Here is a 115,343-nt window from a genome sequence, read left to right on the forward strand (position 1 = left end):
TGGTGAGCGGCACGGCGAAAACCGTCACGCCGGGTGAATTCCTGGCGGATAACCAGGGCGATGTCTGGTATGGCGACGCGGCGGACAACCTCTATCAGGTGAGTGACGTGGCCAGCCTGACCGACGCGGTGATCCAGGGGGGAGAAGGGACGGACACGCTGAAGCTGTTGGGTGCGGATCAGCATCTCGATATGAGCGCGCTGACCAACAAAATCCAGTCAATGGAAGTGTTCGATATTACGGGAACAGGCAACAACACCCTGACGCTGAGCGCGGGCGATGTGCTGGAAAACGCCACACAGAACCTGTTCCACGATAACGACTTCAACCAGTTGATGGTGAAGGGTGATACAGGCGATCGGGTCAATCTCAGCGACCTGTTGCCAAACGATATAGACCCGGGCAACTGGACAAACGGTGGCACGGTTAACGTTGGCGGAGTGGAGTATCAGTCCTTCCAGATGGAAAGCCTGAATACCGAAATCCTCGTTCAGATGGGAGTGACGGTCACGCTGCAAAACCACTAATTGATATCAGGAAACGGAGGCGCCTTTAAGGCGCCTCCGGAAAGTAAAAACGTTTAGCCGTTTTTTTAATCCAGGGATTTTCCCGAACATAAACAGAATATAGTTGGATATTGAGTATGAAAAAGACCATCGCTTCTAACAACAATACTGAGCCAAACATCGCTGCTGTGGCGACACTGCCGCCGCTGCCGACCGACGTTTTACTGTGGAACGACTATCAGTTCCCGCGTGAAATTAACAATAACGATATCAGCGAAGATAACACCCCGACCATTAGCGGTAAGGGTGAGCCGGGCATGACGGCCGTGATCGACCTCGGTGACGGGCAGAGCGTTCGCGTACCCGTCAATGCAGAAGGTAACTGGAGCTGGACGCCTGCCCCTGCGCTGGCGGACGGAACCTATACCTGGTCTGTGGCGCTGGAAGATGCTGCGGGTAACCGTGGTGAAGCCACCGCGCCAGTGACCTTTATCGTCGACACCGTGGGTAATGCGGTTTCCATCAGCCACGCGGAAGATAATACCGGCACGTTGACCAACCCGCTGGCCAGCGGCAGCAGCACGGATGACCTTAAACCGGTTATCGTGGGGACGGCAACGCCCGGCTCTCTGGTGACGCTGTATGTTGACGGGGAAGCGGTGGGTACGATGACTGCCGATCCAACGACCGGTTCGTGGGCCATTGAGATCAACCCTGCGCTGGAGTCGGGTAAAACCTATGAAATTACGGCAGGGGAATTCAACGGTCCTGGTGAAATTCCACCTCCGACACGTCCATTCCTGCTGACCATCGATACCGTTGTTCCGACCGGGACGTTCGATCGCGTATCGGATGACGTTGGTCGCTATCAGGGTGACCTGCCGAATCCGGCGGTGACGGATGACACCACGCCAACCCTGCACGGTACGGGCCGTCCAGGTGACATCGTTTTCGTACGTAATGGCAGCGACATTATTAGCTCCGTAACCGTGGGCGCTGATGGCCGCTGGGAATATACCCTGCCTGAACAAACGAACGGTGCCGCGCTGGATGTGAGTGTGGTATTCCGAGGCCCAACGGGTGTTGAAAGCGCGCCAACCGATCCCTGGAAGCTGGTGATTGACACCGAAGCGCCAGTGAAACCGATCATTGGTGACGTTGAAGACGATCAGGGTCCGGTTATCGGCCCAATTAATAACGGCGATGTGACCGATGATACCCAGCCGGTATTCAGCGGCGAAGGCGCTGTGCCGGGTGAAACCGTAGAACTGATCATCGACGATGAAGTGGTAGGTACCGCGATCGTGGGTGAAGACGGTAAATGGGAAGTCACACCAGAAAATCCACTGGCAGAAGGCGAGCATGAAGCCGTGGTGGTCATCACCGATCCCGCGGGTAACACCAGCGAACCTTCCGATCCGATCGGCTTTATCGTTGACACCACGCCACCGGTGAAACCGACTATCGACACCGTCTTTGACGACGCGGGTCAGCAAACAGGTTATCTGCAAAACGGCGATATCACTGACGACAGCACCCCGACCTTTGCGGGTTCTGCCGAAGAGAACAGCCTGGTGTACATTATCGTCAATGGCCGTGAAGTTGCTTCCGTTCGCGCCACCGATGAAGGTACCTGGACCTGGACGCCGCCGCTGGGGCTGGCGAACGGTCATTATGACGTGAAAGTGGTCGCCGAAGACAAAGCGGGTCTGCGTTCGGATCCTTCCGATGCGTTCTCCTTTGATCTGCTGGCGGGCGGTATTCCAACGGCACCGGCGATCACCGATGTGATTGACGATGTCGAATCACACGTCGGCACGGTACAGAACGGTGGCATCACGAATGACGATCGTCCGGTTATTACCGGTACGGCGCAGGATGGCACCACCGTCTATCTGTATGACGGCGCGAACCCGAACCCAATCGGCAGCGCGGTGGTCACCGGTGGACGCTGGACCATTGAGTTTGATTCGGCGCTGGCGCAGGGCGAGCACCGCTTCCGCGCAGTCGCAGAAGATGTGACCGGCAACCGCAGCCCGGAAACCGGCGAGTGGGTCATTATTGTGGACTCCGTCGCACCAGGCGAAGCGGCTGACGTGGAACTGTGGGACGACTTCGGTACGCCAGGTCTGATTGGTAACAACGACACCACCGATGACAACACCCCGACCTACCGTGGTAAAGGTGAAGCGGGCGGTACCGCCATTATCGATCTCGGTAATGGCACTACCGTGCGCGTTCCTGTCGATGGCAGCGGTAACTGGAGCTACACCCCGGCACCTGCGCTGGCGGACGGCGACTACACCTGGAAAGTCTCGATTGAAGACAAAGCGGGTAACGTCGGCCCTGCGTCCGACCCGATCCACTTCATCGTGGACACCAGCGGTAACGGCGTATCCATCAGCCACGTCGTGGATGATGAAGGTGCCATTACCGGCAATCTGGGCAGCGGCAGCCACACCGATGACACGACCCCAACGGTGGTGGGCCGCGCGACGCCGGGCGCACTGGTGAAGGTGTACGTTGACGGCAATTATATCGATAGCGTGCGTGCGGATGCGGTAACCGGTAGCTGGCAGCTGACCATCACCCCTGCGCTGAGCATGGATGGGACATATCAGATCACCGCGACGGAAGATCCGGGGACGGGTGACAGTGCGCCTACCGCACCGTTTGAGCTGACGCTGGACACCAGCATTCCGACAGGGACGCTGGATCGCATTGCCGACGATGTAGGCCTGGTGCAGGGCGACCTGGCGAACCCGGCGGTGACCGATGACACCACGCCAACGCTGCACGGTACTGGCCGTGCGGGCGACACCGTGTTCATTTACGACGGCACCACGCTTGTTAATTCTGTGACCGTAGGCAATGACGGCACCTGGAACTACACGCTGCCACCGCAGAACAACGGCACCGAGCTGTCTCTGAGCGCGGTCTTCCAGAGCCCGACCGGTGTGAAAAGCGCACCAACCGCGCCGTGGGATCTGACGATTGATACCGATGCGCCAACGGCGCCGACCATTACCGGCATGTATGACGATGCGGGTACGCTGATTGCGGATGGTGGCCGTTCACGCGACACCACGCCAGAACTGCGCGGTACGGCTGAGAAAAACAGCCTGGTGAAAATCTATGGCCCGGACAGCAAAACGCCAATCGCTTCGGTGTATGCCGATGCGGACGGTAACTGGACGTGGACATCGCCTGCGCTGGCAGATGCGAAACATGATTTCTACGTGACGTCTCAGGATGCGGCGGGCAACGTCTCTGGCGAATCCAACCACTACGGTCTGGAAGTGGATACCCGCGCTGCAGCTCCGATCATTCTGGGGGCGTACGATGACGTGCAAGGCGGCATCTATAACGGCCTGGTGCCAGACGGTGGGCTGAGCAACGACGGCAATATGCAGCTACGCGGAACCGCTGAGCCAAACAGCGTCGTGTATATCTACAACGCGTATAACAACGCGGTGCTGGATACGGTGAAAACTGATGCGAAAGGTAACTGGACCTGGGATCGTGCGGTTGCTGACACGGCTGCCGGTCGTCCGCATATGTTCTACACCATTGCGAAAGACGATCTGGGTAACGTGTCGGGTAAATCTGAGACCTATTCGATCAACGTGGATACCGTTAATGCGACACCAGTTATTACAGGTGCTTATGACAACGTAGAAGGTGGTATTTATAACGGTCTGGTGGGCAACGGTGGCGTAACGAACGACCGCACGCCTGAGTTACGCGGTACGGCGGAGGCGGGTAGCGTTGTGTATTTCGTCAACACGGCGAATGGTGCGACAGTGGCTTCCACAACGGCGGGAGCTGATGGTAAATGGTCTTATCAGGCGACAACTAACTATAACCAGACATATTCCTGGCAGGTTTACTCAATCGATAATGCTGGAAACCGTTCAGCGAACTCATCAACCTTCTCACTCACGGTTGATACGGTGAATAACGCACCTGTTATCACCGGCTCTTACGATGATGTTCAGGGCGGCGTGTATAACGGTCTGGTGGGCAACGGTGGCGTAACCAACGACCGTGGCCTGGATTTACGCGGGACAGCGGAAGCGGGCAGCGTGGTGTATATCATCGACCCGGCAACCGGTGGGACTTATGGCTCGGCGGTTGCGGCTGCGAATGGCGCATGGTCATACCCAGTGACGACCAACTACAACAAGCTGTATGAATTCCAGGCTTATTCAATCGACAGGGCCGGAAACCGTTCGGCTACCTCGTCGAAATTTGGGATCACTGTGGATACGGTGAATAACGCGCCCGTTATCACCGGCTCTTACGATGATGTTCAGGGTGGTGTGTATAACGGTCTGGTAGGCAACGGTGGCGTAACCAACGACCGTGGCCTGGATTTACGCGGGACAGCGGAAGCGGGCAGCGTGGTGTATATCATCGACCCGGCAACCGGTGGAACTTATGGCTCGGCGGTTGCGGCTGCGAATGGCGCATGGTCATACCCAGTGACGACCAACTACAACAAGCTGTATGAATTCCAGGCTTATTCAATCGACAGGGCCGGAAACCGTTCGGCTACCTCGTCGAAATTTGGGATCACTGTAGATACCGTCAACGCCGCGCCGGTGATTACCAGCGTAACGGATAACGTCGGTCCGGTAACGGGCAACGTGGCCAACGCGGGTTCAACGGATGACAACACGCCGACGCTGAACGGTACCGCTGAAGCAGGTAGCACAGTGTACATCGCGGTGAACGGTTCTACGTACAGTGTCACCGCCGCCGCTAACGGCAGCTGGAGCTTAACGCCGTCTGCACTGCCGTTGGGGAACCACACGTTTAGCGTGTTCTCTATCGATAAAGCAGGGAACCAGAGTGCGGGTGTTTCACGCAGCCTGACAGTGGTTTCTCCGAAATCGAGCGGGTTCGAAGATTTTAACACTGTACCGTTCCAGAACTTTGGAAAGGGTCTGGTCACACTGCCAAGTGGTCTGAAATTTACGTTAAACGATAAATATTACCCTGGTTATGGTGCGGCGATTTATCAGTGGGGCGTTTCATCCACAAGTCGGGTATTAGCAATGACTGGCGATATCACCATGCATTTTGACGGGGTAAATGCTGTCAGCATGAAACTTTCTGGTGCGAACGATTCCGTCCAGTCTAGCGTTGTGAAGTCAACATACACCGTTTACGACACGGCAGGGAAAGTGATCTCTTCAGGATATCTGCCAGTTGGTGAGTCAACCTTCTCTGTTAATGCCCCGTCGGGGCGTGAGATTGGAAATATCGTATTCAGTATGGGGCGTGGTGCAAGCAGTGGTTTGTCGGGTGGCGGTAACACTATCAATACCGATCAGTACTGGATTGATGATGTCCGCTGGACAGTGAACACACCGCGCTCAGCATCCAGAAGCATGATGATGAACGCTGAAGAGCAGCATGACGATAACGCCAGTGTTGTTAGCACCCTGAACGATCGTGAAATCAACCTGGATAATCTCCAGCACAAGACGATTGATATTACCAACAGCAAGCAGGACAAGCTGAATATCAGTCTGCACGACGTGCTGACCCACGCTGAAAAAGATCTGTTTATCACCGATGGCAATAAACAGCTGATGGTGCAGGGTAATAAAGGCGACGTGGTAAACCTGAGCGATCTGCTGCCTGACAACAGCGACCCGGGCAACTGGACCAACGCCGGTAATGTGAAGGTATCGGGTGTTGAGTATCAGGTGTTCCACATGGAAAGCCAGGATGTCGAGCTGCTGGTACAAGCTGGCGTAACCGTCAACGTGAATAATCACTAACTTAAACTTTTCCAGGCCTCCTTTCGGGGAGGCCTCTGGAGGATTTATGACTTTTTTCAAGACCTCTTTATTTGCGGCGCTGTTTACCTCCTCCGCATTTTTCATGCACACCGCCACCGCTGCGGAGAATTTTGGCAAGGTGTATCAGCCTGTTGCACCCGTCGCTCAGACTCAGGCGCAAATTGTTTACTACCGTGACGCCGGTAACAGCACCGGCGGGGCGGCACATATTTATGTGGATAATGAATTCCACGATGCGCTGCTGCCTGGCGGTTATACCGTGTTCTGTCTGGCGCCGGGTAAGCATAATCTCGGCGCATACCAGAACGATGCGCCGCAGTATCGTGGTAAAGAACAGGGTTACAACGTCGAAATGAACGGCGGGCAAACCTATTTCGTGCGCGTCAGCCACACGATGAATGCCGTGCCGGAAGCCCGTACGCGCGAGCAGGCGGAGAAGGATTTATCGGGGCTGCGCGAGCAGACCCATGTGCTTTCTCGCGCATCCAGCGTGGAAGCCTGTAAGACTCTGGCCGCGCCTCAGTACAAAGATTACACCCTGTCCGGCGATATTATGTTCCGCTTTGGACAGTCCGGTGAAAAGGGCGTTTCCGCTCAGGGCCGCCAGGCGGTGAAAGACCTGGTGGCGACAATAAAACGTGAAAACGTCGAGCTGAAACAAATCCAGGTGATTGGCCATACGGATGCTATCGGCAGCGATCGTAGCAACTACGCGCTGGGGCTGAAGCGCGCGCAGACGGTACGTACGATGCTGGCAGAAAATGGCCTTCCGGCGCGTTTGATGGTGGCGTCCAGCGTCGGCAGTAACGAGCCGGTTGTTAATGACTGTGCCGCGTCCGGCAAGCGTGAGTTGGTTTCCTGCTATGCGCCAAACCGCCGCGTTGTTGTGCGTGTAAGCGGCGATCAGAACGTGACTGCACCTGAGCAAAAATAATCTTGCGTCCTGCCTTCCCGCAATGGGAGGGCATTCTCTTTTCCCTCGTGTATCCCTCATCAAACCTGTTTCGTGACAAAAAATAACCCGTTCCATTGAGACAGGTCTCATTAATTTAAGACTGTTCCGCGTGACAGAATATTCTTAATTTAAACCAATAAATCAATTTAATTCATTGATTTAAATATAAATAATCAATCAGGAAAAACGCGAAATATGGAATCCTCAACTGCAAATTTTCAGGAGGAACAGCTGCTTGCCGCCGCTCGCGATAACCGACAAAGTGATGATTCTCTGCTCAGAAGTATTGCCTGGGTGTGTGAGCATTATGGTCTCGGTAAAAGCGATGATGTTTTGCTGGCGGGTCTGCCTGTCGAACAACTCCTCACTCCCTCTTTAGCGCTTGATGCGCTCAAAAATGCCGGTGTGACCGGAGGGCTCATCAAGCGTAATAGCGCAGAACTGCCGGAGCAGATCTTCCCGATGATTTTGCTGCGTAAGGGCGCTGGCGGGATGGTGCTGCTGGGACGCGAGCGTCGTAAAAATGCCGAAGACAAATGGGATCTGTTCTATTCCCTGATCATGCCGGATGTCTCTGACGAGCCGGTTGAACTGAATCATGAAGCGCTTAACGAGCTGTATGTTGGCTACGCGATCGCGGCTAAACCGACTGCGCGTATTGACAGTCGGGTTAGCGATATCGCGCCGCCGCAGCCGAAAGGCCACTGGCTGTTCAGTACGCTGTGGCGCTACCGTCGTTACTATCGTAGCGCCGCGCTGGCGTCGGTGCTGGTGAACGTGCTCGCGCTGGCCACCGTGTTCTTTACCATGAACGTTTATGACCGCGTGATCCCTAACCAGGCGTTTACCACGCTCTGGTCGCTGGCGATTGGCGTGCTGGTGGCAATGATTTTTGAAGCCGTAACCCGTAGCGTGCGTGCTCACCTGCTGGATACCGCAGGAAAAAAAGCGGATCTGATTGTCGGCAGCGTGCTGTTTCGTCAGGCGCTGGCGGTGAAAATGGAGCATAAGCCCGCCTCTTCTGGCTCTTTTGCCAACCAGCTGCGCGAATTCGAATCCGTGCGTGATTTCGTCTCATCCGCGACCCTTGCAACCATTGCCGACCTGCCGTTCGTTCTGCTGTTTATTGGCATTATCTTCGCCATCGGCGGCCCGCTGGCGATTGTCCCGCTGCTGATGCTGCCAATGATCCTGCTGGTCAGTATGGCCATTCAGTGGCCGCTGGCCAAAGTGATGAAAGCCAGCCTGCAAGAAGCATCGCTGAAGCAGGGCGTCCTGATTGAATCCATCGAAGGGATGGAAACGCTGAAATCCGTGGGAGGCGAGTCCTGGATGCAGAGCCGCTGGCAAAAGTTCAGCGCCATGCAATCGTCCAGCTCGGCGGCGTCTAAGCACTACTCTACGCTGGCGATGAATTCGGTGAGTTTCCTGCAACAGCTGCAGACGGTCATGCTGATTGTCACCGGCGTGTACCTGATTGATGCCGGCACCCTGACGCAGGGCGCGTTAATCGGTACGGTCATGCTGGCCGGCCGTGTGACCGCGCCGTTAAGCCAGGTCGTCGGTTTAGCCGTGCGTTATCAGCAGGCCAAAGCCGCGCTGACTTCGCTGAACAAGCTGATGGAGAACCCAACCGATCGCAGCAGTGAGATTGACTACATCAAACAGCCTGAGTTGAACGGTGATATCGAGCTTAAAGGCATTACCTTCTCTTATCCGGCGCCGCCCATGCAGCCGAACCCGGATATCCTCAAAGGCGTGAATCTGACGATAAAACCGGGCGAGCGTGTGGCGATCGTCGGGAAAATCGGCAGCGGTAAATCCACGCTGCTGCGCATCATTGCCCGCCTTTACACGCCGGTGAAAGGGCAGATTTTCAGTAGCGGTCTGGACGTGAATCAAATTGAGCCGTCTGACTGGCGAAACAACGTAGGGTTTGTGGGGCAGGATGCGCGTCTGTTTTACGGCACATTGCGCGAAAATATCATGATTGGCCGTCAGAATGCGTCGTCTGATGAGTTCCTCAAGGTACTGCGTTTAACCGGGCTGGACCACATTGCCGCGCGCCACCCGCGTGGCATTCATATGCCCGTTGGCGAGCAGGGCAACAGTTTGTCCGGCGGCCAGCGTCAGCTGGTCTCCCTGGCGCGAACGCTGTTGGCGCGTCCTAACCTGTTGCTGCTGGATGAACCGACCAGCGCGATGGATGCGCAGACCGAAGCCCTGTTCCTGCAACACCTGAAAATCGCGACTGCCGGACACACGCTGGTTGTTGTTACCCATCGCCCGTCGTTGCTGGCGCTGGTGGACAGAATGGTGATTATTGAGGACGGCAAAATCGTTGCGGATGGTCCAAAACAGCAGATTCTGGCTGCGCTCAACGGCACGCCAACAGCGCAACCTGAGCAGACGCCCGCTAACGACAGTACGCCAGCGCAAGCTGTGCCAGTAAAAGAGCAGGCGGAGGCCAGCGCATGAAATTTCTAAAACAGAAGAAAAATAAACCACTCTCAGCGCGTGATGCCGCCTGGATGAGCGATATCCAGGAGGCGCTGTTCTCCCAGACCACGCCAAAATCGCGACTGGTGTTATGGCTCATCCTGGCGGTGTTCATCGGCTTCTTAACCTGGGCGCATTTCGCCAAAGTGGAAGAGATCACCAAGGGTGATGCGAAGATCGTTTCAAAAAGTCGCGAACAGATTATCCAGAGCCTCGAGGGCGGGATACTCGAAGAGTTGAACGTCCGTGAGGGCGATATCGTTGAACCGGGGCAGGTACTGCTGAAAATCGACCCGACGCGTGCGCAATCGAGTTATCAGGAGACGCTGCGCAAGGTGGTGGCACTGGAAGCGACCGTTAACCGCCTGCGTGCGGAAGCGTATGGTCTGCCGCTGACCTTTAGCGACCGCGTGAAAAAGTATCCTTCTGAGGTCGAGCTGGAAACCCGCGCTTACAACAGCCGTAAGCAAGCGCTGGAAGAGGGCGTGGCTTCGCTTGAGAAGAGCTATCGTCTGGCGCAAAACGAAATTGCCATGTCTGAGCCGCTGGCGGCGCGCGGCCTGCTTTCCGAAGTAGAGCTGCTGCGCATGCGCCGTCAGGCAAACGACCTGCAATCGCAGATTGTTGAGCGCCGCAACCGCTATCAGGCGGATGCCAACGCCGACCTGATCCGTCAGGAGCTGGATCTGGTGCAGGCTGAAGAGAGTCTGACCGGTCGCGAAGACATTGTGAACCGCACAACCATTACCGCACTGGTAAAAGGCACGGTCAAAAATGTGCGGGTTACCACTATTGGCGGGGTTATTCAGCCTGGTGAACACATCATGGAGATCGTGCCGCTGGAAGATCAACTGCTGGTGGAAGGGAAGATCAAACCGTCTGACGTGGCCTTCCTGCATGCAGGTTTGCCTGCCATGGTGAAAATCACCGCTTACGATTTTGCAATCTACGGCGGCCTGAAGGGGCAAGTGTCTCTCGTCAGTCCGGATACGTTAAAAGATGACGCTAAAGCTGCGGCGGGCCGTCCTGATGATACGTATTACCGGGTGATGGTCTTAACTGACAGCAGCACCCTCAAAGCAGGGGATAAAGCCCTGCCGATTATTCCCGGCATGATTGCGACCGTGGAAATTCGTACGGGCGAAAAAACCATTCTCGATTACCTGCTGAAACCTATTTTCAAAGCGAAAGAAGCCTTCCGGGAGCGTTAATTTACGATGAAAAAGTATTCTCCAGTACAGCGGCGCCTGGCGGCGACGCTGACGGTACTCTCTTGCCTGATTTCAGGGAAAAGTGTCGCCAGTAGCGAGGGCTTATTAGCCTTTCAGCCTGTCGCTCCGCAGGCAAAATCCGGCATGGTGATGGCCTCCACCCCGCCTGCACCTCTCGCGCCACGGGTGGCGCAGAAAAGCGCGGTGGATAACCATGCTACTAGCACAACCCACACCGCGTTTGCGAAAAGCAACGCGACAAACGATGACCGGCAGACCGCCCGTGCGCCTGGCGAGAATGAAATCCGTCTGCTCTTTAATGATGCGGTCAATACTGCACTGGGTATGAGCCCTGAGGTTCGTGGCGCGCAGTTCAATACCGAGGCGGCACAGGCCAACGTTGATGAAGCGAAAGGGCAACGCTGGCCGCAGGTGGATGTCGGGACGCGTTCAAAAAGCGTCCAGTTCGGTGGCGGAGAACGGGGCTACAGCGACAGTCGTCCGGCGGTGACCGTGAATGTCGCAACCACATTGCTCGATTTTGGTCGTACCAGCAACACCATTAAAAGCCGTGAAGCGCTGCATCTGGCCGCGAAAGAGAATACGGGCGCACAGGCGGAAAACATTGCCTGGCAGGTCAGTAGTGCACTCATTGAGTTGAGTAAGCAGCGCCAGATCATTGTTCTCAGCCAAAAGTACGTGGCGCGTATGAATGAACTGGTCGAAATGCTGGACGGCATTGTGAAGGTTGACCAGGGGCGTCGCAGTGAACTGACGCAGGCCAGAGGGCGATTTTTACAGGCGCAATCTTCTTTAGATACGGCCATATCGCGCGCGCGTGATACGGAAATCATCCTCAACCGCCTGCTGGGGGATACGCCCGTTCCTCTGCCAACAGCAGCGGTGTGGAACCTGAAGCCAGGGGAGCTGAACAAGCAGTTATCCGCCATTGAAAGCCATCCTACCATTCGACAGGCGCAGGCAGAGACCGCATCAGCACTGGCGGATGCAGAAGCGGCGCGCTCTGCCGCCTACCCAACGGTGACGTGGAACGTTGGCAAAAGTACCGGGCGCGATGAACTGGGACGTGAACAGGCGTGGGAAACCAATGTAAACTTAAGCTGGCCGATTTTCCGGGGCGGTTCACAGCGGGCAGCTGAGCTTTCTGCCGCACGCCGTGCAGATGCCAGCAGAGAGGCCATTGAACAGCAATCCCGCGATCTGGATAACCGGGTACGTGCTGCCGATCAGGATGCCCATAGCATGCTGGAGCGCGCGGAGTTGTATCATAACTTATCGATTGAATCCGATCGTATTCGTCATGATTTCTTCGATCAGTGGTATCACCTCGGTCGACGTACTCTGTTAGATGTGTTGAGTGCAGAAAGTGATTTTTACGGCAACCAGGTCGCGGAAGTGACTAACCGTTTTGATGGCTATTCCGCTATTTTTCGTAGCTATGCCAGTTCCGGTACTTTATTGTTATGGTTACGGAATAATAATTAAGTCTTTTTTAAAGATGGCTCACACTGCAGGCATAAAAGAGAATATGTATGAACCCGTTTTCAGGTAAAAAAATATACGTCGCTTTACTCGACGATCACCCGATTGTCCGTAAGGGGATGGAAATTATATTGAGCCAGGAGCCTGATTTCGAACTAAAAGGCAGCTTTGCCACTCGTATCGAACTCATGAATTTTTTACGCAACAACCGTGTTGATGTGTTGGTTCTTGACTATTTGCTTGGTGATGAAGAGATCGACGGTTTACCGATGATCAAACAGCTCATGAGCACCTTCCCGTGGCTGAAAATTCTTCTTTCCTCCACGCTGGAAAACACGGCGATTGTGCGCATGGCGTTAAAAATCGGCGTGCGTGGGCATGTCGGTAAAAGCCGTGATTTATCGGAAGTGGTGAATGCGGCGCGCCAGGTCGCGGCGGGGCGTATCTCCCTCTCAGAAAGCATGGAGAAAGAGTTCTACCTGATTTCAGAGCCTTGTGCAGACACGAAATCGGGTTCAGAGGGTGACAACGCGCCGCAGGTGATTGAGGGCATTGGCCGCCTGGATCAGCTGTCTCCCAAGGAGCTTGAGGTGCTGCGACTCTTTACCGGTGGAATGTCTGTCCTGCAGATTTCAGAGAAATTCAATCGTAGTCGTAAGACGGTCAGCGGACAGAAGAAATCGGCCATGAAAAAGCTGGGCGTGAAAACGGACTCTGAACTGTTTCTTTGGCACGACCAACTGCTTTAAACCCATTACAACCGATTCATCCGAGACATTATCAGGAGCCTTTTACAGGCTCCTTTTTTATTTCAGTCAGACGGTATCGTCCGATGCTTTGTGCTCAATGGGATGAATATTTCGCAGTGCAGCCGCGAGATGATTGATTGAGCAGGGCTTAAACAGGCAATCATTCATACCAGCCTGTAAACAACGCGCCGTGATCTCATGCATGGCATTGGCGGTAAAGCCGATAATCCAGGCCGCGGCCCTGTGCTGCTCCTGCTCGCGCGTGCGGATTATGTCAGTCAGCTGATAACCATTCATGCCGGGCATGTTGCAGTCGGTAATGATCACGTCGAAATCTGTTTTTTCCCAGATAGCCAGTGCCTCATTTCCCTCTGACGCAAGATACGCATGCTGTCCTAACCAGGCCAACTGTTTAGCCAGCAGGATCCGGTTGGCAGGGTTATCGTCCACGACCAGGATCTTCAGGGCCGGAATTTTGTCTTCGTCTTCGTGCTGCTGGACATCCACGGCCGCCGCCGTTTTTACTTTCGGCAGTGTAAAGGTTGCTCTCACCGTGGTGCCCACGTTTTTCTCACTGGTCAGCATAAGCGTGCCGCCCATGCTTTCGCAGATGGTCCGGCTGATATAGAGGCCCAGCCCCGTTCCTGCGCGGCGGTTGTCTGCCTGACTAAAGGGCCTGAACAAGGCTGCCTGCTGGCTGGCATCGATCCCCACGCCGCTGTCCTTGACGTCAATGATGTAGTGAACGCTGTCATTTACCGGGTCTTCAGCCTGCTGCAGCGTCAGTGATACGCCGCCGACGTCGGTAAACTTAATGGCATTACTTAACAGGTTCGACAGAACCTGCTTGATGCGTAAGGGGTCGGCACAGACATCGATTATCGGTTCCGTCGGGAACGCGCGAGTGAGTTCGATATTTTTCTCAATGGCCACGCCCTGGAAAACCCGCATCATATTGTTAATCAGCGTACCGAGGTTCGTGGCTTCAGGATTGAAATCGAGATGCCCCCCCTCAATACGGGAAATATCCAGAATATCGCCAATTAATCCCACCAGTCCTTCTGCCGATTCATACGCCACCTCGAGCGCCTGAATATCTTGCTCACCACGGCGTCCTTTTTTCAGCACGATATCCAGCATGCCAATAATGGCATTCATCGGCGTGCGGATTTCATGACTCATGGTCGACAGGAAGACGGATTTTGCGCGGTTAGAATCCTCGGCCCTGTCTTTGGCTTCCTTAAGTTCAACCAGCAGCGCTTCACGCTCGGTGATGACCTCGCGTAATTGCACAAGCTGGGTGTTCATCTGACGACGAAGTGCCGCTTTACGCGCGATCTGCCGACGCAGGTAGAGTGCCCAACCCAGGGCCAGAATAATTAAGACGGCGCTAAAGACGGCGGTGGCAATCAACACTTCCCGATAGCGATACCACAAGCTGTCAACAACCACCAGTTCGTTGGGCCGCCAGCGGTTGGCCAGATTTTCCAGCTCAACAGGGGGAATGCTCAGCAATATTTTATCTAAAATCCCCTGAAGTTCCGGATTGGACAGCCCGACCCCGAAAGAGATCCAGACAGGGGCGTCCCCCACAATCGACACCACTTTGAGTTTGTCCTGAAAGTTGGTGAAGATTTGATAGTCACTCATGATCAGAATACCCACCGCGGCATCCGCTTTCCCCTCAAGTACGGTGGAAAGCAGCTGTGATTCATTGCCCACGTGAACAATTTCAATTTCCGGGTAACGCTGGCGCACCATACTTTCCACACCAATGTTTTTTACCATCGCCAGTCGTTTTCCACGCAGATCTGCCAGCATATGAATGTCGTTACGATTTGTCGCTGTTGCCAGGGAAAAGGCGCTCCGTAGATAGGGGCGGGTGAAAAGAATTTTATTTTTACGCGCTTCACTGGGGGTGATTGAGGCGAGCATATCCGCGCTTGACTCGTTCACCTGTTGAATCAGTTCCTCGGTGGTGCTGCCTGTTTCAAAACGAAACTGTAAACCGGTTCTGAGCGACACAACGGAAAACAGATCGGCGGCAATACCGCGCAGCACACCTTTATTATCAATAAATGAGACCGGGGCTGCATTGTCCTGGCTGTAGATCAGAACGTTAACGATGGGATGTTTCTTGATCCACGCTTTCTCTTGCTCGGTAAAGAGAAGGGATTTCGACCCCTGTGCGAGATCAATGCGATCGGGCTGCCAGAGACGATAAAGCTCCTGCTTTTCATCTTCTGGCACGGCCTTGATTGCGGCATTAATCAGTGTGAGCAGTTGTGGTTTTTTTTGGCTGACGGCAAACCCCACTTCACGGCTGGTCAGGCGTGAGAATCGCTCAACATGAATATTGTTCAGATAGTTGCGGCTGAGCGAGTAACTGTTGCCCAGATAAACCCGCGACTGACCAAACGCCACCGCGCTCAACGCTTCCTGATAACTGTCGAACAGGCGAAAACGGGCGTTAGGGTAGGCGGCCTGAGCCTGTGACAGGGGCAAATAGTCCCTCGGCATTGCGACGTCGGTATCACGTAGATCCTCTGCCAGAGGGGCGGTATCGCTATCGTTGAGCCCTAGCACCGGTTTATCGCTGGCATAAGGTAAGGAAAAGGCAAAGGCATCGTTATCCGGGAAGGCGGCCACGGACGGGATCAGGTCAATATCGCCACGTGCCAGCGCCTGCCACGCCTCTTCAGAGGAGCTAAACACTTTTATCTTAACCGGGAGGTTAAGTTGCCAGGCGACCAGTCCCGTATAATCCGCGCTCAAACCTTCATACTCATTGCGAATGTTACGCATGCCAAACGGTGGGGCATCATAATGGGTCACGCCCACGTTCAGTTGTCGTTGTTGTTTAATAAACGCGGCTTGATCGGCGGTAAGAGATAAACGCTGTAATCCCTGGACCGGTGTTCTCATCAGGATCTTATATTCATCGCCTATCGCTGAAGGCATTGAAAGCGAGAGTAAAACCAGCAGCACAAAAAGGCGAAAATAGTGACGCATATCTCTTTAACTGACTCCTGAAGACGAAGTGAGCCTGGGAATATCTTCCCCGGACATCGGGTGTGCTGTGAATGAAACATCATAAACAACCTGTACGGGCTAGCCCATAACTTACTGTATAGCCGATGAAAAGACATCCTTCATGCCTGACCTCAGCAATACCGGGGTCGAATTATACCGATGTCATCCTCATTTATGTGTGCGCAGTATGATGAAACAGACGATAAAGGGTTATAAGACCTGACTTGGTTATTTTTTTTAATGAAATAACATCTCATTATAAACGGTAATGGTATTAATTAAGTTGCTGTAAAATACTCAGCTTAAGTGAAATTGAATAAGAGGCGGAAATCGCTTTTTACCTGCCAGTACCGGGGCTGTACTCTCTTCAGGGAATATCAAGACGGGTCTTATCGTGAGCCACCCGTAACAATGAAAAAATCGGCTTAATTTTTCTGATTAAATAATTGAGCGGATTTTTATGCGCCCGGTACCTCAACGTCGACCTGTTAACCACGCCGCAATAAGCCAGCAGTTACATTCACTGGCGGAGATTTATCGCCAGTCTATGGCAGACGGGGATTACGCCAGCGCCTCGCGCTGCTGTGAAAAAGCCCTGGCCATATTGCCCAAAAATATGTCAGTGCAAAGTGACTATGCGCTAAGCCTGATGCGTCAGGGAAAGTACGATCAGGCGTATAAAGTGTATCGTAAAATATACCGGTCGCCGCAGCGTCATGAAGCCTCTGAAACCTGGCTGGATGGTTTTGCTGAACTGTGTGGGCACATGGGCAAAACCCAGGAGATGCGCACCTATGGCCTTGAGTCGCTGACGCTGTCGGATCAACGCTTTGGTCACGGCAAATGCTGGCCGCTTCCCTCAACGCCGCCGCGTCCTTTTGATGCCACGCAGCGCGAAAAAAATATTATCGCCTTCAGCCTGTTCGGCGATCGGCCGCGCTATTGCGAAACGCTGATTAAAAACATTGAAACCGCAAACTCGCTGTTTCCTGGCTGGTGCTGCCGTGTGTATCTGGATAATTCTGTGCCGCAGCACGTCTGGCAACGTCTGCAGGCGGGCGGTGCTCAACTGGTCGATATGAGCCACGAAAAAACCATCTATCCCACGTTATGGCGTTTTCTGGTGATGGACGACCCGACGGTTGAGCGGTTTTTAGTTCGTGATGCCGACTCGTTGCTCTCCGAACGCGAGCAGGTTTGTGTCGAGGCGTGGCTACGTTCGCCCTGGTACTTTCACCATATGCGTGACTATTTCACGCATACCGAGTTGTTACTCGCCGGGATGTGGGCTGGATGTGGCGGCATCTTCCCGAACGTTGCAAGAATGATGCGTGAGTTTGTCGTGCAGTACCGGGGCAATGCGCGCTTCACTGACCAGTATTTCCTGAAGGCGGTGCTGTGGTCCACCGTGCGGCAAAGTCTGCTTAGCCATGATGCTATTTTTGGTTTTCATCATGCCGAACCCTGGCCGGCGCATCCTCCTGTTCGCTGGAAGGCAGAACACTTCCACGTCGGGAGTAATGCCGGGTTTACGATAATGGCCGGGCCAAGCCATAAACAAGACGGGGAAAAGCAGGCTGTGCTGCTGAAAATGGACGGTAATGCCTGGCGGTATACGGCACCCGTGCAGCAGGGGCAGTGGAAACTGCCGATGCCTTTTTTTCTTGCCGAGGGGGTTCGTCAGGGAGACGTTAAGGTCGAGATAGTGAACGACGACGATCGTCAGGAGATCTGAGACAGATTGCGGGACTCCCGGAAACGCAGCGTCCCGCGTGTCGCCAGGACCGCAGGACGCCTACATTTACATATTATTGAGGGCGACCTGCATACCGACCTGAACCAGCAGTTCCGTTTCCATACCTGAATGCTGATATACGGCATATTGCACGCCATCGACAGTTACTGAGCCCCGGGCTTTCGTCCATTCACCCATTTCCGCGCCTTCGGGAAGTAGGTCCGAGAGGTTAATTTCATCCCCTGCATCACCTTTTATCATCAGTTGCTGGCTGGTATCGTCGGCAAAAAGACGCGCTTCATTCTGAATGAAAACGTCGTCGAGCGTTATTTCCAGCACCACCGGAAATGGCGTATCGCGGTCCCCATCCGTGAGGGCCTCTGGCGCGATATCGCGATTATCAATATTGTTGTTCATCACGGATTAACCTGTTCAAACGTAAAAAAGTACTTTCCTGGTAAAGTGGAGGAGAAATTTTTACCGGGACGGAACAGGCGCGACAATAAGTCCGGTCTTATACTGTCGGGATCTTGTCTGCCACTGAGGTATCTGCGCAGAACAAGACAAAGCTTACTCAGGGTAAGCCGGGTCATCGGTATAATTTTATTTTCCAGCATGTTTTATTCAGGGAACGACTCGTACGATGCGTTTTTTATCAGCCCGGCTATTGAGCCTGCTTCTTACCGTGTGTTGTGTATGGCAACTGCACGCCCAGCCACTGGAACTGCAGCGTCGCGTTCAGGTTAACGCGCCGCATGTCCAGTTCAGTGAGGCGGCGCAACGCTGGCTGGACAGCCATTCCACGCTGCATGTTGGGGTTTGGGGGCAGGAGCAACCGCCGTTAAGCGAAGGGATGGGACATGGCGTCTTTGGCGGCATTGCCGCTGATTACCTGGCAATGCTGGAAGACAGCCTTAAGGTAAAAATTAAGCTGCATTACTACGAAAACAGCAGTGAAGCGTTACTCGCGCTGAAGCGCCAGGAAATACAGATGGTGGCTATCTGGAATCCGGAGCTGTGGCCAAGCCCGGACCTGCAAGCCTCACCGCCCTGGCTGCTGGATAAAGCGGTTTTGATGACCCCAAAATCACAGGGTGAAACGCCTGTCGATCTGCGAAATAAAGTGATTGGCGTCGTCTCAGGAAGCCAGGCCAGTGAAGCGCTTCGCCGCCAGTATCCGGAAAGTACACTGCGCTTCCAGTCGTGGTATAACACCGCCGTCAGCGCGCTGGCCTTTAAGCAAATCGATGCGCTGTGGATTAACCGGGCCAGTGCGGAATATCTTACGCAATACCACCAGGTCAGAGACCTGAGCTGGACGTTCAGCCCGACGATACCTAATCTGAACATGAGTTTTGGTATCGACCGACAGCTACCGCTGCTGGCGGAATCCATCGATACCGTATTTAAACATATCTCGTTAGCCAGCCGTTTACGCATTGCGACCAGTTGGGGTCTGAACCGGAGCTTTGTTATCACCGCCAATCCACTGGGGTTAGATCCCGAGGAGGAAAGCTGGCTACGCGAGCACGGGCAAATTCAGGTCATTATTGACCGCCGTCAAAGGCCTGTCACGTTTGTCAGCGAAGGTGAACCTCAGGGGCTGGTGGTCGATCTGCTTAACCAGTTTAACGACCAGTACGGCATTCGCTTTTCCTTCCTCAGCGTTGAAAGTGATGCTGAACTTCTGGCAATGAAGCGCGCTCACCCTGACGCACTGTTTGTTGAACAGGTTATCGATACGCCGCAGCAAACCAAAAGCGGTGCAGCGAAAACGCCTCCGTTGCTTACCACGCCCGCCGTGGTGGTGATGGATCAGGGCATCAAGCGCCCCAGTGATTTCTCACAGTTGAAAGGCGAGAAAATTGCCATTCAGGCGAATGACCCGCTGTTGCCCTGGCTGGACACCTGGTATCCCACCATTAAGCTGGTGAAAGTTCCGCATATGGACGACGCCCTTGAACGCTTAAAACGTGGAGAAGTCCGTGGGGTGATTGCACCGCAGTTTATTGCCAGTTATCTCGTGACTCTCCACCATCCAACCCGTTTTCATCTGGCGGTGACCCTTCCTGTGACGCCCGTCGATCTGGTGTTGTCGGCGCAAACGGACAGCAGCCAGTCGATCAATATCCTGAACAAAGCGCTGGCCGATATGCAGCCACGGGCGCTGATGCAAATGGCGGGTGACTGGCGTCAGGCGGCGATAGAAAACAGTGAAACCTGGAATAAAAGCACGTTCGTGAACTCGCTGCTGTGGGGCATATTGCTCTTTCTGGTCGTGGTGGGCTGCTGGCTGTGGATCCAGTATTTGCGCCGTGCATTACGCCGCGGCAACGTCTGGCAGCAGAAGCTGGCTGAGCAGTTGAAATTTACCCAATCACTGATAGACGCCTCTCCTGTTGCGCTCTATGTCCGCGATCGGCAGGGGAATTTACTGCGTTATAACCAGGCCTGGAGCGATACTATTGGCCTGTCAGGGCAGGATCTGAAAGGTCTGCCGATCACCGCCATCAATACGGTTGAGCCTTCAGAGCTGGCGGCGATCGAAGCCCGCTATCGCCAGGCATTGCAGGATGGTCAACCGCAGAAATGGTCCGCCAGGTTTCAGGTGGGTGAGCAGCCACGATACTTGCAGGGGTGGGTCGTGCCGTGGCATGACGGGCAGGGCGAGATTGGCGGGTTAATTGGCGGCTGGCTGGATATCACCGAAAAAGAGCTGTTGATTGCTCAACTCTCTGAAACAAAAAGTAATCTTGAGCAGGCGATTGCCAGTAAAAATGCCTTTATGCTGAGCATGGGGCATGAGGTTCGCACACCGCTTAACGTGATTACGGGTCTGCTGGAACTGGAACTTCAGGCGCTGGACGAGCGCCATGAACGCAACGAGAATCTGAACCTCATCTGGGAGTCCTCCCTTAATCTGCTTTCGTTAATTGGCGACATGTTCGATGTTTTCCGTGCCGATAACCCGCAACTGCTCGGCTTAACGCGCAGCACGAACCTGCCGCAGTTGATTGACAGCACGGTCGCCCTCTATCGTCAGCAGGCAGAAGCAAAAGGCATGAGCCTGAACGTGCTGATGGAGCTTTCAGCGCAACGCTACGATACCGATCCGCTGTTAATTATCCGCATTCTGTCGAGCCTCCTGCGCAATGCCATCAAGCATGCTGACGGCGATGCCATTGATATCGAGGTGTATGAGGGAACCCGTGACCCACAGGTTGAAAGCGTCCGGCTGGTGATTGAGGTGTGCGATGGGGGGCCGGGGATTTCCGAAGCAACCCAGGCACAAATCATCGAACGCGCGAACAACGTGACGCTTAAATCGGAGTGGACCGATACCGGCTTTAGTTTGCCCGCCTGTCTGCATATGGCGCGCGCTGCCGGGGCGGAGGTGCGCATTGAGAGCGAGCCGCACGAAGGATGTGTGGTGAGTTTCCTCTTTAATGCGACACCCTCAGCGAAAATAGCCCTGCATCATCCGGCACCGGACAGCGTAGCCAGCCTGCATATTCTGGTGGTGGATGATTATCCTCCCGCGCGTCAGACCTTGCAGCAGCGACTCGAATCATGGGGACACCGCGTCTCTTTGGCCACGCAAGGAGAAGAGGCGCTGGCAATGTGGAAAGCGCAGCCAGCGCGTTATGCCGCCATTATTACTGACTGTACTATGCCGGTGATGGATGGTTACGAACTGACCCGGCAGATCCGTGAGCATGAACAACGGGAAGGGCGTGAGGCGATCCCCATTTTTGGCCTGACGGCCATGAGCGGCACAGAAGCGGCCGCAAGCTGTATTGATGCCGGGATGGATGAATATCTGGAAAAACCGCTAACGCCGCAAAAATTGCAGGAGATGCTGGAGCGGTATTTCGCTAGTGCCGGAAAGACGGACGCCACCGTTGACGATAAAACACGCCAGCTTCAGCTCGAAATGATCGCCGTGAATCATGACGACGCCGAACACCTTAAACAGCGACTTGAACAGCGAGAACGCGACAAGGTTGGCCGCATGGCGCACCGGATTAACGGCGGTGCGCGGTTGATGAATTTTACCTCGCTGAAAGAGGCCTGTGAGGCGCTGGAACTCGCCTGCAACAACGAACAAGGCTGGGAATCCATCGAACCGTTGGTCAGCCGTGTGCTGGAAGAGATGGAACGGTTTAACGCGTGGCTGGAACGCCAGACGTGAGACGTCGGCAAAAGGGAATGTTGCGGCATAACGGCGATACCAGGGCAAATATCCTGCACCCTGACGCTTATTGGATATACTTCATGTGGCAGGTTGTGCTGTTTCCGGATTTTTCAGCCAGAGCGGAGACACCGCATCGTACATCCTGCAACGGGATCCAATGAAAATGTTCACCATGAAACAGTTATGGAGGTGTGGAAGATGGGATTATTAAGTTTTGTGAAAGAAGCGGGCGAGAAAATCTGGGATGCCGTATCCGGCGGTAGCAAGGAAGATCAGGCCGACAAGCTGAAAAAACATATTGATAGTCTTAACCTGCCTGGTGCCGAAAAGGTCAACATTAATGTCGCGGACGACGGTACGGCGACGGTGACCGGCGACGTGGGCTCCCAGGAAGATAAAGAAAAAATTCTGGTGGCGGTAGGTAACGTCACCGGGATTGGCCAGGTCAATGATAGCGTGACCGTCACCCAAAGCGGGGTGGAAAGCCGCTATTACACGGTGAAATCCGGCGATACCCTGAGCGCCATCTCAAAAGCGATGTATGGCTCTGCCAATGAGTATCAGCGTATTTTTGAAGCCAATAAACCGATGCTGACGCATCCCGACAAAATCTACCCGGGTCAGGTACTGATTATCCCGGCTAAGTAAGCCGTCAATCAGGACGTGTTAGCGATGTTTGTAGGGAGTCTGTGATGGGATTATTAGATCAAATCGGCAGCTTGGCCGGCGGGCAGGGCGGTAAGACGGAGCAACTCCAGGCGATCATGACCTGGATTGAGCAGCAGGGCGGCATTCAGGGGATCCTCGAAAAATTCCGCAATGGCGGCCTGGGCGGCGTTGTCGAGTCGTGGCTTAGCCAGCAGAGTAATCAGTCGGTCAACAGCGAACAGATCACATCGGTGTTTGGATCGCCTGCGCTGCAGGATCTCGGCGCAAAACTGGGCGTGGATTCTCAAACCGCGTCGACGCTGATTGCTGAATACCTGCCTAAAATCGTCGACGGTCTTTCACCGCAGGGCGAAGCCCCGGCCCAGGGCGACCTGATGTCTGCGGGACTTAATCTGCTCAAAGGTAAGTTCCTGAGTTAGTACAATCCGCAGCGTCATGACGCCGTGTACATACCAGGCCTGTATTCAGGCCTGGTATGTAGTATCAGGCTTAATGGGAAGAGACAAATATCGATGCCTGCTGCACAGGCGGAACGGCGAAATTACGCTGCATGCGTTTTATTTCCTCTGCGGGTGGCAAACCAAACAGCCGTTTGAATTCACGATTAAACTGCGACGGACTTTCATAACCGACGGCGTAGCTCGCGGCGGCGGCGGTAATATGCTGACGCACCATCAACATCCTTGCCTGGTGCAGGCGCACCGATTTCACATATTGCATCGGCGGCATACGGGTTATCGCTTTGAAATGGGTGTGAAACGTCGGCACACTCATTCCGGCCTCCATCGCCAGTTGATTAAGCGTTAACGGCTCAGCGTAGGCGGTATGGATGTGCTGCAGTACTTTGCCAATTTTGCCGAACTGCCCCTGTAAGGCCAGCGCGGCGCGCATGGCCTTGCCCTGGGCACCCGTCAGGACGCGGAAATAGAGCTCTCGCACCCGCGCCGGGCCGAGGATCGCCGCCTCAAGCGGATTGTTCAGTACTTCAAGCAGGCGCAGCACGGCCGTTTTTACCGCGTCGTCCATCGGGCTCGACATCATGCTTTGCGGCGCAGCGGGAGGATGTGGGGCGTGATGCTGCTCAATCTGCAACATCAGTTCAGCGGCAAGCTGAAAATCCAGATGCAGATATATCGCCAGCAAGGGGTGTTCTGCCGATGCGTCGGTTTCCATCACAAACGGCACCGGAACCGACACGGCCAGATAGTGCTGTTCATCATACAGATAGGTCTTCTGACCGAAAAAGCCGCGTTTGCTGCCCTGGCAGACAATTACAATCCCCGGATCGTAAAGCACGGGCGTTCGCGCAAGCGGGCGGTCGGCACGCAAAATTCGCACATCAGGTAACGCCGTCAGGTTGTACCCCTCCTGCACCGCCAGTGCTTTTACTAAGGTAATCATCCCGGACATCACTGCACCTCATAAAATCAGGCAATAAAAAGAGAAGATACGGCCTAAAAATACGGCAGGGCAGAGAATACCATGCAACCTTCACTGTTCATGGGAGTAATTTATGGCATCTGCAAAAACAATCTTAATCACCGGCGTTAGCAGCGGCTTTGGTCGTGCTCTGGCGGAGGAAGCCCTCGCCGCAGGCCATCGGGTCGTGGGGACCGTGCGCACCCCCGAAGCAAAGCAGGCATTCGAGACACTCGATACGCAGCGGGCATTCGGCTGCCTGCTGGATGTCACGGACTATGCGCACATTGATGAAGTGGTTACGCAGAGTGTATCTACCGTCGGTCCGATTGATGTCCTTGTGAACAATGCCGGTTACGGTCACGAAGGCATACTGGAAGAGTCCTCGCTCGCAGACATGCGCCGCCAGTTTGAGGTGAATGTGTTTGGCGCCGTCGCGATGATCAAAGCCGTGCTGCCGGGCATGCGCCAGCGTCGTCACGGCCATATTATTAATATCACCTCGATGGGCGGTTTCATCACTCTGCCCGGTATCAGCTATTACTGTGGCAGTAAATTTGCGCTCGAAGGCATATCAGATACGCTGAGCAAAGAGCTTGCTCCGTTCAACATACATGTCACTGCGGTGGCACCGGGCTCGTTTCGCACCGACTGGGCAGGACGCTCGATGGTACGCAGCGCGCGCAGCATCCCGGACTATGACGCGTTATTCGATCCTGTCCGCCAGGCTCGTCAGGAAAAAAGTGGTCAGCAACTCGGCGACCCCGTAAAAGCGGCGCGCGCCATGCTGGCTATCATTGAGAGCCAGAACCCGCCGACGCATTTATTGCTTGGCAGTGATGCTTTGAGTTTAGTGCGGGAAAAGCTCGCGCGTTTAGGTGAGGAAATCGATCGCTGGGAAGCGTTAACACGTTCAACGGACGGCTGAGCGGCGAACACGGGAACATGATTACAGGCCGGTTTGCCACCGGCCAGTACGGGTCGCGGCGAAAGCCGCGACACTAGGTTGATTGCTGGCGTTCAGGGCAGACGGTACTGCGACGCCATGCCCCGGGGGCCTGGCCATACTGACGCTTAAAGCTGCGGTTGAAGGACTGCTGGGAGTCAAAGCCCAGCGCGATCGCCACGTTCAGGATCGGTTCATCGCTGTGGGTTAAGCGCTCGACCGACTTTTGCAGCTTTTGTGCACGAATATACTCGGCCAGCGGATACCCGGTATGTTCCTTGAAGATCCGCTGGAGATGCCATTTCGAGTAGCCGGCGCGCCTGGAAACGGTGTTAATGTCCAGGCGGCTTTCAAGGTTGTTGTCGATCCAGTCGAGTAGATCATGAATAAATGCGTCAGTGTTCATGGTTTCCCCCACGCCGCGTTTTAAAAAGCATTTTTGTCTGTTGCATTTAAAGATGACTCGCTCTGACATTAAATGCAAGTTTTATTGTTGCATTTAAATCCTTGCCGAAAACGCGCCTTTTGTCCCTGAGCCAAATAGCACATAAAGTGTATTAATTATTCTTGCACTAAATCTGACGCCTTCCTACAATCGCCGCGATAGTGTATTCGCAACTGTTACAGTTTTGTGGCGATGAACGACACAAATAGTCTCAAGCCAGTCCGGACAAAGGAAGTGGCGCCGCGTCTCCCGCAGCGTCTTGCCCGGCGGCCACCATTACCGGAATAAAAATAATGAGCCTGCAAAAACCCTGGGTTAACGTTCATCTGACGGCGCTGGGAGCGATGTTTCTCTCCATGCTGCTTGTCGGATGCGATGACGGCGTGGCACAAAATGCCGTCCCACAAGCGCCCGCTGTGAGCGCCGCTGACGTGGTAGTGAAATCCATCAGTCAGTGGGATAGCTTTAACGGCCGGATTGAAGCGGTGGAAAGCGTTCAGCTGCGCCCCCGCGTCTCCGGCTACATTGATAAAGTGAATTACACCGACGGCCAGGAAGTGAAAAAGGGCGAGGTGCTGTTCACTATCGATGACAGAACCTATCGCGCTGCGCTGGAACAGGCGCAGGCCACCTTAACGAGAGCCAAAACGCAGGCCAGCCTGGCGCGCAGTGAGGCTAACCGTACCGATAAACTCGTCAATACCAACGTCGTCTCCCGTGAAGAGTGGGAGCAGCGCCGTTCGGCCGCCGCCCAGGCGCAGGCCGATATTCGCGCCGCGCAGGCAGCAGTTGACGCGGCACAACTTAACCTCGATTTCACCAAAGTGACCGCGCCTATTGATGGCCGCGCCAGCCGCGCGCTGATCACCAGCGGTAATCTGGTCACCGCGGGTGACAGTGCCAGCGTCCTCACCACGCTGGTCTCCCTGAAAACGGTTTACGTCTACTTTGACGTGGATGAAGCAACCTACCTTCACTATCAAAATCTTGCCCGCAGCGGGCAGGGCGCGTCCAGTAATCACCTGGCACTCCCGGTTGAGATTGGCCTGGTGGGGGAGGAGGGTTATCCCCATCAGGGCAAGGTGGATTTTCTTGATAATCAGTTAACGCCGAGCACCGGCACCATCCGTATGCGCGCGCTGCTGGATAATGCGCAGCGTCAGTTCACGCCAGGACTGTTTGCCCGCGTACGCCTGCCGGGCAGCGCTGAATTCAAAGCCACGCTTGTCGACGATAAAGCGGTGCTGACCGATCAGGATCGCAAATACGTTTATATCGTTGATAAAGAAGGTAAAGCGCAGCGCCGCGATATCACGCCGGGACGTCTGGCCGCCGGTTTACGTATCGTGCAGCAGGGGCTGAACCCTGGCGATAAAGTCATCGTCGACGGTTTACAAAAAGTGTTTATGCCGGGTATGCCGGTTAACGCGAAAACCGTTCCGATGACCGCCAGCGCCGCGCTTAACTGATCCCTTACCCGAGAATCCGACATATGGACTTTTCCCGCTTTTTTATCGACAGGCCGATTTTCGCCGCAGTACTGTCGATTCTGATTTTCATCACAGGATTAATCGCTATCCCGCTGTTGCCGGTGAGCGAATATCCTGACGTTGTACCGCCAAGCGTGCAGGTGCGCGCGGAGTATCCGGGTGCCAACCCGAAAGTGATTGCAGAAACCGTGGCGACGCCGCTGGAAGAAGCCATCAACGGCGTTGAAAACATGATGTACATGAAATCCGTTGCAGGCTCTGACGGCGTACTGGTAACCACCGTGACGTTCCGCCCGGGTACCGACCCGGATCAGGCGCAGGTTCAGGTGCAAAACCGCGTGTCACAGGCCGAGGCGCGTCTGCCAGAAGATGTACGACGTCTGGGCATTACCACCCAGAAACAATCACCGACGCTGACGCTGGTGGTGCATCTGTTTTCGCCGGGCGGCAAGTACGATTCACTGTATATGCGTAACTACGCCACGCTTAAAGTGAAGGACGAACTGGCGCGTCTGCCGGGCGTGGGTCAGATTCAGATTTTTGGCTCTGGCGAATACGCGATGCGCATCTGGCTGGATCCCGACAAGGTGGCAGCCCGCGGGTTGACGGCCTCGGATGTCGTGACGGCGATGCAGGAGCAAAACGTTCAGGTTTCTGCCGGACAGCTTGGCGCCGAGCCGCTGCCGAAAGAGAGCGATTTCCTGATCTCCATCAACGCCCAGGGGCGTCTGCACACGGAAGAAGAGTTTGGCAATATTATTCTGAAAACGGCGCAAGACGGCTCGCTGGTACGCCTGCGCGACGTGGCGCGTATTGAAATGGGCTCTGGCAGCTATGCGCTGCGTTCCCAGCTCAACAACAAAGACGCGGTCGGGATTGGTATCTTCCAGTCCCCGGGCGCGAACGCCATCGATTTGTCTAACGCCGTGCGCGCGAAAATGAACGAACTGGCCACGCGTTTCCCGGAAGATATGAAATGGGCAGCACCGTACGACCCGACGGTTTTCGTTCGCGATTCCATTCGCGCGGTCGTGCAGACCCTGCTGGAAGCGGTGGTGCTGGTAGTACTGGTGGTGATCCTGTTCCTGCAGACCTGGCGCGCGTCGATTATTCCGCTGATCGCGGTGCCGGTATCGGTTGTGGGGACGTTCAGCATTCTCTACCTGCTTGGCTTCTCACTGAATACCCTGAGTTTGTTCGGGCTGGTGCTGGCTATCGGTATCGTCGTGGATGACGCCATCGTGGTGGTGGAAAACGTCGAGCGAAATATCGAAGAGGGGCTTTCTCCGCTTCAGGCGGCGCATCAGGCGATGCGTGAAGTTTCGGGGCCGATTATCGCGATTGCGCTGGTGCTGTGCGCGGTGTTTGTACCGATGGCGTTCCTCTCCGGGGTAACCGGCCAGTTCTACAAACAGTTTGCGGTGACTATCGCGATTTCGACGGTGATTTCCGCCATCAACTCGCTGACGCTCTCGCCGGCACTGGCAGCGCTGCTGTTAAAACCGCACGGCGCCCCGAAAGACTACCCGACCCGGCTTATTGATCGTCTGTTTGGCTGGCTGTTCCGTCCGTTTAACCGCTTTTTCCACCGTAGCTCAAACGGTTATCAGGGGCTGGTGGGGAAAACGCTCGGACGCCGTGGCGCGGTGTTTGTTGTTTATGTGCTGCTGCTGTGCGCGGCTGGCGTCATGTTTAAAGCGGTCCCCGGCGGGTTTATACCTACCCAGGATAAGCTGTATTTAATTGGCGGCGTGAAAATGCCGGAAGGTTCTTCACTGGCCCGCACCGATGCGGTGATCCGCAAAATGAGCGAAATCGGGATGAATACCGAAGGCGTGGATTATGCGGTCGCTTTTCCTGGGCTTAACGCGCTGCAGTTCACCAACACGCCGAATACCGGGACGGTCTTCTTTGGTCTGAAACCGTTCGATCAGCGTAAACATACGGCGGCGGAAATTAACGCTGAGATCAATGCCAAAATCGCTCAAATTCAGCAGGGCTTTGGTTTCTCCATTTTGCCACCGCCGATTTTAGGGCTGGGGCAGGGGTCGGGTTATTCGCTGTACATCCAGGATCGCGGCGGTCTGGGCTATGGTGCGCTGCAAAACGCGGTGAACACCATGTCCGGTGCGATTATGCAGACGCCGGGGATGCATTTCCCGATCTCAACCTACCAGGCTAACGTTCCGCAGCTGGATGTGCAGGTTGATCGAGATAAGGCGAAAGCGCAGGGCGTGTCGCTGACCGATCTGTTCGGTACGCTGCAAACCTATCTGGGATCGTCTTATGTGAACGATTTTAACCAGTTCGGGCGTACCTGGCGCGTGATGGCGCAGGCCGACGGGCCGTTCCGTGACAGCGTGGAAGACATTGCGAATTTGCGCACCCGTAATAATCAGGGCGAAATGGTGCCGATCGGCAGTATGGTGAATATCAGCACCACCTACGGGCCGGATCCGGTGATCCGTTATAACGGTTATCCGGCGGCGGATCTGATTGGCGATGCCGATCCGCGCATTCTCTCTTCGGCACAGGCGATGACGCAACTGGACGGAATGTCTAAGCAGATCCTGCCGAACGGGATGAATATTGAATGGACGGATCTGAGCTTCCAGCAGGCCACTCAGGGCAACACGGCGCTGATCGTCTTCCCGGTCGCGGTGCTGCTGGCTTTCCTGGTGCTGGCCGCACTTTATGAAAGCTGGACCCTGCCGCTGGCGGTGATCCTGATCGTTCCGATGACGATGCTGTCCGCGTTGTTTGGTGTCTGGCTGACCGGGGGCGATAACAACGTCTTCGTGCAGGTGGGGCTGGTGGTACTCATGGGGCTGGCATGTAAAAACGCGATTCTTATCGTTGAGTTTGCGCGCGAGCTGGAGCTTCAGGGGAAAGGGATTATGGAAGCGGCGCTGGAAGCATGCCGCCTGCGTTTACGCCCGATTGTGATGACCTCCATCGCCTTTATTGCCGGGACGATTCCGCTGATCCTCGGCCACGGCGCAGGCGCAGAAGTGCGCGGTGTCACCGGGATCACGGTGTTCTCCGGGATGCTGGGCGTGACGCTGTTTGGTCTGTTCCTGACGCCGGTGTTTTACGTGACGCTGCGTAAATTCGTTACGCGCGGCAAACCGGTCAACGACGTTTTACCTGCCTAGGTTTTTACAGGGCACAAAAAAACCGCCTTCTCGTTAAGGCGGTTTTTTTTCGTATCAGGAAGGGCATGACTACGCTTTTTTATGCAGGCCTTCAATTTCAGGCACCGGATCGCACCCGCTGGTATCGGCTTTTTTGACCTTTTCCAGCGCGCTGGCCACGGTATGTTGAGCCAGAACCTCTAACGAAGCCTGCTCCGCTTCATCGGCGATAGATTTGAAGTACCAGCACGCATTGGCGCTGACGACGCAGCGAGCCGGTACGTCAGGACGCGACGCCCACAGCTTTTTATCTTCTATGACAGAAACATAGATATCACGCAGGGTGATCTTATCCGCCGGACGACCAAGATGAATAGAACCGTTACGGCCAAGGGTTGAGACGATAATGCCGTCACGCGTAAGCGGAACCATCAACTTGCGGATAAAGCTCGGATTTGCTTCCAGTCCGTAGGCCAGAATCGCACTCGTCGAACGTTCACCCGATTGCTCCGCCATCGCTACGCTGAGAACCATCTGCAAAGCTGTCGGGAAGCGGTAATCTAACATTTCTTTGTCCTGGGTTGCGGTGAATCTTGTTCTTTTTGGCACCGCAGAGGTGAATAATCAATAAGTAACAATATAACAAATACGGCAATTTTTTTGAAGCAGACAACGCCTGACCTGGCCCGTAAAAAAGCGTTTACGCTTCGCGTCGAATGGCAGCATAAGACCCATCCATACGCTTTACCGATTGTATAAGCATTGTCTATTTCATCATGGCGACTGATAAAAATATTATGAAAAAATGCTGATCGAATCGCCGCTGATTTTTTGAGCACATAAAGGGAATGACATTACCCTCGTCAGAAGAAACAGGAGTCAGACCTATCCTGTCATTCATACATTAAAAAGCGGGAACGGGTCTGGTTTCTGTTTGAGTTGCCCGGCAATCTCGTTGAGTTTCAAGAGTGCTTGCTTTAACTGGCTGAACTCCGTTCCGCCAATACATAACCTGACGCCGTACTGATCCGACTGTTGACCCACTTCAGTCGAGGCCGGTGCTGTCACTTTGATGCCTGTCGCCAGCGCTGCATTGTAGAAAGAGTGCGCATCATCGCGTGAAAACGGTAACCAGAGATGAAAGCTGGGCAGCCCCGAGCGATAAACGTGCTCTCCTAAAATGTCGATAGCGAGTTGGTAACGACGCCGGGTTTCGTGTTCAATTGCGAGGGTGACGGTTTCTGCTGTGCCATCAATCAGCCATTGCTCCATGATGGAGCTGCTTAGCGGAGAGACCATCATCGCCGTTGCCCTCAGCATGGATTCTGCTCGTGAATACAGCGCCTCCGGTACCAGTAGCCCGCCAATCCGCAATGCTGGATTAAGGATCTTAGATAAGCTATTCACATATAAGGTGATATCGGGGGCTATTTTGGCAATCTGTGGCAATTCTGTCGTGCTCATCAGCCGATAAACATCATCCTCAATAATCTTTATGCCCCTTTCCCGACAAACCCGAACCAGTTCCTGACGGCGGGCCAGGCTCATAATGCGTGTGGACGGACTTTGTAAGAGCGGCGTGACATAGACAGCACCGCCTTTTTCCGCATTTTCATCGAGGGTCTTTTCCAGAACAGAGACATCCATGCCTTCGTCATCCATCGGGATCCCCACTAATGTGAGCTTCAGTAAATGCGACAGCTGAATCAGCCCTGAATAGGTCTGGGCCTCAACGTACAGTCGGCCAAAAGGTTCACAGACCGTAGACAACGCTACAGAGAGCGCATGCTGAGCACCGTTCGTTAAGATGAGATGCTGGTAATCGGCCGGGACACCCAGACGACTGAACCACTGCGCAAGAAGCCGCCGGTGTTCATCATGGCCCGTTGCCGGGGCGTAAGTGTTAAACATATCCATGTCAGGACGCCGGGCGAGGGTGGTGAGTGTCTTACTCAGTGACCGGGAGGTCAGTGCTGCCGGCGGGGTGTTTTGCGACAGGTCGATAAAGGTTCGGCTTCTGGAATTGGCCAGCGCGACAAACATTCCGCTGCCCTTAACGCTTCGCACCAGACCCCGTCTCTCCAGGATCCCATAGGCTTTCGTTACAGTACCCACCGCGATACCGAGCGTATCTGCCAGTTCACGATGCGCCGGAAGGCGCGCGCCGAGCCTCAGCAGGCCTGAAAGAATATCGTCTGACAACGCCTGGACCAGCCGATCGGTAGGGGATGAATTGCCTTCTGCAAGATGGGGTTGCCACGGAGAACGTTCGCGCATGAGATTACCATAAGTGTAATGTGACACTATTTATATTTACTGATAGTGTCACATCTTTTATTCTGGCGCCAGTATTTGAAATAGACGAAATGAGCGAAACGCATGAGTGAACAACGTGTGGATGTCAGTTCTGCCAGACCATTACTGGATAAGAGTGAAACGAAGAAAAAAGAAATTCTTCGTGGCCTGAAAGATGGGTTACCCGTATTACTGGGCGTGATCCCATTTGCGCTGGTGTTGGGTGCGCAGGCAAGCCATAAGGGGCTCACGCCTCTCGACGTTCCCTTGATGACAGGATTAAATTTTGCCGGCGGGTCTGAATTTGCCGCCATACAAATCTGGACGTCGCCGCCACCTTTTTTACTTATTATGGCCGTAACATTACTGGTAAACAGTCGTCATATTTTAATGGGGGCGACGCTGGTTCCCTTACTTTCTCGTTTTCCAAAACGAAAAGTCTTACCTGCGCTTTTTTTTATGACGGATGAGAGTTGGGCACTCAGTTATAATGACGCGCATTCCAGAAATAACAAAACGGCGCCACTGTTCAGCATGCCATATTATATGGCGGTCTCTTTATCTTTCTATACGATGTGGGTTTTCTGTACCGCACTCGGTGCGTTAATTGGCCCGGTGCTGGGCGATGTTCACCAGTATGGTTTTGATATGGCCTTTCCGGCGGTCTTTCTTGTGCTGGTCAGAGGCATGTGGAATGGCATTCGTAAAGCCGTGCCCTGGATAATCAGTCTGGTCGTCTCCGTGGCGGTATGTCATTTTATTGCCGGCCTGTGGTACGTCATTGCTGGCCCTTTAGCAGGATTAGCCGTTGCCGCATTTTTAGGGGGAGAGGATGCCTGATTATCAGACCTTCATCGCCATCGTATTAATGGCACTCACCACGTATGCAACGCGTGTGACCGCTTATCTTATATTACGAAACCGGGTGCTTACGCCCAGGGCGATGACGGTACTTAAATCCTCTCCCGGTTGTGTCATGCTGGCTTTCATTGCGCCTTTTTTTGCCTCCGGAAATCCCGCAGATCTGATCGCGTTAGGGTTAACGTTGATTGTTGCAATGCGCTTTTCAATGCCGGTGACGGTGATCTCCGGCGTGATGTTTGCCTTTATACTTCGCTATTATTTAGGGTAAGTTTCCAGACCTGCCGCGCAACCAGAAACAGAACCGACTTCCCACGTTTCATTCCCCGCCGCTGTGCGCGACGTGGTAATGTTGGCGTCGAACAGGTTCTGCGTTGAGGATCCCGCTATGACCACGTTTTATCAACTGACAGCCACCCGTCTGGATGGAGAGCCTGTCGCTATGCTCGACTTCGCTGGCAAGGTGGTGCTGGTCGTGAATACCGCCAGCCAATGTGGCTTCACGCCACAATACGGCGGCCTTGAGGCGCTTTATAAGAAATACGCCGCTCAGGGGCTGGTGGTGCTTGGGTTCCCCTGCAACCAGTTCGGTAAACAGGAACCCGGCGATGCCGACGACATCGCCAGGACCTGTCACATTCATTACGGTGTGAGCTTCCCGATATTCGAGAAGATCGAGGTCAACGGAGCCGCAGCGCATCCGGTGTTTCGCTATCTGAAAAACGAATTGCCCGGCGTGCTGGGGGGACGAATCAAGTGGAACTTCACCAAGTTCCTGATCGGACGCGACGGTAAACCGCTCAAGCGTTTTGCGCCGATCACCACCCCCGAGAAAATGGAAGCCGCAATCCTTACTGCGCTTGAACGCTAAGTATTGTGGTCATGATGGCCTGAACTCAGGAGGGTATTCATTGCAGGGGGCGTTTATCGCGCATCGCAGACGCCATGCCCGCATCTAAAATAGCACTCACGGAAAGATGTCACTCCCTCTCCTCATGCTATATCTCCATAAACATACCCATTAATGAAAGGACGTATGGAGATGCTGAGAGGCAAAAGAGCGGTTATTACGGGTGGGGGCAGGGGATTTGGTCAGGCGCTGTGCGTATGGCTGGCGCGGGAAGGCGTTGAGGTAGAATTTTGCGCGCGGCGGGCTGATGATATTCAAAAAACATGCAGCATCATCACTGCTGAAGGCGGTATGGCAAAAGGGTATATCTGTGATTTAACCCGGCCTGAATCCCTTTCTGCGTTTTCTTCACAGCTATTAACTTCAGACAAGCCCATCGATATTTTAATTCTCAATGCTGCCCAGTGGTTGTCAGGAACGTTAGACGACCAGCCTGATACCGACATTATTAATACCGTCAGTTCCGGCCTGACAGCGTCGATTCTTCTGACGCAGGCTCTGATGCCTGGATTAAGACGTTCAGACAGTGCTGATATCGTCTCAATTATCTCTTCCTGCGGGATCCCGAATTTCACGGATTCAATTGCGCACCCCGCTTTTTTCGCCAGCAAACATGGGCTCAGCGGATTTACAACAAAACTCGCACAGCAATTGTCCAAAGAAAATATACGGGTTACCGGACTGTACCCTCCTGATTTCGAACTTACAGGGTTAGATTCGAGTGTCGATAGTCAATGCAGAATGGGAGAGCGGCTCTTGAACGGGCGATCGGTCTGGGAAGCGATTCGTTTTGTGTTGGCTCAACCGCGCAGTTGTCATATAAGTAGCCTCTACTTTCAAGGTCCAACCCGCGAAGACCTGAGTGATAGGGTCTAAATCGGGGGGATGTTAAACAGAACAGTCTTCGCACAGAGCAGCATGTTGATACCAAATGAAACAGGCTGCTCTGTGCCCTAAGTGGATGCGTTGAGTCAATATGGGGGTTATGGCAAATCAGGGATTACGACAATTCAGGGATACCGACAGGATACCCGGAAGATGACATTAAAGCGGTGAAATTGCCTCAACAACATGCTGGAAAACGTAAGGGTCAGAAAGTAGCTTAAATTCTTCATCATCCGGGTAAGTGACCGCCACATGATAGTTTTCTCCAGCAAATGCCTTCACTGACTGCAGATCCTGCCAGTAAGTTGCCAGAAAGAAATGCTCCCAACTTCCCTGCGTTTCTCTGCGAACGAACGCGCCTTTGTTCCCCGATATGCTCCTGGAATGCTCTACCCCTGTTTTTTCAAGGTGTTTTGCAAAACCTTCCGCATGTTCAAGCGGAACACATCCATGCCAGGTCCTTACAATCATTAGTGTTCTCTCTTTAAGGATGGTGAGGGTATAACCATATCACCAGAAAGCACCTCATGGTGTGATTAACGAAGAACGCTATCTCGCACATCGATTTATCGGACATTCTTCACCTTGCTTCAGACTGAATCTCATGACCATGATAAATTTAGGTCACTTCCGTTTTTTGCTCGTAGCTGATCGTACGGCTTTTATGTCGGTCCGCTTTGTGCAAGAAGCGGACCTCCGTTACTATTCTGAAGAGGAAGCACAGAAATATTTAGGTCTGTTGGGTAATAATTACGATATATAATAAAAACTCCTCCATTTCAGAATCCAAGAGTATGGGCATACGCAAGGATGCAATTATGAAATCCAAGAGTGCGTTAGTTTTAGAAGAACTCAGATCCAAATTACGTACTGCATCTGTGGCACAAGTCGGTGGTTTCCGCCCTACAGCAGACCCAATTACATCCTGGTTTTTAAAAGGAGTCGCTCTTCCAGGTGAAGGGTTGCCAGTTTGGAAGGGGCAGCCGATGTTTCCGCTTCTCCAGATTCGCGTAGATGAGCTTCCCGTGATTCCTGAACAACTGAAGGGGATCGCGCTCTTAGTGCTTTATCATAATATGGAAAGCCATCCATTTGATAAACCTCATGGCGAGGGGTGGCTAATACGAGAATACGCCACCCTTGATGGGCTTGAGTTATTGCCTGCAATTAACACTCCATATCGAGCATTTCCGGTTCGGTGGGTGAGTGTCAATGATGATGCTCCAGGATGGGAGGATGCTTGGGATATTATTGACTTGTCTGACGTAAACGATGATGAGGATGCAAGTGATAGATTCTATGATGGTTTTAACCGGTACAGGGGAACCAAGGTTGGAGGATATCCAATGGAGATACAACATGGTGTGGGGATTCAAGATTTTGTCTTTCAAGTGGGGTCAGAAGAAAAAGTAAACTGGATGTGGGCGGACAATGGTATCGGCTACTTTCACAAATCCCCAGAGGGACTTTGGACGTTTTCATGTCAGTTTTACTAGAAACTCAACGTCCTCTCATCGCTCACAGCGGACCTTCTGCTCCGTTAGTTTGGCCGCTTTGTGCCAGGAGCGGACGCGGTCTCCTCTGTTCGAAGGACAAAATTTAATGAGCCACTACACTATCAAACAGACCTTTTTTCCGGTGGCTCTGAGCAAGTTGTAGTACCTGCACCGTGGAAAATACCTGACGTTAAGATACTTGGAAGTAGTGGTTTGAAATGAAAAATGAAATAAAGAAAACAGTAACTGACATCATTAAAATACTATCCTCAAATGAGGAGGGTTCATGGGCAAAAACATTTGAAAAACTGGCCATCGAACTCGATGTTGATTGTGAGTCATCCATTTACTCATTGAAAAAACTCTACGGCGGGATGGGGTCATTTAACGATATTGTTCTCCATAAAAATGGAATACCTCTAATTCGAGAAAATGACGAGTTAGATGATTTGAGACACAAACTCTATAAGCAACTTGACCATGCAATCGGCTTGTTAAAAGCAGGAGATTTACCCTAACGTCGTTACCGGTAGCGCCTTTGAGTTACTGGCGACGCTTACGATGAGAAAAGATAAAACTGCTATGTATTGACCCGGAAAACGACTGGAAACGCGCCCGGTAAAATATATCCGGATGCATGACTATGCAGCCAGCTGAATTACCACTCGGCTCGCCGAAACATGACCAATCGGCGGACAGCACTAAGGTCCGCTCCTCGCTCGTAGTGGACCTTCTGATCAATTAGTTTGGTCGCTTTGTGCCAGAAGCGGACGTTGCAAATATCACTGTTTTAATCGATGGGGAGCAGGTCAACGATAAACAATAACCCTGAATCAGCTCATTTTAACGGCAAAAAGATATCCGTGAGTAATTCATGTTCTGCTACCTCATGCACAAAGTTGTGGTAATGAAAGAAAAGCGGGAAGTCGCGAAGTTCCTCTCCGCTCTCTGGCAACCAGTCACGATACAGAGACTTAGCCAACTCGGTTAACGCATCATGCGATCCCTGATGACGTAACACCGCACAGCGACCAGCCGGAATGTCACTATTTATCACCCCGAAGCGATTGTCTTCAATAATGGGTGACGTGACGGTTCCGCAAATATGGAACTCAAATTCATCCGGCGGCGTTAAGGTTGGATCGTGTGGTGCAATACCGTATGTCTGGCTACTGGCAACCGGTGAAAAACCCGTGGTTTTTCGCCATTCAATAAAGCGAGCCGCCGTTTCGTTTATTCGCTCCGGTTGTCCATAATGTGTCAGCATTGCGACTGACGTCGCGGGGAAAGTAATGATCCTGACCTGGCTTTGCATGGTTTGTCTCCTGGCTTTGTAAGGTTCGGATATGCGCTTATGCCAATCCACCCAGGGGGGCTGCTGGCGGAATTGCGTCGGTGATAGACCGAACATTTGTCTGAAAGCACGGCTAAATGATTCAGAATGCTGGAAACCGGCGTCGTACGCGATATCAGTGATTTTCTCTAACGGATTAAAAGCCAGTCGATAAGATGCGCGTTTTAAGCGCATCATCTGGATGTAACGGCCAGGTGGCATCCCACAATAACTACAAAACTGACGATGGAAATGAAATGGCGAGAAGTGAGCCACTTCACTCAGTTTTTCCAGTAATAAAGCGTCATCGAGATGGTGGTCAATATAATCAAAGACCTGTTTAAAGCGTCTGGCGTAACTATCAGTTTTATTATCACACATGACTTCCTCCGTGCTGCTTAATATGCTCGAAGGCGATTCAGTTTGCCTGACCGATCTTGCTCAATGACGTACAAAGGAGAGCATTTCCAGGTGGCTATCTTTCGAACCTTTGACTTGCTCCCCATTGCTCAAGACTCTCGATGTCAATATGCATGCCGAACTTCCACTGTTCGCTCAAAGTTGCTCCTCAGCTCCACGTCAGGCGCGGAGTAAACGCATACGTGTAAGTGCACAATTTTCATGTGCCACTAAAGCAGCGTGTTCCCATCGACATTCTGTCAGCTTTATACGCCTGCCACTCGCGCCAGACATTCTCTGGATCAATATCGCGGTAGCCACGCTCTCTGATTATATCCTCGGCTGCTTCGGCCGGCAGGCGGATGGCTGTAGCGTCATCGCGGATGGACTCAACCTCATCGCGGGTCAATTCACGTCCCATGCCCTGTTCTTTATCAATCAGGACTATGATCAACGCAGGGATAAAAACAATCTTCATACTGATTAGTCTCTGAAATATTCGCATACCACTGTATCACTAACAGTTTTGATATAGTTTGACCTGTTCCCAGTTGATTGATACACGACATTGTGAGCAAGATCTATGGCGACTTAATTATGAACGTCTGCTGATTGCTCATAGCGGACCTTTTGCTCAGTCAGTTCGTCCGCTTCGTGCCACAAGCGGACATTTAACAAGGCGCTGAATTGAATAACACCAGCTGGCTCATCTTCGCTTACGTAGCGCATTAAGTAGCGTCTGCGTTGCATCAGAAGACGCTCCAGATGACGAACAAACCAGCCCAAATTCCCGGTGTATAGCAGGCGTCAAAGGCGCCACGCACAGGTTGCGCAGCGTCTCCGGCAGGGCTGATTCAGGTACAAGGGCGACGCCCATCTCTTCCCCGACCAGCTTACAGGCGCTAATCCAGTCGCGTACTGTCACGCGTATATCAGAAAGTTGCAAACCAGCCATTTCCATCAGGCTTTTTCCATTAACGACACATCCGCCTGTCGCCAGAATAAAGGGCTGGTCTGCCAGCGCCTTTAGCGTTATGCCATAAGCCCTGGCATGATGTGCCAGCTGATGTTTAGCTGGTATTACCGCGACCCATGCATCCTGTCCTAATATAACCTCTGCACGCCCGGGGCCGGGATTCATGACCACCCCAAGTTCTACGGTATCAGCGGCAAGCCACTCCTCGACTTCCTCGTCCGAGCCTTCCAGGACAACGATTTCAATACCCGGGTGCAGGCGCTTAACGTCGCGCAGAAGCCCTGGCAACAATGTGGATGTCACTGAGGGAAAACTGGCCAGGCGAATGCGCCCTCGGTGTAAGTCTCGGCTCTTATCAGCCAGTATGCGAATGGCATTCAGCTGCAAAAGCATGTTTCGTGCATTTTCAATAACCTGCTCACCCAGCGCGGTAATACCGATATACCGTCGCTCACGCGTAAATACCGGAAATCCAAGCGAAGCTTCGAGCTGGGCGATGGCCTGGCTGGCACCTGACTGAGTCATTCCTATCTCTTCTGCGGCGCGCGAGATGTTGCCGGCATCGGCGACGGCCACCAGCAGGCGCCAGTGTAAAAGATTCATCATGATTATCAGTAGCTCAGCTAATAGTTAGATTCTATATCATTAATTTTACAGCGAAATACGCGTCAAATACAGTGAGTTCAGAATTGCTTCGAATTTCTCGATGGCTTTACACATTTAACGGAGACAACATGAAACTCTATTACGCCCCGGATGCCTGTTCGTTATCACCGCACATTGTGCTGCGCGAACTGGAAATTGAATTTGAACTGGTGAAGGTTAACAACAAAAGCAAGCTCACTGCTGATGGTCGCGACTTCCGCACCATTAACCCTAAAGGTTATGTCGCTGCACTTGAATTGGATAATGGGCAGATACTCACTGAGGGGCCAGCCATTGTGCAGTACCTCGCCGATCTTAAACCAGAATATGGCCTGGCACCGCGCGCAGACAGTTGGGCTCGGGTGCGTCTGCAGGAATGGCTAAACTTTATCACTAGTGAAATACACGCTGGCTCGGCACCGCTGTTCAACCCCGCACTGCCCGAGGACATCAAAGCGATTTTTCAGAATAAGCTCTTCCGACAGTTCGATTTACTCCAGGCGAGGCTCAACGAAAACACTTTTCTGACTGGCTCATCCTTCAGCGTAGCGGATGCCTATCTTTTTACGGTGCTGGGTTGGTGTAAATTCTTCTCAATCCAACTGGAACGCTGGCCAGCGCTACCGGCGTACATGGAAAAAATAAATGCCCGACCTGCTGTACAGGCTGCATTACTGGCTGAAGCGTCTCAGTAGGGTAGGTAATCGCTTATTGCTGGACACAGCATGTTGAGTGTCTGCAAAGAGGTCGTCTGCCCTTTGTTCTACGCGGGCCTGAAGTTGCGCGTAGCGTTCTGCTCCGTAGCATGAGCTGACGCTGAAACCCATTCCCGGCGGCATTCACTGCTGCTTTCGTTTCATTATGGACTCAACGCCACGCGACTTTTTGCCTTCATCTATGCCTCAAGTCAGACCTTGCGGCTCTTATATCAGGCCGCTTTATGCCCTAAGCGGACGTTACGCCTGGCCACTCGTTTGTCGTGAGGAAACGTAAAGGCTCAAAATAATGCACTGTTTAAGATATAAAATTATACCGTCGGGACAGTACCGCCATCGATCACATATTCCGTACCGGTAATAGTGGCAGCACAGGATGACGCGAGGAAGACGATGAGGTTCGCCACTTCGATGGGCTTTGAGGGACGGCCCAGCGGAATTCCACCGAGTGCATTCATGATGATCTGCTTACCGCCCTCGTAGTCCGTTCCTGCCTGCTGAGCAAGTCGTTCCGCCATCGCTACCGATGCTTCGGTTTCTACCCAGCCAGGCGCCACACGCACCACCCGAATTCCCTTAGGGGACACCTCTTTCGACAGGCTTTTGCTGTACGCCGACAGTGCCGCTTTGGCCGCCGCATATCCGGTGGTCGATTCCGGTAACGGCAGTTCACGCTGAATAGAGGTGACGTGGATGATCACCCCATCCTGTTGCGCCAACATCCCTGGCAACAACGCGCGATCTAAGCGTACCGCAGGCAACAGATTAAGATTGAGCTCCTGTTGCCATTCTTCTTCCCCAAGGGCTGCAAACCCACCGCCGGGAGCGGTAGAACCGCCTGCTACGTGGATAATGATATCGACGCCGCCCAGGTGTTTCTGAACGGCGTCCACGACTAAATTACATCCCTGGATGGTGGTCAGATCCGCCGCCACGAAAGCGTCTGCGGTAGATTCTGCGGGCTCGTGACGCGCGGTGGTTAGCACCGTTGCCCCTTGCTGTATTAAAAGGTGGACAACTGCTTTGCCGATCCCTTTGGTACCTGCGGTAACCAGAACACGTCTGCCCTGTAAATCAAGATCCATCAGCATCAGATTATCTCCAGAGTCGCAATCTTGTCGCCAGCGAGGCCGAAAGTATGTGTAAGCATCACGGGGCTACCGGGAAAATTACCGACAACGTTCGTGGTGACTATTACCCGATCGCCTTGCGTGAGAACTTCAATGGGGTGAACGCTATAGTCGAACGCAGCCCGCGCCGCGCGTTGCCACGCTTCGATTGCCGCGTGCTCCCGATGGGTTTTACCTTCATCGAACACGACGGCATTGAGGGTAAAACAGCGCTTAACGCTGGCAATATCGGCACCATTGCCGATCGCAAAATAGGTTGAAATAGCTTGCGGTAGAGATAATGACATGGCCCTTACTCCCGTTATTTACAGTACGGGAATTTTTAACATAGACTTTAAAATTGACAAGTACGCACAAAAAAGTGAGCAACTGAATTATGAGTAAGTTATATAGCCCTGAAACCGCCGCAAGCGGCGTGGAACAAGTTCTGCGAATGCTGGAAGGTCGCTGGAAACTCATTATTCTGTTTCATCTTTTCGACGGAAAGGTGCAACGCTATTCTGATTTTGAAAAACTGATCCCCGAAATTTCGCAGAAGATGCTGGCACAACAGCTGCGACAGCTGGAGGCCGACGGCATTGTGTCACGTAGGGTATATCCCCAGGTTCCACCGAAAGTCGAATATCGGCTCACTGAGTGGGGGCAGGCGCTGTGTCCGGCTCTCGATGCGATGCTGAAATGGGCAGAAAAACGCGAGGTTTAGGTGCTCGGGTACATTTTTGTTTATGATCGAAAATTGTTGATGTTCATTCCTTGCTGCTAGCAGACCTTGCGGCTCTTATTTCGGTCCGCTTTGTGCCGGGAGTGGACATTATTTTTCTCGACTTATTCTAAATTCAATGCAAGGTACTATTATTGAATATATCGTCTGGGTTAAATTATGAACACAACCAATCCCATAATGGGCAATATTATGAAAAGGAGGAATATTGGCATATGGCCTCATGGCCGCATCCCTGCCCATAGGCTGTTATGCGGACGTACAACGCATTGAGTGGAGTAGGGAGCATGATAAAGAGCGAAGTATGAAAATCGAAATCTACTAATCCTCGTAGTACCGAAGATTGCCGGCATACTATAGACTCTGGCACCCGCAGCGTTTCATATTCTAAAAGTCCTCAAGAAAGCTAAACAAGGCGTCCTGATTCTGTGAACCCTTTGAGCTTATGGAGCATATTTGCATTAATTAATCAAGCTCAGCTGATTATATAATAAACAAGAACCACACTATTTTCTATATTTAAATAAAACGGATAAAAACCGAGCCAGTTTAGGTGCTATGAAATGTTATTAACTCTTAAAAAAACTTGTTATGATAATTTTAGATTTGTTTTAAGTGGGGCGTTTTTTATAATTTCAGTATCCATTGTTGTTATTGTTAATTTTATTGGTGCGCGTTATAATTTGGTCATTAATCGCACCTTGGTTTTTGCCTTTCTGTTATTAACACTTCTTTGCATTAATAGCAAAGTATTAAAAAACCTTATTGGCTTTATAGCCTTAACATTAATCGCTGCTGATTTATCTCTTCAGATGTATGCCTGGAATCACTTCAATGCTAAATTTGACTATGGTTTTGCATTAAGTGTAATAAATACTACAGGTAGCGAAGCATTTTCAATGTTAGGCGTTTATTGGAGAAGTTGTGCAATTTTTATGGGGTTGCTGTGTTTATTTATTTTAACTATTAACTGTAGCACAAGTACCCTGCCGTTAAAGTATAGGCGATACCCTGCAATATTATTCGTGCTTTTGCTAACTGGCTATACTGTACAGGGTATACTGCATCAATTACGAAAAAGCAATGTTGATAGCCTTGCTCAACGTGTTGTCAATTCAACTCCGCTGAGCACGGCTACAGTCTTTATGCAAGCCATCTCTGATATGAGTATTGCCTCCAGTATTAATAATAATACACCTGACTATTCAATATCACTATCAGATACCGGAATTGATAATTATGTGATTATTATTGGAGAGTCTGAGCGCAGTGCAAATATGAGCATATATGGATATGAGCGAAGCACGACTCCTGAACTGGAAGCAGAAAGGAAAAATCTTCTGTTGTTCCAGCATGCCATTAGCCCCGCGCCAGTGACCATTATGGCTGTGCCACTTGCGCTCACTGCTGATTCAGTACAGGAAGCAGATCCCGTTAAGTACAGTGACAATATTATTAGTATAGCGAACAAAGCCGGGTACGATACGTACTGGTATAGCCACCAGGGAAAAGGGGGCGCATATAATAATGTGATTACAGGTATCGCTATGAAAACCAAACACCATCAGTGGATTGATCAGGGGTTCGATGACTCTTTGCTCCCGGAACTTGAATCAACGCTGAAAACATCTGGTAAGAAATTAATTGTGCTACATCTATATGGTAGCCACGAACCAGCCTGCGCGCGCTTCCCAAAAGATGCATCCGTCTTTAAAGATGGAAATAAAGATGATGATTGCTATGATAACTCTGTGCGCTTCACGGATTATGTTATGGGGAAAGTTTTTAGCCAACTTTCAAATACACGCTCTTCTGTATTTTACTTTTCTGACCATGCCTTAATACGCGATCCTTCACGTTCAGTGGTATATTACCATGCAGGGGCTAATCCCCCCCGGGAAGCGTTATCTGTCCCAGCTTTCATTTGGTATAGCCCTAAAGTTGAAAGAAAGAATAAGTTGATCGGAGACTACGATACGCCATGGTCTACCGATGATGCGAATACCCTTTCCGAATTATGGCTCGGAATACATCGGGTTGAAAATGATATCGTTAGCTTGCAAAAGTGGCTACAGGACTATCAAGAACCGATTGTAATTAAGGATACAACGGGTAAGAAATTTAATTGGACGGATATAAAGTAGTTGAAGCTATGATTTTTAGTTAAAAATTATTCTGCCGATTGACGGAAAATACATGACTATGGGAGCCAGGCCTGAAGAGGTACTGGCTCGTACTCTCAATATTCATGACCAGCTCTCCATTGATTGATTTATACACTATGCTCTGAGTCAGTCTTCATCGGGTGTGATAAAAATTGCGACATCCGCACCTCATTCACCGCGGCCGTCAGGGCAATGTAAATGAGCCTTCCATGACAACAACGCTTTTTCCTCCTACCCGAACTGACGGGCTTTCTGCAGTGCCGTCATAACCTGAAAATAATATGCTGGCGCGCCCCATATCAACGCCCTGGCTTACGCGAAGAGAGAGCTCTTTTTTATTGCGAAGCTGAGCCAGCAGAGCTGTTACTGCGCCAGTCGCGCTGCCTGTTGCCGGATCTTCGGTCATGCGTGGCGTAAACATCCGGGCCTGCAAATCACACGGGTCTTCAGGATCCGTTTCCAGCGTATAGGCGTAAATGGACACCGCACCGTCGAGGGGCAAAATAGCCCGGAAACCCTGCAAATTGGGTACGCAACAGCGAAGCGCATTTCGGGTCGCGAGTTCGGCAATCAAGAAAGGCAGGCCAACAGAGGCGACGACAGGCATATGCATTTCAGTGCGTATATCACTGGCTTCAAGAGAGAGGCAGGCCGCCACGTTTTCTGGACTGACTTCTGAGTGGCAGGATAAAGCTTGCGGAACAAGAAGCTCTGCACCCGTGACCTTTGCATTTTCTCTGATAATCCTGACAGGTACCCGCCCGGCAGCCTCTTCGAATATCAGCGTTTCAGGTAGCGATTCGCCATTCAGTTCAGCCTGATACGCCAGGACAAAAGCAGTCCCAATATTGGGATGACCAGCGAAAGGGATTTCACGCGTCGGGGTAAAAATCCGTACCCAAGCCGTATGTGATGGTTCTTCAGGAGGTAAAACAAACGTCGTTTCACTGTAGCCAAATTCTAACGCGAGCAGCTGCATTTGCTCAGTGGTCAATCCCTCGGCATCCAGAACGACAGCTACCGGGTTACCGCAAAACGGTTTATCAGTAAACACATCTGCAATCACATAACGTCTTCTCACCAGGACCTCAACTTCCATGCCTTAAAATGAATTTATACTCAACGAGTTTGTCGTTTTAATATACGCTCACGTGAAAACATAACCCACTGGCATTTACCTGTATGCGTACTTTTCACCTTAACGACGGACGGTGATGTTTACCTGGTTTTGTTCATCCACTCCGTTAAGGTGAGTGAATACAAAAGGCTCGGCGGTGCGTCTTTAATATCATGTATATCTCTGACATATCTCAGTCCCGTTTTCTCAAGAACGTTCTGTGACGCCAGATGGTTAGCTCTGACAACGGCTGAGATCTCGGTGAGTTTCCTATCATCAAAACCATACCTTACCGCGCGTGTAGCAAATTCTGTCGCCAGGCCTTTTCCCCAGGCATCTGTCGATAACCGATATCCAAGATTGTTAATCACACAATCGCCATAGCTACGGATGCTCAGACCACCAAATCCGATGATTTTTTCAGGGGATTCGAGAAGCGATATGGCGAAGCTACCAAAGCTGTGAGTTTGCCAGTGGGCGAGCCAGCGATTGAGAACCGTTTTTGCATGATCAATATCCGGGTAGGGGCCTGCGGGGTTAAACGTGTTCGTCGCCGGATCACCATAAATTCTGAAGAGATCCGCTACGTCTGATGCCATTACCGGGCGAAGGCACAATCGAGTTGTTTCAATTCGCAAACAGGCCTCCTGATATGTGTTGACGGGAAATATGTCTTTCATTAATTAATGCTCTCTGATTTAAGCATATATGTGTTTTGACGTAATTCGACAGATCCGATTGTGTGCTGTCGTGGCGAAACGCTCACGACGAATACCCTGGTGTGTTAACCAATGGGCACAGGTCAGCCTCACCAGACATCAGGATGCGATGGACAGAAAACGGACAAAAAAAGACCCGCAGTACGCGGGCCTGTATAAATGTTGAAAAGGGTAATCAGAACGACCAACGCAGGTTAGCGTTGACCGAATTGATGCGGGTGTCTTGACCGAGTTGCCCCTGATAACCGACATCCAGCGTCGCAGCGCGCGACAGCTGTACGCTGACGCCGATATCGCCCACCATCACGTCCTCATCAACGGCCTGGCCCTGGGTGATGAACGCATCACTGCCGGCAAATGCCATCCGCGATGAGGTGTTTTTATCCCCGTAGGCGTGCTGCCAACCCAACGAACCATACAGGTTAACGTTTTTCGGCAGCTCGGTGACGCCGCGCATCCCGAGCGTGGAGTAGAAGGTGTTCATCGTTTCATTACGCACGCTCAGCGCGGCGGCACCGCCATCTTCCCTGAAACTGTCGGTATGCAGTCGAATCCAGGACAGGTTGATAAACGGTTCAACATTCATCGCCGGCTGGCCAAAACGGTAGCCCGCCTCGGTAAACGCCAGCAGCGAGTTGGCGTCGTAATCTGACTTCAGGCGGTCCGAGAAACCACTGAAATCAACGTTGCGCTCGCCTTCAATCTTGTGCCAGGTGTAACCCAGTGCGCCGCGAAGTGAGAACGCATTCTGTTGCGCTGCGGCATACAGGCCAAGGTGATAGTTGTCGGTATCCGTGGATGAACGACGGCTATCGACGTCGTAATCACCACGGCTATAGCCGAAGTACCCCCCGACACGTACGTTATGGTCAGCCAACTTGCGATCCGCGCCCAGCAGGAAGCCGGTGGTGTTGCCGTCCAGCTTGCCTGCGTTACCGTTGTCGCGCGTTCTGCTCCAGGAACTGAAGGTCTGGCCCCATACGCCGTTATTTTGTTGCTCCGGCTGTTGTACCAGCGACATCGCTAACGGCGGTATCGGCAGACTGTCATTATCGAACGCGCGCTGCATGCGCTGGTTCAGTACGTTGAACAGCTGAGTGCTGCCGGCGATCAGGTTAGACTGTACCGACGGGTAAACTTCACCTGACAGCTGGTTGAACGCCTCGCGCGCTTGCGGTGCGCTGAGTACCAGCAGAGAGTTATACAGCGCCAGGGAAGGGCCGTTTTGTGTCAGCGTGGAAAGCGCGCCGGCGGTATTCCACTGGTTGCTGGTGTTGGCCACCGTCTGGAAAATACCCGGTTTACCGCTTCCTGGATTTTCTCCACCTGGATTCTCGCCGCCTGGATTCTCGCCGCCTGGATTCTCGCCGCCTGGATTCTCGCCACCTGGATTCTCACCGCCCGGATTCTCACCACCCGGATTTTCACCCCCAGGGTTCTCACCGCCCGGATTCTCACCACCCGGATTTTCACCCCCAGGATTTTCACCCCCAGGATTCTCTCCGCCGGTCTCTTTCTGCGCGATGGTGAGATCGACAGCGTCGGTGCTCTGTTTCAGTGCCACGTCCAGGAAGGCGGATTTGGAGATGGCCCCGGCGAACTGGCCGTCAATTCCCCCCTCGGAGGTTAGAATGCGATAGCTTTGGCCCGTTTTGTAGCTGGTCTGCGGATCCAGTGCGGTAACCTGTACTTTAGCCTGATCGCTGATGGTCGTTTTGCCAGACACCAGTAACTGATCGCTGCGGCCGTCACCGGCGATATCAACGTCATAGAACGATTCACCCACAAAGTTCAGGTAGCGTTTCAGCGTCAGCGTGCCGATAGTGCCATCACCGGGCGAGATATGGCCGCCGGAGAGGATCTCTGTCTGGCCCAGCGTGCCGTTACCGCCCAGCGTGCCGCCGGCTTTGATCGACGCGGCGCTGCTGTAACCTTGTCCGTTACTGACCTCCGATCCCGCCGTCGCGTTGAGGATCAGCGTGCCGCCGTTCTCGGCGCTAAGCGTCTGCACATCAAAAATATCGTCTTCGGGTTGGGTGTTGATATTGCTGGCAATAATGACTTTTCCACCGCGCGCGGTCACGTTCGCCTTGAGCCCTGAAAGATCGCCGTTCAGCGTGGTCTGACCGGAGGTATTGATCACTTCACCTTCGCCGCTCATCTTGTTGCTGAAAACGTAATTTCCGTCGGTATGGTTGAAATAGACATAGCTGCCGAATAACCCACCCCGAAGGCTGATTGCCGTCTTCGCATCAAGAGTGCCCGCGCCGCCCGCCGCGCTGAGCGTCGGCTCCGTTAAACCGGTGCCGGAGTCCATATTGCCGCGGCTGCCGATTATCAGCGCGCCCCGGTTCGAGCCGGAACCCGTCATCCCTATTACCAGCTCATTACCGCCAGCGGAAAATGCACCGCCGTCCATGACCGACAGTACGCCATTGCCGTAATCGCCAACGCTAACGCTGCTGGCACTGGTAAAGCGCGAGCCCTCGCCCGCGATGACCAGCTCGGCGGTTTTACGTGCGCCAGAGACGCCCGCCACCTGAATGTTGCCCACGTTAACCGCTCCGCCGTTGAGCACGTCCAGATCGCCATAAAGCGTGAGCGTACGGCCAACATTCCATTGCGAACCGGATCCCGTGACGGTGGCTTTCGGGCTCAGCTTGTCGGTTTCATCTGGGCCGGAACCATTGCCGATACGGGCATCGTAGGTGGTGTTGAGCGACGCACCGTTTTCAATCGCCAGCGTGGAGCGGGCTCCCAGGTCAGTGCCAACGCTGAGAAAATTACTCACTACGCGTGAACCGGCGCCCGTAGCGATTAGGTGGCTGTCGTAGCCACGGGTGGTACCGACCACGATCTCCTTCGCGCTGGCCAGCGCACCGTCTTCGACTCGCAGGGTGCCCAGGCCAAGATTCAGGCCACCACGCAGAATGTACTGATCGTTAACCGCGTTCAGCTCGGCGTTTGGTCCGCGGACCGTGACCGCGCTTTCATAAATTTGGCCGTTGAACAGTCGACCGATATTGATGTTATAGGCAGTGATTTTGCCATTATCGATCAGCAGGTTTCCGCGTTGGTTACGGCCGACGTAAACATCGCCGGTGTAGCCTAAAGATTCGGTAACACGCGCGTCGCCGTCAAAAATGGCATCCGCTGCGCGAGCGAAATCGGCAGGGGAGAGCATCAACAGCGGTGCGGAAAATAGAGCGAGGTAAAGTCTGGAAAGCGGTGTCTTAACCGCTAAAGAATGCGATGTAGAGTTATTCACGGGCTATCTCCGTACTCATTGGCATGATGTCTGGAAAATCGTTTTTATATGAAACTCAAATGTGTCGGGAAATTTAAAAGGCGTTATTATTTGTACGCCTTTTGGTATTGAGGAAATTATTTATGCGTGACAACCGGCGTACAGGTCGGCGCGCTTAGCGTCGGCGCAGATCCTAAAATTCCAGGCATCATCATTGATGAGCAATCGAAAATTCGCCCTTTTTCTGTCGTGGCGCGATAAGAAAGTTTTTGGCCGCCCAACGCATCCGGCTGGGCACCATTCACGTTGGTCACCGTTATTTCGTCCGACGAGCCCAGCCCCAGCATTTTAGCGGTTTCCGCCTGCAGCAATGGAATAGCCTGATCGGTTTTCAGGGTGGAACAACCGGCTAGCATCAACGTAACGGTTAAAGCGATTAGTGGTCTTTTCATAAATTATCCTTTATATCCAACCAGTTAAAATCACTGATTGTATTTATGTTTTCTATTACCCAAATCAGCGGGTAATATATTTCTCTTTCCTAATTGAAAAAACCCTCCTAAAGTAGGGTGGGTCGATAATAATTCATCTGTACTCTCAGATACGCGAAGGTGAAAGGAGATTCCTTTGGGGCAGAATTATGCGTTGGTCGTTGATGATCATCCATTGGTAGCAAGCGGCATCGCCAATTTTCTGATTACACATTGCCGGTTCAAACAGGCGTATGTCGTGACGAATGAAGAAGATTGCTACCGTCATATTAGGGAAAATGGCCCGCCACGTTTACTGGTAATCGATTTTTGGCTATCTTCCGGTACGGCGTTGAAATTACTCAAAGAAGTGAAACAGCTTTACCCTCAGGTGCGCCTCCTGGTCGTCAGTGGGGATGAAAATAACGATATCTGGCAGAAAGTGCATACGGCCGGAGGACACGGTTTCGTATTGAAAAGCGAACCTCCTGAATTATTCTCACGGGCCGTTTTTGCCCTGGCGGATAATCTGACATGGTTTCCTTGTGCAAACGAATGTGCCGTTAAGACGAATAATGAGCAGTTAAGTAAATTTAACTTAACGCCGCGGCAAATTGATGTTTTGAATATGATTATGCGCGGCCTGCCAAATAAAAGAATTGCCGCCCAGCTTTCTATTTCTGAACCCACGGTAAAAGAACACATCAGCAATATTCTGAAAAAGATAGGCGTTAACAGTCGGGTGGAAGCCATCACGCTACTGCATGGCAAACGGGAGCCGTCGGAATGAGGTTTTTCCAGGGCTTACAGAACGATGGCATCTCTCCCCCCGCGCAAATTCGCCTGCTGAATAATACGTTTCTGCGGCTGGTATTCAGCTTTAGCGCTGTGCCTTTTGTCGGCATTCCTTTCGCTATCTGGATCCATTTGCTGGGGGACGATCTGGGTCCCACCATTATCTGGATAATAATTTACTTGCTCTGTGCTGTGGCGATCCGAATAGTGCATCGGCGCTATCAGCGAGAGGTTAAAGAAAATGATGATGAGGCCGTCCTGCGCCGCTGGCTTCCGCGCATTAATAAGGTGGCCTTTTTTCACGGGCTGGGGATTTCATCACTCTATTTAATTACCCCGCAGACGCAGAATTTTGACTTTTTCCTGCTCCTTAATATCAGCATTGCCGCTATTGTCGCTGCCAATGCGACGCATCTGACGCCGGTCATCAGCACCTTCACACGGTTTTTCTTTGCCTCCTGGGGGGTTCTGACTCTCGGTATCATCCTGCGACTGGATGACCTGATGTTCATCGTGCTGATGCTGAACCTGCTGTACGGCTTCGCAATCTATCGCCATGCGTTAACGTCCCACGCGTTTTTTATCCAGCAAGCGCTGCTGGAAGAGCAAAGCTCACGCCTGGCGGAGCAGTTCCGGCAGGCCAAAGAAGAAGCGGAACAGGCGTTGCTCGATAAAAATCAGTTCCTGACGACCGCCAGCCACGATCTGCGCCAGCCAGTGCATGCCATGGGCTTTTTGATCGAAGCCATTATCCACAGAAACCAGGACGACAGCCTGACGCCACAGCTGCTTGACCTGCAACAGAGCGTTCGTTCGGTGCACCTGATGTTCAATTCCCTGCTCGATCTCAGCAAAATTGAATCTGGCAATGTAATGACCGCCCCTACACGCATGGACATCGGCACGCTTCTCGACTCGGTGATCACCCTGTTTCGCGAAGAGGCCAACAGTCGCGCACTGCGGCTGCGAACCTGGCGGCCCAAACGTCGCCTCTTCGTGATGGGGGACCCGCTGCTGGTGCGTCAGTCCTTGATTAACCTGATACAAAATGCCCTTCGCTATACGCAACAGGGCGGTGTGCTGGTTGCCATCCGTCCGCGCGGTGTCGAGTGTCTGGTGGAAGTATGGGACACCGGGGTGGGGATCGCCGACGACGAAAAAAGCAAAATCTTCTCGCCTTACTACCGCCCCGAGCTGGCATGGAAGATCGACAGCGCAGGGCACGGGCTGGGCCTGGCGGTGGTTGCCCGCTGTGCCAAGCTGATGAACGTGAAGTATGGAATGCACTCCATTGAAGGCAAAGGTTCACGCTTCTGGATGCGCTTTACGCAATACACGGGTGACGTGAAAGCGGTGGATCCACTGCCCGCCGGTGACAACATCGCTACACCGGTACGCTATGCGCCACTGCATGGCTCCTGCCTGATCGTTGACGACGATCCGCTGGTGACGTCCGCCTGGGAGAGCCTGATGAGCCTCTGGGGGATTAACGTGCGCTGCGCGGCCTCGGCCGAAGACGCTTTTGCCATCATTGACGACGGTTTCACGCCATTTGCTGTACTGTGCGACCAGCGCCTGCGATCCGGCGAAAGCGGGTTCGACATCCTGAAAGCACTTTTCGAACGTCTGCCCGACATGAGCGGCGCGATGGTCAGCGGGGAGTTTAACTCGCCGGTTCTGCTGGAAGCGGAGCAGGAAGGCTACCTGGTGTTGCGTAAGCCGCTGGAGCCAGCCAAACTGCATGCGCTACTGACACAGTGGTCTGCAGGCTCGGGCTAAAACGAAAGTACAATTTGACTGCAACACAATTCTGGACATGCTATACTGTATATAAATACAGTATGAGAGGTGCGTAATGGCTGTTGAAACAAAATATGTTGTCGTACGAAAAGGTGAAGAGAAAATGACATTTGCCAGTAAAAAAGAGGCTGACGCTCACGACAAACTGCTCGACATGGCAGAAGCGTTCACCGACTGGCTGTTGCAAAGCGGAATGCAGATGGATGAAACGCAGGCTGAAAATCTTGGGCTGTATCTCGCCGAGCAGAAAGAGGCCGTGCAGCATATTCTGCGTACCAGCAAGCTTCCCGATTTCAATGCCGCCACTGCCACAGATAACCCCGAGCCAGATGCGGCTGGCAGTAAAAAAATCAGAGCCGTTAAAGCTGCCTGATCGCCAGAGTGCATCATCGATTCTGATGCCCCGAGTCAGGGGGTCATCAGGGCGTGTTGAGTGCCGCCCCGTTATCTGACAGGGGCGGGACGAATACATATTTATTGAGAGTTCAGAGCGAGAAGTCGTCGGGAAGCACTCATCCCATCACGATCAGAAGCTGTACGTCACTTTCAAACTTCCCGTGGGCGATGTTTTTCGTTGAACAATGGGGCTATTGCCTGCATCTCCCGTCAACTGCGTAACACCTGTTGCGACAGCTACGCTCCAGTCCGGGGTGAGCTTGTGGGTCCAGTCCACATTCAGCGAATAAGCATAAATACCGGATCCAGCATCATGTCGGGAAAACCCCGATGCTGCTGACTGTGCGGCATTCACCCCGTAGTAAGTCTGCATGTATTTGCTGGATCCCCAACTGGTGGTCAGGGCCAGCGTCAGGGAATTTTTCGGTGATGTATAAAGCGGGCTGATAATACCGAAGTGCAGGGCCTCACCGTTGTTTCTTTCAGAAACCGGCACTTCAGCCTGCAATTGCACACTCAGCCAGTCGGTCACCTTATACCCCAGTCCGGGCACAATGATGGCCGAGCCTTTGACGTCACCCATACCCCGCAAGTCGTCACTGCCGGAGCTTATTGAATCGCTGTTCACGTCACGATCCTTGCGACCAGCGCGGTAGCTCAGCGCAGCGTTGTACTCCAGTTTACCGACACTGTTACCGTAACCGATACCCCGCGTGGTGCTGATAAAGACGCCATTTGCCATGGAGTAATCAAGCACTAATGCTGTAGCGGCGCGGCTTTTATCCGAACCAGAATAGCGTGGCGCAATATCCACACCTCCCCCCAGGGTCAACACGTTACCCTGGTTCTGTTCTGCCGCCAGTGTCGGGGTGGTCAGAAACGCCAGAACGACTCCCGGCACTATTTTTTTCAGGCTGCGAGGCGGGAGCAAAGGAGGAAACTGATGACGCAGTGCGATGTTTTTCATTAAAGAAGTCCTTGTGGATTCAAATGATGACGATACAAGCGGTTATTCACGCCAGTTTTCTCAGTTTGAATACGCACCCTAAGGTTCTTATGAGCCGAAAATGAAGAAACGCTGAAGCAAGTACCGCTGCAGTAAACCTGATAGATTTATCGAAACCGTTTTTTTCTTAAGACGTTCTTCATTCACTGTTGATACCGTAACCAATGTGAAAATTCTACTAATCGAAGACGACCTGGATCTGGGCAATGGCGTGCGGATCGCCCTTGCAGATCAAGGATTTGATGTCATATGGGTTCGCCGCAAAGAGGATGCGCTGCATCAGCTTGATGCCTGCGTGCCAGAACTGATATTGCTCGACCTGGGACTGCCCGATGGCGATGGCATGGGCCTGATGACCTGCTTGCGGCAACAGTTCAAGGGGATCCCTGTCATCATCCTGACTGCTCGAGGCACGCTACAGGATCGCCTGTGCGGGCTGGATGCCGGTGCAGACGATTACCTTGTTAAACCTTTTATTCTCGCCGAGTTGTTGGCTAGGGTAAGAGCGCTTGCGCGCCGCAGTTACGGTTTTCAGAATGAGGCAATAGAAATCAGAGGGTTATCTCTGCATGTGCCAACGCGTCGCGTGACGGTGAGTGCCCGTCACGTGGAGTTGACGGCAAGCGAATACGCGCTGCTTGAAACGTTAATGTTGCGCGCTGACCGCGTGCTTACACGACGATTTCTGGAAGAAAGAATCTTCGGCACCAAAGAAAATCTGAGTAATGCTCTCGACGTGCATATGGGGAATTTGCGTCGAAAAATCGGGGACGGTTATGTGCGAACGGTGAGAGGGGTGGGGTATGTCATTGATACTGTACCGATCTACAAAGGCGGTGATTGATGCGAAATATCTGGCGCACCCTGAGACTCCCCACGCTCGTACGGCGAATCATCATCGCCCAGATGCTGCTGCTGACCTTGCTGTGGTGTCTTTTTTTGACTTTTGTTTTGTGGGAGGACTTGCGTAGCCCCCCGATATTAACGGGCAGTAAGACCTACGAAACCCTTTTTACGCTGGTGGACAGTATGGACGATCGCCCCCAGGAACGCACCGATGTGCTGAACACGTTCAGTAAGGCGTTGCGGGAGGGATATGGCGGAGGTGAAGATCCCGAACTGTCAATCAGCCTCATTATTCGCAAACATAACGAGATAATTTATTCATCTGATGGCGCACCAACAGGGGTCGTAAACACCCAACTGGGGGAATTACAGCGTATTGAGAGTGAGGGGCGCACCTGGACCAGCCGTACGCTCAAATCCGGGAACTCCGATGTGGAGGTGACACTTGTGACGCCTGCCGGAGGCTGGAACTTCTTTATCTACCTGAACTCGCGTGGCTATTACATATTGCCGCTACTGGTGTGCATTCCTTTTCTTTTATTTCCCGCGTGGCTGTCAATTCGTATTGCAATGCGACCCTGGAGCAAGGTCGTAAATGAAATATCCTTGCGAACGCCAGACGATCTCTCTCCATTAAAAGCCATGCCAAAACACAGGGAGCTTCGCCAAATGGTGGACGCGATAAACGTGTTTCTTGCCAGGGTGCGCGAAAGCGCGGAAAGGGAACGGATTTTCATTGCTGATGCCGCTCACGAGCTGCGTACTCCTCTGGCTGCAATGCGAATCAACGTGGAGGCGCTGCAGTCGTATGTAAGCAATGAGACTCAACAGGAATTACTGGCGGGGATTATTCGCAGCAACAGCCGGGCCGCCCGACTCGTCAATCAATTATTGCTGATGATGCACAGTGAAGCACGTATTGATACCGTTATGCAGCCAGTGCCGCTGACGACGCTCATTCAGGAGCGAATGGCGGCACTGGAACCGCTGGCTACGGAGCGCAGGATAGAGCTTGAATTCGTCTCTGATGATGAAGTCTGGATCACAGGCATCAGGGAGCGCCTGATGTCGCTGATTGACAATTTGATTGAGAACGCAGTCAAGTACAGCCCTGAGGGTGGACGGGTTGAAGTAGAGATACGATCGCGGGATAAAGCCACGCAGCTTCGTGTCTCAGATGCCGGACCCGGTATTCGGCCTGAATTGAGGGAGCGTGTGTTCGACCGATTTTTTCGCGACCCCAACCAGATGCAAAGCGGGAGTGGACTGGGGCTAGCAATCGTCAACGCGGTTGCACAGCAACACAACAGCAGCGTAGGCCTGTGTACGTCTGCAGAAGGCGGGCTGCTGGTCACTGTCGATTTCCCAACTCCGATAGCCGAAAATGCGTAGCAGAGGCCAGAAGCAGACAAATCAGAAAAACGACCTGGCGTTTTATTCGCAGAGAATAGGGGGACTCTGTTTGCATCAACGTTATTTTAAAGGCCTGTTTTATCGAGCCATCTGGACACACGCTGGGCCAGTTCATCCGGTTTTTCCAGAGGAATAAGATGTCCACAACCGTCAACATAATCCACACAGGTTCCGGTTAGCCTGGCGAGTTCTTCTGCCTCTTCTGTTGAACGCAGCCGATCATGTTTCGCTGCAATAACGTAGGTCGGGCATGAAATGGGTTTTAATGATATTCGCTCGCGGTTTAGCCCTGACTGGACTCTGAATACATCGGCTCCCAGCCTTTTTCCCATATTACGGATTTTCTCAATAATGGCCGTATTACTGGCGAGATCAGCATGAAGTGATTTTCTAATGGCCATTGTGCTCAGCCCACTAAATTCTCTGGAGGAATTGATATTCGCTGCAGCAACACGGGTATTTATCTGTTCTGCCGAATCCTCTCTGAGAGACGTGGCAATGAGGATCATCGCTGCTGTCCGTTCCGGAAAAGCCTCATAAATAGCCCTGGCAACATAACCACCTAGAGAAAAGCCGGCCAGCACAAAACGCTCCGGTAGTTTCTGGACTATATTAGCGGCAATATCCTGGATTGTGGTTCCCTGGCCCAGGCTCGCAGGTATAAAGAGCCTGCGCTCGGGAAATGCGGTGATAAAATCGTCCCACAGTGTTTCATCAAGCATAAATCCCGGGATAAGTACCACAGGAAGGTTCTCTGCATTCATCGGCAAGTCCCATTTTCTGGCCGCAGTGCCATTGCCAGGGTTTCTGAATCTGTAAACATAGCCTATTGCAGTTGATGAAGACATTGTCGTCTCGTCGAGGTCTGCCGTTTGTTCGTAGCAGACCTTGCGGCGCTTAAGTCGATCCGGTTCGTACCCGGGGTGATTTGGGGACACACGGTGGCACTACTTTTTAGCCACAATCCGCATTTCCACCAGCGCATTTTCTGGAATGAACGCTGATACGCCTATGGCGGTCCATGCCGGGTAGGGCGCCTTTACATATTCATCTTTCACTTTAGAAAAAACGTCTATATGTTTTTTTAGATCAATATGAAAAGTGGTCATCTCAAGAATATTTTCATACCCTAAGCCTGCGGCTTTCAAATAAACACCAAGCTTATAAAACGCATCATGGAATTGTTCTTCCGGATGCTGACTTATCGGTTTGTCCTTCCGTGCCGCGGTAACACCAGAGAGATACACCGTGCCATCTGCTTCGATGACAGGCGAGAAGTGCCAGTCATCGAAATAATGTTGGAATTCTTCAGGGACTATCGATTTTTTCATGATTTTTTCTCAGGTTGACGCATGAGTACCTGCTGCGGGTAAACGGCACGCTGGGGAGGAACATGAGCAAGGATGTCCACGCCTCAGCCAGTTGATTGTCTGTTACGTTACTTGATAGACGCGCCGCTCGCAGCAGAAAATAAACCGGAGGCCTGCCGGGTAAGCCGGATGCTTAGCGCGGCACCCGTGGCCAGGCATATCGCCATCGCCAGAAGGGCGACGATAAAGGCATGCGTAATATTTGCACCGCTTCTGCCGGTGTCCAGCATGCTGTAAAAAATGCCACCGATGACGGCGACGCTCAGTGCAGTGCTGATTTGGAGTGTCGAGCTGGTTACTCCGGCAATCATGCCTGAAAACGCCGGTGCAACGCGGCCTGTCACCATCCGGACCAGCGTCGGCATCGCCAGTCCCTGGCCGAGGCCGGTGATAAAAAGCAATACAGCGAGCGGCAGCATGGCCGGTGCGCTACCCGTCATGGTATGGGCAATCAACCCTGCCAGGCCTGTTAACCCCAACGTCTCGCATCCCATCCCGATTGCGCTCAGGTAATTGCCGACAAAACGCCTCAGATAAGGTGTTAGCAACGGACCGATCAGAAAACCCACGCCAAAAGGCAGAAAAAGCAGGCCCGCAGTCAGGGCGTTTAACTGCAACGCATCTTGTAGATAAACGGAGAACAAAAGAAAGAAGGCCCCGATAGAATAAAACAGCAAAACGATCGCCAGCCCCTGGCCCAGCCCCGGCGCGCGTAATACGACCGGATCAAGCAGAGGCGAACCGCCGTTCTGGCTAAGGCGACGCTCATAACGCCATAACAGCGACGCCAGCAGCGGGACAGCCAGAAATGATAGCCATGTCCACCAGGGCCATCCCGCTTCACGGCCTTCAATTAATGGCACAATCAGCGCACTCAACGTGGCGGTCGCCAGTAACATGCCGACCGGGTCCAGTCGTTGTGCGGATGGCGCACGCGTCTCTTTCAGCAGTGGCAACCCGAAGAGAATGACCAGCAGCGCCACCGGCAAGTTAACGAGGAAAATAGCCCGCCATCCCAGGTGAAACAGATCCGCTGAGATCAGGATACCGCCCACTACCTGCCCGATAACCGAGGCCAGGCCAAATACAGCGCCATAGATACTCAACGCGAACGGTTTTTCCGCTTCCGGAAAAATGGCCTGTACGGAAGCCAGTGCCTGAGGCGCCATAATCGCGGCCGTAGCACCCTGTAACACGCGTCCACTAATCAGTACCCATGGTGACCAGGCTAAACCGCACAGCAGCGATGCCGCCGCAAAACCGATAAGCCCTATAAAAAACATCTTCCCACGACCATAAATATCACCCAGACGGCCGCCGGTAATTAAGGTTACGGCATACACGGCTGCATAGGACGAAATGACCAGCTGTTCAGCAGAGGAAGAAGCGCTCAGCTCGTCCTGAATAGCAGGCAGCGCAACATTGACGATAAAAAAATCGAGCGGGGGCAAAAATGCACCAACCAGCAGGATGACAAACATTGCCCAGCGACGCGGCTCGGCTTGCGGGAGGATAGGGGGCGACATGGAACACTCCACAGGTAATGGTTATGTGCAGAGATTGAGAGGCAGGGCGTTAGCGCATGCCACCAGAGGCAAGAATCACCTCACCGGTGATCCATCCCGCATCGTCTGATGCGAGAAATGAGACGATCGGCGCAACATCCTGCACCTGACCGATGCGGCCGAGTGGGGTCTGCTTTTCATTCCATGTCTGGAAGTCCGAGTTCATCGCGCCTGCACTATGACTGCCTTCCGTTTCGATAAGGCCAGGGTTGACCGCGTTGACGCGAATTCCCCGGGGGCCGAGTTCTCGTGACAGTACCCCGGTAATAGCATCGATCGCCCCTTTGGTGCCGCTGTAGATGGCACTCTCGGCGATAAAGACGCGGGTGACGAACGAACTGATGTTAATGATGCTACTGCCTTTATTCAGATGCGGCGCAGCAGCGCCGGACATTAATAGCGGGCCCAGAACATTGATGTCGAATTGTCTGCGGTAGAGTGCCTCTGTGCTCTCTTCAATGCGGGCGAACTCATAAATGCCGGCGTTGTTCACCACAATGTCCAGCCGCCCGAAAATGTCGATGGCCGCGTTAACCAGCGCCTCAACCTCAGCCTGACGGGTGACATCCGCCGCGACCGCTACCGCCTGCCCACCGGCAGCCTGTATATCGGCAACGACGTGATCAGCACTACTTTTGCCTGACGCGTAATTGACAATAACCTTCGCGCCGTCAGCCGCCAGTTGACGGGCAATCCCGGCTCCGATGCCTTTGGAACCACCGGTTACAATCGCCACTTTGTCTTTTAATTTGTACATGTCATTCATTTCCTGACTGGGGGGGTGAGGACGCTATAGTGATATCGACAAAGTTGTTTTGGAACTGCCACTTTTGTATATTCAATGTTCATTTTTGTACGGTGAGACACTGGCATGGAATGGGGCGACGTCCGGGTATTTCTTGCAGTTATGCGTAAGGGCTCTTTCGGCGAGGCGGCACGAAGCCTGGGTGTGAGCCATCCGACGATTGGTCGCCGGATAAAGGCGCTTGAGGAAGAGGCGCAGCAAGCGCTATTTCGCCGGACACAGGAGGGTCTGGTTTTGACCGACGCCGGCGACAGGGTGCTGAAGCTGGCAGAAGCGATGGAAAACTCCGCGCTGGCGATGGAGCGGCGTCTCGCCGGTAATCACGAACGTCTTGAAGGGATATTGCGGATCTCTTCAGCAGAGTGGTTTGCCAACTATGTACTCGCACCGGTCCTGGAGGAACTGACGCGCCGCCATCCGGCGATTGTGCCGGAGCTTATCGCAAGCTACCGCTTACTTAACCTGTCGCGGCGTGATGCCGACATTGCGTTTCGCATCGTTCCCTTTACCGAACCGGATATTGTCCAGCGCCGCCTGATGCGCATCCCCTATGCGCTATATGGAACGCCGGAAATCGCCGATACCGCCCGACGTGATCCGGCCGCAGTGGGGCTTATTCTGATGAACACGGCACAATCCCACTTCTCTGACGTCGCCTGGCTGCTTGACAGGTTCCCCCAGTCACGACGTGTGTTCACCAGTACCAGCCGGGCCGTACAGGCACAGATGTGCCAGCGCGGAATGGGCATCGCCGTGTTACCGCGTCCGCTTGGTGATGCCATCACCGGCTTAGCGGCTATCAGCATGCCGGAGCCACCGCCGTCCAAAGATATATGGGTAGGGTATCACTCTGACCTCCGACATATGGATCGCCTGCGGGTTATGCTGGATATCGCCGATGCGATGCTTGCCGATCCCGCGGCGCAGTCAACGTGAGCGACGGTTTACGCAGCCATTAAGCGTTCACCTCAAAGCGTTCCCGGTAGAGAGAAACCAGCCAGTCTACAAAAATCCGGACACGGGGAGACAGCTGTCGGTGCTGTGGATAGATAGCCGAAAGTTGCATGGCCGGGCTTTTCCAGTCACTTAACACTTCCTGTAGCAGGCCATCCCGAAGGGCATCGTCCACATGATAACGTGGAAGCTGAACCAGCCCACATCCACGCAACGCGCAAATAACGTAATTTTCTGCGTCATTCACTGTCATCCAGCCTTTGGTCGGATAGCTTTTCTCTTTACCGTTAACAATGAGTTCTAGAGGATAGTTCTTACCCCGGCTGGTGGAAAAGAAATTGACGCTCTGGTGAGAAAGCAGATCGTCAGGGGTCATCGGTCGGCCGTGCTTACGAAGATAGTCCGGACTGGCGCAGATAACCTGAGGCATCTGGGCTAAAGGCCGGGCAATTAATGATGAATCAAAGAGCTTGCCCGCGCGTACGGCGCAGTCAACGCCTTCCCGAATCAGATCGACCAGACGATCCCCACTGCTGATAACCAGCCTGATGGCGGGATAGCGGGCGTGAAACTCGTCAATACGGGGCAGTACAATGCGGGTCGCATGGGCCCCGTGAAGATTCACGCGCAAAATCCCCTGTGGTCTTACGCCGGAATGACGCAGGGAAGACTCCGCATCGTCCAGTTCAGAAAGAATATGCACGCAGCGTTCATAAAATGCCTCGCCATCCAGCGAGGCCCGCACGTGTCTGGTCGTCCGCTCCAGCAGACGACACTCCAGGTTTTTCTCCAGGCTTTTTATTGCATTGCTGGCCGTCGCTCTGGGGATCCCTAGCTGGTCCGCGGCCTGACTGAAGCTTTGAAGCTCTACAATGCGGGTGAAGAGCAGCATGGTATCAAATTTATCCATCACGGATCCTGAAGGCGATTATTAACGATAATGGAATTATGTTATCAAATATCACCCATTTATCTCTCCCGCTAAAACATTAATATCTCCATTCAGACCCCCTTTCACTGAAACCGGAGAGAACGATGGACAAAGTCAATAAAACTGCCCTTGTTACGGGCGGTTCCCGTGGTATCGGCCGCGCCATTGCTGAGCGTCTCGCGCGGGACGGTTTTACCACTATCGTGAATTACGCAGGTAATGCCGAGGCGGCAGAGCAAACCGTGCAGAGCATCGTCGCTAAAGGTGGCCGTGCGACGGCGATTCAGGCTGATGTTGCCAGCGAAGCGGATGTCAGCCACTTGTTCCAGCAAGCGAAAGCGGTTACCGGCAGACTGGATGTGGTGGTGCACAGCGCGGGGATCATGCCAATGGCGAAGATTACCCCTGCCGGTCTTCACGATTTTGATCGTGTCATTCATACCAACCTGCGTGGCGCATTTCTGGTGCTGGCAAATGCGGCTGAAACCGTGAGTGAAGGCGGCAGAATCATTGCCCTTTCGACGAGCGTGATCGCCAAATCCTTCCCGGCTTATGGTCCCTATATCGCCTCAAAAGCAGGCGTGGAAGGGCTTGTACACGTGCTGGCAAACGAACTGCGGGGCAGAAATATCACCGTTAATGCCGTTGCCCCGGGACCCACCGGGACTGAGCTCTTCTTTAACGGTAAGAGCGAAGAGCAGGTTGCGGCCGTTGCAAAACTGGCCCCGCTCGAGCGCATCGGTACCCCAGAAGAGATCGCCAGCGCAGTAGCGATGATCGCCGGTCCGGACGGGAGCTGGATCAACTCGCAGGTTATTCGTGTAAACGGTGGCTTCGCCTAATCCCCCCGACAGGCGGATGCATACGCTTTCGGGGTAAATGAGCGATGAGGCCTGCACGGTCATGCCGCGCAGGCAATAGTCAATATCGTCAATACACCTGCGGGAAACGCCCCTTCCGGGTTGATATTGATCCGACTGATGAGAGTGCGGCGGTGGTCAATGCCATTGCCGAGCGCATTCGCCAGCAATTTTTACAGCTGGCCTGCCGATAAGATATTTGGATTTAAAGAGTATGAAGAAAATGACCTCCCAGAACTTTTCCTGGGATGATTTGAAAACCGTTATAGCTATAGGTGAGCACGGTAATCTGTCACGCGCCGCAGATGCTCTGGGCATCAATCATTCCACCTTGTTTCGTCGGTTGGGGGCCATTGAGACGTCGCTGGCATTAGCCCTCTTTCTGCGTCGCCGCACCCACTACGTTCCGACAAAAGCCGGAACCGCGCTGATCGCCCTGGGACACCGCATTGAAGAGGATATCCACTATGTTCTACAGAACATTGAAGAGGATGAATGCGGTTTTTCGGGGGAGATAAGGGTCACCACGTCGGATGCCCTTTTGCAGGATTACCTTAACCCGCTGATCGCGTCATTTAGCCGGGTAAATCCCCACATTACCTTTCAGGTCTCGACAGGAAATGAATCCGTCAATTTGTTCGATGGCGGGGCGGATATCGCGTTTCGAGCCACCAGAGACATTCCGGAGCATCTTTCCGGCCGCAAGGTGGGATCGGCGTTCTGGGCAGTGTATGGTTTACGTGAACAATGGGAAAAAAAGCAAGTCAATGCTATGGCGCTCACGGAGCATCGCTGGGTCTCCTTCCATTACGCAATGTCTAAGTTAAACGCCTTTCTGTGGATTGAAAAAAATATTCCCGAGAAAAATATCACCTTTCGCGGTGACTCCGTTCTCAGTGTTGCGTCGGCAATCTCAAGCGGGATTGGGATCGGTTTGTTACCCTGCATGCATGGCAATCAGATAGATAAACTGGCTCAGATTAGCCCCATCGTGGAGGGACTGGGTGAAGACATTTGGCTGCTCGCGCATCCTGATGTGAGGAAATCAGCAAAAATAAGGGAATTTATGAATCACTGTTCCCACTATTTAGCAGAGAACAGAAAGAGAATATTCGGACAGACATATTAATTCCTTTTTTCATATAAAATTCATTAATATTTCACAGCGTTCATTTTTGCAATAAGCCCTTTGCAAAAATGAACGGACAAAAGAATATTTCGTTTTGTATAGTTTTCTCGTGTTCACGAATCAGGTCATTAATACACTGATAAATTTAAACAAACATCGCGGAAACTATTATGACGATTAAAGCAACACCTGCAGCGGCCAGAAATCTGTTAAGCCCGGAAAACCATGCGCTGATCCTGCTGGATCACCAGAGCCAGATGGCGTTCAATGTGAAAAATATTGATATCGGCCTGCTGAGACAAAATACCGCAGTCCTCGCGGAAACAGGCAAGGGGTTTAATATTCCGACCCTTGTTTCAACGATTTCACGCCATGATTTTGCGGGCCCGGTATTTCCTGAAGTTTCAGCGGTATTCCCGGATGACGCGTCGTATGTTAACCGATCCACCTCCAACGCATGGGAAGATGGTAATTTTGTTGATGCCGTCAACAAACTGGAGCGCGACCGCCTGGTGTTTGCAGGTCTGTGGACCTCGGTCTGTCTGAATGGTCCGGTTCAGTCTGCCATTGAGCAAGGTTTTGACGTTTATATCGTCACAGACGCCAGCGGTGACATGAGTGCAGAAGCTCATGAACGCGCTGTGCAACGCATGATTCAGGCTGGCGCAAAGCCGATTACTGCCCTGACTTACCTGCTTGAACTGCAACGTGACTGGGCACGTCATGAAACCTACGAACTGACCACTTCGATCAGCCAGAAACATGGCGGAGCGTTCGGTATTGGCATCCAGTATTGTGCAGATATGGTTCACGCCTAAGATAACTCGCCATACGATTTTTTTTGCTGGGGGAGTGGAATGACCGTATGGCCGGTATGCGGGCAGGATGCAGTATTCCTGCCCGCATGTTTTTTCTGAGTTCTGTTCATCTTTCTTCGTTCCCCCTCGCTCGCCGTTTCGGCAGCCTGTCTTACCCCGAATTCTTTTGAAAACCATTCCGAACAAACATGGCATCCAGCATTGAGTAAAAAATGAGTGATGAAATTGACACTAAACCTACCAACTGGTAGGTTGGTTTTCGTTCGCTTTCCAGCCAACCGGATCCGGGCCTGAGAACGTTATTTTTTTACCTATGCGATAAGTGAGATCGGTAATGGAGAAAAAGCATGAGTTAGCGGCAGGGCCATCCATTCAGGGAGATGGCATTGCGGAAACAACGACAGCGATCGAGGTTTTTTCCGGCCCCGGCATGAGTATCAACCTGCGTTTTTGCCTGATGAAAGAGGTTGCGGCGTATAAGGCGCAGCAGGGTCAGGCAATTGCCGACCCTGAACAGGAACGGGACGTGCTTGAAAGAGCCTTTGCTGTCGCCCACGCGTCAGGGCTGGAAAGAGAGAGCGTCAGGTCTTTCATTCAACTGCAGATGGACATTGCGAAGGCTATCCAGCATTTCCATTGTGCCGACTGGCTCATGGAAGAAGACACACCGAGGACACCGATGCCGCTCTCTGTGGTGAGAGCAAAAATTGCCCATGCCGATGAATCAACGCTTCGCAGTATCGCCCGGAAATTAAAAACGGAGGGCGGCTTTTCCGGAGCTGATAAAGCGGCATTCATGCGAGAAATTCAGCATGAAAAAATACGTGACAGAGATAAAGAGCGGCTCTGGGCTACAGTTAAAAAAATCCTGCTTCATTCATCCTGTGGCGCGTCTTAATGGGCGAGTTATCACGCCAGCAGCGAAAGACGTGCTTAATGTTTTCAGGAATACGTTCTCGCGTATTTGATTGTGTATTCACTGTGTGAGCAAAAATATGACGAACACTTCACTTTCCACCGGCCAAAAAATAGTCCGCCTGTGCCTGGTCGCGATTATTCCCCTTGTCTTGATAGCGCTGTTTCTCTGGTCAGGCGGCTGGCTGACGCCGAATCGTCTGACGTCTGACAAACTGGTTTCGGTATTGCAGAAATCGGGTGGGGAACATCCCGGTTTTCGCCGCAATCACGCGAAGGGCGTGTGCGTGGTGGGGGATTTTATCTCTAACGGCCAGGTCAGTTCGTTATCGCGAGCAGCGCTGTTTGCCCCTGGCGAAACGCCAGTTACGGGCCGTTTCGCCATCGCAGGGGGTAACCCAAAAGCGCCGGATTATGCCGTTCCCGTGCGCAGCATGGCGCTGCAATTCAGGCAGAGCAACGGCGAGCAGTGGCGAACAGGCATGAACGCGATGCCACGCTTTCCGGTCTCTACCGTTGAAGACTTCTATGCGCTGCAAAACCTGACTCTGCCCGATCCGGCAACCGGTAAACCCAACCCCGATAAGCTTAAGGCGTTTGTGATCGCGCATCCTCAGATGCAACCCTACCTCGCCTGGGCAAAGCAGTATGTACCTTCATCCAGTTGGGCAAGCGATCGCTTTAATAGCCTGAATGCATTTCGCTTTATTGATAAAACGGGTAAAGAGCATCTGGTCCGCTGGAGTATGGTGCCGCATATTGGCTCTCAGCCGATGAGCGAGGCGGATAAAAATGATAAAGATTTTCTGCAACACGATCTTGAAGAGCGCCTGAAGCAAGGGCCGCTGAAATGGGATCTGATGATTACCGTCGCTAAACCGGGCGATCCGGGCAACGATGCAAGCCAGGTCTGGCCTGAAGATCGGCAAACCATCAATGCCGGCATGCTCGTGCTGACGCGAGCAACACCGCAGCAAAACGGTCCGTGCAATGACATCAACTACGATCCGCTGATTTTGCCCGATGGCATTGCCCCTTCGGACGATCCTTTACTCAATGCGCGCTCGGCGGCCTATGCCAAATCCTACAATGCGCGTACCCGTGAACAGTCCCGACAGTCAGGAGCTGGCTTATGAAACAGGTTGCTTATTTCCATCCGGCGTTGCGCATTCTGCACTGGTTCATGGCAGCGGCTATCGTGGCAATGTTGTTTATCGGCATCGCGATGGTTTCAACCATTTCGTCGAAACATGCCCTGCTGGTGGCGATCCACAAACCGCTGGGGCTGATGATTCTGGTTCTGGTGGTGGTCAGGCTATGGCTGAGGTTTTATACCTCCGTCCCTTCGCTACCGGCTTCCATACCGGCCTGGCAGCGCCTGATAGCGCATCTCTCACACTGGGCGTTATACATCATGATGTTCCTTCAGCCCCTGATTGGCTGGGCGATGCAGTCAGCGGCGGGGTACCCCATCACCCTCGGGGGCGGGGTTGTTTTGCCACCCATTGTTCCGGTGAATAACGACTGGTTTGCTATTCTGCGGCCTTTGCACTCTCTGGTTGCGCTGATGCTATTTGCTACCGTGATGCTGCATTTGGCGGCCGCGCTTTTTCATGCGTTAGTGCTGCGTGATGGCGTCTTTGACAGTATGGCGGGGACCGGCAGACGGCGGCAGTAAAGGCGGCCTGTCGGTAGGTTTTCGCTCTGCTCTCTGATATCTTATTGATCTGTATACTGACAATGGGTTACGGCTATGTCCACCGAACGTTCACAGAAAGCAAACGACATTATATTTTTCACCCGACAATTGCTTACCACCGGTGGCTACCGAAGCTTCAGTTTTGCCGACCTTTCTGAAAAGGTGAATATTCGCAAGGCGAGTATTCACCACCATTTTTCAAGCAAGGCGGAGCTGGTAAGGGTCGTCGTGAGCGAGTATCGCCAGGAGGCCCGCGCCGGAATGCAGGCATTAAGCCGTCAGCTAAATAATCCGGTTGCCGAACTTCAGGCCTATGCCGATTATTGGGCCAAATGCATCCAGGACGGTTCTGCGCCATTTTGTATCTGCGCGATGCTTGCCGCCGAACTGCCGACGTTGCCGCCCGAAGTCGCTTCGGAAGTGACGGGACATTTCGCCGATCTCTCTGGCTGGCTGACGGAGTTGCTTCAGAGAGGAGAAAGGGAAAAATGCTTTACTGTCCGGTCAACCCACGCCAGCGAGGCGGGGCAGTTAATGGCAACGGTACATGGTGCCATGTTAGCCGCACGCGCGTTTAACGACGCGAAAGTATTTCAGCAAATCGTCCAGCCGGTGATCGACAATATTCTTGTGTCGGATTGATCGCTCGATAGCACGACATTGCTCTTTTAACCTGCTTATAAGGGCGCAATGTGCACCTCTCCTGAGGGTATTCCGTAGCAATAATTGACCACTCCGCACAAATTCTGACCGTTTAAGACGCAACGGGGGATTAGAAACGACAATTTTTTCAAATTCCGCCTTCGTCCAATTTTAATAACCTGCTCTGTCTCATATTATCATGGTGTAAAAGGGAGACAGGGACACGTCTGAAGGCTAATCTTTGTTAATGACGATACGGCAAGCAACAACGTCGGGATGGCTGTCATGGACCGTTAAACGAGAGTATAACGGGACCGTTTCGTCCTGGAGTCTTATCTGGTTGGCTGGTAACAATTTGTGTCAGAATAGACGACAAGACATACCTATTTCCTTAATGGAGTCATCGCGCATGAGAATGGCAATCACCCTACTTTTCTTGATTATTTCGACCTGTTCCTGGGGGAAGGAACTCCCTAAGCTTGAAGGGAAACCCGTGTTAACCATCTCCGGGAAAATCGAGAACAGTAATCAAAATGGCGCTGCAGTCTTTGATATCGCTGGCCTGGAAAAAATCGGCCTCGTTACCATGCGTACCCGTAACCCATGGTATAATGACCAGACAAGCTTTGAGGGTATTCCCATGAAAAAACTCATGGAACTGGTCGGCGCCAAAGGCACTGTTCTGAGTGTAACCGCGCTCAATGATTATACGACCGAAATTCCCATTGAAGACTTCACAAAATATAACGTGATCCTTGCAATAAAAATGAACGGCCAATATATGCGCGTTCGCGACAAGGGCCCTCTGTTTATTGTCTATCCTTATGAAAGTAACAAAGAGTTGGATAACCAGGTCTATTACTCGAGATCAGCATGGCAGATTAGCAAAATGGTCGTAGAGTAATAATCTGGAGAAATGCATGAACAGGATCCTGGTAGGCATTATATTTTTCCTATTCATTACAACCGGGTATATTTCATTTCTTTTGCATGAGCGGCAGGAGGATCTGCAAAAACTCAACCATTATAAGGACTCCTGGTCTGTCTCTCAGATGGTTTCAGAATACTACAGGCTGGAGTCGTGGATCAGCCGTTATTCTGACAATAATCCTGATATCACCATGGACGATCTCCGCATGCGGCTGGAGATCATGCTTAGCCAGCGCGAGTTACTGAAAGAAGGCGATTTAGGGAAATATGTAAAGTCGAATAAAAGCCATAATGCACTGGCAAAAAACCTGCATGAAACGCTTGATTACCTTGATCATCATCTGGAAGGTATGACTCGCGCTCAACTTGCTGATTATCTTGAGAAAATGTATGCGCTTGATTCCTCCCTTAGCCAGTTTTCATCCAGTGCACTCTCCAATGATGTTAACTCCATCAACGAGACAAACCAGAATATACAAAAGCTGTATCGTATCTATTCAGGCCTTTCGGTTCTGCTGATTATTTTAAGTGCGATATTGGGTGTTTTAAATGTCTGCCAGAACAGGAAGATACTTAAAACTCACCGACAGGTTACCAGCCTGGCAAATGAACTCCAGAAATCGAAGGAAATACTCCAGCAACAGAATAAAAAACTGGCGTATGACGTTTACCATGACTCGTTGACGGGGCTTAAAAACAGGCTTTATTTCTGGGATGATCTTATTAATAACATCTCGATAGCGAGCCGCATACACAGGCCAGTCACGGTCATGTTGTTTGATCTCGATCGCTTTAAAGAAGTCAATGACAGCTTTGGTCACGATGCCGGCGATCTGTTATTGCGTGAGGTTGCGCACCGTTTATCCTCCATGAGCAACGAAACAAATACATTCTATCGGCTCGGGGGCGACGAGTTTGCATTATTGTCGCATGAGCTGACAGAAGAAAGTGCCGTTAATCTGGCCATGGAAATCTGTGAGTGCATTAAAAAGCCTTACATAATAGGTAACTCTAACGTCACCATTGGTACCTGCGTCGGTATTGTTGTTTCAGAGCTAGAACGACGTTCAGATTACCTCTATAAGTTTGCCGATCTTGCTCTGTATGAAGCTAAACGTGCAGGCTTGAACATGATCAAAGTGTTTCGCCGCATCATGCTGCAAAAGCTCGAGGAAAGCAGAACCCTGGAGCGTGATTTATCAGTGGCAGTCGCAAATAAAGAGTTGGTCGTTTACTATCAGCCGATTGTTGATTCGTACACCACTGAAATATATGGCTATGAAGCCCTTCTGCGCTGGAATCATCCCGTTAAGGGCATCATTGCGCCGGATGATTTTATTTCGGTAGCAGAGAAAACGGGATTCATCCATGAGATAGGCAAAGCCGCGCTTGAAATCGCCTGCAAGGAAGCGACGACATGGAAGGTGCCGGCGAGGATCTCTGTCAACGTGTCTCCGGTGCAGTTAAGCAGTATGAATTTTGTCGATACAGTACGCGCAGTGCTGGCCGAAACGGGGTTGCCCGCGACCCGACTCGAACTGGAAGTGACAGAATCTTCGCTGTTTACCGACAGTGAAACCCCCATCGAAATCCTTATGGCGCTCAGAGTGCTGGGCATAAAAATCTCTATTGATGATTTTGGTACGGGGTATTCCTCCCTTTCAAGATTGATTCAGTTAGGCTTTGATAAAATAAAAATCGATAAATCGTTTGTGCGAACAATATCCACGGATGAAGAAACTCAGACCATCGCAAAATTAATGGTCGGCATGGCGAAATGCCTTGATATGATAATTATTGCTGAAGGCGTTGAAACCAATGATCAACTTTTGTGCCTTCAACGTTTAGGGTGTGATTTGGCACAAGGTTATCTCTTTGGAAAGCCCGCGCCCTTTATCAGTCAATCAATCAAAGCGGGTGAAACACTTGTTTAATCCTGCGGTGACGCTCCCTGGTCAACAGGTGTGCCTGGTGCCTGGAAGAGAAGAGAGGGCGATATGCAGTCGCAACGGCTGATGGGGGAGGGGTATGAACCGTACGTTGAGCAACAGGGCGACAGACTGACCTACTCTTTGCCGGTCGATTCCGGATTTGTCAGTTTTAACTTCACGTTTGATCTTCGCCAGACCGATCTGGATGTCCTGTTGTCGAGCGATTACAGGCGAGCCGTCCTCGAGATCACGGCCCACACCTTGCTCCAGCATTCGACACTGAAGGGGAATGACCGTTTCACTCAGAAAGACTTCGACAATCTGGTCGCAGTCACACTCCACGCATCGCTGGCGCTTTTGCACATATTCATTTCGCGCGTGAGCCGTGAGCACAATATTGCCATTGACCATTATGTCGAAGAAATACTCCACCGACGAACACGCCGCGGTTGAACAGGCCCGAAGCCTGATCAATGTGTTCCTGATACTCCCCTCAACGCGAACATGACTGCCCCTCAACAGAAGCAGCCTGCATCTGCAATTTGCTGCAACACGGTCGCGTTATTCGGCAAAGTTCAACAGCGCGTTACCCTCCAGGCGATACCGTACCCATTCGTTTTGAGGTAATGCGCCAATGCTGAGGTAAAAATCAATTGCGGGCTGGTTCCAGTCCAGTACGCTCCATTCAAGGCGTCCGCAGCGCCGTTCCACGGCATATTGCGCAATTTTCTTCAGCATCGCTTTTCCCGCGCCCTTGCCGCGATAATCGGGGGAAATATACAAATCTTCCATATAAATACCGTTACGTCCAAGCCATGTGGAGTAGCTGGTGAAGAACACGGCGTACCCGGCGATTTTCCCTTCAATCTCGCAGATTAATGCTTCGGTATGGCTGCCGTCGCCAAAGAGTGTTTCGCGAATCTCATCCGGTGTGGTGACCACTTCTTGCGGGGCTTTTTCGTAAACCGCCAGCTCATAAATCATATCGTAAATAGCGGAGGCATCTTCCGGGCGGGCCTGGCGAAGGCTGATACTCATATGTTTTCCTGTCTTTTTTGCAAGGCATCGTTATTGATGGCGTTAAGCATAGGGGGTATTGTCGGAAGAATTAAGTGCAATGAAATCACCCCATGATGAATATTATGCATCCAGCGCTACGACGTCTTGATTTAAACCTGCTGCTCATTTTTGACGCCATTTATCGGCACTGTTCCGTTCGCCTCGCCGCGGATGAACTGGCGATGAGCACCTCTGCGTTGAGCCACGCACTGTCCCGACTGCGTATTGCGCTCAATGACCCGCTATTTTACCGGGAAGGCCACCGGATGTGCCCAAGCGTGTATGCCACCCAGCTCGCGCCGTCTATTGCATCAGCACTAAAATGTCTCAATCAGGAGCTGACTGTACAACCGGCGTTCGTGGCTTGCGAAAGCACGGAGCGGATCCAGATTGCGATTACGGACTTTACCGCGTTGTGCATTTTCCCGACGTTGATGCAGAGACTGCAGCAGGAAGCACCTGGCTTGCGCTTTGATTTACGCTATTTGCCACACAGCCCGGCGCTGAACGAACTGTTGGCAGGAGAAGTGGATCTGGCGCTGGGATTCAGTACACCCGACGATATCCGCCACAATGAACTGGACGAGATAAACTGGTTTGAGGATGAGTATGTTGTCATCAGCAATACCCGCCGAACACAGCTGACGCTGGAAGATTATCTTGCCGCACGGCATCTGGTGATAACCCCCTGGAATGAAAAGCAGGGGGTACTGGATTTACGGCTTGAGCAGTTGGGGTATACGCGGCAGATAGCGCTTAAGACGCCATCCATGCTGAGTGCCCCGTTTATCGTTGCGGAAAGTGACCTGCTAATGGCCATTCCCCGTTTTGCTGCTGAGAAGCTGAAACATGCTGCCAGTATTCAGATTTTTTCATTGCCGTTCACCATAAGCCCGTTTGAAGTAAAGATTTACTCGCATAAACGCAGTGGCCAGAGAGGGGCAACCAAATGGCTGAAGACGACACTTCACATGCTGGCGGACGAGTTGACGCAAAACATTTATGGCCATGAAACTGACAGTCGAATTTGAATGAGGGTAAATGCCATGCTTCTGGAACAGTTGAAAACGCTGGAGCGCACGCTTCATGGCAGCAGGCGCAACGATCGTGAATGGCTTGAACAGATACTTCACGACCAGTTCAGGGAAATGACACGATCAGGTGTGTTGATCGATCGTTCGCAGACAATAGAGGCACTTTCTGCCGAAACAGTTATCCCGACCATTCTCAGCAGCGACTTTCAGCTCATCCAAATAAGAGAGGATGTCGCGATATTGCACTACAGGACATTCAATGCAGACGGCACTCGCCCGACTTTGCGTTCTTCGTGTTGGGAGCGGGCCGGGAGCGGGCAATGGAAACTGGTATTCCATCAGGGGACACCTGAAGCGGAGAGCGGATAAGGTTCCAGGAGCGCACCGCAGAAAACGATTTCTGGATCTCAAGTGGGGTGAGTTAAGCCAGCCGACGGAGTGACCTGAAATGCCAGCATTACTCCACGCTTATTGTAAGCTTGTGGGGTCGCCTATCGCTCTTAGCAAACCTTGCGGCTCTTATGTCGGTCCGCTTTGTGCCAGAAGCGGGAGTTGTTATAAAGGGCAGGGGATTGAACGCAAGATCGTTTAGCTCATCTTACAGTAGTTCAACCACTTCAAATTCTTCTGTAATTAGCTCCATTTCTTCAGAGAAATACCCTTCGCGGGTGAAAAACCGCTGATGTTCCTTCTGCCAGTATTCAAGGCTTAAATCGCCTTCACCTTCTTTGCGGGCAAACTCCTCAGTAACATCACAAAAACGAACCAGTCGCATTGAAACCAGCCTGATTACGCAGACCGGGATGCTCTGGCCATCAAGGATAATGTTATAGCTCCCAATTTTCGGCGCAGGCTCTTCCTGCTGATAAGAGGCAAATGATCCGCAAGAGGCTGTTTTGATCCCTTTTTTAATCAGATCCGCAAGCTCACTGGCCAGTTCCGGGCTGTCACCCATTTGCCAGGCATTTGCACCTGGATACTTCACTTTCAATTCCTCAACAGCAGCCATGAATAGTCCTTCTTAATTGTCTATGAAAAATGTCACACGGGGGGGAGCATGGACTGTCCAGATATTAACAGCGATGTTTCCCACTGGTAATGTCGTCCACTTTTTGCTGCTGGAGACTTCACAATTCTTTTGTTAATCCGCCTGGTGTCATGAGGCGTGCCCGATTCGTTAATCGTCATTTATATGACGAGCCGAAGTCCTTTTGAGACAATCTTTTTGAACTCCTCGCATTCGGAATGCACGCTTTTCGAACAGCAAGCAACATGCTTCAGTCCCTGGCTTAACAACTGGAGCCGGCGGATGGTACTGTCGATCTCCTTTGCTCGTTGAAGAAGCAGAACATTGTTGAGTATGAGTTTGTTGTCTTCACTGAACATGTCGGCAATCTCATCAAGACAAAAACCTGCTGCCTGTCCCAGAGCGATTAATTGCAATTTATTGACCACAATCTCGTTGTACTGCCTCCTAAGGCCATTACGACCAATAGGTTTAATAAGCCCTTTCTTTTCGTAATATCGCAATGCCGATGGTGTAACTCCCGTAAGGTTGGCAACTTCTCTGATATCCAGTTCTTTCATTGTTGACTTAAACCGCACTTTAAGTTGCACACTGATTATCAGCTTATCATTTCACTGAGAAAAGGAAGTGGACTTTGGATATTATTTTCAAAACGATCATCACGGGAATTGGCGCAACGCTGGTTATGGATTTGTGGTCATTTTTTCAGAAGTACATTCTGAAAATACCACCATTGAATTATGCTTTGGTTGGGCGCTGGGTTTTACTCCTCCCTAAGGGGAAATTCAGGCATCACACCATTCTTTCATCGCCGCAGATACATGGAGAGATGCTTACTGGCTGGATATTCCATTACCTTACCGGTATATTTTTTGCGTTTATCCCGTTTTCGCTTGACGGAAAGTGCTGGCTCCATGAACCCTCGCTGTTAATTGGCGTGTTGACAGGCTTAATAACGTTAACTGCCCCGTTTTTGATGTTGCAACCCGCGTTTGGCTTTGGTATCGCGGCCTCACGTACACCTCATCCATGGCTTTCGCGTCTGTTAAGCCTGCTTACACACATTGTATTTGGTATTGGCTTATATGGCGTTGCCGCTGTTTTGGCGTCATTCTAAGAGCCTCATCAAGTCGTTCAGGCGTGAGACAGCTCGTGCTTCTTACCGGAACTACCCTCTGTCGAATTTCGCAATAATCGGCATTTTGAGAGCGCTTAAGAGGCGGGCATTGAAAAACTCCATGAGGTTATCAAAAGGGAGCCAGTAACTGCTTAATAACGACCTCGTCATCGCCAGAATGGGCAGTTGAAAATGTACTTGTGATGGCGGAATAATCTATCAATGTACATAACGAATTTAATGGAGTGAGGGTGCAGGGAGTGAGAGCGAATGAAATGGTAAGGAAATTTTTTATGCTGGCATTTGTTGCCAGTCTGGCAACGGGATGCACGCCATTAAAACCTTCCGGATGCCATAAAACCACTGCAAGGGCTAATTGCGGTTCTGGCTACTGGGACGATCAGGGTGAATGGGGCGCGCAAGCGCGGGCGATCAGAGCCGCGATAAATGCAAAACTGGCTGACCCACAAAACTGGAAAGGGAAGAAGTGTCGATTACACATAGAGTTTGCTCAGAATGGTAAGGCTTTAAACATATCAACTAGCGACGGTAATAAAGCATATTGCGAAGCGGTAAAATCAGCAGCCCAGAAAGCCACCTTTCCAGCTTTTACTAATCAGGAAGTGTACCGCGATTTTCAAAAATCTCGCTTTGATTTGCGCGGTTAGTCATACCATGAACATCAGTAGGTCCGCTCCTCGCTCGTAGCGGACCTTACGGCTCAGTTAGGGGGGCGCGCTTTACTATATTTCCAGAGTCAGGCTGTGCAGAAGCCGGGGACAGCGACCTTCTGGAACAGATGAGGGCTGGCTACGACGGATGAAGGATATGCTGGAAGTTTCGCGAGGAACTCGGGAACAGTGAAGGCCGCGCGAACCGCCTCGGTGGATTCCCACACTACATAGTTCAGGTAAGTCGGACTATCGCCGATCGCCCGATGTAATTGCATGGAAATGAAGCCCGGTTGCTTTGTTATGACCTCGGCAGCTGCCTTGAAAGCGTCCAGGAAGCCTGCTTCGTCGGCGGGATCCAAGACCGCGAAGAGATTGATTAGCACGAGAGGTGCGACCGCGACGCCTAGTTGGCGGTCAAACGGAAATTTCTCGTCCAGAGGTTTAAATGGTTTTATCGCGGCCATGGCGGCACTCCTGTCTACAGTAAATTGAACTGGATGAACGATGCTGCCTGCACTTAACTGAGCATCGACTGCTGAGCGAAGATACCCGCCATCGTGCCTTGCCATGCTGCCGTAGTGACCGAGGGGATACCGGGGTTGGCAAGGTCACCGGCGGCGTAGATGCCAGGCATGCTGGTTTCGCGGCGCTCGTCGGTCTTGAGGGCGATGCCGGTTGGCGTATTGACCGTGGCGAGGCCCAGTGCATCATGAAGGCTTGCGGACGGCCTGGTCCGGGGATGCGCGAACAGAATATCGACTGAAACATCGGGGCCGGATTCGATCCTGATGGTGGCACTATGGCTTCCGTGAGGTTCGATTTCAGTGATCCTGCCATCAATGAGAGGTACCTGGCGGGTGGCCAGATCGGCCCGTATGTCGAGACTGATGTCGTGACCGTTGCCAAAGACAGTCAATCTGTTTGTCCAGTCGTGGAAGAGCCTGACCTGATTGTGCGACTGTACGCCAGACCAGATGAGGCCCCAGTGCTGGTCGGCGACTTCAAAGCCGTCGCAATAGGGGCATGGTATGATGGATGTACCCCAGCTTTCGGCAAAGCCGGGAATATCAGGCATCTGGTCAGCGACGCCATAGCTCAGAATTAAGCGGCGCGCCCGCAGGCTTTCGTTATCGTCCGTGACGACGCAGAAATCGTCGATGGTGCCAGATACGCTTTCGGCGCGAGCGTTGACGAGCTTGATCGTTGGGTAGCGTGCCAGTTGCTGCCGCGCCTCGGCCAGGATGTCCTGTGGCGGCTTGTGATCGTGGCCGAGCACACCATGTGAACGGGCAGCAAAGCGATTACGTTGCCGGCCAGTGTCGAGGACCGTAACCTTGCGACGGGCACGGCCAAGCTGCAGGGCGGCGGCAAGACCGGCAAAGCTGCCTCCGATGATGATGACGTCATTCATGGTGATGAGTTCCGTGTTGAGGATGTAAGGAGATGTGCTAGCTCTGGCGCACCTTGCAAATTTATGAAACTGCATGGTATCGTAATTAAATAATTACGATACTGTCAAGGACTGTATTTATAGTGACCAATAAAAACAACCCGACCCGGCGGGGCCGGCCTGCCAACGAGGCGCTTGGCCAGACAATCGTCGAGGCCGCCTCCGAGCTATTCGTAGAATTGGGATTTCAGGCGACGACCCTGGACAAAGTCGCCCAGCGAGCGAAGATATCCAAACTCAGCATCTATCGGCACTTCGAGAACAAGGAGGCACTCTTCAGTGCGGCCATTGTGGCCGGTTGTCATCAGTTGTTTGCACCACAGTCCCTTCTTGAAGGCGTTGACGGTTCGGTTGAAGATCAACTGATGGCGGTGGGATCATTACTGCTGCGCACGTTGTTGAGGCCCGACGTGAGTAGCGTCGAAGCCATGGTCATGGCTGACAAGACGAATCAAAAGTCGTTAAGCAAGCTCCATTATGAAGCTGGCCCCGCTCATGTCATCGCCCAAATCGAAGCTCTTTTACGTCAATTGCACCAGAAAGCGCTTCTGAACGTTCCCGATCCTCTTCAATCCGCTCGCTTGTTTGCCGCGCTTTTCAAAGGCTCTGACCTTCTGATTATCGCGCGCTTCGATGCGGCCAGAGCAGAGGACGACAACGAAATCGAATCATATTGTCGGTCGGCCGTCGCCATGTTTATCGCCGCGCACGGTGGCACCCAGGATGCGATATCGCAGCTGTGAACTTGCCCTATATTCCCGCTCCGTCCTGGTCGCAACGTAAAGCCCGGACGTGATGCAACTGGAATGTCCGCTTTTCGTTCACAGCGGACCTTCAGCTAAGGTAACTTGCTCGCTGCGTGCCTGGAGCAGATGTTGCTAACATTGTGATGTGACTTTATCGCAGCATATCAATATCGCTAACATTGCTAAACTCAACGAGATATATGCAACCTGAATACGGAGCACGTGATGGTCACCACACATGTTTTCATCGCGGTCAGTCTTGATGGTTATATCGCTCGACAGGATGGTGATATCGACTGGCTGTTGAAGCGCGATGACCCGACAGAAGATCATGGCTATGCCGCATTCATCGCGGACAAAGAATGGATCATTATGGGGCGAGGCAGCTATGAGAAGGTGCTGACTTTTGACGAATGGCCTTATGATCGACCCGTGCTGGTGCTTTCCCGGCAGCTAACCGGTACCCCCGTGCCCGAAGCGCTGAAGGGTAAAGTGCAGTTTTCATGCGGCACGCCAAGGGAGGCTCTTACTGAGCTAATGGAGAAGAACGTGCACCGGGCCTATATCGATGGTGGGCAGTTAATACAGTCGTTCCTTCGCGAAGGTCTGGTCGCCGATATCGTTATCACTACTGTTCCTGTCCTGCTCGGTTCGGGAAAACCGCTGTTCGGAGTGCTGCCCCATGATATCGATTTGACGCTATTATCCAGCCGTAGCTTCCCTTCGGGTCTGGTACAGTCACACTATCGGCTGACGTCATAAGCTGAATCTAAGCAGAGTGATGACCTCGGCTAACGCGAGAAAATGCCCCATCTGCCAGCGGTACTGTTTTACTTCTACGGCCTTACTTCAGTTCGCTGAAAAAGCAATGAATCAGAAAAACGGGTCTACAAACCCCGGGATCTGGCTCGCGCCGATATCTTCGATGACATTGACGTGTTCATCAGTCGGAGACGGCGGTAAAGCCATATTGGGGCGTCAGTAGAGGCCTTTGAACACTCTCCGTCGTGATGGCTGAATTTGTCTACCATTGTACTGTCAGTCTGTACAAGAGCCAGCTTCCGCTCTTCGCTCAAAACGGACCTTCCCACAACCCGCAACACTGCCCGTAAAACGCAATGCCCCTGATCTCTCCGCATCACACTACACTTATCCCTTAAAGCCAAACCTGACTCAGGGAGTCATGTATGTCTGCGGAGAATTTATCCCAAATGGGTGCGGCAAAAGTGCAGCGTTTGGTGGATCAATATGGTCAGCAAGTCATAGATAAATGCCCTGTTAGCCCTGTGGAATACGCTTTCTACGAGTATGCGGCGGAAGAGCTCAACAGCAGGGGAATCAAAACCCCGACGCTGTTGTCTGCCGATCCACATCTACGCCGGTTAAGGCTGGAATATATCCCTGGAAAAGTGTCTCAGGATGAGGTGTCGGGGGATGACATATTGAAATGCCTTTCTCATCTTCATTGCACTCCACCAGACCCAACCTGGGTGTATCACCCTCATTCCTGGTCCGAGAAAGCGCTTGAAAAATCACTGGCGCTTTTGAAATTACCGGACCGCGCGGCCCACCAGATGCGCTGTTTTCAGCAAGCGGGCAGCGTTTTGTTTCGGCAGAAATGTTTAATCTCAGGGGATACCAATGCCGGTAACTGGGGGAGAAGAGAAAACGGAGAGTGGGTTCTCTTTGACTGGGAAAGGTTTGGCACGGGCAGTCCGGCTATCGACCTCGCCCCGCTGGTAAAGGGAATGGGCTCCAGGCAAAGCATTTTACAGCTTGCGGAGCGTTACAGCGTGCATTATCTGCATATGCCTGCCCGACAGCTAGCGACGGAAATAACCCTTGCTAAAGCATGGATTGTGTCAGAGGTGGTGTCCCTGCTCTATGACCGAAATAAAACAGATTTTGAGCTGTACCTGAACTGGTACAGAGAAACGCTTCCCGGCTGGCTGGACGAGGCTACCTCAGTACTTTAACCCTTCGTCTGCATGGGTTTTTTAGATTATTAAGGCCGAAATTCTGGCTCACAGACCAGCTGAATTTCGGCCCTTAAGCTCTGGCCTTAGTGCGCCGTGATATACGGCTCTTTCACGAACTCCGCCAGCAGCCAGACCATATCATGTAGCAGACCGGTCAGCTCTTTTGCCACGTTTGCAGGCAATGTTCCGCCCATTACCGCCTGCGTTAACGCCAGCGCATAGTCCACCTGGAGCGACGTATCCTGCCAGCAGTCCGGAACGCAGGAGACAATCTTCTCTCCTGCAATCAGCTGTTCGACCAGATAAGGCGGGAGGGCAGAATCACAACGCGCGCGAAGGCGTTTAAGGACTGCCAGCAAACGCGTGCACAGTGTTGCATGGGTGACCGCATCGTCAGTTTCTACCAGCACGCTTACATACGCGGTGCAGGCATCGGCCAGTTCGAAGAGATCTGCAGATTCAGGCAGTTGTAGATGAATCAGATGGTGAATAGCGCTTTCTTCAGAGAGCGCGTAAGACAGGGAAGGGACAGTTGTCATGTGATTTTCCATTTTAAAAAAACTCCAGACCATCCAATAAGTTCCTACGCTCATGGGTGGTAGCGCTGACGGAGGTAGGAATACCGCACACGACAAAAACGGCCAACCTTTCGGTTGCTCCGCCAGCGCGACCGTAGTGTAACGGGATGAGCGCTGCCGCGACAAAATAATTGTCGTATCGTGATATGCGGGTTCCTACGCCCGGTTGCGGATGTGCCGCAACGCAGGCACTTTACGGCCGGGAGGAGAGTAAGAAAAGCAGTAACCCTGAATTACACAAGGTTACTTGCAGGTTTGCGAGGCGGCTTCCAGAAAGGCCTTAGCGGGCGTAAGCAACGCCGCGCCATTACCCTTCACTCAGCATCGCCAGAAACCGTTTCACCGTCCGCGAACGTTCAAAACGCCGCCAGCACAGCGCGATATCGGTATAAAGCTCCGGTGATGTCAGCGCATGGTAGGTCACATTGGGAGGCGAAATGGCGGCCATCGACTTCGGCACCAGGGCGAACCCGCCGCCAGCGGACACCATACTCAGGGAAGAGGAAAGTTGCGAAGACTGCAGCGTGTGCTGCACGTCAATTCCGGCCCGCTCGCAGCAGCCGTAAACGCGATCGTACAGCCCTGGCGCGACCTCCTGCGGGAACAAAACGACCGGCGTATCACGAAGCTGTTCCAGCGCCAGCGATCCACACTTCGCCAGTGGATGGTCGCGATGCAGCGCCACAACCATCGGCTCACGGTCGAGAATTTTTAGCTCAAACGCTTTGCTGCTCTCACACGGCAGACGCACAAACGCGATATCCAGCTCACCCTCCGCCAGCATCGCCGTCAGCGAAGACATATTGGCTTCCACCTGGTGCACTCTCACCGCCATGTTCTGCAACTGATACTGGCGAATAAGGGTGAAGATTTTGGGGTGAAAGGCGTCTGAACTGGTGATCCCAATCGACAGACTGCCGTTCAGCCCGCGGGCAATGCCCCGGGCTTTCTCCAGCGCGGCGTCGCTCAGCGCCAGGATCTTACAGGCGTCCTCATAGAAGGCTTCTCCCGCTTCAGTCAGCTCCACGCCTCGCGTCAGGCGTCTGAATAACGGCGTGCCCACTTCTTCCTCGAGCCGTTTAATCTGCTGACTCAGAGGAGGCTGTGAAATACCCAGCGCTTTGGCCGCTTTGGTGAAGTGTCGCTCACGTGCAACGGCGACAAAATACCGCAGATAACGAAGTTCCATATCAAAAACGTCTCAAACCAGCATGGATTCTATATTGGAACTCTATGCTGAATCGGGTCAACATTTATTTAACCTTTCTAAATAAAGTTGAAGAGGACGAGCATGATGGTGCATTCATCTGCATGCGACTGTGAGGCCAGTTTGTGCGAGACCCTGCGTGGGTTTTCTGCCCAGCATCCTGACAGCGTGATCTATCAGACATCGCTAATGAGCGCCCTGTTAAGCGGCGTGTACGAGGGGGATACCACTATCGCCGATCTGCTTGCGCACGGCGATTTTGGTCTGGGTACGTTCAACGAGCTGGATGGCGAAATGATTGCCTTCAGCAGCCAGGTGTATCAGCTGCGCGCCGACGGGAGTGCCCGTGCCGCGAAGCCGGAGCAAAAAACACCGTTTGCGGTGATGACCTGGTTCCAGCCGCAGTATCGCAAAACCTTCGATGCGCCGGTCAGCCGTCAGCAGATCCACGACGTGATCGACCAGCAAATCCCCTCCGATAACCTGTTCTGTGCGTTACGCATCGACGGTAATTTCCGCCACGCCCACACCCGTACCGTTCCACGTCAGAAGCCGCCATACCGTGCCATGACCGACGTGCTGGACGACCAGCCGGTGTTCCGCTTTAACCAGCGAGAAGGGGTACTGGTCGGGTTCCGCACGCCGCAGCATATGCAGGGCATTAACGTCGCGGGATATCACGAACATTTTATCACCGACGATCGTCAGGGCGGCGGGCATCTGCTCGACTACCAGCTGGAGAGCGGCGTGCTGACCTTCGGTGAAATTCACAAACTGATGATCGACCTGCCTGCCGACAGCGCATTTTTACAGGCCAACCTTCACCCCAGCAACCTTGATGCTGCAATCCGTTCCGTCGAAAACTAACAGGAGAACCACCGTGAACAGTGATAAACAGGCACGTCAGTGGGCGCATGGCGCCGATATGGTCGTAGGCCAGCTGGAAGCGCAGGGCGTGAAGCAGGTTTTCGGTATTCCGGGTGCAAAAATCGACAAAGTGTTTGATTCCTTGCTCGATTCCTCCATCGAAATCATTCCCGTGCGCCACGAAGCGAACGCGGCGTTTATGGCCGCAGCGGTAGGGCGCCTCACCGGCAAGGCCGGTGTTGCGCTGGTCACCTCCGGACCGGGCTGCTCGAACCTGATCACCGGGATTGCCACCGCCAACAGTGAGGGCGACCCGGTGGTCGCGCTGGGCGGTGCCGTGAAGCGGGCAGATAAAGCGAAGCTGGTGCATCAGAGCATGGACACGGTCGCCATGTTCAGCCCGGTGACGAAATACGCCGTGGAGGTCAGTTCACCGGATGCGATTGCCGAAGTGGTCTCGAACGCGTTTCGCGCCGCCGAGCACGGCAGGCCTGGGGGCGCGTTCGTCAGCCTGCCGCAGGATATTGTCGACCAGCCCGCCACGGGCGCGATTTTGCCGGGCAGCAGTACTGCCAAAATGGGGCCAGCACCGGAATCCGCCATTAACGATGTGGCGAAGCTTATCGAAAAAGCCAAGAATCCGGTCATTTTACTGGGCCTGATGGCCAGCCAGCCTGCCAACAGCGCCGCGCTGCGTAAGCTGCTGGAGAAAAGCCGCATCCCGGTCACCAGTACCTATCAGGCGGCTGGGGCGGTGAATCAGGAACATTTCACCCGCTTTGCCGGACGTGTCGGCCTCTTTAACAACCAGGCAGGCGACAGATTGCTGCATCTGGCGGATCTGATTATCTGCATCGGTTACAGCCCGGTGGAATACGAACCGTCCATGTGGAACAGCGGCGACGCCACGCTGGTGCATATCGATGTGCTGCCCGCCTATGAAGAACGCAATTATGTGCCTGACCTCGAGCTGGTGGGGGACATCGCCGAAACGCTGAACCTGCTCGCCAGCCGGATCGCCCACAAGCTGGAGCTCAGCGCGCGCGCGTCAGAAATCCTGGTCGATCGTCAGCATCAACGTGATCTGCTCGATCGCCGTGGCGCCTCGCTTAACCAGTTTGCCCTGCATCCGCTGCGCATCGTGCGGGCCATGCAGGACATCGTCAATAACGACGTTACGCTTACCGTTGATATGGGGAGCTTCCACATCTGGATCGCCCGCTATCTCTATAGCTTCCGCGCACGTCAGGTCATGATCTCTAACGGTCAGCAGACCATGGGCGTTGCACTGCCGTGGGCGATTGGTGCGTGGCTGGTCAATCCTGGCCGCAAGGTGGTCTCGGTGTCCGGTGACGGCGGCTTCCTGCAGTCGAGCATGGAGCTGGAAACCGCCGTGCGTCTTAACGCCAATGTGCTGCACATCATCTGGGTGGACAACGCCTACAACATGGTGGCGATCCAGGAAGAGAAAAAATACCAGCGCCTTTCCGGCGTAGAGTTCGGCCCGGTCGATTTCAAAGTCTATGCCGATGCCTTTGGGGCGAAAGGCTTTGCCGTCGAGAGCGCGGATGCGCTGGAGCCTACGCTGCGTGCTGCAATGGATGTCGATGGCCCGGCCGTGGTCGCCATTCCCGTCGACTATAGCGATAACCCGCTGCTGATGGGCCAGCTCCATCTCAGCCAGATTTTGTGAATCAATATAAGGACAGAGAAATGCAAAAAGTTGCTCTCGTAACAGGCTCAGGCCAGGGGATTGGTAAAGCGATTGCGCTTCGCCTGGTGAAAGACGGTTTTGCCGTCGCCATCGCGGATTACAACGAAGAGACGGCAAAAGCCGTTGCTGATGAGATCACTCGCAATGGGGGGAAGGCCGTCGCCGTGAAGGTGGATGTCTCCAGCCGCGAGCAGGTGTTTGCAGCGGTGGAAAAAGCCCGCACTGCGCTGGGCGGTTTCAACGTGATCGTCAACAATGCCGGGATCGCGCCTTCCACGCCAATTGAGTCGATCACCCCGGAAATTGTCGACAAAGTTTACAACATCAACGTCAAAGGGGTTATCTGGGGTATCCAGGCCGCCATTGACGCCTTCCGTAAAGAAGGGCACGGCGGCAAGATCATCAACGCCTGTTCCCAGGCAGGCCATACCGGGAACCCTGAACTGGCGGTCTACAGTTCCAGTAAGTTTGCGGTACGCGGGTTAACCCAGACGGCGGCACGTGACCTTGCGCCATTAGGGATCACCGTTAACGCTTACTGCCCGGGCATCGTCAAAACGCCGATGTGGGCGGAAATTGACCGCCAGGTCTCCGAAGCGGCGGGTAAACCGCTCGGCTACGGCACTGAAACGTTTGCCAAACGCATTACGCTTGGCAGATTGTCCGAACCCGAAGATGTGGCCGCCTGCGTCTCTTATCTCGCCGGGCCAGATTCCGACTACATGACCGGTCAGTCCCTGTTGATTGACGGTGGTATGGTGTTCAACTAAATACTAATAAGCTCTGACATGAGTTTTCCCCTGCCCCCGTGCAGGGGCTTTTTTTTGTCTCCTCAGCCATTGTGGATTACACTGCGCGCTGCAAAACTTTAGTCTTAGAGATCTGACAGGCGGTAACAGCGATGAACGGTACAATCACAACGTGGTTTAAAGATAAAGGCTTTGGATTTATCAAAGATGAAAACGGTGACAACCGCTATTTTCATGTGATTAAGGTCGCCAACCCTGATCTGATTAAGAAAGACGCAGCGGTGACCTTCGAGCCCACAACCAACAACAAAGGCCTTTCCGCCTATGCGGTGAAGGTGATCCCGGAAAGCAAACACCTCTATATCGCAGGCGAGCGCGTGAAGCTCACTTCGATCAAATCGTTTGTGGTGTTCAGCGAAGAAGAGCCAGCAGATACCGGTATCGATAAAGAGAACGCGGTACTGTCCGTGGGGCTGCTGATGAACAACATCAAACCCAAGTCTGACAAAAAACCGGGTGAAATGCGCACGGTGAAGAAGCTGGCTATCACCACCTTCCAGAATACGACGATGATCTTCACGGAAGATGAGATCGACATCGACGCTACGGTGAAGCTGCTGAAATAATGCTTTGCCGGGTAGGGCGACGTCTTACCCGGCGTACCGCTGTCATCCTGGCGTGCAAACGCCACTCCCTCCCGTTTTCCCCAGCAGGCAATACGCCGCGTCTCTTTTCGTCCGCTTTTTAACCTGCTATAACAAAACCCTTATCCTTCCGGGAGTCAACGCCGTGCCCGAGCTTAATCAACATGGTCAAACTGTTAACGATATCGTCCCCGACTGGAAATGCGCCCGTGCGTTAACCCGCACTCCGCTCGTCGGTCAGTATTGTCGTCTGGAGCCGCTGGATGCCGAACGCCACGCGGCAGATTTGTATGAGGCCTATGCGCTGGGGGACGACAGCGACTGGACGTGGCTTGTCAGCACCCAGCCCGTGAGCGTTGAAGACACCGCAGAATGGGTCCTTGGCAAAGTACTGGATGATGAACTGGTGCCGTATGCCGTCATCGATTTGCGTACCGGGCAAGCGGTGGGGCTGGTGAGCTATATGGCAATAGAGCGCATGCAAGGGTCGGTGGAGATCGGCCACGTCACCTGGTCACGCAAGATGAAAGGCTCCCGCCTTGGCACGGAAACCGTATGGCTGCTGCTCAGGAATGCATTCGAGCATGGCTATCGTCGGCTGGAGTGGAAGTGCGATTCAATGAACACTGCCTCGCGTAATGCGGCGGAAAGGCTGGGGTTTGTCTGGGAAGGCCGGCTGCGTCAGAAGCTGGTGCGCAAAGGGCGCAACCGCGACAGCGACATGCTGTCAATCATTGATGGCGAATGGCCACAGCGGGATGCCGAACTCCGCGCCTGGCTGGCTGAAGCGAATTTTGACGGGGAAGGGCGGCAGCGTAAAAAGCTGGAGGCGTTTCGTCTGTAAAATATGCCCCTCACCCGTTGGGAGAGGGGCTGCTTAGCAAACTGCGTTACAGGCGAACCGGTGCACCGTTGGCGACATAATATGCCGCGGTACTCTTCGCCAGCGGCTCGCGTCCGCGAATGGCATCGGCAATTTTCTCGCCAATCATGATGGTGGTGGCGTTCAGGTTGCCGGTGATGATCTGCGGCATAATGGACGCATCCACCACGCGTAATCCTTCCAGCCCATGAACGCGACCCTCGCCGTCGACCACGGCCATTTCGTCATACCCCATCTTACAGGTGCCGCACGGGTGGAAGGCGGTTTCAGCGTGGTTACGCACAAACTCGTCCAGCTGTTCGTCGGTCTGGCACTCAATGCCCGGGCTGATTTCCCGTCCACGGTATTTATCCAGCGCCGGCTGGTGCATGATCTCACGGGTTATGCGGATAGCATCGCGAAACTCCTGCCAGTCCTGTTCGTGGGACATATAGTTGAACAGGATCGCCGGATGCTGATGCGGATCGCGTGATTTAATCCGTACACTCCCGCGGCTTGGTGAGCGCATGGAGCCAACGTGGCACTGGAAGCCGTGCTCTTTGACCGCGTTCGACCCGTTGTAGTTAATGGCGACCGGCAGGAAGTGGTATTGAATATTCGGCCATTCAAACTCCTCGCGGCTGCGGATAAACCCGCCCGCTTCAAAGTGGTTGCTCGCTCCCACGCCGGTGCCGCCAAACAGCCACTCCGCGCCAATCTTCGGCTGGTTCCACCACTGCAGGGCAGGGTAGAGAGAGACCGGCTCTTTGCACTCGTACTGCAGGTACATCTCTAAGTGATCCTGCAGGTTTTCACCCACACCCGGGAGGTCATGTACCAGCGGGATGCCAAACTGCTTCAGCAGTTCCGCGTTACCCACGCCGGAGCGCTGCAGGATCTGCGGAGAGGCAATCGCCCCGGCGCACAGCAGCACCTCTTTGCTGGCCGTCGCTTTTGACGGAATCGTGCTCTCGCCTTCCAGCCACTCGACGCCTGCCGCACGTTTGCCGTCAAAACTAATGTGATCGGTCATGGCATGGGTGCGAATGGTCAGGTTCGGGCGTGATTTCGCCTGATCCAGATAGCCGCGTGCGGTACTGGCGCGACGGCCCCGCGGCGTCACGGTTCTGTCCATCGGGCCGAAACCTTCCTGCTGATAGCCGTTAAGATCGTCAGTACGCGGGTAGCCCGCCTGCACACCGGCTTCTACCATCGCTTCAAACAGCGGGTTTACGCCGGGTTTAGAGGTGGTCACGCTCACCGGGCCGTCGCCGCCGTGGTAGTCGTTTGGCCCCACGTCACGGGTCTCAGCCTTACGGTAGTAGGGCAGGCAGTTGAGATAGCTCCAGTGTTCCAGACCCGGCTCAGTTGCCCAGTTGTCCAGATCCATCGCGTTACCGCGGATGTAGCACATGCCGTTGATCAGGGATGAGCCGCCCAGCCCTTTGCCGCGACCGCACTCCATACGGCGGTTGTTCATGTGCGGCTCGGGCTCGGTTTCATACGCCCAATTGTAACGCTTGCCCTGCAAGGGAAACGCCAGCGCGGCAGGCATCTGGGTGCGGAAGTCAAAACGGTAATCCGGGCCGCCCGCTTCAAGCAGCAGAACGGTGGTATTGGGATCTTCCGTCAGTCGTGTTGCCAGTACGTTGCCGGCAGAGCCGGCACCAATAATGATGTAGTCAAATTGCAAAAAAACCTCCCGGTTAAAATATGGACTGGAATTTACCCATCTCAACCTGGATGGACTTCACCTGGGTATAACTCTGGAGCGTCATTACGCCGTTCTCGCGGCCAATGCCGGAGTGTTTGTAGCCACCAACCGGCATCTCTGCCGCGGATTCACCCCAGGTGTTGATCCAGCAGATACCCGCTTCAAGCTGGTGGATCGCGCTGTGTGCGCGGTTCAGGTCGGCAGTCACGATGCCTGCCGCCAGACCGTAATCGGTGTCGTTGGCGCGACGAATCACCTCTTCGTCGGTTTCGTACGTGAGGATGGACATCACCGGCCCGAAGATCTCTTCGCGCACGATGGTCATCTCATCGGTGCAGTCGGTGAACACGGTGGGAGCCACCCACGCGCCGTTGTCAAAGCCTTCGCCTTTCAGCACGTCGCCACCGCACAGTACACGCGCGCCTTCCTCTTTGCCTTTGGCGATATAGCGCAGCACGTTTTCGCGGTGCGGGAAGCTCACCAGTGGGCCAAAGTTGGTGCGTTCGTCGAACAGATCGCCCGCGCGAATACGTGCCACGCGGTCAACAATTTTCTGCTCAAACGCTGCTTTGAATTTCGCCGGCACGAACACGCGGGTGCCGTTGGTGCATACCTGGCCGGAACTGAAGAAGTTGGCCATCATGGCGATGTCCGCCGCGAGATCCAGGTCGGCATCGTCGAAAATAACCAGCGGGGATTTCCCGCCCAGCTCCATCGTCACCTCTTTCAGGGACGAGGCCGCCGAATTGGCCATCACTTTTTTGCCGCTGGCAACGCCGCCGGTGAAGGAGACTTTGGCGATACCCGGGTGCTCGGTCAGGAACTGGCCGGTTTCTGCGCCCACGCCCGGCAGAACGTTAAACACGCCGTCCGGCAGACCCGCTTCGGTGTAGATCTCGGCAAGCTTCAGAGCGGTGAGGGGCGTCACTTCGCTCGGTTTGAAGATCATCGCGTTACCTGCGGCCAGCGCTGGCGCGGATTTCCACAGGGCGATCTGGATCGGGTAGTTCCACGCGCCAATGCCCGCGACCACGCCCAGCGGTTCACGACGGGTATAGACAAATGAGGTATCGCGCAGGGGGATCTGGCTGCCTTCCAGCGCCGGGATCAGCCCTGCGTAGTACTCCAGCACGTCCGCGCCGGTGACGATATCAACGGTGCTGGTTTCTGAGTACGCTTTGCCGGTGTCGAGGGTTTCCAGCTTCGCCAGCTCGTCGTTACGCTCACGAAGAATGTCTACCGCACGGCGCAGAATGCGCGAGCGCTCCATGGCGGTCATTGCCGCCCAGATTTTTTGCCCGCGCTGCGCGCTTTCTACGGCGCGATCGACATCCTCGCGTCCGGCGGCCTGAACGGTCGCCAGGACTTCACCGTTGGCCGGGTTGATGGTCTCGAAGGTGCGACCGCTGGTGGCCGATGTATAACCACCATTGATATAAAGCTGCTGTTCTGCCATTCGGGACATAAATTCTCCTCGGTTAATCGGTCGGTAAATGCTGGCTAATAAAGTGGCTGGTGAGCGACTGGGCCAGGGTTTTATCCAGCGGTTTGCCACTCAGCGCGGCGCGCAGCCACAGCCCGTCAATCAGCGCCGCGAGCCCGTAACCCGCCTCCTGCGCCTGTTCGCGCGGCAGCTCGCGGCGGAACTCATACACCAGGTTCGACAGCAGACGGCGGCTGCTCACCTGCTGCAGACGGTAGAGCATTGGCTGATGCATGCTGCTCGCCCAGAAGGCCAGCCAGGCTTTCATTGCCGCGCCGCTGATCTGGGTTTCATCAAAATTGCCGCCGACAATCGCCTGCAGACGCTGCTCAGCGCTGCCGTGCGGTAAGGCATGCAAACGGTTCAATACCGCGTCGCGCAGCTGGCCGGTGATGTCGCGCATGGTCGCTTCCAGCAGGCCATTTTTGTCCTTGAAATAGTGACTGATGATCCCCGTGGAAACGCCCGCCCGACGGGCGATCTGCGCGATGGTCGCGTCATGCATTCCCACTTCATTTATTGCTTCCAGCGTGGCGTCGATCAGTTGCCTGCGCCGGATTGGCTGCATCCCCACTTTGGGCATTTTTGCCACTCCATTCATCAGCGTTGGTTAACCATTAAAGCGGTTTTTGATTGGACGTTCAATATAAAATGTGTCTTAATTGTTGCGGTTTTGGATTTCAATAGTTACAAAAACAGTGGGGATACTGGATGACAGATCTTTCGCAAGACAGAGAAAAGGACAAAATCAATCCGGTTGTTTTTTATACATCCGCAGGACTGATTTTGTTGTTTTCCCTGATGACGATCTTCTTTAGCGATTTTTCTGCCGAGTGGATTGGGCGCACCCTTAACTGGGTGTCGAAGACCTTCGGCTGGTACTACTTGCTGGCGGCGACGCTCTATATCGTCTTCGTCGTCTGCATCGCCTGCTCGCGCTTTGGCTCGGTAAAGCTCGGGCCGGAACAGTCAAAACCCGAGTTCAGCCTGCTGAGCTGGGCCGCGATGCTGTTTGCCGCGGGCATTGGTATTGACCTGATGTTCTTCTCCGTGGCGGAACCGGTCACGCAATATATGCAGCCACCGGAAGGGGCGGGGCAGACGATGGAGGCCGCGCGACAGGCGATGGTCTGGACATTGTTCCACTACGGCTTAACCGGCTGGTCGATGTATGCCCTGATGGGGATGGCGCTCGGATACTTTAGCTATCGTTATAATTTACCCCTCACGATCCGCTCCGCGCTCTATCCGATTTTCGGTAAAAAAATTAACGGACCGATTGGACACACCGTGGATATTGCGGCGGTGATTGGCACCATCTTTGGGATCGCCACCACGCTCGGTATCGGCGTGGTGCAGCTCAACTACGGTCTGAGCGTGCTGTTTGATATCCCGGATTCCATGGCGGCCAAAGCGGCGCTGATCGCGCTGTCGGTGATTATCGCCACCATTTCGGTTACCTCCGGCGTGGACAAGGGCATTCGCGTGCTTTCTGAGCTGAACGTCGCGCTGGCGCTGGGGTTGATCCTGTTCGTGCTGTTTATGGGCGATACGTCATTCCTGCTCAATGCGTTAGTGCTGAACGTGGGTGATTACGTGAACCGCTTTATGGGTATGACGTTGAACAGCTTCGCCTTCGATCGCCCGGTCGAGTGGATGAACAACTGGACGCTGTTCTTCTGGGCGTGGTGGGTCGCGTGGTCGCCGTTTGTTGGCCTGTTCCTGGCGCGTATTTCGCGTGGACGTACCATTCGTCAGTTTGTGATGGGCACGCTGATTATCCCGTTCACCTTTACGCTGCTGTGGCTGTCGGTGTTCGGCAACAGCGCGCTGCACGAGATCATTCACGGCAATGCGACGTTTGCGCAGGAAGCGATGGTGCATCCGGAGCGGGGGTTCTACAGCCTGCTGGCGCAGTATCCGGCGTTTACCTTTAGCGCCTCTGTTGCAACCATTACCGGCCTGCTGTTTTACGTCACCTCGGCGGATTCCGGCGCGCTGGTGCTGGGGAACTTCACCTCGAAGCTCAAGGACATCAACAGCGATGCTCCCAACTGGCTGCGCATCTTCTGGTCTGTCGCCATTGGCCTGCTGACCCTGGGCATGCTGATGACCAACGGTATTTCTGCCCTGCAGAACACCACGGTGATCATGGGTCTGCCGTTCAGTTTCGTGATCTTCTTCGTGATGGCCGGGCTGTATAAATCTCTCAAGGTGGAAGATTACCGCCGCGTCAGCGCCAGCCGCGACACCGCGCCACGCCCGATGGGTGCGCAGGACAGACTGAGCTGGAAAAAGCGGTTGTCACGTCTGATGAACTATCCGGGCACGCGCTACACCAAACAGATGATGGAAACGGTCTGCTTCCCGGCGATGGAAGAGGTAGCGCAGGAGCTGAAGCTGCGTGGTGCGTATGTTGAACTGAAAAACCTGCCGCCGGACGACGGTGAGACTTTGGGACACCTGGATCTGCTGGTGCATATGGGCGACGAACAAAACTTTGTCTACCAGATTTGGCCACAGCAGTATTCGGTGCCCGGGTTTACCTATCGCGCACGCAGTGGGAAATCAACGTATTACCGCCTTGAGACGTTCCTGCTGGAAGGGAGCCAGGGGAATGACCTGATGGATTACAGTAAGGAACAGGTAATAACGGACATACTGGATCAGTATGAGCGGCACCTGAACTTTATTCACCTCCATCGCGAGGCGCCGGGGAATAGCGTGATGTTCCCGGATGTTTGAGCGGGATAACTAAGTGAATAAAGCGGTATCCTGGAGCAGGGTACCGCTTTTTTTAATGGCGTGGCACATTCGTGCTGCGCAATATTAATGATTCTGAAAATGAATACCGGTTTTCCATATAAAGAAACTCACAGTGTCGACTAATTTTGAATCAGCTTCTGCGTAGGTGGCCGCATTGTGTCCTCCTTGACTGTAAGCTAATACCAGCACCGGAACATTCCACGGTTTGTTTATTGTCTGCAATCGGGCTGCGAATTTTGCTGTCTGCCAGGGGGAGACACGTTGGTCATGCAGGCCGACCGTTAACAACACCGGGGGATAGCGTTTACCTGGAACCAGATGCTGATAAGCGTCTATTTTTAACAAATTGAGCATGCCTGATTGTGTAAAAGGTGAACCCAACTCTTCAAAATTCATCTCGCCTATTGGAATTTTATCCAGTCGACTGGTATTAAGTATTCCGACGTCTATCGCCACAGCTGAAAATAGTTCTGGGCGAAGCGTCATTGCCATACCCATTATAATCCCCCCCGCGCTCTCACCACTGATCACCAATTTTGACGGTGAGGTGTAATTATTATCAACGAGATATTCAGCGCAACGAATAAAATCATTAATAGAATTTTCTTTCTTATTCGCTCTACCTCCTTCATGCCATGCTGGACCCAGTTCACCTCCTCCTCGAACATGCGCGATTGCGATGGCTCCGCCTTGTTCAAGCCAGAGCAAGCGGGAAATATCAAATTCAGGAAGAGTACTTACTCCATAAGCGCCGTAAGCTGTCAACCAGATGGGGGTGGCACCATTGTGTTCAATCCCTTTATGATGAATTAAAGTTAACGGAACGCGGACGTTATCTGCTGTGAGAACCCATATTTCTTCCGTCACATAGTCTGTAAAGGATTGTTTTACCGGTGATATTAAATTCGTATCTCTGATGCGATTATTGACCGGGTTATACTGGAAAATAGCAGGTTGCGTGAGCCAACTCTGTCGGGTGAAGAGGATATCCTTGCGGTTATTGCTGGCGAATATTGCACTCACATTTTCATCTGCTGGTGCTGGAATGAACTGGTGTTTATTCGGGTCTTCAAAAGGAATACGTACGAATTTATTGGTGCCAGAGTCATGGTATGCAATATAAAGTGAATCCCGACTGGTGGTTAGCTGGGTGAGCTCACCATTTGCCCAGCTCATCACATGCTCTCGTTTTGAAGTAGGAGTACTCAGATCGACTCTTGAGATATCATAACCTGATGATGAATTCATGTTAGCAAAATAAATCCACTTTCCAGAGCAAACAAAGGCAGAAACATTCTCATCAACATCAATGATTTTGGCCCAGTGTAATATTCCGTTGAGTGCGGGAGCGTTTTTTGCTGAAAAAAGATAGCCGCCATAACCGCTGATTGATTTCGAAAAATAAACGATGAGATATGCAGAGTCGGGGGATGCAAACAAATTAACGTTTTCACATTTCTTCTGTGTCAATTCCGGGAGAGTATGCCAGTCAAAAGTCATAACATCATTTTGGCTCCCTAAATGATGGTAGTAGACTTTTCCGCATGTTTGTCGCCCGGTATCATGAGTTGTATCGTTAAGACTGTAATAAAATGACTGGTTATCCGCTGCCCAGACAACATTAGGATAGCGAACCGCGGAAATTTCATCTTTTAATACGACACCATCCGCAACTCTGATGACATTTATTGCCGTAGTTTCAGTACCATTTTTCGATAATCCAAAAGCCACATAGTGACCGTCTGGAGATGGGCTAAAAAAATTAATCCCATATCCGACGGGAGGGGTAATAACCACTCGTTCAGGTTTTCCCTTTTGTTGCACAAAAAGCCGCAGATAAGGATGTTCAGTTGTCGATCGTAGGTAGAAACGACGATCGCCCGCATCATAGATATCAGATAGAGTTGGTTCTGTGTTAACCAGTATGCTTAGTCTTTTCGCCAGTGCATTTCGCCAGGGGAGGGTGTGTAATATTTTAACCGCCTGGTCTGATTGATGGCTTAGCCAACGAGCTGTCTGTTGTCCGTCGGTTTCCATCCAGCGATAAGGATCTACGTTGTTGTCAACATCTGCGTTTCTCCCATGGGCATGAGTGAAAAAAACGCAGCCAAACAAAATGACTATTATGAATAATGTCGGTTTTATACTTAGTCTTACGCAATTTTTCATTCAGAGTGCAGTCCATGCTGTTCTGTCTGTGGCATTAATCGAATCACACGCTCAACAGATGCGATGGTTGATTGTCTGTGAGCAATGATTATTCGGGTGATGTTTAGCTTTTTGATAGCCTGATTAACATACGTTTCACTCTCTTCGTCCAATGCACTGGTTGCTTCATCCATAAATAATATCCCGGGTTTACGATAAAGTGCGCGGGCAATAAAGATGCGTTGTTTCTGTCCTCCAGACAACCCCTCACCAAGTTCTCCAACTAATGTATCGTATCCCATGGGCATTTTTACAATAGCACCATGGATAAAGCTTGCGCGAGCGCACTCTTCCATCCATTCGTAATCGGCATTTTCATCGAAGCCACAAATATTTTCTCTAATTGAACCAGAAAATAACTTATCATCCTGCATTACGCACCCGATTATTTTGCGGTAATTGTTTAAACCAAGTTGTTGAATGTCATTACCATCGATCATTACTGAACCTGTCTGCGGTTCAAACAATCCACAAAGAACCCTCATAAGCGTTGTTTTACCTGCACCTGACGGGCCTGTAATTGCCACACTTTCTCCAGCTAAAACCTGGAAAGAAAGACCACGAAAGACAGCGGCCGAATGGTCATCATATCGGTAGCTTAATGCATTTATTTCTAGGGCTACAGGTTTCATCGTGTTTAATATTTCTCTATCGGGCTTTTTCTTTTCTTGAGTATTAAGTGCAATATCTGCCACACGTTCATTATGAAGGTGCATCATGCGCAACTTAGTCAGGAAATTAGTTAATGACCAAACTCTGTCGGCAAATTGTTCTCTGAATACACCGAAAGCGATGAACATCCCAATTGTTATATCGTTATCTATAATGAGTCTTGAACCCAGCCATAGCATTGCTATCTGCTCGCAAGCAGTGATAAGGGAGTTTACGCCACCAAAAAGCAAATCCATTTTGGTGATTTTTATTTCAGTGTTAATTGTGTCAATTTCCAGGTTCAGCCAGTGGATGCTTCTTCTTTCACTAAAACCTTGCATTTTAATGGTCGCTATACCGTACAACGTTTCCATGAAATAAGATCGGGTTCGGGCGTCTCTAACGAGAATTTCCTCCGATAATTCGCGGTAGGTACTGTACGTCATAAGACGGATGAGGACATATAGAGCAGTAAAACACATAACAACGCCTGTGAGCCAGCCGCCATAAAGTGCCATCATAATGACAACACCGATCAACATTGTTCCATCGATGAGTGCTCCAACGATACTACTGGTAAAGGTTTCCCGAAGAGTGTTCAACGATCCAAAGCGAGACTGAATGTCACCTAACTTGCGTCGCTCAAAATAACTCAAAGGTAGCCGCAGTAAATGTGAAAATAACCCGGATTGCCACTGAACATTGATGAGCGTAGTCATTAATAATGAAGACCATGAACGCAGTGCGCTCAATGCCAGGCGTAAGAAAGTAAAGAGTAACAGACCAATACAAATCAGTGTCAGTAAGCCCACATCTGCAGCGGGAATAGCATGATCCAGTGCAAGCTGAGTACCTATCGGGATAAGAAGATTTATGGATTCAATAATGAGCGAATAGAAAAATATTTTCGCTAGCGTACCCTTAAGACCATGTACCTTTGCTGCAAGGGCTTTGAGGCTGAAGTGGTGACTTTCTTGCTCTTCGGTAAATGTACTTCCAGGCCATACTTCGAGTGCTATGCCAGTGAAGTATTGAGACATTTCCTCGAGATTTATCGTTCTACGGCCTCTGGCAGGGTCGTGTAGGATCACTCGATTTTGTTTCACACCGACCAGAACTACAAAATGGTTAAAATCCCAATGTAAGATGCAGGGGATCTTAAGCGAGTTGAGTTCATGAAGTTCCAGGGATAAACAGCGAGATGCAAGTCCTAATTGTTCAGCAATTTCTTTCATTCCTGCCAATGTTGTCCCACGTGCAGATAGGTTGAATTGTTGTCGCAAGGAGATGAGATTGCTATTTTTTCCATAGTGATTACAAATCATCGCAAGACAAGCCAAACCGCATTCTGAGGATTCCGTTTGATGAACTAGTGGAACCCGAGAACGCAGATGAAGATCGAGTTGTCCGAGAAGCGTTTTAAAAGCACGTTTACTCATTTATCGGGCCCTCTATGCTATTTTTCATATCGTAGAAGGGGGAAAGCATCCACTGATAGATCTTCCTTTTTTCCAGAAATAAGGTGCTTTGAGCTTGCATTCCATTACCCAAGCTCAGACGTTTACCCGCGTACGCAATATTTTGTCTGTCAGGTTTGATAATAACTTTGTAGTAGGGTGCAGCTGAAGATGAGGCCACTTTAAGCGCCCCTTGATAGGTTTGCATTTCCTGTGGGGAGGCTGGGGAACGTGAGATGACAGAAATTGCTCCGCCAAACATACCGAATTTTTGAGCAGGAAAGGCTTCATAGCGGATGTTCACGCGGTCTCCAGCATTAAGATAGGGGACTGCGTCATTCGGTACCCAAATGACAAGAGAGAAATGATCGATATTGTATGGGATGATTTGTAGCAGACTGTCGCCCGGCTTGATCATCTGCCCGACGGTGACGCTAAGGGAATCTACCCTCCCGTTAGCCATGGCTCGGATAATAATAGCGCCTCCAGCATCAATACTCAGACGTTCTTTTTGCAATTCATAGCGCTGAAGTTCCATTTGATGAATCTGGTTATCAAATTCAGCGGCCTGCGTCTGAATCTGACTCTCCAGTGTTGTCACCTGCAACGCGTTTTGGTCACTCTGGGCAGACAGGTTAATCATGTTATTCTGTCGTTCGTAGTATAAGGCTATCTGATTAATCAGCTGATCCTGAGTAATAAGACCACGCGCCTGATAATGCCGGTAGTTCTCCATGTTAGTTTTCATTACATGGAGGCCTTCCTGGGCTTGGGTGATAATATCTGAGGAACGTTTGAGAGCAGCGCTATATTGTTCTTTTTGTTTTTTGAGCATCTCAAGAGTGTTTTTTTTATTTTCCTGGAGAAGAGACATGATTTGAGATATGCGTGTCAGCTGGTTGTCAACATCCATACGCTGATTATCGCTGACAACACCGCTACGTGTGCTTTTACTAACATCGATCATGTAAATAGCATCACCTACTTTGAGCAGTTGACCTTCTTTGACAAATTGTTTAACTACCACCCCCTGAACACTGGCGTAAACGTTAGATGAACGAGGATAGGTGGTTATTTCTCCCACTACAGTTATTCTTCTCGTATAGGTGAACGTTAGGACGAAGGTTAGAAAAGCAATAACAAAAAAAACAGATAGCCCTGCAACCAACCAAACAGGGATCCCAGGCAGTAATATGGCTCTTCCTTGCCATCTCAATTTTTTGTGATCAACCGCTTTTTGGCGATACACGCACTTTTTCCTTTTTTTAAAAGATTTCGTGATTTTGTGTGGTTCACCAGGTGACAATTTTAAGTCAATTGCACCTGGTTATTCTGCATATCCAGGGATATCGTGTTTTTTCCTGCATATGTAATTTGCTTTGCTGCGCTTCGGTAATACTATTTCTTCGACGACTCAACCATCCCTACCGTTACGGCCATCGTGTCCACCGGGACCACCTTTACCGCCTTTGCCCCCTTTCCCTCCAGGGCCACCATTTCCAGAACCACAGGTTCCTCCATTACCTCCGCGGCCGCCATTACCGCCTGCGCCCCCGTTACCTCCACTTCCACCATCGCATTGCGAACCCCCAGAAATACCTTCACTCTCTGATTTCAGTAGTTCTCGCATTTTTACTCCTGATAAAGTAATGCATCACGCACAACGACCCGCCATGACAAACTTACAGCGGGTCGTCGTTTTGGTTTTTAATGATGGCTATCGACGACCGCCATTATTGCCACCGCCGCAGCTTCCGCCGTTACCCCCATTACCGCCATTACCGCCGCGACCACCATTACCGCCATTGCCGCCATTACAGGTACCACCATTACCACCACTATTGCCATTGCCGTTGCCACTGTGATTACCGTTCCCATTACCGGCACCAATACCACCGGCCACAATACTCATTTCATTTTGATTTAATTCACGCATTAGACTTTCCTTAGTTATATGGAGTTAAAGTAAAACAGCCTTAACATAATGTTCCTGAAATAAAGAAAATGGAAATGACTTATTTCATCTTTCACGGTTTTTTTATCTTTGGGTTTTTGATCTACCTCTAAGTTTCGTTGCATAATTCTGTTATGGAAAGCATGGTGGCGAGTTGTGGATTATGTTCTAAAATTAAATTGGTTTTATCTAACTATTAAAAGTAGTAGGAAGGGATAGATTCTCTTAACATTTGCACTCAAGGGGTGTATGTTTCCCACATCGAGATAGGTTGTGAGGTGCTATATTTTTTATACATGATCGTAGGCGTGATAAAGCTGCAAGGATATTTCTTTGTGGTTGGGTTTTATATTAATAATTGTTTTGTTTTCAGTAATGATATTTTATCAAAAGAGTAGGGTGTTGAATTTTTCGGATAAAAAGTCAAAACTATTCCTGAACGACGAGCAACGTGCATACGCTTTCGTCCATAATTTGCCATGCCAGGTTAAAACACAATCCATCGTAATAACACCCTATGGGTTGGGCAAGTTTTAATACCAGCGTTTTCTCATTCAATGCACTGACCCGTGCGCATTCAAATCCCATGTATTCCCTCACTACAGGAAAAAGCGCTTTAAACAGGCTCTCTTTGGCGCTGAATGCGAGCGTCAATGTAAGCGCGAAAGGCTTGCCCGACTGTAAAAGGCGTGTTTCTTCCTGTGCGTCGACGACACCTTCCTTTATTTCGTGAGCTTCGTTTTCGGAAAGAATGGCTTCCAGATCAATGCCGATTAGCGTATGCGGATAGCGCGCAACCACCGCCATCGCCTGTGTACCGCTGTGGGTAATGCTGCCAGTGATGCCTTCCGGCCAGAGGGGTTCCCCGCTGGGACCGATGCCGGGAACGGCGCATTCGTTAATCGCTCTGAGTGCGTGGACGGCGGCGAGGCGACCGGCAAGGTGTTCGGTTTTTCGTTTTCGCCCGGCGTCGGTTAGCTGGGCCTGGTGAGGAAGCCAGAGGAGGTCGGCGTCGGTAAAGGTGGTGGGATCGAAGGTAATTTGGTGGACCGTGGTTCCGGCAAGACGAAATGTGGAGTGGGTGGTACGCATGTTTTCTCGTCCTGACGTTGAGGAATAGTGCGGCCTGATGCCTTCACCCCGATCCTCTCCTGCCGGGAGAGGGAGACATTCAGCCCCTCTCCCGGCAGGAGAGGGGAGACACAGCCTGCCTTAGAAGTGCGTGTTCACGCTCATAAACCAGGTTCGGCCCGGCTCATTATAGGTGTATGCACCCGCGCCGTACATATACGCACCGGTTGTGGCGTTGCCGGTGGTCTGGGCATTACCCGCGCGCCACTGGCGTTTATCAAAGACGTTATCCACGCCGCCGGTCAGGCTGACGTTTTTGGTCACGTCCCAGGTCGCACTCAGGCCAACGATGCTGTACGGGCTGACTTCGTCTTTCTCAGACCCGGTCACCGGCTGGCCTTTGTAGTTGTACTTCTTCGGCTGCTGCTTGCCGTACCAGGTGAAGGTCGACTGCAGCGACACATCCTGATGTACCTGCCAGCTCAGGGTTGAGTTCAGCGTGTACTCCGGGATGATCGACAGACGGTCGCCGGTCTCCTTGTTCTTGCTTTGCAGCATATAGGTGATGTTGTTGGTCCAGTTGATCGTGTCGCTGACCGGCACGTTCAGGGAGCCTTCCAGACCTTCAACCACCGCTTTAGGCACGTTTTCCCACTGGTAAATATCGGTGGTCACTTTACTGGTGGAGGTCTGGCCGACTGGCGCATACCCCGCTTCAATCTTGTTGCGGTAGTCGTTACGGAACCAGGTCACGCCCGCCAGCCAGCCGTCGTGTTTCCACTCCAGACCAATCTCTTTGTTGATGCTGGTTTCGGCTTTCAGGTCGTCATTACCCATCATGTAGCAACCCACGCCGTCGGAGCTGGCGTAGCAGCCCTGGCCTTTGCTGTACAACAGATAGTTCGGGTTGGTCTGGTACAGGCTCGGCGCTTTATAGGCGCGGGCGATACCCATCTTCAGCGTAAAGTCGTCACCCAGGCCTTGCGACAGGTTCAGGGACGGGCTCCAGTTGTTACCGACGATCGTATGGTGATCGAAGCGCAGCGCCGGGGTCAGCATGGTGCTGTCCGTCAGCTCCATGTTGTTTTCAGCGAACAGGGAGAAGATCTCCGCCGAGGTATACGGGCTACGATCGTTGCTGAGCCCCGGAATGGTCCCGCCCTGCTGGGTTTGCGAGAAGGAGGTCGAGTCCTTCATGCGCTGCTGGTTCCACTCGGTGCCCAGCGTCAGGTTCTGGTTGACGAGGAAATCAATCGGCAGGTTGATTTCGCTGTGCAGCATCACATCAGCCAGGTCGGTGTCGGTGAATTTATTGCTGTTGAACAATCCTTCCGTACCGCCTGCCAGGCCTTCGCCGAGACGCGAATTGCGGGTGTGCTCGTACTGCGCCCAGTTGCTGGTGGTGATGCCATTATCCCAGCCGCCGTTCCAGGTCACCGCAAAGTTCTGACGATAGATACGGTTAGTCTCTTTACCGTAGTTTTTCTTCACCAGACCGCTGGAGCTGTTGTCGTTGTTGGTGTTCTGGGTATCACCCGCGTAGAGGTTGTTCTGGCGGCTATAGCCCGCTTCAAACTCCAGGGACTGCATGGGCGCGAAGTCCCAGCGGACCACGCCGTTAATGTCTTTGTTCTCGACCCCTTCACGGCCTGCAGGCAGGGTGTCGGCATAGGTACCGGTACGATCGGACTGGTGACCCTGGTTGATGTCCCACGCATCGGCCTGGGTTTTGTCCAGGTTACCAAACATGCGGAAGCTGAAGTCGCCGCCCAGCGGGCCGCTCAGGCTGAAGTTGGTGCGCTTAGTGGAACCCTCATCCTTATGTTCTGGAGCATTCAGATAGGTGTTCCAGGAGCCATGCCACTGGTTGTCGAATTTTTTGGTGATGATGTTCACCACGCCGCCTGCCGCACCGTTACCGTAGCGAGCTGCGGCCGGGCCGCGAATGACCTCAATGCGTTCAATCATCTCTGGCGGTACCCAGCCGGTGTCACCGCGGGTATCTCGCTCGCCGCGCCAGCCCAGACGGATGGAGTTGCGGCTGGTGACCGGCTTGCCGTCGATCAGGATCAGGGTGTTTTCCGGACCCATACCACGAATATCAATCTGACGGTTATTGCCGCGCTGTCCGCTGGTGGAGTTCCCGGTCAGGTTAACGCCAGGCATGGTGCGGATGATTTCGGCCACGTCACGTGCGGGCGGGTTTTTACGGATTTCATCGGCGGTGATGGTCGATACCCCTGGTGCCTGCAGGTTCTGCTCTGCGGCGGTGATCACCATGGTGTCTTCGTGCTGCGCGTTGGCGGTGTTGTCGTCTGCCAGCGCTGGCATCGCAACGCCGTAAATCCCTAAGTTGACCAGCAAGGCCAGGGAGTGAATCTTCTTATTCATTGTACGTCCTGCTTTTCGCGCCGCATCCCCGGGCTCCATTCCCGAAAGGGAGAGGAGGCGGCATGGTGTCACCCGCAGTTTGCGTAAGCAGCCCCGTCCTCGAGCGCACACAACGCGTGGCATGGTTGTTTTATAAGCGCGCTTCCCACAGCGCGGCCATTACGCTATTGCAAATGCAAATAGTTATCAATAATATTATCAATAAAATTTGTCCTGAAACAAAAAAGACTGATAAACATGAGGTTATACGGGTGACGGGGTTAAAAACGGGAAGTGAAGCCTGGTGGCAGTCGAAAAACGGACCCGAATGGACCCGCGAGAAGGGGCACTATCGCGTCACTTTCTGGTGGCGTGATCCGGCAGGAACGCAAAAGACCTCGCCGCTAAAACGCGTCTGGCTCTACATCACCGGCGTGACCGATCACCATCAAAATGCCCGTCCGCAATCCCTTGAGCGCATTCCTAATACTGACGTCTGGCAGTGGCAGGGCGCGTTCACCCCGCAATGGCGCGGCAGCTACTGTTTTATCCCCTCAGTGAACGAAGATGATTTTGCCGACGCGGTCTTCCACGGCGAGCAACCCGATCGTTTGGCGCTGCGTGAAGGCTGGCGAAAGTTGCTCCCCGCGGCGATGGCCGACCCTTTAAATCCGCAAAGCTGGCGCGGCGGGCGCGGGCATCCCGTCTCGGCGCTCGAAATGCCCGAGGCCCCGGTTCAGCCCGGCTGGAACACGCCCGCAACGCCCGGCAACGCGCCCGTCTGCTTTGAATGGGAAAGCGTGCGTCTGAATAACCGCCGCCGGGTGTGGGTTTTCACCACCGGTGAAGACAGCCCGGAGCGGCCGCTTGCCGTACTGCTCGACGGCCAGTTCTGGGCCGAAAGCATGCCCGTGTGGTCTCCGCTAACCGCGCTGACAAACGCGGGCAAACTGCCGCCTGCCGTCTACGTCTTAATCGATGTGATCGACATGGCGCACCGCAATCACGAGTTGCCCTGCAACCCTGATTTCTGGCGGGCGGTGCAGGAGGAACTTCTCCCGCGGGTGAACAGCCGCACTCCGTTCAGCGACCGCGCCGACCGAACGGTAGTCGCGGGTCAAAGCTTTGGCGGCCTCTCTTCACTTTATGCCGGGCTTAACTGGCCCGAGCGCTTTGGCTGCGTATTAAGCCAGTCCGGCTCCTACTGGTGGCCGCACCGTGGCGGTCAGCAGGACGGGTTGCTCATCGAACAACTTAAAGCGGGCGACCTCACCGCGCGCGGGCTGCGTATCGTTCTTGAAGCCGGGCGCAATGAGCCGCTCATCTTCCGCGCGAATCAGGCGATCTACGCCGAACTGCACCCGCAGCAACCGGTTATCTGGCGTCAGGTTGACGGCGGACACGACGCGCTTTGCTGGCGCGGTGGGCTGACGCAGGGGCTGATGACCCTCTGGCAGCCGCTTATTCACTAACGGAGTCTGTATGGAATTCAGCAACCCTTTCGATAATCCGCAGGGTCAGTTTGCGATTTTGCGTAACGACCAGGGACAGTACAGTCTGTGGCCGCAGCAGTGCCAGCTGCCGGCGGGCTGGCGCGTGGTCTGTGAAGCACAGTCTCAGGAAGCCTGTCAGCAGTGGCTCGCCGACCACTGGCAAACCCTGCAACCGTCGTATTTTGCGGGAGAGAAAGCATGAACCGTCTTCCTCTTGTCGCCGCCCAGCCGGGTATCTGGATGGCGGAGCAGCTTTCCTCCCTGCCAAACGCCTGGAGCGTGGCGCACTACACCGAGCTGAAGGGCAATATTGACGCACCGCTGCTGGCAAAAGCCATTGTTGAAGGGATGCGGCAGGCCGACACCCTGCGCATGCATTTTGTGCAAGAGAATGGCGAGGTGTGGCAATGGGTGGATGACGCTATGTCACTGCCTGAACCGTCCGTGGTTTGCGCCGAATCCCATGACGCGGCGATGGCCCTGATGGCGGCGGATTTAAACCAGAACCTGCGCGTGGACAGCGGTCAGCCGCTGGCGTTCCATCAGCTGATTCAGGTAGGCGAAGGGCACTGGTACTGGTATCAGCGATATCATCATCTGGTGGTGGATGGCTTCAGTTTTCCGGCGATTACCCGTCAGATCGCCGCTATTTATCGCGCATGGCAAAACGGCGAGCCCACGCCCGCGTCGCCGTTTACCCCTTTCGTCGAGGTGGTGGAGGAGTACCAGCGCTATCGCGACAGCGAAGCGTATCAGCGCGACGGGGCGTTCTGGGCGGAGCAGCGTAAGCAGCTTCCTTCCCCGGTCTCGCTGTCGTCGGCACCGCTGCCGGGCCGTGCGGCGACCACCGATATTCTGCGTCTGAAGGTCACGGCTGACCGCCGCGCCTTTACCCGGCTTGCTCAGGTGGCGGGGCCGGTTCAGCGTACCGATCTGGCGCTTGCGCTGGTGGCGCTGTGGATCGGGCGTCTGACCGGACGGCTGGACTACGCCGCCGGGTTTATCTTTATGCGCCGAATGGGGTCGGCGGCCTTAACGGCAACCGGTCCGGTGCTGAACGTGCTGCCGCTGGCGGTGAACATCGCCCCGCACGAAAGCCTGCCTGCGCTGGCGCATCGTCTGGCAAATCAGCTGAAAAAAATGCGTCGCCATCAGCGTTATGACGCCGAGCAGATCGTGCGTGACAGCGGACGTGCCGCGGGCGATGACGCGCTGTTTGGCCCGGTACTGAACGTCAAGGTGTTTGATTATCAGCTGGATATGGATGGCGTGGACGCCATCACCCATACGCTGGCCACTGGCCCGGTCAATGACCTTGAACTGGCGCTGTTCCCGGACGAGCAGGGCGGCCTGAGTATTGAAATCCTTGCCAATAAGCAGCGCTACGATGAAGCGACGCTAACGCGCCACGTTGCACGCCTGAACGCCATGCTGATGCAGTTTGCTGCCAACCCGGATTTGCGCTGCGGCGAAGCAGAAACCGTTTCAGAGCAGGAATACCAGCAGCTGGCGCGTATCAATGATACCGGGCTGGCGCTACCGTCAACCACGCTGGCTCAGCTGGTGGCAGACCAGGCGGATAAAACGCCGGATGCCCCCGCGCTTGCTGATGCGCACATCGAACTGAATTACCGCCAGATGCGCGAGCAGGTGGTGGCTCTTGCGACATTACTGCGGGAACGCGGCGTTAAGCCTGGCGACAGCGTGGCGGTAGCCCTGCCGCGCTCGGTGTTTCTTACCCTGGCGCTGCACGGCATCGTGGAGGCGGGCGCCGCGTGGTTGCCGCTGGATACCGGTTACCCGGACGATCGTCTGCGCATGATGCTGGAGGACGCGAAACCGTCCCTGCTGATCGCCTCTGACGATCAGCTTTCGCGCTTTCGCGATCTGCCGGTCCCTGTATTTAGTTACAACACACTATTACCTCCTGCGGGCAGTGAACCGCTGCGGCTGGCAAAGCCGGCGCACACGGCGTACATCATCTTTACCTCAGGCTCAACGGGGCGGCCAAAAGGCGTGATGGTAGGGCATACCGCCATCGTTAACCGCCTGATGTGGATGCAGGATCACTATCCGCTGGACGCGCATGACGTGGTGGCGCAAAAGACGCCGTGCAGTTTTGACGTCTCGGTCTGGGAGTTCTGGTGGCCCTTTATCGCCGGCGCGAAGCTGGTGATGGCCGAGCCGGACGCGCACCGCGATCCGCAGGCGATGCAGAACTTCTTCGCGCATTATGGCGTGACCACGACACACTTTGTGCCGTCGATGCTGGCGGCGTTCGTTGCCTCGCTGACGCCGGAAAATGCCGACTGCTGTCAGACACTGAAGCAGGTGTTCTGCAGCGGGGAAGCGCTGCCGACAGAACTGTGTCGGGAGTGGGAGCACCTTACTCATGTCCCGTTGCATAACCTTTATGGTCCAACGGAAGCGGCGGTGGACGTGAGCTGGTATCCGGCGTCGGGTCCGGAACTGGCGGCGGTGGCGGGCAACAGCGTGCCGATTGGCTTCCCGGTGTGGAATACGGGGCTGCGCATTCTGGATGCGATGATGCGTCCGGTGCCGTTCGGCGTGGCCGGTGACCTCTATCTTACCGGGACCCAGCTTGCGCAGGGGTATCTCGGTCGTCCGGACCTGACCGCCAGCCGCTTCATTGCCGATCCCTTTGCACCTGGCGAGCGGATGTACCGCACCGGTGACGTGGCGCGCTGGCTGGATAACGGCGCGGTGGAATATCTGGGCCGCAGTGACGATCAGCTGAAAATTCGTGGTCAGCGTATCGAACTTGGCGAAATCGATCGTGCGATGCTTTCGCTGCCTGACGTGGCGCAGGCCGTAGCGCACGCGTGCGTCTTTAATCAGGCGGCGGCAACCGGGGGCGATGCCCGACAGCTGGTAGGGTATGTCGTCTCCGGGTCCGGCTTGCCGCTGGACCGCGATGCGCTGCTGCACTCGCTTAAAGCTCAATTGCCGCCCCATATGGTGCCGGTGGTGCTGCTGCAAATCAGTGCGCTGCCGCTCTCTGCCAACGGAAAGCTTGACCGCAAGGCGCTTCCGTTGCCGGAATTGACCCGCAAGACGTCCGGGCGGGCGCCAGAAACAGACGCTGAAGTGGCCGTCGCGCAGGCATTTTCTGCCCTGCTCGGTTGTGAGGTGAACGACATCGATGCCGATTTCTTCGCCCTCGGCGGTCATTCCCTGCTGGCGATGCGCCTGGCCGCGCAGCTCAGCCGTACGTTTGCCCGCAGGGTCACTCCGGGGCAGATTATGGTGGCCTCAACGGTCAGCATGCTCAGCGCGTTGCTGGATTCATCGATGAATGACGAACAGGCACAGCGTCTGGGCTACGAGACCCTTCTGCCGCTGCGTGAAAGCAACGGTCCGACGCTGTTCTGCTTCCATCCGGCATCCGGCTTTGCCTGGCAGTTTAGCGTGCTGGCGCGCTATCTCAGCCCGCGCTGGTCAATCACCGGCATTCAGTCGCCGCGTCCGGAAGGGCCGATGCAGCAGTGCGCTACGCTGGACGAGGTGATCGAACAGCATCTGCAGACGCTGCGCGGGCAACAGCCGCAGGGGCCGTATTATCTGTTCGGCTACTCGCTTGGCGGCACGCTGGCGCAGGGCATTGCGGCCCGTCTGCGCGAGCAGGGGGACGCGGTGGCGTTTCTCGGCTTGCTGGATACCTGGCCGCCGGAAACCCAGAACTGGGCAGAGAAAGAGGCCAATGATCTCGATCCGGACGTACTGGCAGAAATCGAACGCGAGCGTCAGGCGTTTATCGCCGCGCAGCAGGGGCAAGGCTCTGGCGAGCTCTTTAACGCCATCGAAGGGAATTACGCCGATGCCGTCCGCCTGCTGACAACGGCGCACAGTTCACGGTTCGACGGTAAAGCGACGTTGTTTGTTGCCGGGCGCACGCAAACGCTGGATCCGCAGCAGGCCTGGGCGCCGTGGGTGGGGGAACTGGAGGTTTACAGCCAGGATTGCGACCACGTGGATATCATTTCACCGCAGGCGTTTGAGACAATAGGACCGGTGCTGAAGGCGATATTGGGGTAGCGGTTTCCCCTCACTCTCACCCTCTCTTCCAGGAGAGGGTGAGGGCATCAGACTGCACGCTTGCCCAACGGCACCACCAGCGGCGTACCGGCCACGGGATCGTCGATAATCATGCAGCGCATGCCGTAGATCTGCGCGATCAGATCCGGCGTCACAATCTCTTTTGGCGCACCCTGCGCCACAATTTCGCCGTCGCGCAACGCAATCAAATGTGTGGCATAGCGGCATGCCTGATTTAAATCATGCAGCACGGCCGCCAGCGTATAGCCCTGCGTGCGGTTCAGCTCGCTCAACAACTCCAGCAGATCGATCTGATGGCTGATATCCAGCCATGTGGTTGGCTCGTCCAGCAGCATGATGGCGGTTTCCTGCGCCAGCACCATCGCAATCCACGCCCGCTGGCGCTGCCCGCCGGAGAGCGTATCCACGCTTTGCCGGGCCAGATCGGTAATGCCCGTCGCCTGCATCGCCCGCTTCACCGCCTCATCATCCTCTTTACGCCAGCGAGTAAACAGCGGCTGATGCGGATAGCGCCCGCGTGAGACCAGTTCCTGCACCGTGATATCCCCGGGCGTGGTGGCGTTTTGCGCCAGCAGGCCGATACGGCGCGCCACCTCTTTGCTGGCAAAGCGCTGGATCTGCTCGCCGTCGAGATACACGCAGCCCTCAACCGGCGTCATCAGGCGGCTGAGGGTTCGCAGCAGGGTCGATTTACCGCAGCCATTCGGGCCGATAATCGCCGTAAAATGGCCGTCCGGGATAGCCACCGTCAGGTCACGGGCAATGATTTTTTTGCCATAGCCGAGGGTTAAGTGTTCGCCGCGCAAGCGGGTTGTGCTGTTTGTCATTTCTTGCGTGACTCCTGAACTAACAAGACGATGAGGTAAATCCCGCCGAGGCTGACGGTCACGACGCCTACCGGAAGTTGATAAGGCATAAATAACCGCTGGGCGCAGAGGTCGGCGGCCAGCAGTAACGCTGCGCCACACAGCGCCGCCTGGGTTAATCCCCAGCGCGCCGTGCCGCTGATGCGCCGGGCAATGTGCGGTGCAACCAGCGCGATAAACGAGATCGGCCCGGCGATGGCGGTGGCGGCAGCGGTCAGTAACACCGCCACCAGCATCAGCATCAGGCGCGAGCGCTCAACGCCCACACCCAGCGCGCAGGCGCTGTCATCACCCATCTCCAGCAGGCGCATCCGGCGTACCAGCAACACCGCGCCAATAAACATCACCAGGATCAGCGGGGCAGCGGGCCAGGTTTTGCCCCACGTCAGGCCATTGAGCGAACCGGCATACCACAGCCCGGCAGAGAGCGCGGTGTCGAGCGAAGCCTGCAGCAATAGCCAGGTGTTGAAAGCCATCAACATGGCGCGAATGCCGATACCGATAATGATCAGACGGAAGGTGTCGATACCGTTGCGCCAGGCCAGCGCCCAGATAATGAGCGCGGTGACTATCCCGCCGGTCATCGCGGTGAACGTGATGGCCGTCAGGTGCTGACCAAACAGTACCATCGCCACCAGCACGCCGCTCCAGGCGCCGGTGTTCAGCCCCATCACGTCCGGGCTGCCAAGCGGGTTGCGCATCAACGACTGAAAAATGGCACCGCTGACGCCGAGCGCCGCGCCCACCAGAATCGCCATCGCCACGCGCGGCAGTCGCCACTCGGTGACCACCAGGGTGACATTGCGCGGCGCACTGCCAAGCAGCGCGTTAAAAACCTGCGCGAAATCGAGCGTGACCGCGCCGCTGCGCAGGCTCCAGACCGCCAGCATCAGAATGACGACGGCCAGCAACGACACGCTGGTGACTAAACGTCGGGACGGGGCCATCATGCGCCACCTCCGCGTTTACGTCGCACAAGGAAGATCAGCACCGGTGCACCGATAAACGCGCTTACCACCGAGACGCGCAGTTCACCAGGCACCAGCAGGCGACCCACAACATCCGCGAACAGCAGCAGGGCAGGGGTAGCAAGCAGCGTGACCGGCAGCGACCAGCGGTGATCGGCACCCACCAGCCAGCGTGCCATGTGGGGCATCATCAGGCCGATAAAAGCAATGGGGCCGACAACTGCAGTTGCGCTGCCGCACAGTACGGTGATCGCGACAAGACCCGTTAGCTGCGTACGCGCCACGCGGTTGCCGAGCGCGGTTGCGGTGTCGCTCCCGAGGCTCAGGCTGTTGAGCGCACGGGTTAAACACAGCGCGACGGCGGCGGCGATGACGACCGGGATCACCACCACTTTTAAGGTTGCCAGGGTGCGGATATCCAGCGAACCGGCCTGCCAGAAGCGCAGCTGGTCGTAAACATCCGGGTTAAGCAGGGCGATGCCGTTGGATAACCCTTCCAGCACGGCGGCGAGCGCCACGCCCGCCAGCGTCAGGCGTACCGGACTCAGCTGTCCGCCACCCTGGCTACCGGTAAACGCCACCACCAGCGACGCCGCCAGCGCGCCGCAGAAGGCCATCACCAGTTGTTCAGACGGAGAGGTAAAACCGAAGAGCGCCGCGCCAAGTACAATCGCAAAGCTGGCACCGCTGTTTACCCCAAGAATACCGGGGTCGGCCAGCGGGTTACGGGTGAGCGTTTGCATTAAGGCACCGGCAAGACCCAGCGCCCCTCCTGCCAGCAGTCCGGCAAGGGTACGGGGAAGGCGGGCATCGAGCACGATGGTGCAGTCGGCGCTCTGACAGCTGCCAGTGAGCGCATCGACAATAACGGACGCGGGCAGCGGCTTCGCGCCGACCAGCAAACTGAGTGCAATCGCAAGGATTAACAGTAGCAATAACACGGGCACGGCAACGGCGCGCACCGCGGAAGAGGAAAACGACATAGCAACATCCATGATTTGATAATGATAGTGATTATCGTTATCTATCTTATTTGGCTATGTTAGCATGTGCGCCAATGGAATTGGTAGAAATACACTCAAGGCCTTGTCATGAATCAAAAATCCTGGCTGCTCAACCTCAGCCTGCTGAAGACGCACCCCGCATACCGCGCTGTCTTTATCGCCCGTTTTATCTCCATCCTCTCCCTCGGCCTGCTTGGCGTTGCCGTGCCGGTGCAGATCCAGTCCATGACCCACTCCAGCTGGCTGGTGGGGCTTTCGGTTACCTTAACCGGTGGGGCGATGTTTATCGGCCTGATGGTGGGCGGCGTGCTGGCGGACCGGTATGAGCGTAAAAAACTGATCCTGCTGGCACGCGGCACCTGCGGCGTAGGCTTTATCGGGCTGTGTCTGAACGCCATGCTGCCGGAGCCGTCACTGATTGCCATTTACGCCCTCGGTCTGTGGGACGGTTTTTTTGCGTCACTCGGCGTCACGGCGCTGCTGGCAGCCACGCCCGCGCTGGTCGGGCGCGAAAACCTGATGCAGGCGGGGGCAATCACCATGCTGACCGTGCGCCTCGGGTCGGTAATTTCACCGATGGTCGGCGGCCTGCTGCTGGCGACCGGCAACGTGGCGTGGAACTATGGGCTGGCGGCGGCGGGCACCTTTATCACTACGCTCACGCTCCTGCGTTTGCCGCACCTGCCGCCTCCGCCACAGCCGCGTGAACATCCGCTGACATCACTGATGGCCGCAATCCGTTTTCTGTTCAGTAATCCGTTGATAGGTGGCATTGCGCTGCTCGGCGGTCTGCTGACGATGGCCAGCGCCGTACGCGTGCTTTACCCGGCGCTGGCGGGCGTGTGGCAGATGAGCGCGTCGGAAATCGGCGTGCTGTACGCGGCTATTCCGCTCGGCGCGGCATGCGGCGCGCTGACCAGCGGTAACCTGGCGCAGAGTGCGCGCCCCGGGCTGATTATGCTGTTGGCTACCCTGGCGTCGTTTATTGCGATTGGTTTCTTCAGCCTGATGCCGATATGGGCGCTGGGCGTAATGTGCCTGGTGATTTTTGGCTGGCTGAGCGCCATCAGTTCATTGCTGCAGTACACCCTGATCCAGACCCAGACGCCGGAAGGGATGCTGGGGCGTATCAACGGTCTGTGGACCGCACAGAACGTGACGGGCGATGCCATTGGCGCGGCTATCCTCGGCGGGCTGGGGGCGATAATGACCCCGGTGGCTTCAGCGAGCAGCAGCGGCTTTGTCCTGGCTATGCTGGGAGGGATATTGCTGGTGGTTCTGGTTGAGCTGCGTCGGTTCAGGCAGGAGGTTGTGTTGAACGACAGTGCGGCCTGACGCGTTCACACCGGCCCTCTCACCGAGAGGGCCGGGCTAGCCTCTTACCTGAACAGTGCGTCTAAACGCTGCAGTACCCGCATTGCACTGTAATAATCCAGGCGGAACGTCTCTGTTCCCAGTGCCCAGACGCGCTTGTTCTGCACGGCAGGAAGGTGCGCCAGCAGCGGATTGGCGTAAATCGCATCCACATCTTTCTGATCACCGGCAAACAGGAACAGCCCTTCGCCGTTCAGCCCGGTCGCCAGATTTTCCCCGCCTAACTGAATAATATCGTGACGCTGACCCTGGCTTTTGGAGGTGTGCAATCCGGCAGGCAGTTCAGCCAGCGTAAAGCCCAGCTGCTGCAATAACTGGCCCTGAGCGGATTCCGCCGTCCACAGGTTTGCCGAGTGTGCGGCGGCGGTGTAGACGATGGCGTTCACCGGCTGCGGCGGTAATGTCATCTGCTGTTTCACCTGGGCAAGCTGCTTATCAAACGCGGCGATGCGCTCGGCGGCCTGTTTTTCCTGACCCGTGATTTTGCCGAGCTGTTTTAGCAGCGCCTGCCAGCTTTTGTCGTCGTAGTTAATAACAAGCGTCGGCGCGATAGCTGAAAGCTGGTCATACAACGCCAGCGCCGAATCCCCGCCGGTGGCGCTGATCAAAATCAGGTCCGGCATCTGGGCGGCCACCGCTTCGGCGCTCGGCTCGCCAATGTACAGACGCGCAAGCTGACGCTGTTTCGCAATATCGCCCCACTGGCGCAGGAATCCCTGCGCATCCGCCACGCGGTTGTTGGGCGTGGTGGCGCCGCTGGCAATAACCGGCGCGTCAATCGCCAGCAGGGAGCCGGTCAGGGTCACGCTGGTGGAGACGATGCGCGTCGGTTTGTGCTCAAGCGTATGCACGCCGCGGCTGTCTGTCACCTGACGCGGCCAGTCGGCGGCAAGCGCTGAGGTAAGTCCTAAAACAAAAAGTCCGATGAAAAGCAGGGGATTACGGCAGACGGCAAGACATTTCACAACGTGGCATCCTGTTTCTGTTGAAGTTAATGCTTCTCATTTTCATGTTTGCGATGACGGGATGCAAGCGTTACCCGAAGAAGATGTTTGCTCTGCGGTTGACAGCGACGCGATGTGAGATTAGGTTAGCGAGCGTAAATATAAATGATAATCATTATTACTGTCTTTATCATTTTAGGAGGATGAAATGGATACGTCCCTGGCTGAGGAAGTTCAGCACACCGCCAGCACGCTGCAATCAGACAGCTTTTTCTTTATGTCGCCTTACCGCAGTTTTACCACGTCCGGCTGTTTTTCCCGCTTCTCTGAATCCGCCGTCGGGGGTGACGATCCGGCAGGACAGTTTCAGCAGAAATTAGCCCAGGCTTTCCGCAACGCAAAAGCCAGCGGCATTGCCCATCCTGTGATGGTGGGTGCCATTCCGTTTGATACCCGCAAGCCGTCGTCTCTGTTTATTCCGCAACGCTGGCAGACCTTTTCTCGCCCGGCGCGTCAGCAGTCCGCCCGCTATGTTGCCGGCTCACAGGCGCTGAAGGTGGAAAAACGCACCGAGATCCCGCCGCAGCCGGTATTTGAAGAGATGGTCGCCCGCGCGGCTGCCCTCACCGCCACGCCGCAGGTGAACAAAGTGGTGCTGTCGCGCCTGATTGATATCGTCACCGACAAACCGATTGATAGCGGTGCGCTCATGGAGCGGCTAATAGCCCAGAACCCGGCCAGCTACAACTTCCACGTACCGCTGGAAGACGGTGGCGTGCTGCTCGGCGCAAGCCCGGAACTGCTGCTGCGTAAAGAAGGGGCGCATTTTAGCTCTCTGCCGCTGGCAGGCTCCGCGCGTCGTCAGCCGGATGACGTGCTGGATCGTGAGGCGGGCAACAAGCTGCTGGCGTCCGAAAAAGATCGTCACGAGCATGACCTGGTGACCCAGGCGATGAAAGCCATTCTCAAACCGCGCAGCCATCACCTCAGCATGCCTTCCTCCCCACAGTTGATCACCACTCCCACGCTCTGGCATCTGGCCACGCCGGTGGAAGGTGAGGCGCGTGAAAACGAAAACGCGCTGACGCTGGCCTGCCTGCTGCACCCGACGCCAGCCCTGAGCGGTTTCCCGCATCAGGCTGCTAAGGCGTTGATCGCCGGGCTGGAGCCGTTCGATCGCGAGCTGTTCGGCGGCATCGTCGGCTGGTGTGACAGTGAAGGCAATGGCGAATGGGTGGTCACCATCCGCTGCGCTCGTCTGCAGCAGAATACCGTTCGCCTGTTTGCCGGCGCGGGCATTGTCCCGGCCTCTTCACCCGTGGGCGAGTGGCGTGAAACCGGCGTAAAACTCTCCACCATGCTCAATGTTTTTGGTTTGCACTAAGGAACACTCATGACCCTTCCCTTTACCCGTTGGCCCGAGGATTTTGCCCGGCGCTACCGTGAAAAAGGCTACTGGCAGGATCTGCCGCTGACCCACATCCTGACGGATCAGGAGAATAACGATGCGGTGGCGATCGTCGACGGTGACCGTCGCATAACGTACCGCGAGTTTAACCAGGCCGTGAATAACCTGGCATCGCGGCTGCAGGCGTTGGGGCTTCATCGCGGTGAAACGGCGCTGGTGCAGCTTGGCAACGTGTGCGAGTTTTACATCACCTTTTTCGCCCTGCTGCAGGTGGGCGTGGCGCCGGTCAATGCGCTCTTTAGCCATCAGCGCTCGGAGCTGAACGCCTACGCCGCGCAGATCAAACCTGCGCTGCTGATAGCCGATCGCGAGCACGCCCTGTTTGCAGGGGATGACTTCCTCAATACTTTTGTCGATGAGCACCGTTCGGTACGCGTCGTGCTGCTGCGCGGCGACAAAGGTGAACATGCGCTGGACGCGGCGATTGCGCATCCGGCAGAAAATTTCATTCCGAACCCGACTCCTGCCGACGAAGTGGCGTTCTTCCAGCTCTCGGGCGGGAGCACCGGCACGCCGAAGCTGATCCCGCGTACGCATAACGACTATGACTACAGCATCCGTCGCAGCAATGCGATC

General features: G+C 53.5%; 100 protein-coding genes and 2 pseudogenes (2 of these 102 running past the window's edge). 59 read left to right on the forward strand and 43 right to left on the reverse strand.

The window, feature by feature from the left end; all coding sequences use genetic code 11:
• From QRN24_RS01350 to QRN24_RS01380, 7 genes are all read left to right on the forward strand, one after another.
• Nucleotides 1–527: the 3' portion of an Ig-like domain-containing protein gene (locus QRN24_RS01350; RefSeq protein ID WP_284942237.1), read on the forward strand. Its footprint begins 4,726 nt before the window's first position; the window shows 527 of its 5,253 coding nt (coding positions 4,727–5,253); its start codon lies beyond the left edge, outside the window; it ends in the stop codon at nucleotides 525–527.
• 116 nt (nucleotides 528–643) lie between these two features.
• Complete coding sequence (locus tag QRN24_RS01355) at nucleotides 644–6,298, forward strand: Ig-like domain-containing protein (protein ID WP_284942238.1); 5,655 nt, start codon at nucleotides 644–646, stop codon at nucleotides 6,296–6,298.
• 46 nt (nucleotides 6,299–6,344) lie between these two features.
• Complete coding sequence (locus tag QRN24_RS01360) at nucleotides 6,345–7,253, forward strand: OmpA family protein (RefSeq protein WP_284942239.1); 909 nt, start codon at nucleotides 6,345–6,347, stop codon at nucleotides 7,251–7,253.
• Nucleotides 7,254–7,469: 216 nt separating this feature from the next.
• Nucleotides 7,470–9,752, forward strand: a complete 2,283-nt coding sequence (locus QRN24_RS01365; protein WP_284942240.1) for a type I secretion system permease/ATPase — start codon at nucleotides 7,470–7,472, stop codon at nucleotides 9,750–9,752.
• A complete protein-coding gene (locus tag QRN24_RS01370; protein ID WP_020885110.1) occupies nucleotides 9,749–10,984 on the forward strand; it encodes an HlyD family type I secretion periplasmic adaptor subunit in 1,236 nt (411 codons plus the stop codon). Before QRN24_RS01365 ends, QRN24_RS01370 begins: the two co-directional genes overlap by 4 nt.
• Nucleotides 10,985–10,990: 6 nt before the next feature.
• Nucleotides 10,991–12,490: a TolC family protein gene (locus QRN24_RS01375; protein WP_284942241.1), complete on the forward strand. Its 1,500-nt coding sequence runs from the start codon at nucleotides 10,991–10,993 to the stop codon at nucleotides 12,488–12,490.
• Nucleotides 12,491–12,537: 47 nt separating this feature from the next.
• Nucleotides 12,538–13,236 (forward strand): response regulator, encoded by a 699-nt coding sequence (locus QRN24_RS01380; protein ID WP_183516574.1) that lies wholly within the window; start codon nucleotides 12,538–12,540, stop codon nucleotides 13,234–13,236.
• Between the two features lie 66 nt (nucleotides 13,237–13,302).
• On the opposite strand, the gene QRN24_RS01385 is transcribed toward QRN24_RS01380, so the two are convergent.
• The gene (locus QRN24_RS01385; protein WP_284942242.1) at nucleotides 13,303–16,248 is read right to left on the reverse strand and encodes a transporter substrate-binding domain-containing protein; all 2,946 of its coding nucleotides are present in this window, start codon (nucleotides 16,246–16,248) and stop codon (nucleotides 13,303–13,305) included.
• Between the two features lie 481 nt (nucleotides 16,249–16,729).
• Here QRN24_RS01385 and QRN24_RS01390 point away from each other — a divergent pair, with 481 nt between their 5' ends.
• A complete protein-coding gene (locus tag QRN24_RS01390) occupies nucleotides 16,730–18,004 on the forward strand; it encodes a tetratricopeptide repeat protein (protein ID WP_284942243.1) in 1,275 nt (424 codons plus the stop codon).
• A gap of 66 nt (nucleotides 18,005–18,070) precedes the next feature.
• Here QRN24_RS01390 and QRN24_RS01395 read toward each other — a convergent pair whose 3' ends face one another.
• The gene (locus QRN24_RS01395) at nucleotides 18,071–18,421 is read right to left on the reverse strand and encodes a hypothetical protein (protein ID WP_047744041.1); all 351 of its coding nucleotides are present in this window, start codon (nucleotides 18,419–18,421) and stop codon (nucleotides 18,071–18,073) included.
• A gap of 226 nt (nucleotides 18,422–18,647) precedes the next feature.
• On the opposite strand from QRN24_RS01395, the gene QRN24_RS01400 reads away from it, so the two are divergent.
• The 3 genes and pseudogenes from QRN24_RS01400 to QRN24_RS01410 form a co-directional block, all read left to right on the forward strand.
• Nucleotides 18,648–22,196, forward strand: a complete 3,549-nt coding sequence (locus QRN24_RS01400) for a response regulator (RefSeq protein ID WP_284942244.1) — start codon at nucleotides 18,648–18,650, stop codon at nucleotides 22,194–22,196.
• A gap of 201 nt (nucleotides 22,197–22,397) precedes the next feature.
• Nucleotides 22,398–22,847 (forward strand): peptidoglycan-binding protein LysM, encoded by a 450-nt coding sequence (lysM, locus tag QRN24_RS01405; RefSeq protein WP_020885103.1) that lies wholly within the window; start codon nucleotides 22,398–22,400, stop codon nucleotides 22,845–22,847.
• Between the two features lie 29 nt (nucleotides 22,848–22,876).
• A pseudogene (locus QRN24_RS01410) lies at nucleotides 22,877–23,287 on the forward strand (YidB family protein); the annotation flags it as partial.
• Nucleotides 23,288–23,357: 70 nt separating this feature from the next.
• On the opposite strand, the gene QRN24_RS01415 reads toward QRN24_RS01410, so the two are convergent.
• On the reverse strand, nucleotides 23,358–24,278 hold the full coding sequence (locus QRN24_RS01415; protein WP_032681495.1) for an AraC family transcriptional regulator: 921 nt from the start codon (nucleotides 24,276–24,278) through the stop codon (nucleotides 23,358–23,360).
• A gap of 103 nt (nucleotides 24,279–24,381) precedes the next feature.
• Between QRN24_RS01415 and QRN24_RS01420 the strand changes: the two genes are divergently transcribed.
• Nucleotides 24,382–25,215: an oxidoreductase gene (locus QRN24_RS01420; protein ID WP_032681494.1), complete on the forward strand. Its 834-nt coding sequence runs from the start codon at nucleotides 24,382–24,384 to the stop codon at nucleotides 25,213–25,215.
• Between the two features lie 73 nt (nucleotides 25,216–25,288).
• Here QRN24_RS01420 and QRN24_RS01425 read toward each other — a convergent pair whose 3' ends face one another.
• The gene (locus tag QRN24_RS01425; protein ID WP_032670748.1) at nucleotides 25,289–25,639 is read right to left on the reverse strand and encodes a helix-turn-helix domain-containing protein; all 351 of its coding nucleotides are present in this window, start codon (nucleotides 25,637–25,639) and stop codon (nucleotides 25,289–25,291) included.
• Between the two features lie 332 nt (nucleotides 25,640–25,971).
• Here QRN24_RS01425 and oqxA point away from each other — a divergent pair, with 332 nt between their 5' ends.
• Together oqxA and oqxB are read left to right on the forward strand one after the other, a co-directional pair.
• Nucleotides 25,972–27,147 (forward strand): multidrug efflux RND transporter periplasmic adaptor subunit OqxA, encoded by a 1,176-nt coding sequence (gene oqxA / locus QRN24_RS01430; protein WP_014168988.1) that lies wholly within the window; start codon nucleotides 25,972–25,974, stop codon nucleotides 27,145–27,147.
• A 23-nt stretch (nucleotides 27,148–27,170) separates the two neighbouring features.
• Entirely contained in the window at nucleotides 27,171–30,323 is a 3,153-nt protein-coding gene (gene oqxB / locus QRN24_RS01435; protein ID WP_284942245.1) for a multidrug efflux RND transporter permease subunit OqxB, read from the forward strand.
• A 69-nt stretch (nucleotides 30,324–30,392) separates the two neighbouring features.
• Here the strand turns inward: oqxB and oqxR are convergent, their stop codons facing one another.
• Complete coding sequence (gene oqxR, locus QRN24_RS01440; RefSeq protein WP_020885097.1) at nucleotides 30,393–30,869, reverse strand: efflux pump transcriptional repressor OqxR; 477 nt, start codon at nucleotides 30,867–30,869, stop codon at nucleotides 30,393–30,395.
• A gap of 330 nt (nucleotides 30,870–31,199) precedes the next feature.
• Complete coding sequence (locus QRN24_RS01445) at nucleotides 31,200–32,579, reverse strand: aminotransferase-like domain-containing protein (RefSeq protein ID WP_032681493.1); 1,380 nt, start codon at nucleotides 32,577–32,579, stop codon at nucleotides 31,200–31,202.
• Nucleotides 32,580–32,681: 102 nt separating this feature from the next.
• On the opposite strand from QRN24_RS01445, the gene QRN24_RS01450 reads away from it, so the two are divergent.
• The 4 genes from QRN24_RS01450 to QRN24_RS01465 all read left to right on the forward strand — a co-directional run bounded on the left by QRN24_RS01450 (nucleotide 32,682) and on the right by QRN24_RS01465 (nucleotide 35,244).
• On the forward strand, nucleotides 32,682–33,437 hold the full coding sequence (locus tag QRN24_RS01450; protein ID WP_032677597.1) for an AzlC family ABC transporter permease: 756 nt from the start codon (nucleotides 32,682–32,684) through the stop codon (nucleotides 33,435–33,437).
• Nucleotides 33,430–33,729, forward strand: coding sequence for an AzlD family protein (locus QRN24_RS01455; protein WP_044859032.1), 300 nt, complete (start codon nucleotides 33,430–33,432; stop codon nucleotides 33,727–33,729). The genes QRN24_RS01450 and QRN24_RS01455 overlap by 8 nt, the downstream gene beginning before the upstream one ends.
• A 117-nt stretch (nucleotides 33,730–33,846) precedes the next feature.
• Nucleotides 33,847–34,329, forward strand: a complete 483-nt coding sequence (locus QRN24_RS01460; RefSeq protein ID WP_020885093.1) for a glutathione peroxidase — start codon at nucleotides 33,847–33,849, stop codon at nucleotides 34,327–34,329.
• A gap of 171 nt (nucleotides 34,330–34,500) precedes the next feature.
• Nucleotides 34,501–35,244: an SDR family oxidoreductase gene (locus QRN24_RS01465; RefSeq protein ID WP_284942246.1), complete on the forward strand. Its 744-nt coding sequence runs from the start codon at nucleotides 34,501–34,503 to the stop codon at nucleotides 35,242–35,244.
• Nucleotides 35,245–35,412: 168 nt separating this feature from the next.
• Here QRN24_RS01465 and QRN24_RS01470 read toward each other — a convergent pair whose 3' ends face one another.
• Nucleotides 35,413–35,724 (reverse strand): hypothetical protein, encoded by a 312-nt coding sequence (locus QRN24_RS01470; RefSeq protein ID WP_025204747.1) that lies wholly within the window; start codon nucleotides 35,722–35,724, stop codon nucleotides 35,413–35,415.
• A gap of 347 nt (nucleotides 35,725–36,071) precedes the next feature.
• Here QRN24_RS01470 and QRN24_RS01475 point away from each other — a divergent pair, with 347 nt between their 5' ends.
• Nucleotides 36,072–36,749, forward strand: coding sequence for a DUF1963 domain-containing protein (locus QRN24_RS01475; RefSeq protein ID WP_050737422.1), 678 nt, complete (start codon nucleotides 36,072–36,074; stop codon nucleotides 36,747–36,749).
• 218 nt (nucleotides 36,750–36,967) lie between these two features.
• Nucleotides 36,968–37,267 carry a DUF6966 domain-containing protein gene (locus QRN24_RS01480; protein ID WP_044867644.1) on the forward strand — a complete coding sequence of 100 codons (300 nt, stop codon included), beginning with the start codon at nucleotides 36,968–36,970 and terminating at the stop codon, nucleotides 37,265–37,267.
• Nucleotides 37,268–37,587: 320 nt separating this feature from the next.
• Here the strand turns inward: QRN24_RS01480 and QRN24_RS01485 are convergent, their stop codons facing one another.
• The 3 genes from QRN24_RS01485 to QRN24_RS01495 all read right to left on the reverse strand — a co-directional run bounded on the left by QRN24_RS01485 (nucleotide 37,588) and on the right by QRN24_RS01495 (nucleotide 40,063).
• On the reverse strand, nucleotides 37,588–38,463 hold the full coding sequence (locus tag QRN24_RS01485; protein WP_044867642.1) for an AraC family transcriptional regulator: 876 nt from the start codon (nucleotides 38,461–38,463) through the stop codon (nucleotides 37,588–37,590).
• A gap of 238 nt (nucleotides 38,464–38,701) precedes the next feature.
• Nucleotides 38,702–38,959, reverse strand: coding sequence for a hypothetical protein (locus QRN24_RS01490; protein WP_044867641.1), 258 nt, complete (start codon nucleotides 38,957–38,959; stop codon nucleotides 38,702–38,704).
• 228 nt (nucleotides 38,960–39,187) lie between these two features.
• Nucleotides 39,188–40,063, reverse strand: a complete 876-nt coding sequence (locus QRN24_RS01495; protein WP_032677603.1) for a LysR family transcriptional regulator — start codon at nucleotides 40,061–40,063, stop codon at nucleotides 39,188–39,190.
• 128 nt (nucleotides 40,064–40,191) lie between these two features.
• Between QRN24_RS01495 and gstA the strand changes: the two genes are divergently transcribed.
• Nucleotides 40,192–40,797 (forward strand): glutathione transferase GstA, encoded by a 606-nt coding sequence (gene gstA, locus QRN24_RS01500; protein ID WP_044867640.1) that lies wholly within the window; start codon nucleotides 40,192–40,194, stop codon nucleotides 40,795–40,797.
• Nucleotides 40,798–41,129: 332 nt separating this feature from the next.
• Here the strand turns inward: gstA and QRN24_RS01505 are convergent, their stop codons facing one another.
• Both QRN24_RS01505 and QRN24_RS01510 read right to left on the reverse strand, forming a co-directional pair.
• A complete protein-coding gene (locus tag QRN24_RS01505) occupies nucleotides 41,130–41,909 on the reverse strand; it encodes an SDR family oxidoreductase (protein ID WP_044867639.1) in 780 nt (259 codons plus the stop codon).
• Nucleotides 41,909–42,235: a nuclear transport factor 2 family protein gene (locus tag QRN24_RS01510; protein ID WP_284942247.1), complete on the reverse strand. Its 327-nt coding sequence runs from the start codon at nucleotides 42,233–42,235 to the stop codon at nucleotides 41,909–41,911. Before QRN24_RS01510 ends, QRN24_RS01505 begins: the two co-directional genes overlap by 1 nt.
• Nucleotides 42,236–42,324: 89 nt before the next feature.
• Between QRN24_RS01510 and QRN24_RS01515 the strand changes: the two genes are divergently transcribed.
• On the forward strand, nucleotides 42,325–42,651 hold the full coding sequence (locus tag QRN24_RS01515) for a winged helix-turn-helix transcriptional regulator (RefSeq protein ID WP_014169010.1): 327 nt from the start codon (nucleotides 42,325–42,327) through the stop codon (nucleotides 42,649–42,651).
• Nucleotides 42,652–43,232: 581 nt separating this feature from the next.
• Nucleotides 43,233–44,813, forward strand: a complete 1,581-nt coding sequence (locus tag QRN24_RS01520; protein ID WP_284942248.1) for a phosphoethanolamine transferase — start codon at nucleotides 43,233–43,235, stop codon at nucleotides 44,811–44,813.
• A gap of 205 nt (nucleotides 44,814–45,018) precedes the next feature.
• On the opposite strand, the gene QRN24_RS01525 is transcribed toward QRN24_RS01520, so the two are convergent.
• The 4 genes from QRN24_RS01525 to QRN24_RS01540 form a co-directional block, all read right to left on the reverse strand.
• Nucleotides 45,019–45,915 carry a PhzF family phenazine biosynthesis protein gene (locus tag QRN24_RS01525; RefSeq protein ID WP_032682045.1) on the reverse strand — a complete coding sequence of 299 codons (897 nt, stop codon included), beginning with the start codon at nucleotides 45,913–45,915 and terminating at the stop codon, nucleotides 45,019–45,021.
• A gap of 137 nt (nucleotides 45,916–46,052) precedes the next feature.
• A complete protein-coding gene (locus QRN24_RS01530) occupies nucleotides 46,053–46,589 on the reverse strand; it encodes a GNAT family N-acetyltransferase (protein WP_223398338.1) in 537 nt (178 codons plus the stop codon).
• A 256-nt stretch (nucleotides 46,590–46,845) separates the two neighbouring features.
• Nucleotides 46,846–49,938 (reverse strand): autotransporter outer membrane beta-barrel domain-containing protein, encoded by a 3,093-nt coding sequence (locus QRN24_RS01535; RefSeq protein WP_284942249.1) that lies wholly within the window; start codon nucleotides 49,936–49,938, stop codon nucleotides 46,846–46,848.
• 116 nt (nucleotides 49,939–50,054) lie between these two features.
• On the reverse strand, nucleotides 50,055–50,369 hold the full coding sequence (locus tag QRN24_RS01540) for a lipoprotein (protein WP_014169014.1): 315 nt from the start codon (nucleotides 50,367–50,369) through the stop codon (nucleotides 50,055–50,057).
• 175 nt (nucleotides 50,370–50,544) lie between these two features.
• Between QRN24_RS01540 and QRN24_RS01545 the strand changes: the two genes are divergently transcribed.
• The 3 genes from QRN24_RS01545 to QRN24_RS01555 all read left to right on the forward strand — a co-directional run bounded on the left by QRN24_RS01545 (nucleotide 50,545) and on the right by QRN24_RS01555 (nucleotide 53,355).
• Nucleotides 50,545–51,177: a response regulator transcription factor gene (locus QRN24_RS01545; protein ID WP_014169015.1), complete on the forward strand. Its 633-nt coding sequence runs from the start codon at nucleotides 50,545–50,547 to the stop codon at nucleotides 51,175–51,177.
• Nucleotides 51,174–52,961 carry a hybrid sensor histidine kinase/response regulator gene (locus QRN24_RS01550; RefSeq protein ID WP_284942250.1) on the forward strand — a complete coding sequence of 596 codons (1,788 nt, stop codon included), beginning with the start codon at nucleotides 51,174–51,176 and terminating at the stop codon, nucleotides 52,959–52,961. Before QRN24_RS01545 ends, QRN24_RS01550 begins: the two co-directional genes overlap by 4 nt.
• Nucleotides 52,962–53,037: 76 nt before the next feature.
• On the forward strand, nucleotides 53,038–53,355 hold the full coding sequence (locus QRN24_RS01555; RefSeq protein WP_044868194.1) for a YebG family protein: 318 nt from the start codon (nucleotides 53,038–53,040) through the stop codon (nucleotides 53,353–53,355).
• A gap of 153 nt (nucleotides 53,356–53,508) precedes the next feature.
• On the opposite strand, the gene QRN24_RS01560 is transcribed toward QRN24_RS01555, so the two are convergent.
• Nucleotides 53,509–54,345 carry a MipA/OmpV family protein gene (locus tag QRN24_RS01560; RefSeq protein WP_284942251.1) on the reverse strand — a complete coding sequence of 279 codons (837 nt, stop codon included), beginning with the start codon at nucleotides 54,343–54,345 and terminating at the stop codon, nucleotides 53,509–53,511.
• Between the two features lie 205 nt (nucleotides 54,346–54,550).
• Here QRN24_RS01560 and QRN24_RS01565 point away from each other — a divergent pair, with 205 nt between their 5' ends.
• Both QRN24_RS01565 and QRN24_RS01570 read left to right on the forward strand, forming a co-directional pair.
• Nucleotides 54,551–55,228: a response regulator gene (locus tag QRN24_RS01565; RefSeq protein ID WP_020885069.1), complete on the forward strand. Its 678-nt coding sequence runs from the start codon at nucleotides 54,551–54,553 to the stop codon at nucleotides 55,226–55,228.
• A complete protein-coding gene (locus tag QRN24_RS01570; protein ID WP_284942252.1) occupies nucleotides 55,228–56,622 on the forward strand; it encodes a sensor histidine kinase in 1,395 nt (464 codons plus the stop codon). The genes QRN24_RS01565 and QRN24_RS01570 overlap by 1 nt, the downstream gene beginning before the upstream one ends.
• 86 nt (nucleotides 56,623–56,708) lie before the next feature.
• Here the strand turns inward: QRN24_RS01570 and QRN24_RS01575 are convergent, their stop codons facing one another.
• The 4 genes from QRN24_RS01575 to QRN24_RS01590 all read right to left on the reverse strand — a co-directional run bounded on the left by QRN24_RS01575 (nucleotide 56,709) and on the right by QRN24_RS01590 (nucleotide 60,335).
• Nucleotides 56,709–57,491 carry an alpha/beta fold hydrolase gene (locus QRN24_RS01575; RefSeq protein WP_284942253.1) on the reverse strand — a complete coding sequence of 261 codons (783 nt, stop codon included), beginning with the start codon at nucleotides 57,489–57,491 and terminating at the stop codon, nucleotides 56,709–56,711.
• 99 nt (nucleotides 57,492–57,590) lie between these two features.
• Entirely contained in the window at nucleotides 57,591–57,974 is a 384-nt protein-coding gene (locus tag QRN24_RS01580; RefSeq protein ID WP_020885066.1) for a RidA family protein, read from the reverse strand.
• A gap of 107 nt (nucleotides 57,975–58,081) precedes the next feature.
• Nucleotides 58,082–59,539, reverse strand: a complete 1,458-nt coding sequence (locus QRN24_RS01585) for an MFS transporter (RefSeq protein ID WP_108647376.1) — start codon at nucleotides 59,537–59,539, stop codon at nucleotides 58,082–58,084.
• 49 nt (nucleotides 59,540–59,588) lie between these two features.
• Nucleotides 59,589–60,335: a glucose 1-dehydrogenase gene (locus QRN24_RS01590; protein ID WP_020885064.1), complete on the reverse strand. Its 747-nt coding sequence runs from the start codon at nucleotides 60,333–60,335 to the stop codon at nucleotides 59,589–59,591.
• 114 nt (nucleotides 60,336–60,449) lie between these two features.
• On the opposite strand from QRN24_RS01590, the gene QRN24_RS01595 reads away from it, so the two are divergent.
• Entirely contained in the window at nucleotides 60,450–61,319 is an 870-nt protein-coding gene (locus QRN24_RS01595) for a LysR family transcriptional regulator (RefSeq protein ID WP_284942254.1), read from the forward strand.
• Between the two features lie 19 nt (nucleotides 61,320–61,338).
• Here the strand turns inward: QRN24_RS01595 and QRN24_RS01600 are convergent, their stop codons facing one another.
• Nucleotides 61,339–62,247 carry a LysR family transcriptional regulator gene (locus QRN24_RS01600; RefSeq protein WP_020885062.1) on the reverse strand — a complete coding sequence of 303 codons (909 nt, stop codon included), beginning with the start codon at nucleotides 62,245–62,247 and terminating at the stop codon, nucleotides 61,339–61,341.
• 125 nt (nucleotides 62,248–62,372) lie between these two features.
• Between QRN24_RS01600 and QRN24_RS01605 the strand changes: the two genes are divergently transcribed.
• From QRN24_RS01605 to QRN24_RS01650, 10 genes are all read left to right on the forward strand, one after another.
• Complete coding sequence (locus QRN24_RS01605; RefSeq protein WP_014169027.1) at nucleotides 62,373–63,110, forward strand: SDR family oxidoreductase; 738 nt, start codon at nucleotides 62,373–62,375, stop codon at nucleotides 63,108–63,110.
• Nucleotides 63,111–63,342: 232 nt separating this feature from the next.
• Nucleotides 63,343–64,257, forward strand: a complete 915-nt coding sequence (locus tag QRN24_RS01610; RefSeq protein WP_284942255.1) for a LysR family transcriptional regulator — start codon at nucleotides 63,343–63,345, stop codon at nucleotides 64,255–64,257.
• Between the two features lie 170 nt (nucleotides 64,258–64,427).
• Entirely contained in the window at nucleotides 64,428–65,075 is a 648-nt protein-coding gene (locus tag QRN24_RS01615; protein WP_020885059.1) for an isochorismatase family protein, read from the forward strand.
• Between the two features lie 334 nt (nucleotides 65,076–65,409).
• Complete coding sequence (gene aroQ, locus QRN24_RS01620; RefSeq protein ID WP_050737417.1) at nucleotides 65,410–65,973, forward strand: gamma subclass chorismate mutase AroQ; 564 nt, start codon at nucleotides 65,410–65,412, stop codon at nucleotides 65,971–65,973.
• Nucleotides 65,974–66,070: 97 nt separating this feature from the next.
• Complete coding sequence (locus QRN24_RS01625) at nucleotides 66,071–67,126, forward strand: catalase family peroxidase (protein WP_044866537.1); 1,056 nt, start codon at nucleotides 66,071–66,073, stop codon at nucleotides 67,124–67,126.
• Nucleotides 67,123–67,668, forward strand: coding sequence for a cytochrome b (locus tag QRN24_RS01630; RefSeq protein ID WP_020885056.1), 546 nt, complete (start codon nucleotides 67,123–67,125; stop codon nucleotides 67,666–67,668). Before QRN24_RS01625 ends, QRN24_RS01630 begins: the two co-directional genes overlap by 4 nt.
• Nucleotides 67,669–67,743: 75 nt before the next feature.
• The gene (locus QRN24_RS01635; protein WP_044857230.1) at nucleotides 67,744–68,331 is read left to right on the forward strand and encodes a TetR/AcrR family transcriptional regulator; all 588 of its coding nucleotides are present in this window, start codon (nucleotides 67,744–67,746) and stop codon (nucleotides 68,329–68,331) included.
• A 409-nt stretch (nucleotides 68,332–68,740) separates the two neighbouring features.
• A complete protein-coding gene (locus tag QRN24_RS01640; RefSeq protein ID WP_020885054.1) occupies nucleotides 68,741–69,235 on the forward strand; it encodes a putative pterin-binding protein in 495 nt (164 codons plus the stop codon).
• A 16-nt stretch (nucleotides 69,236–69,251) separates the two neighbouring features.
• The gene (locus tag QRN24_RS01645; protein WP_059306371.1) at nucleotides 69,252–71,195 is read left to right on the forward strand and encodes a putative bifunctional diguanylate cyclase/phosphodiesterase; all 1,944 of its coding nucleotides are present in this window, start codon (nucleotides 69,252–69,254) and stop codon (nucleotides 71,193–71,195) included.
• A 63-nt stretch (nucleotides 71,196–71,258) separates the two neighbouring features.
• Complete coding sequence (locus tag QRN24_RS01650) at nucleotides 71,259–71,645, forward strand: hypothetical protein (protein WP_025204717.1); 387 nt, start codon at nucleotides 71,259–71,261, stop codon at nucleotides 71,643–71,645.
• A 108-nt stretch (nucleotides 71,646–71,753) separates the two neighbouring features.
• Here QRN24_RS01650 and QRN24_RS01655 read toward each other — a convergent pair whose 3' ends face one another.
• A complete protein-coding gene (locus tag QRN24_RS01655) occupies nucleotides 71,754–72,230 on the reverse strand; it encodes a GNAT family N-acetyltransferase (protein WP_014169039.1) in 477 nt (158 codons plus the stop codon).
• Between the two features lie 92 nt (nucleotides 72,231–72,322).
• On the opposite strand from QRN24_RS01655, the gene QRN24_RS01660 reads away from it, so the two are divergent.
• Together QRN24_RS01660 and QRN24_RS01665 are read left to right on the forward strand one after the other, a co-directional pair.
• Complete coding sequence (locus tag QRN24_RS01660) at nucleotides 72,323–73,282, forward strand: LysR family transcriptional regulator (RefSeq protein ID WP_284942256.1); 960 nt, start codon at nucleotides 72,323–72,325, stop codon at nucleotides 73,280–73,282.
• A 15-nt stretch (nucleotides 73,283–73,297) separates the two neighbouring features.
• A complete protein-coding gene (locus tag QRN24_RS01665; RefSeq protein ID WP_151711991.1) occupies nucleotides 73,298–73,654 on the forward strand; it encodes a nuclear transport factor 2 family protein in 357 nt (118 codons plus the stop codon).
• Between the two features lie 229 nt (nucleotides 73,655–73,883).
• Here the strand turns inward: QRN24_RS01665 and QRN24_RS01670 are convergent, their stop codons facing one another.
• A complete protein-coding gene (locus QRN24_RS01670) occupies nucleotides 73,884–74,294 on the reverse strand; it encodes an ASCH domain-containing protein (protein WP_025204715.1) in 411 nt (136 codons plus the stop codon).
• Between the two features lie 179 nt (nucleotides 74,295–74,473).
• Nucleotides 74,474–74,872 carry a MerR family transcriptional regulator gene (locus tag QRN24_RS01675; RefSeq protein ID WP_047956205.1) on the reverse strand — a complete coding sequence of 133 codons (399 nt, stop codon included), beginning with the start codon at nucleotides 74,870–74,872 and terminating at the stop codon, nucleotides 74,474–74,476.
• Nucleotides 74,873–74,952: 80 nt separating this feature from the next.
• Here QRN24_RS01675 and QRN24_RS01680 point away from each other — a divergent pair, with 80 nt between their 5' ends.
• Together QRN24_RS01680 and QRN24_RS01685 are read left to right on the forward strand one after the other, a co-directional pair.
• A complete protein-coding gene (locus tag QRN24_RS01680) occupies nucleotides 74,953–75,429 on the forward strand; it encodes a DUF2938 domain-containing protein (protein WP_284942279.1) in 477 nt (158 codons plus the stop codon).
• Between the two features lie 293 nt (nucleotides 75,430–75,722).
• Nucleotides 75,723–76,097, forward strand: coding sequence for a cell envelope integrity TolA C-terminal domain-containing protein (locus QRN24_RS01685; RefSeq protein WP_284942257.1), 375 nt, complete (start codon nucleotides 75,723–75,725; stop codon nucleotides 76,095–76,097).
• 89 nt (nucleotides 76,098–76,186) lie between these two features.
• On the opposite strand, the gene QRN24_RS01690 is transcribed toward QRN24_RS01685, so the two are convergent.
• Together QRN24_RS01690 and QRN24_RS01695 are read right to left on the reverse strand one after the other, a co-directional pair.
• Nucleotides 76,187–76,567, reverse strand: coding sequence for an antibiotic biosynthesis monooxygenase family protein (locus tag QRN24_RS01690; RefSeq protein ID WP_272456379.1), 381 nt, complete (start codon nucleotides 76,565–76,567; stop codon nucleotides 76,187–76,189).
• Between the two features lie 53 nt (nucleotides 76,568–76,620).
• A complete protein-coding gene (locus QRN24_RS01695) occupies nucleotides 76,621–77,514 on the reverse strand; it encodes an NAD(P)/FAD-dependent oxidoreductase (RefSeq protein ID WP_032681458.1) in 894 nt (297 codons plus the stop codon).
• A 122-nt stretch (nucleotides 77,515–77,636) separates the two neighbouring features.
• Between QRN24_RS01695 and QRN24_RS01700 the strand changes: the two genes are divergently transcribed.
• From QRN24_RS01700 to QRN24_RS01715, 4 genes and pseudogenes are all read left to right on the forward strand, one after another.
• Nucleotides 77,637–78,296, forward strand: a complete 660-nt coding sequence (locus tag QRN24_RS01700; RefSeq protein WP_272456378.1) for a TetR/AcrR family transcriptional regulator — start codon at nucleotides 77,637–77,639, stop codon at nucleotides 78,294–78,296.
• A 228-nt stretch (nucleotides 78,297–78,524) separates the two neighbouring features.
• Nucleotides 78,525–79,061, forward strand: a complete 537-nt coding sequence (locus QRN24_RS01705; RefSeq protein WP_063214859.1) for a dihydrofolate reductase family protein — start codon at nucleotides 78,525–78,527, stop codon at nucleotides 79,059–79,061.
• Between the two features lie 83 nt (nucleotides 79,062–79,144).
• Nucleotides 79,145–79,262, forward strand: a pseudogene (locus QRN24_RS01710) (IS3 family transposase); the annotation flags it as partial.
• A gap of 224 nt (nucleotides 79,263–79,486) precedes the next feature.
• Nucleotides 79,487–80,275 carry a phosphotransferase family protein gene (locus QRN24_RS01715; RefSeq protein ID WP_284942258.1) on the forward strand — a complete coding sequence of 263 codons (789 nt, stop codon included), beginning with the start codon at nucleotides 79,487–79,489 and terminating at the stop codon, nucleotides 80,273–80,275.
• Between the two features lie 86 nt (nucleotides 80,276–80,361).
• Here the strand turns inward: QRN24_RS01715 and QRN24_RS01720 are convergent, their stop codons facing one another.
• Together QRN24_RS01720 and QRN24_RS01725 are read right to left on the reverse strand one after the other, a co-directional pair.
• A complete protein-coding gene (locus QRN24_RS01720; RefSeq protein WP_025204709.1) occupies nucleotides 80,362–80,817 on the reverse strand; it encodes a hypothetical protein in 456 nt (151 codons plus the stop codon).
• Between the two features lie 346 nt (nucleotides 80,818–81,163).
• Nucleotides 81,164–82,045, reverse strand: coding sequence for a LysR substrate-binding domain-containing protein (locus QRN24_RS01725; RefSeq protein WP_014169049.1), 882 nt, complete (start codon nucleotides 82,043–82,045; stop codon nucleotides 81,164–81,166).
• Nucleotides 82,046–82,150: 105 nt separating this feature from the next.
• Here QRN24_RS01725 and budA point away from each other — a divergent pair, with 105 nt between their 5' ends.
• The 5 genes from budA (at nucleotide 82,151) to QRN24_RS01750 (ending at nucleotide 86,881) form a co-directional block, all read left to right on the forward strand.
• On the forward strand, nucleotides 82,151–82,930 hold the full coding sequence (budA, locus tag QRN24_RS01730; protein WP_025204708.1) for an acetolactate decarboxylase: 780 nt from the start codon (nucleotides 82,151–82,153) through the stop codon (nucleotides 82,928–82,930).
• Nucleotides 82,902–84,623 (forward strand): acetolactate synthase AlsS, encoded by a 1,722-nt coding sequence (gene alsS / locus QRN24_RS01735; RefSeq protein ID WP_086463059.1) that lies wholly within the window; start codon nucleotides 82,902–82,904, stop codon nucleotides 84,621–84,623. Before budA ends, alsS begins: the two co-directional genes overlap by 29 nt.
• A gap of 20 nt (nucleotides 84,624–84,643) precedes the next feature.
• Nucleotides 84,644–85,414 carry a (S)-acetoin forming diacetyl reductase gene (locus QRN24_RS01740; RefSeq protein ID WP_020885040.1) on the forward strand — a complete coding sequence of 257 codons (771 nt, stop codon included), beginning with the start codon at nucleotides 84,644–84,646 and terminating at the stop codon, nucleotides 85,412–85,414.
• A 131-nt stretch (nucleotides 85,415–85,545) separates the two neighbouring features.
• A complete protein-coding gene (locus tag QRN24_RS01745) occupies nucleotides 85,546–86,019 on the forward strand; it encodes a cold-shock protein (RefSeq protein ID WP_014169053.1) in 474 nt (157 codons plus the stop codon).
• Nucleotides 86,020–86,182: 163 nt separating this feature from the next.
• On the forward strand, nucleotides 86,183–86,881 hold the full coding sequence (locus QRN24_RS01750; RefSeq protein WP_014169054.1) for a GNAT family N-acetyltransferase: 699 nt from the start codon (nucleotides 86,183–86,185) through the stop codon (nucleotides 86,879–86,881).
• A gap of 46 nt (nucleotides 86,882–86,927) precedes the next feature.
• On the opposite strand, the gene betA is transcribed toward QRN24_RS01750, so the two are convergent.
• The 3 genes from betA to betI are packed head-to-tail and all read right to left on the reverse strand — an operon-like array spanning nucleotide 86,928 to nucleotide 90,679.
• Nucleotides 86,928–88,592 carry a choline dehydrogenase gene (betA, locus tag QRN24_RS01755; RefSeq protein WP_284942259.1) on the reverse strand — a complete coding sequence of 555 codons (1,665 nt, stop codon included), beginning with the start codon at nucleotides 88,590–88,592 and terminating at the stop codon, nucleotides 86,928–86,930.
• 13 nt (nucleotides 88,593–88,605) lie between these two features.
• Entirely contained in the window at nucleotides 88,606–90,078 is a 1,473-nt protein-coding gene (betB, locus tag QRN24_RS01760; RefSeq protein WP_032677651.1) for a betaine-aldehyde dehydrogenase, read from the reverse strand.
• A 13-nt stretch (nucleotides 90,079–90,091) separates the two neighbouring features.
• Nucleotides 90,092–90,679 carry a transcriptional regulator BetI gene (gene betI / locus QRN24_RS01765; protein WP_020885037.1) on the reverse strand — a complete coding sequence of 196 codons (588 nt, stop codon included), beginning with the start codon at nucleotides 90,677–90,679 and terminating at the stop codon, nucleotides 90,092–90,094.
• Nucleotides 90,680–90,807: 128 nt separating this feature from the next.
• On the opposite strand from betI, the gene betT reads away from it, so the two are divergent.
• A complete protein-coding gene (gene betT / locus QRN24_RS01770) occupies nucleotides 90,808–92,841 on the forward strand; it encodes a choline BCCT transporter BetT (protein ID WP_014169058.1) in 2,034 nt (677 codons plus the stop codon).
• An 84-nt stretch (nucleotides 92,842–92,925) separates the two neighbouring features.
• Here betT and QRN24_RS01775 read toward each other — a convergent pair whose 3' ends face one another.
• The 7 genes from QRN24_RS01775 to QRN24_RS01805 all read right to left on the reverse strand — a co-directional run bounded on the left by QRN24_RS01775 (nucleotide 92,926) and on the right by QRN24_RS01805 (nucleotide 102,594).
• The gene (locus QRN24_RS01775; protein ID WP_284942260.1) at nucleotides 92,926–95,031 is read right to left on the reverse strand and encodes a prolyl oligopeptidase family serine peptidase; all 2,106 of its coding nucleotides are present in this window, start codon (nucleotides 95,029–95,031) and stop codon (nucleotides 92,926–92,928) included.
• Entirely contained in the window at nucleotides 95,028–97,160 is a 2,133-nt protein-coding gene (locus QRN24_RS01780; protein ID WP_163304623.1) for a peptidase domain-containing ABC transporter, read from the reverse strand. Before QRN24_RS01780 ends, QRN24_RS01775 begins: the two co-directional genes overlap by 4 nt.
• Nucleotides 97,153–98,427 (reverse strand): HlyD family secretion protein, encoded by a 1,275-nt coding sequence (locus QRN24_RS01785; protein ID WP_113656473.1) that lies wholly within the window; start codon nucleotides 98,425–98,427, stop codon nucleotides 97,153–97,155. Before QRN24_RS01785 ends, QRN24_RS01780 begins: the two co-directional genes overlap by 8 nt.
• A gap of 149 nt (nucleotides 98,428–98,576) precedes the next feature.
• The gene (locus QRN24_RS01790) at nucleotides 98,577–98,783 is read right to left on the reverse strand and encodes a hypothetical protein (RefSeq protein WP_284942261.1); all 207 of its coding nucleotides are present in this window, start codon (nucleotides 98,781–98,783) and stop codon (nucleotides 98,577–98,579) included.
• A 102-nt stretch (nucleotides 98,784–98,885) separates the two neighbouring features.
• Nucleotides 98,886–99,056, reverse strand: coding sequence for a hypothetical protein (locus QRN24_RS01795; protein WP_163304619.1), 171 nt, complete (start codon nucleotides 99,054–99,056; stop codon nucleotides 98,886–98,888).
• A gap of 505 nt (nucleotides 99,057–99,561) precedes the next feature.
• Nucleotides 99,562–100,224: an enterobactin synthase subunit EntD gene (gene entD, locus QRN24_RS01800; protein WP_284942262.1), complete on the reverse strand. Its 663-nt coding sequence runs from the start codon at nucleotides 100,222–100,224 to the stop codon at nucleotides 99,562–99,564.
• A gap of 120 nt (nucleotides 100,225–100,344) precedes the next feature.
• Nucleotides 100,345–102,594, reverse strand: a complete 2,250-nt coding sequence (locus QRN24_RS01805) for a TonB-dependent siderophore receptor (protein WP_020885035.1) — start codon at nucleotides 102,592–102,594, stop codon at nucleotides 100,345–100,347.
• Nucleotides 102,595–102,845: 251 nt separating this feature from the next.
• Between QRN24_RS01805 and fes the strand changes: the two genes are divergently transcribed.
• From fes to entF, 3 genes are read left to right on the forward strand one after another with little or no spacing between them, the layout of a single operon-like run.
• Nucleotides 102,846–104,045, forward strand: a complete 1,200-nt coding sequence (gene fes / locus QRN24_RS01810; protein ID WP_252068284.1) for an enterochelin esterase — start codon at nucleotides 102,846–102,848, stop codon at nucleotides 104,043–104,045.
• Nucleotides 104,046–104,055: 10 nt separating this feature from the next.
• Nucleotides 104,056–104,268 carry an MbtH family protein gene (locus tag QRN24_RS01815; protein ID WP_014169063.1) on the forward strand — a complete coding sequence of 71 codons (213 nt, stop codon included), beginning with the start codon at nucleotides 104,056–104,058 and terminating at the stop codon, nucleotides 104,266–104,268.
• Nucleotides 104,265–108,122, forward strand: a complete 3,858-nt coding sequence (entF, locus tag QRN24_RS01820) for an enterobactin non-ribosomal peptide synthetase EntF (RefSeq protein ID WP_284942263.1) — start codon at nucleotides 104,265–104,267, stop codon at nucleotides 108,120–108,122. Before QRN24_RS01815 ends, entF begins: the two co-directional genes overlap by 4 nt.
• Before the next feature lie 47 nt (nucleotides 108,123–108,169).
• Here the strand turns inward: entF and fepC are convergent, their stop codons facing one another.
• Genes fepC through fepD form a run of 3 tightly spaced genes read right to left on the reverse strand, consistent with a single transcriptional unit; the run spans nucleotide 108,170 to nucleotide 110,960 of the window.
• A complete protein-coding gene (gene fepC, locus QRN24_RS01825; protein ID WP_014169065.1) occupies nucleotides 108,170–108,970 on the reverse strand; it encodes an iron-enterobactin ABC transporter ATP-binding protein in 801 nt (266 codons plus the stop codon).
• The gene (gene fepG, locus QRN24_RS01830; protein ID WP_025204701.1) at nucleotides 108,967–109,956 is read right to left on the reverse strand and encodes an iron-enterobactin ABC transporter permease; all 990 of its coding nucleotides are present in this window, start codon (nucleotides 109,954–109,956) and stop codon (nucleotides 108,967–108,969) included. Before fepG ends, fepC begins: the two co-directional genes overlap by 4 nt.
• The gene (gene fepD / locus QRN24_RS01835) at nucleotides 109,956–110,960 is read right to left on the reverse strand and encodes a Fe(3+)-siderophore ABC transporter permease (RefSeq protein WP_284942264.1); all 1,005 of its coding nucleotides are present in this window, start codon (nucleotides 110,958–110,960) and stop codon (nucleotides 109,956–109,958) included. The genes fepG and fepD overlap by 1 nt, the downstream gene beginning before the upstream one ends.
• Nucleotides 110,961–111,068: 108 nt before the next feature.
• Here fepD and entS point away from each other — a divergent pair, with 108 nt between their 5' ends.
• A complete protein-coding gene (gene entS / locus QRN24_RS01840; protein WP_284942265.1) occupies nucleotides 111,069–112,316 on the forward strand; it encodes an enterobactin transporter EntS in 1,248 nt (415 codons plus the stop codon).
• A gap of 44 nt (nucleotides 112,317–112,360) precedes the next feature.
• Here entS and fepB read toward each other — a convergent pair whose 3' ends face one another.
• A complete protein-coding gene (fepB, locus tag QRN24_RS01845) occupies nucleotides 112,361–113,320 on the reverse strand; it encodes a Fe2+-enterobactin ABC transporter substrate-binding protein (RefSeq protein WP_284942266.1) in 960 nt (319 codons plus the stop codon).
• A 187-nt stretch (nucleotides 113,321–113,507) separates the two neighbouring features.
• On the opposite strand from fepB, the gene entC reads away from it, so the two are divergent.
• Together entC and entE are read left to right on the forward strand one after the other, a co-directional pair.
• Nucleotides 113,508–114,683 (forward strand): isochorismate synthase EntC, encoded by a 1,176-nt coding sequence (entC, locus tag QRN24_RS01850; protein ID WP_014169070.1) that lies wholly within the window; start codon nucleotides 113,508–113,510, stop codon nucleotides 114,681–114,683.
• 9 nt (nucleotides 114,684–114,692) lie between these two features.
• Nucleotides 114,693–115,343: the start of a (2,3-dihydroxybenzoyl)adenylate synthase EntE gene (gene entE, locus QRN24_RS01855; RefSeq protein ID WP_277492476.1), read on the forward strand. 960 nt of this gene lie beyond the right edge of the window; only the first 651 of its 1,611 coding nucleotides appear in the window; the start codon lies at nucleotides 114,693–114,695; the stop codon falls past the right edge of the window.

Source organism: Enterobacter sp. MEB024 (assembly GCF_030209635.1).
Taxonomy (GTDB): domain Bacteria; phylum Pseudomonadota; class Gammaproteobacteria; order Enterobacterales; family Enterobacteriaceae; genus Enterobacter; species Enterobacter ludwigii.

Bases quoted from the DNA above. Each gene is read 5' to 3' on its own strand.
- QRN24_RS01585 (WP_108647376.1), bottom strand. From the start codon at position 59,539: ATGTCGCCCCCTATCCTCCCGCAAGCCGAGCCGCGTCGCTGGGCAATG.
- QRN24_RS01380 (WP_183516574.1), top strand. From the start codon at position 12,538: ATGAACCCGTTTTCAGGTAAAAAAATATACGTCGCTTTACTCGACGAT.
- QRN24_RS01390 (WP_284942243.1), top strand. From the start codon at position 16,730: ATGCGCCCGGTACCTCAACGTCGACCTGTTAACCACGCCGCAATAAGC.
- QRN24_RS01365 (WP_284942240.1), top strand. From the start codon at position 7,470: ATGGAATCCTCAACTGCAAATTTTCAGGAGGAACAGCTGCTTGCCGCC.
- QRN24_RS01370 (WP_020885110.1), top strand. From the start codon at position 9,749: ATGAAATTTCTAAAACAGAAGAAAAATAAACCACTCTCAGCGCGTGAT.
- QRN24_RS01780 (WP_163304623.1), bottom strand. From the start codon at position 97,160: ATGAGTAAACGTGCTTTTAAAACGCTTCTCGGACAACTCGATCTTCAT.
- fepG (WP_025204701.1), bottom strand. From the start codon at position 109,956: ATGGCCCCGTCCCGACGTTTAGTCACCAGCGTGTCGTTGCTGGCCGTC.
- QRN24_RS01420 (WP_032681494.1), top strand. From the start codon at position 24,382: ATGGCATCTGCAAAAACAATCTTAATCACCGGCGTTAGCAGCGGCTTT.
- QRN24_RS01675 (WP_047956205.1), bottom strand. From the start codon at position 74,872: ATGAAAGAACTGGATATCAGAGAAGTTGCCAACCTTACGGGAGTTACA.
- oqxA (WP_014168988.1), top strand. From the start codon at position 25,972: ATGAGCCTGCAAAAACCCTGGGTTAACGTTCATCTGACGGCGCTGGGA.
- QRN24_RS01725 (WP_014169049.1), bottom strand. From the start codon at position 82,045: ATGGAACTTCGTTATCTGCGGTATTTTGTCGCCGTTGCACGTGAGCGA.
- betI (WP_020885037.1), bottom strand. From the start codon at position 90,679: ATGCCCAAAGTGGGGATGCAGCCAATCCGGCGCAGGCAACTGATCGAC.
- QRN24_RS01570 (WP_284942252.1), top strand. From the start codon at position 55,228: ATGCGAAATATCTGGCGCACCCTGAGACTCCCCACGCTCGTACGGCGA.
- QRN24_RS01505 (WP_044867639.1), bottom strand. From the start codon at position 41,909: ATGCTGATGGATCTTGATTTACAGGGCAGACGTGTTCTGGTTACCGCA.
- entF (WP_284942263.1), top strand. From the start codon at position 104,265: ATGAACCGTCTTCCTCTTGTCGCCGCCCAGCCGGGTATCTGGATGGCG.
- QRN24_RS01690 (WP_272456379.1), bottom strand. From the start codon at position 76,567: ATGGCCGCGATAAAACCATTTAAACCTCTGGACGAGAAATTTCCGTTT.
- QRN24_RS01490 (WP_044867641.1), bottom strand. From the start codon at position 38,959: ATGAAGATTGTTTTTATCCCTGCGTTGATCATAGTCCTGATTGATAAA.
- QRN24_RS01595 (WP_284942254.1), top strand. From the start codon at position 60,450: ATGGAATGGGGCGACGTCCGGGTATTTCTTGCAGTTATGCGTAAGGGC.
- QRN24_RS01580 (WP_020885066.1), bottom strand. From the start codon at position 57,974: ATGAAAAAATCGATAGTCCCTGAAGAATTCCAACATTATTTCGATGAC.
- budA (WP_025204708.1), top strand. From the start codon at position 82,151: ATGGTGCATTCATCTGCATGCGACTGTGAGGCCAGTTTGTGCGAGACC.
- entC (WP_014169070.1), top strand. From the start codon at position 113,508: ATGGATACGTCCCTGGCTGAGGAAGTTCAGCACACCGCCAGCACGCTG.
- QRN24_RS01685 (WP_284942257.1), top strand. From the start codon at position 75,723: ATGCTGGCATTTGTTGCCAGTCTGGCAACGGGATGCACGCCATTAAAA.
- QRN24_RS01805 (WP_020885035.1), bottom strand. From the start codon at position 102,594: ATGAATAAGAAGATTCACTCCCTGGCCTTGCTGGTCAACTTAGGGATT.
- QRN24_RS01635 (WP_044857230.1), top strand. From the start codon at position 67,744: ATGTCCACCGAACGTTCACAGAAAGCAAACGACATTATATTTTTCACC.
- QRN24_RS01485 (WP_044867642.1), bottom strand. From the start codon at position 38,463: ATGTGTGATAATAAAACTGATAGTTACGCCAGACGCTTTAAACAGGTC.
- QRN24_RS01355 (WP_284942238.1), top strand. From the start codon at position 644: ATGAAAAAGACCATCGCTTCTAACAACAATACTGAGCCAAACATCGCT.
- alsS (WP_086463059.1), top strand. From the start codon at position 82,902: ATGCTGCAATCCGTTCCGTCGAAAACTAACAGGAGAACCACCGTGAAC.
- QRN24_RS01470 (WP_025204747.1), bottom strand. From the start codon at position 35,724: ATGATTGTAAGGACCTGGCATGGATGTGTTCCGCTTGAACATGCGGAA.
- QRN24_RS01610 (WP_284942255.1), top strand. From the start codon at position 63,343: ATGAAGAAAATGACCTCCCAGAACTTTTCCTGGGATGATTTGAAAACC.
- QRN24_RS01550 (WP_284942250.1), top strand. From the start codon at position 51,174: ATGAGGTTTTTCCAGGGCTTACAGAACGATGGCATCTCTCCCCCCGCG.
- QRN24_RS01640 (WP_020885054.1), top strand. From the start codon at position 68,741: ATGAGAATGGCAATCACCCTACTTTTCTTGATTATTTCGACCTGTTCC.
- QRN24_RS01465 (WP_284942246.1), top strand. From the start codon at position 34,501: ATGCTGAGAGGCAAAAGAGCGGTTATTACGGGTGGGGGCAGGGGATTT.
- oqxR (WP_020885097.1), bottom strand. From the start codon at position 30,869: ATGTTAGATTACCGCTTCCCGACAGCTTTGCAGATGGTTCTCAGCGTA.
- QRN24_RS01515 (WP_014169010.1), top strand. From the start codon at position 42,325: ATGAGTAAGTTATATAGCCCTGAAACCGCCGCAAGCGGCGTGGAACAA.
- QRN24_RS01775 (WP_284942260.1), bottom strand. From the start codon at position 95,031: ATGAAAAATTGCGTAAGACTAAGTATAAAACCGACATTATTCATAATA.
- QRN24_RS01455 (WP_044859032.1), top strand. From the start codon at position 33,430: ATGCCTGATTATCAGACCTTCATCGCCATCGTATTAATGGCACTCACC.
- QRN24_RS01555 (WP_044868194.1), top strand. From the start codon at position 53,038: ATGGCTGTTGAAACAAAATATGTTGTCGTACGAAAAGGTGAAGAGAAA.
- QRN24_RS01715 (WP_284942258.1), top strand. From the start codon at position 79,487: ATGTCTGCGGAGAATTTATCCCAAATGGGTGCGGCAAAAGTGCAGCGT.
- QRN24_RS01360 (WP_284942239.1), top strand. From the start codon at position 6,345: ATGACTTTTTTCAAGACCTCTTTATTTGCGGCGCTGTTTACCTCCTCC.
- oqxB (WP_284942245.1), top strand. From the start codon at position 27,171: ATGGACTTTTCCCGCTTTTTTATCGACAGGCCGATTTTCGCCGCAGTA.
- QRN24_RS01495 (WP_032677603.1), bottom strand. From the start codon at position 40,063: ATGATGAATCTTTTACACTGGCGCCTGCTGGTGGCCGTCGCCGATGCC.
- QRN24_RS01520 (WP_284942248.1), top strand. From the start codon at position 43,233: ATGTTATTAACTCTTAAAAAAACTTGTTATGATAATTTTAGATTTGTT.
- QRN24_RS01665 (WP_151711991.1), top strand. From the start codon at position 73,298: ATGCTTCTGGAACAGTTGAAAACGCTGGAGCGCACGCTTCATGGCAGC.
- entS (WP_284942265.1), top strand. From the start codon at position 111,069: ATGAATCAAAAATCCTGGCTGCTCAACCTCAGCCTGCTGAAGACGCAC.
- QRN24_RS01560 (WP_284942251.1), bottom strand. From the start codon at position 54,345: ATGAAAAACATCGCACTGCGTCATCAGTTTCCTCCTTTGCTCCCGCCT.
- aroQ (WP_050737417.1), top strand. From the start codon at position 65,410: ATGGAGAAAAAGCATGAGTTAGCGGCAGGGCCATCCATTCAGGGAGAT.
- QRN24_RS01510 (WP_284942247.1), bottom strand. From the start codon at position 42,235: ATGTCATTATCTCTACCGCAAGCTATTTCAACCTATTTTGCGATCGGC.
- QRN24_RS01400 (WP_284942244.1), top strand. From the start codon at position 18,648: ATGCGTTTTTTATCAGCCCGGCTATTGAGCCTGCTTCTTACCGTGTGT.
- QRN24_RS01705 (WP_063214859.1), top strand. From the start codon at position 78,525: ATGGTCACCACACATGTTTTCATCGCGGTCAGTCTTGATGGTTATATC.
- QRN24_RS01425 (WP_032670748.1), bottom strand. From the start codon at position 25,639: ATGAACACTGACGCATTTATTCATGATCTACTCGACTGGATCGACAAC.
- betB (WP_032677651.1), bottom strand. From the start codon at position 90,078: ATGTCCCGAATGGCAGAACAGCAGCTTTATATCAATGGTGGTTATACA.
- QRN24_RS01695 (WP_032681458.1), bottom strand. From the start codon at position 77,514: ATGAATGACGTCATCATCATCGGAGGCAGCTTTGCCGGTCTTGCCGCC.
- QRN24_RS01630 (WP_020885056.1), top strand. From the start codon at position 67,123: ATGAAACAGGTTGCTTATTTCCATCCGGCGTTGCGCATTCTGCACTGG.
- lysM (WP_020885103.1), top strand. From the start codon at position 22,398: ATGGGATTATTAAGTTTTGTGAAAGAAGCGGGCGAGAAAATCTGGGAT.
- entD (WP_284942262.1), bottom strand. From the start codon at position 100,224: ATGCGTACCACCCACTCCACATTTCGTCTTGCCGGAACCACGGTCCAC.
- QRN24_RS01540 (WP_014169014.1), bottom strand. From the start codon at position 50,369: ATGAAAAGACCACTAATCGCTTTAACCGTTACGTTGATGCTAGCCGGT.
- fepC (WP_014169065.1), bottom strand. From the start codon at position 108,970: ATGACAAACAGCACAACCCGCTTGCGCGGCGAACACTTAACCCTCGGC.
- QRN24_RS01650 (WP_025204717.1), top strand. From the start codon at position 71,259: ATGCAGTCGCAACGGCTGATGGGGGAGGGGTATGAACCGTACGTTGAG.
- QRN24_RS01475 (WP_050737422.1), top strand. From the start codon at position 36,072: ATGAAATCCAAGAGTGCGTTAGTTTTAGAAGAACTCAGATCCAAATTA.
- QRN24_RS01385 (WP_284942242.1), bottom strand. From the start codon at position 16,248: ATGCGTCACTATTTTCGCCTTTTTGTGCTGCTGGTTTTACTCTCGCTT.
- QRN24_RS01480 (WP_044867644.1), top strand. From the start codon at position 36,968: ATGAAAAATGAAATAAAGAAAACAGTAACTGACATCATTAAAATACTA.
- QRN24_RS01375 (WP_284942241.1), top strand. From the start codon at position 10,991: ATGAAAAAGTATTCTCCAGTACAGCGGCGCCTGGCGGCGACGCTGACG.
- QRN24_RS01575 (WP_284942253.1), bottom strand. From the start codon at position 57,491: ATGTCTTCATCAACTGCAATAGGCTATGTTTACAGATTCAGAAACCCT.
- QRN24_RS01720 (WP_025204709.1), bottom strand. From the start codon at position 80,817: ATGACAACTGTCCCTTCCCTGTCTTACGCGCTCTCTGAAGAAAGCGCT.
- QRN24_RS01625 (WP_044866537.1), top strand. From the start codon at position 66,071: ATGACGAACACTTCACTTTCCACCGGCCAAAAAATAGTCCGCCTGTGC.
- gstA (WP_044867640.1), top strand. From the start codon at position 40,192: ATGAAACTCTATTACGCCCCGGATGCCTGTTCGTTATCACCGCACATT.
- betT (WP_014169058.1), top strand. From the start codon at position 90,808: ATGACAGATCTTTCGCAAGACAGAGAAAAGGACAAAATCAATCCGGTT.
- QRN24_RS01445 (WP_032681493.1), bottom strand. From the start codon at position 32,579: ATGCGCGAACGTTCTCCGTGGCAACCCCATCTTGCAGAAGGCAATTCA.
- QRN24_RS01600 (WP_020885062.1), bottom strand. From the start codon at position 62,247: ATGGATAAATTTGATACCATGCTGCTCTTCACCCGCATTGTAGAGCTT.
- QRN24_RS01450 (WP_032677597.1), top strand. From the start codon at position 32,682: ATGAGTGAACAACGTGTGGATGTCAGTTCTGCCAGACCATTACTGGAT.
- QRN24_RS01605 (WP_014169027.1), top strand. From the start codon at position 62,373: ATGGACAAAGTCAATAAAACTGCCCTTGTTACGGGCGGTTCCCGTGGT.
- QRN24_RS01740 (WP_020885040.1), top strand. From the start codon at position 84,644: ATGCAAAAAGTTGCTCTCGTAACAGGCTCAGGCCAGGGGATTGGTAAA.
- QRN24_RS01615 (WP_020885059.1), top strand. From the start codon at position 64,428: ATGACGATTAAAGCAACACCTGCAGCGGCCAGAAATCTGTTAAGCCCG.
- QRN24_RS01745 (WP_014169053.1), top strand. From the start codon at position 85,546: ATGAACGGTACAATCACAACGTGGTTTAAAGATAAAGGCTTTGGATTT.
- QRN24_RS01795 (WP_163304619.1), bottom strand. From the start codon at position 99,056: ATGGGAACGGTAATCACAGTGGCAACGGCAATGGCAATAGTGGTGGTA.
- QRN24_RS01460 (WP_020885093.1), top strand. From the start codon at position 33,847: ATGACCACGTTTTATCAACTGACAGCCACCCGTCTGGATGGAGAGCCT.
- QRN24_RS01670 (WP_025204715.1), bottom strand. From the start codon at position 74,294: ATGGCTGCTGTTGAGGAATTGAAAGTGAAGTATCCAGGTGCAAATGCC.
- QRN24_RS01590 (WP_020885064.1), bottom strand. From the start codon at position 60,335: ATGTACAAATTAAAAGACAAAGTGGCGATTGTAACCGGTGGTTCCAAA.
- fepD (WP_284942264.1), bottom strand. From the start codon at position 110,960: ATGTCGTTTTCCTCTTCCGCGGTGCGCGCCGTTGCCGTGCCCGTGTTA.
- QRN24_RS01815 (WP_014169063.1), top strand. From the start codon at position 104,056: ATGGAATTCAGCAACCCTTTCGATAATCCGCAGGGTCAGTTTGCGATT.
- QRN24_RS01660 (WP_284942256.1), top strand. From the start codon at position 72,323: ATGATGAATATTATGCATCCAGCGCTACGACGTCTTGATTTAAACCTG.
- QRN24_RS01655 (WP_014169039.1), bottom strand. From the start codon at position 72,230: ATGAGTATCAGCCTTCGCCAGGCCCGCCCGGAAGATGCCTCCGCTATT.
- QRN24_RS01645 (WP_059306371.1), top strand. From the start codon at position 69,252: ATGAACAGGATCCTGGTAGGCATTATATTTTTCCTATTCATTACAACC.
- QRN24_RS01395 (WP_047744041.1), bottom strand. From the start codon at position 18,421: ATGAACAACAATATTGATAATCGCGATATCGCGCCAGAGGCCCTCACG.
- QRN24_RS01415 (WP_032681495.1), bottom strand. From the start codon at position 24,278: ATGTCCGGGATGATTACCTTAGTAAAAGCACTGGCGGTGCAGGAGGGG.